This is a genomic window from Paenibacillus sp. UNC217MF (assembly GCF_000686865.1).
GTDB classification, from domain to species: domain Bacteria; phylum Bacillota; class Bacilli; order Paenibacillales; family Paenibacillaceae; genus Paenibacillus_B; species Paenibacillus_B suaedae.
In genome coordinates this window covers 57672-173014 of sequence record NZ_JMLT01000009.1, presented here as the reverse complement: position 1 = coordinate 173014, position 115343 = coordinate 57672, and the positions used below count along the sequence as shown (strand labels likewise).

95 protein-coding genes, 5 tRNA genes and 3 other annotated features (2 of these 103 cut by a window edge) are annotated in these 115343 nt (G+C 47.1%); of the genes, 19 read left to right on the top strand and 81 right to left on the bottom strand.

Translation table 11 applies throughout. The features are described 5' to 3' along the window. Nucleotides 1–396, bottom strand: the 5' portion of a protein-coding gene (locus tag BP95_RS0106425) for a nucleotide-binding protein (RefSeq protein WP_231515057.1). The gene continues 777 nt to the left of window position 1, outside the view; 396 of the gene's 1173 nt are visible here — the first part of the coding sequence; the start codon lies at nt 394–396; its stop codon lies beyond the left edge, outside the window. A gap of 360 nt (nt 397–756) precedes the next feature. Here BP95_RS0106425 and BP95_RS0106420 point away from each other — a divergent pair, with 360 nt between their 5' ends. Then, on the top strand, nt 757–1566 hold the full coding sequence (locus BP95_RS0106420; protein ID WP_036666793.1) for a DUF4097 family beta strand repeat-containing protein: 810 nt from the start codon (nt 757–759) through the stop codon (nt 1564–1566). 114 nt (nt 1567–1680) lie between these two features. Here BP95_RS0106420 and BP95_RS0106415 read toward each other — a convergent pair whose 3' ends face one another. The 9 genes from BP95_RS0106415 to BP95_RS0106375 form a co-directional block, all read right to left on the bottom strand. Next, the gene (locus tag BP95_RS0106415) at nt 1681–3804 is read right to left on the bottom strand and encodes a methyl-accepting chemotaxis protein (RefSeq protein ID WP_021256391.1); all 2124 of its coding nucleotides are present in this window, start codon (nt 3802–3804) and stop codon (nt 1681–1683) included. Between the two features lie 149 nt (nt 3805–3953). Beyond that, nucleotides 3954–4235: a hypothetical protein gene (locus tag BP95_RS0106410; protein WP_021256392.1), complete on the bottom strand. Its 282-nt coding sequence runs from the start codon at nt 4233–4235 to the stop codon at nt 3954–3956. A 373-nt stretch (nt 4236–4608) separates the two neighbouring features. Further along, nucleotides 4609–5403: an alpha/beta hydrolase family protein gene (locus BP95_RS0106405; protein ID WP_021256393.1), complete on the bottom strand. Its 795-nt coding sequence runs from the start codon at nt 5401–5403 to the stop codon at nt 4609–4611. A gap of 87 nt (nt 5404–5490) precedes the next feature. After that, nucleotides 5491–7098, bottom strand: a complete 1608-nt coding sequence (locus BP95_RS29780; protein ID WP_231515056.1) for a potassium/proton antiporter — start codon at nt 7096–7098, stop codon at nt 5491–5493. A gap of 194 nt (nt 7099–7292) precedes the next feature. Beyond that, nucleotides 7293–8270, bottom strand: a complete 978-nt coding sequence (locus BP95_RS0106395; protein WP_051614014.1) for an AraC family transcriptional regulator — start codon at nt 8268–8270, stop codon at nt 7293–7295. Between the two features lie 201 nt (nt 8271–8471). Then, nucleotides 8472–9116, bottom strand: coding sequence for an SGNH/GDSL hydrolase family protein (locus BP95_RS0106390; protein ID WP_028531682.1), 645 nt, complete (start codon nt 9114–9116; stop codon nt 8472–8474). 133 nt (nt 9117–9249) lie between these two features. After that, the gene (locus BP95_RS0106385; protein ID WP_021256396.1) at nt 9250–11166 is read right to left on the bottom strand and encodes a heavy metal translocating P-type ATPase; all 1917 of its coding nucleotides are present in this window, start codon (nt 11164–11166) and stop codon (nt 9250–9252) included. A gap of 247 nt (nt 11167–11413) precedes the next feature. Beyond that, on the bottom strand, nt 11414–12772 hold the full coding sequence (locus tag BP95_RS0106380) for a DUF4097 family beta strand repeat-containing protein (protein WP_028531681.1): 1359 nt from the start codon (nt 12770–12772) through the stop codon (nt 11414–11416). After that, nucleotides 12769–13089 (bottom strand): PadR family transcriptional regulator, encoded by a 321-nt coding sequence (locus tag BP95_RS0106375; protein ID WP_021256398.1) that lies wholly within the window; start codon nt 13087–13089, stop codon nt 12769–12771. Before BP95_RS0106375 ends, BP95_RS0106380 begins: the two co-directional genes overlap by 4 nt. Before the next feature lie 396 nt (nt 13090–13485). Here BP95_RS0106375 and BP95_RS0106370 point away from each other — a divergent pair, with 396 nt between their 5' ends. The 6 genes from BP95_RS0106370 (at nt 13486) to BP95_RS0106345 (ending at nt 19262) form a co-directional block, all read left to right on the top strand. Then, a complete protein-coding gene (locus BP95_RS0106370; protein WP_021256399.1) occupies nt 13486–14820 on the top strand; it encodes an ABC transporter substrate-binding protein in 1335 nt (444 codons plus the stop codon). 136 nt (nt 14821–14956) lie between these two features. Further along, nucleotides 14957–15904: a carbohydrate ABC transporter permease gene (locus BP95_RS0106365; RefSeq protein WP_021256400.1), complete on the top strand. Its 948-nt coding sequence runs from the start codon at nt 14957–14959 to the stop codon at nt 15902–15904. A 9-nt stretch (nt 15905–15913) separates the two neighbouring features. After that, nucleotides 15914–16744, top strand: a complete 831-nt coding sequence (locus BP95_RS0106360; protein ID WP_028531680.1) for a carbohydrate ABC transporter permease — start codon at nt 15914–15916, stop codon at nt 16742–16744. 64 nt (nt 16745–16808) lie between these two features. Beyond that, nucleotides 16809–17987 (top strand): hypothetical protein, encoded by a 1179-nt coding sequence (locus tag BP95_RS0106355; protein WP_028531679.1) that lies wholly within the window; start codon nt 16809–16811, stop codon nt 17985–17987. 96 nt (nt 17988–18083) lie between these two features. Continuing rightward, nucleotides 18084–18302 (top strand): hypothetical protein, encoded by a 219-nt coding sequence (locus BP95_RS0106350; protein WP_021256403.1) that lies wholly within the window; start codon nt 18084–18086, stop codon nt 18300–18302. 90 nt (nt 18303–18392) lie between these two features. Then, on the top strand, nt 18393–19262 hold the full coding sequence (locus BP95_RS0106345; RefSeq protein WP_021256404.1) for a polysaccharide deacetylase family protein: 870 nt from the start codon (nt 18393–18395) through the stop codon (nt 19260–19262). 197 nt (nt 19263–19459) lie between these two features. Here BP95_RS0106345 and BP95_RS0106340 read toward each other — a convergent pair whose 3' ends face one another. From BP95_RS0106340 to BP95_RS0106300, 9 genes are all read right to left on the bottom strand, one after another. Next, complete coding sequence (locus BP95_RS0106340; RefSeq protein WP_021256405.1) at nt 19460–20251, bottom strand: BclA C-terminal domain-containing protein; 792 nt, start codon at nt 20249–20251, stop codon at nt 19460–19462. A gap of 436 nt (nt 20252–20687) precedes the next feature. After that, nucleotides 20688–20773, bottom strand: a tRNA-Leu gene (locus tag BP95_RS0106335). A gap of 49 nt (nt 20774–20822) precedes the next feature. After that, nucleotides 20823–20898 (bottom strand) — tRNA-Lys (locus BP95_RS0106330). A gap of 50 nt (nt 20899–20948) precedes the next feature. After that, a tRNA-Glu gene (locus BP95_RS0106325) sits at nt 20949–21023 on the bottom strand. 196 nt (nt 21024–21219) lie between these two features. Next, nucleotides 21220–22653: a magnesium transporter gene (mgtE, locus tag BP95_RS0106320; RefSeq protein ID WP_028531677.1), complete on the bottom strand. Its 1434-nt coding sequence runs from the start codon at nt 22651–22653 to the stop codon at nt 21220–21222. Between the two features lie 279 nt (nt 22654–22932). Further along, nucleotides 22933–23021 (bottom strand) — tRNA-Ser (locus BP95_RS0106315). Nucleotides 23022–23026: 5 nt separating this feature from the next. After that, nucleotides 23027–23102: transfer RNA gene (locus tag BP95_RS0106310), tRNA-Asn, on the bottom strand. Nucleotides 23103–23187: 85 nt separating this feature from the next. Then, the gene (locus BP95_RS0106305) at nt 23188–24003 is read right to left on the bottom strand and encodes a uroporphyrinogen-III synthase (RefSeq protein ID WP_028531676.1); all 816 of its coding nucleotides are present in this window, start codon (nt 24001–24003) and stop codon (nt 23188–23190) included. 92 nt (nt 24004–24095) lie between these two features. After that, nucleotides 24096–24575, bottom strand: a complete 480-nt coding sequence (locus BP95_RS0106300; protein WP_036591415.1) for a SprT family protein — start codon at nt 24573–24575, stop codon at nt 24096–24098. A 266-nt stretch (nt 24576–24841) separates the two neighbouring features. Between BP95_RS0106300 and cmpA the strand changes: the two genes are divergently transcribed. Next, nucleotides 24842–24961 (top strand): cortex morphogenetic protein CmpA, encoded by a 120-nt coding sequence (gene cmpA, locus BP95_RS32940; protein ID WP_021254410.1) that lies wholly within the window; start codon nt 24842–24844, stop codon nt 24959–24961. Between the two features lie 240 nt (nt 24962–25201). On the opposite strand, the gene BP95_RS0106290 is transcribed toward cmpA, so the two are convergent. From BP95_RS0106290 to BP95_RS0106270, 5 genes are all read right to left on the bottom strand, one after another. Beyond that, nucleotides 25202–27400, bottom strand: coding sequence for a Tex family protein (locus BP95_RS0106290; RefSeq protein WP_414813094.1), 2199 nt, complete (start codon nt 27398–27400; stop codon nt 25202–25204). 294 nt (nt 27401–27694) lie between these two features. Further along, nucleotides 27695–28045 carry a type II toxin-antitoxin system PemK/MazF family toxin gene (locus BP95_RS0106285; RefSeq protein ID WP_019422581.1) on the bottom strand — a complete coding sequence of 117 codons (351 nt, stop codon included), beginning with the start codon at nt 28043–28045 and terminating at the stop codon, nt 27695–27697. Between the two features lie 3 nt (nt 28046–28048). Then, entirely contained in the window at nt 28049–28330 is a 282-nt protein-coding gene (locus BP95_RS0106280) for a CopG family ribbon-helix-helix protein (RefSeq protein ID WP_019422582.1), read from the bottom strand. A gap of 262 nt (nt 28331–28592) precedes the next feature. Beyond that, the gene (gene alr / locus BP95_RS0106275; RefSeq protein WP_321163065.1) at nt 28593–29831 is read right to left on the bottom strand and encodes an alanine racemase; all 1239 of its coding nucleotides are present in this window, start codon (nt 29829–29831) and stop codon (nt 28593–28595) included. A 188-nt stretch (nt 29832–30019) separates the two neighbouring features. After that, nucleotides 30020–31192: a LolA family protein gene (locus BP95_RS0106270; protein WP_021254413.1), complete on the bottom strand. Its 1173-nt coding sequence runs from the start codon at nt 31190–31192 to the stop codon at nt 30020–30022. A gap of 230 nt (nt 31193–31422) precedes the next feature. Between BP95_RS0106270 and BP95_RS0106265 the strand changes: the two genes are divergently transcribed. Continuing rightward, nucleotides 31423–32109 (top strand): M50 family metallopeptidase, encoded by a 687-nt coding sequence (locus BP95_RS0106265; RefSeq protein ID WP_231515055.1) that lies wholly within the window; start codon nt 31423–31425, stop codon nt 32107–32109. 64 nt (nt 32110–32173) lie between these two features. Here BP95_RS0106265 and BP95_RS0106260 read toward each other — a convergent pair whose 3' ends face one another. The 15 genes from BP95_RS0106260 to BP95_RS0106190 form a co-directional block, all read right to left on the bottom strand. Further along, nucleotides 32174–33652: a serine hydrolase gene (locus tag BP95_RS0106260; protein ID WP_028531671.1), complete on the bottom strand. Its 1479-nt coding sequence runs from the start codon at nt 33650–33652 to the stop codon at nt 32174–32176. A 308-nt stretch (nt 33653–33960) separates the two neighbouring features. Further along, complete coding sequence (locus BP95_RS0106255) at nt 33961–34881, bottom strand: N-acetylglucosamine kinase (protein ID WP_021254416.1); 921 nt, start codon at nt 34879–34881, stop codon at nt 33961–33963. Between the two features lie 41 nt (nt 34882–34922). Further along, nucleotides 34923–36065 carry an exo-beta-N-acetylmuramidase NamZ family protein gene (locus BP95_RS0106250; RefSeq protein ID WP_028531670.1) on the bottom strand — a complete coding sequence of 381 codons (1143 nt, stop codon included), beginning with the start codon at nt 36063–36065 and terminating at the stop codon, nt 34923–34925. A 37-nt stretch (nt 36066–36102) separates the two neighbouring features. Beyond that, nucleotides 36103–36807 carry a PIG-L deacetylase family protein gene (locus tag BP95_RS0106245; RefSeq protein ID WP_028531669.1) on the bottom strand — a complete coding sequence of 235 codons (705 nt, stop codon included), beginning with the start codon at nt 36805–36807 and terminating at the stop codon, nt 36103–36105. Nucleotides 36808–36809: 2 nt separating this feature from the next. Further along, nucleotides 36810–37778 carry a GNAT family N-acetyltransferase gene (locus tag BP95_RS0106240; RefSeq protein WP_028531668.1) on the bottom strand — a complete coding sequence of 323 codons (969 nt, stop codon included), beginning with the start codon at nt 37776–37778 and terminating at the stop codon, nt 36810–36812. 70 nt (nt 37779–37848) lie between these two features. Then, the gene (locus BP95_RS0106235) at nt 37849–38709 is read right to left on the bottom strand and encodes a carbohydrate ABC transporter permease (protein ID WP_028531667.1); all 861 of its coding nucleotides are present in this window, start codon (nt 38707–38709) and stop codon (nt 37849–37851) included. Between the two features lie 20 nt (nt 38710–38729). Continuing rightward, the gene (locus BP95_RS0106230; RefSeq protein ID WP_021254304.1) at nt 38730–39632 is read right to left on the bottom strand and encodes a carbohydrate ABC transporter permease; all 903 of its coding nucleotides are present in this window, start codon (nt 39630–39632) and stop codon (nt 38730–38732) included. An 89-nt stretch (nt 39633–39721) separates the two neighbouring features. After that, on the bottom strand, nt 39722–41149 hold the full coding sequence (locus tag BP95_RS0106225; protein WP_021254305.1) for an ABC transporter substrate-binding protein: 1428 nt from the start codon (nt 41147–41149) through the stop codon (nt 39722–39724). Nucleotides 41150–41183: 34 nt separating this feature from the next. After that, nucleotides 41184–42098 carry an N-acetylmuramic acid 6-phosphate etherase gene (murQ, locus tag BP95_RS0106220; protein ID WP_028531666.1) on the bottom strand — a complete coding sequence of 305 codons (915 nt, stop codon included), beginning with the start codon at nt 42096–42098 and terminating at the stop codon, nt 41184–41186. 196 nt (nt 42099–42294) lie between these two features. Continuing rightward, nucleotides 42295–43155: a MurR/RpiR family transcriptional regulator gene (locus tag BP95_RS0106215; RefSeq protein WP_021254307.1), complete on the bottom strand. Its 861-nt coding sequence runs from the start codon at nt 43153–43155 to the stop codon at nt 42295–42297. A 195-nt stretch (nt 43156–43350) separates the two neighbouring features. Beyond that, a complete protein-coding gene (locus tag BP95_RS0106210) occupies nt 43351–44379 on the bottom strand; it encodes an NAD(P)H-dependent amine dehydrogenase family protein (RefSeq protein WP_028531665.1) in 1029 nt (342 codons plus the stop codon). Between the two features lie 96 nt (nt 44380–44475). Further along, complete coding sequence (locus BP95_RS0106205; RefSeq protein WP_028531664.1) at nt 44476–45318, bottom strand: MerR family transcriptional regulator; 843 nt, start codon at nt 45316–45318, stop codon at nt 44476–44478. Nucleotides 45319–45740: 422 nt separating this feature from the next. Further along, the gene (locus tag BP95_RS0106200; protein ID WP_028531663.1) at nt 45741–47567 is read right to left on the bottom strand and encodes an adenine deaminase; all 1827 of its coding nucleotides are present in this window, start codon (nt 47565–47567) and stop codon (nt 45741–45743) included. Nucleotides 47568–47743: 176 nt separating this feature from the next. Further along, nucleotides 47744–49540 carry a flavocytochrome c gene (locus BP95_RS0106195; protein ID WP_028531662.1) on the bottom strand — a complete coding sequence of 599 codons (1797 nt, stop codon included), beginning with the start codon at nt 49538–49540 and terminating at the stop codon, nt 47744–47746. A 156-nt stretch (nt 49541–49696) separates the two neighbouring features. Continuing rightward, a complete protein-coding gene (locus BP95_RS0106190; RefSeq protein WP_028531661.1) occupies nt 49697–50227 on the bottom strand; it encodes a GNAT family N-acetyltransferase in 531 nt (176 codons plus the stop codon). Nucleotides 50228–50359: 132 nt separating this feature from the next. Between BP95_RS0106190 and BP95_RS0106185 the strand changes: the two genes are divergently transcribed. After that, a complete protein-coding gene (locus tag BP95_RS0106185; protein ID WP_028531660.1) occupies nt 50360–52099 on the top strand; it encodes an ABC transporter substrate-binding protein in 1740 nt (579 codons plus the stop codon). Nucleotides 52100–52160: 61 nt separating this feature from the next. Here the strand turns inward: BP95_RS0106185 and BP95_RS0106180 are convergent, their stop codons facing one another. Further along, nucleotides 52161–53186, bottom strand: a complete 1026-nt coding sequence (locus BP95_RS0106180) for an alpha/beta hydrolase (protein ID WP_036666789.1) — start codon at nt 53184–53186, stop codon at nt 52161–52163. 150 nt (nt 53187–53336) lie between these two features. Continuing rightward, nucleotides 53337–55022 (bottom strand): alpha/beta hydrolase family protein, encoded by a 1686-nt coding sequence (locus BP95_RS0106175; protein ID WP_231515054.1) that lies wholly within the window; start codon nt 55020–55022, stop codon nt 53337–53339. A 275-nt stretch (nt 55023–55297) separates the two neighbouring features. Here BP95_RS0106175 and BP95_RS33765 point away from each other — a divergent pair, with 275 nt between their 5' ends. Beyond that, nucleotides 55298–55402, top strand: coding sequence for a DUF6254 family protein (locus tag BP95_RS33765; protein WP_005543954.1), 105 nt, complete (start codon nt 55298–55300; stop codon nt 55400–55402). A gap of 215 nt (nt 55403–55617) precedes the next feature. On the opposite strand, the gene BP95_RS0106165 is transcribed toward BP95_RS33765, so the two are convergent. The 16 genes from BP95_RS0106165 to BP95_RS29760 form a co-directional block, all read right to left on the bottom strand. Further along, nucleotides 55618–55932, bottom strand: a complete 315-nt coding sequence (locus BP95_RS0106165) for a YerC/YecD family TrpR-related protein (RefSeq protein WP_028531657.1) — start codon at nt 55930–55932, stop codon at nt 55618–55620. 247 nt (nt 55933–56179) lie between these two features. Next, entirely contained in the window at nt 56180–57565 is a 1386-nt protein-coding gene (gene nhaC / locus BP95_RS0106160; RefSeq protein ID WP_028531656.1) for a Na+/H+ antiporter NhaC, read from the bottom strand. Between the two features lie 83 nt (nt 57566–57648). Further along, nucleotides 57649–58476, bottom strand: coding sequence for a pyridoxine/pyridoxal/pyridoxamine kinase (pdxK, locus tag BP95_RS0106155; protein ID WP_028531655.1), 828 nt, complete (start codon nt 58474–58476; stop codon nt 57649–57651). A 76-nt stretch (nt 58477–58552) separates the two neighbouring features. After that, entirely contained in the window at nt 58553–60424 is a 1872-nt protein-coding gene (gene tdc / locus BP95_RS0106150; RefSeq protein ID WP_021254319.1) for a tyrosine decarboxylase, read from the bottom strand. Between the two features lie 74 nt (nt 60425–60498). Beyond that, the gene (tyrP, locus tag BP95_RS0106145) at nt 60499–61908 is read right to left on the bottom strand and encodes a tyrosine-tyramine antiporter (protein WP_021254320.1); all 1410 of its coding nucleotides are present in this window, start codon (nt 61906–61908) and stop codon (nt 60499–60501) included. 1073 nt (nt 61909–62981) lie between these two features. Then, nucleotides 62982–63662 (bottom strand): protein rep, encoded by a 681-nt coding sequence (locus BP95_RS0106140; protein WP_021254321.1) that lies wholly within the window; start codon nt 63660–63662, stop codon nt 62982–62984. An 81-nt stretch (nt 63663–63743) separates the two neighbouring features. Next, the gene (gene tyrS / locus BP95_RS0106135) at nt 63744–65006 is read right to left on the bottom strand and encodes a tyrosine--tRNA ligase (protein ID WP_021254322.1); all 1263 of its coding nucleotides are present in this window, start codon (nt 65004–65006) and stop codon (nt 63744–63746) included. 115 nt (nt 65007–65121) lie between these two features. After that, nucleotides 65122–65346: a binding site (T-box leader), on the bottom strand. A 152-nt stretch (nt 65347–65498) separates the two neighbouring features. Next, complete coding sequence (locus BP95_RS29775) at nt 65499–65915, bottom strand: pyridoxamine 5'-phosphate oxidase family protein (RefSeq protein ID WP_231515053.1); 417 nt, start codon at nt 65913–65915, stop codon at nt 65499–65501. A 160-nt stretch (nt 65916–66075) separates the two neighbouring features. Continuing rightward, nucleotides 66076–72108: an S-layer homology domain-containing protein gene (locus tag BP95_RS31805; RefSeq protein ID WP_051614012.1), complete on the bottom strand. Its 6033-nt coding sequence runs from the start codon at nt 72106–72108 to the stop codon at nt 66076–66078. Nucleotides 72109–72628: 520 nt separating this feature from the next. Next, on the bottom strand, nt 72629–73411 hold the full coding sequence (locus BP95_RS29765; RefSeq protein ID WP_051614011.1) for a CPBP family intramembrane glutamic endopeptidase: 783 nt from the start codon (nt 73409–73411) through the stop codon (nt 72629–72631). Between the two features lie 693 nt (nt 73412–74104). After that, a complete protein-coding gene (gene groL / locus BP95_RS0106115) occupies nt 74105–75742 on the bottom strand; it encodes a chaperonin GroEL (RefSeq protein ID WP_021254325.1) in 1638 nt (545 codons plus the stop codon). Between the two features lie 124 nt (nt 75743–75866). Continuing rightward, a complete protein-coding gene (gene groES / locus BP95_RS0106110; RefSeq protein ID WP_021254326.1) occupies nt 75867–76151 on the bottom strand; it encodes a co-chaperone GroES in 285 nt (94 codons plus the stop codon). A gap of 299 nt (nt 76152–76450) precedes the next feature. Continuing rightward, nucleotides 76451–77233 (bottom strand): twin-arginine translocase subunit TatC, encoded by a 783-nt coding sequence (gene tatC, locus BP95_RS0106105; protein WP_028531654.1) that lies wholly within the window; start codon nt 77231–77233, stop codon nt 76451–76453. Between the two features lie 76 nt (nt 77234–77309). Further along, on the bottom strand, nt 77310–77579 hold the full coding sequence (locus tag BP95_RS0106100) for a twin-arginine translocase TatA/TatE family subunit (protein WP_021254328.1): 270 nt from the start codon (nt 77577–77579) through the stop codon (nt 77310–77312). Between the two features lie 127 nt (nt 77580–77706). After that, nucleotides 77707–78207 carry a MogA/MoaB family molybdenum cofactor biosynthesis protein gene (locus BP95_RS0106095; protein WP_028531653.1) on the bottom strand — a complete coding sequence of 167 codons (501 nt, stop codon included), beginning with the start codon at nt 78205–78207 and terminating at the stop codon, nt 77707–77709. A 139-nt stretch (nt 78208–78346) separates the two neighbouring features. After that, nucleotides 78347–79027: a 5-formyltetrahydrofolate cyclo-ligase gene (locus BP95_RS29760; RefSeq protein WP_051614010.1), complete on the bottom strand. Its 681-nt coding sequence runs from the start codon at nt 79025–79027 to the stop codon at nt 78347–78349. Nucleotides 79028–79350: 323 nt separating this feature from the next. Here BP95_RS29760 and BP95_RS0106085 point away from each other — a divergent pair, with 323 nt between their 5' ends. Next, the gene (locus tag BP95_RS0106085; RefSeq protein ID WP_021254331.1) at nt 79351–81321 is read left to right on the top strand and encodes an ABC-F family ATP-binding cassette domain-containing protein; all 1971 of its coding nucleotides are present in this window, start codon (nt 79351–79353) and stop codon (nt 81319–81321) included. 94 nt (nt 81322–81415) lie between these two features. Here BP95_RS0106085 and BP95_RS0106080 read toward each other — a convergent pair whose 3' ends face one another. The 7 genes from BP95_RS0106080 to BP95_RS0106045 form a co-directional block, all read right to left on the bottom strand. Further along, nucleotides 81416–81892 (bottom strand): YbaK/EbsC family protein, encoded by a 477-nt coding sequence (locus tag BP95_RS0106080; protein WP_028531652.1) that lies wholly within the window; start codon nt 81890–81892, stop codon nt 81416–81418. Nucleotides 81893–82357: 465 nt separating this feature from the next. Then, nucleotides 82358–83932: a 2-isopropylmalate synthase gene (locus tag BP95_RS0106075; protein WP_021254333.1), complete on the bottom strand. Its 1575-nt coding sequence runs from the start codon at nt 83930–83932 to the stop codon at nt 82358–82360. A gap of 145 nt (nt 83933–84077) precedes the next feature. Further along, nucleotides 84078–84356 (bottom strand) — a binding site (T-box leader). A 62-nt stretch (nt 84357–84418) separates the two neighbouring features. Beyond that, nucleotides 84419–84703 (bottom strand) — a binding site (T-box leader). Between the two features lie 114 nt (nt 84704–84817). Further along, nucleotides 84818–85819 (bottom strand): tRNA (adenosine(37)-N6)-threonylcarbamoyltransferase complex transferase subunit TsaD, encoded by a 1002-nt coding sequence (gene tsaD / locus BP95_RS0106065; RefSeq protein ID WP_051249927.1) that lies wholly within the window; start codon nt 85817–85819, stop codon nt 84818–84820. Between the two features lie 69 nt (nt 85820–85888). Continuing rightward, complete coding sequence (rimI, locus tag BP95_RS0106060) at nt 85889–86338, bottom strand: ribosomal protein S18-alanine N-acetyltransferase (RefSeq protein ID WP_051249928.1); 450 nt, start codon at nt 86336–86338, stop codon at nt 85889–85891. Nucleotides 86339–86476: 138 nt separating this feature from the next. Next, nucleotides 86477–87358 (bottom strand): tRNA (adenosine(37)-N6)-threonylcarbamoyltransferase complex dimerization subunit type 1 TsaB, encoded by an 882-nt coding sequence (gene tsaB, locus BP95_RS0106055; RefSeq protein WP_028531649.1) that lies wholly within the window; start codon nt 87356–87358, stop codon nt 86477–86479. Nucleotides 87359–87361: 3 nt separating this feature from the next. Next, complete coding sequence (gene tsaE / locus BP95_RS0106050; protein ID WP_021254337.1) at nt 87362–87841, bottom strand: tRNA (adenosine(37)-N6)-threonylcarbamoyltransferase complex ATPase subunit type 1 TsaE; 480 nt, start codon at nt 87839–87841, stop codon at nt 87362–87364. Nucleotides 87842–88137: 296 nt separating this feature from the next. Then, nucleotides 88138–88329: an H-type small acid-soluble spore protein gene (locus BP95_RS0106045; RefSeq protein WP_028531648.1), complete on the bottom strand. Its 192-nt coding sequence runs from the start codon at nt 88327–88329 to the stop codon at nt 88138–88140. 216 nt (nt 88330–88545) lie between these two features. Between BP95_RS0106045 and ku the strand changes: the two genes are divergently transcribed. The 3 genes from ku (at nt 88546) to ligD (ending at nt 91747) form a co-directional block, all read left to right on the top strand. After that, a complete protein-coding gene (ku, locus tag BP95_RS0106040; RefSeq protein WP_028531647.1) occupies nt 88546–89652 on the top strand; it encodes a non-homologous end joining protein Ku in 1107 nt (368 codons plus the stop codon). Continuing rightward, entirely contained in the window at nt 89652–90698 is a 1047-nt protein-coding gene (locus BP95_RS0106035; protein WP_021254340.1) for an ATP-dependent DNA ligase, read from the top strand. The genes ku and BP95_RS0106035 overlap by 1 nt, the downstream gene beginning before the upstream one ends. 107 nt (nt 90699–90805) lie before the next feature. Further along, entirely contained in the window at nt 90806–91747 is a 942-nt protein-coding gene (gene ligD / locus BP95_RS0106030; protein ID WP_021254341.1) for a non-homologous end-joining DNA ligase, read from the top strand. On the opposite strand, the gene cls is transcribed toward ligD, so the two are convergent. Beyond that, entirely contained in the window at nt 91730–93157 is a 1428-nt protein-coding gene (gene cls / locus BP95_RS0106025; RefSeq protein ID WP_021254342.1) for a cardiolipin synthase, read from the bottom strand. The two genes, ligD and cls, sit on opposite strands and share 18 nt — an antisense overlap. 185 nt (nt 93158–93342) lie before the next feature. On the opposite strand from cls, the gene BP95_RS29755 reads away from it, so the two are divergent. The 3 genes from BP95_RS29755 (at nt 93343) to BP95_RS0106010 (ending at nt 97297) form a co-directional block, all read left to right on the top strand. Further along, nucleotides 93343–95550: a penicillin-binding transpeptidase domain-containing protein gene (locus BP95_RS29755; RefSeq protein WP_051614009.1), complete on the top strand. Its 2208-nt coding sequence runs from the start codon at nt 93343–93345 to the stop codon at nt 95548–95550. A gap of 148 nt (nt 95551–95698) precedes the next feature. Then, nucleotides 95699–96817 carry a M23 family metallopeptidase gene (locus BP95_RS0106015; RefSeq protein ID WP_028531645.1) on the top strand — a complete coding sequence of 373 codons (1119 nt, stop codon included), beginning with the start codon at nt 95699–95701 and terminating at the stop codon, nt 96815–96817. 39 nt (nt 96818–96856) lie between these two features. Beyond that, nucleotides 96857–97297 carry a bactofilin family protein gene (locus tag BP95_RS0106010; RefSeq protein ID WP_021254345.1) on the top strand — a complete coding sequence of 147 codons (441 nt, stop codon included), beginning with the start codon at nt 96857–96859 and terminating at the stop codon, nt 97295–97297. Nucleotides 97298–97327: 30 nt separating this feature from the next. On the opposite strand, the gene BP95_RS29750 is transcribed toward BP95_RS0106010, so the two are convergent. From BP95_RS29750 to BP95_RS0105975, 7 genes are all read right to left on the bottom strand, one after another. Then, on the bottom strand, nt 97328–98332 hold the full coding sequence (locus BP95_RS29750) for an LCP family glycopolymer transferase (protein ID WP_028531644.1): 1005 nt from the start codon (nt 98330–98332) through the stop codon (nt 97328–97330). Nucleotides 98333–98477: 145 nt separating this feature from the next. Further along, nucleotides 98478–99347: a dTDP-4-dehydrorhamnose reductase gene (gene rfbD / locus BP95_RS0106000; protein WP_028531643.1), complete on the bottom strand. Its 870-nt coding sequence runs from the start codon at nt 99345–99347 to the stop codon at nt 98478–98480. Continuing rightward, nucleotides 99344–99934 (bottom strand): dTDP-4-dehydrorhamnose 3,5-epimerase, encoded by a 591-nt coding sequence (gene rfbC, locus BP95_RS29745; RefSeq protein ID WP_021254348.1) that lies wholly within the window; start codon nt 99932–99934, stop codon nt 99344–99346. Before rfbC ends, rfbD begins: the two co-directional genes overlap by 4 nt. Nucleotides 99935–100096: 162 nt before the next feature. After that, nucleotides 100097–100570, bottom strand: a complete 474-nt coding sequence (locus tag BP95_RS0105990) for a hypothetical protein (RefSeq protein ID WP_028531642.1) — start codon at nt 100568–100570, stop codon at nt 100097–100099. Continuing rightward, the gene (locus BP95_RS32935) at nt 100560–100718 is read right to left on the bottom strand and encodes a hypothetical protein (protein WP_155987202.1); all 159 of its coding nucleotides are present in this window, start codon (nt 100716–100718) and stop codon (nt 100560–100562) included. The genes BP95_RS0105990 and BP95_RS32935 overlap by 11 nt, the downstream gene beginning before the upstream one ends. A 1-nt stretch (nt 100719) precedes the next feature. After that, a complete protein-coding gene (locus tag BP95_RS0105980) occupies nt 100720–102090 on the bottom strand; it encodes a lipopolysaccharide biosynthesis protein (protein ID WP_021254350.1) in 1371 nt (456 codons plus the stop codon). A 26-nt stretch (nt 102091–102116) separates the two neighbouring features. Next, on the bottom strand, nt 102117–105221 hold the full coding sequence (locus BP95_RS0105975) for a heparinase II/III domain-containing protein (protein WP_021254351.1): 3105 nt from the start codon (nt 105219–105221) through the stop codon (nt 102117–102119). A 116-nt stretch (nt 105222–105337) separates the two neighbouring features. Between BP95_RS0105975 and BP95_RS29740 the strand changes: the two genes are divergently transcribed. Continuing rightward, entirely contained in the window at nt 105338–106978 is a 1641-nt protein-coding gene (locus BP95_RS29740) for a hypothetical protein (protein WP_021254352.1), read from the top strand. Between the two features lie 118 nt (nt 106979–107096). On the opposite strand, the gene BP95_RS0105965 is transcribed toward BP95_RS29740, so the two are convergent. The 9 genes in view from BP95_RS0105965 to BP95_RS0105925 are tightly spaced (at most 30 nt apart) and all read right to left on the bottom strand, a layout consistent with a single transcriptional unit that may run on beyond the window. Continuing rightward, nucleotides 107097–108266: a DegT/DnrJ/EryC1/StrS family aminotransferase gene (locus BP95_RS0105965; RefSeq protein ID WP_021254353.1), complete on the bottom strand. Its 1170-nt coding sequence runs from the start codon at nt 108264–108266 to the stop codon at nt 107097–107099. Next, nucleotides 108259–109374 (bottom strand): lipid II:glycine glycyltransferase FemX, encoded by a 1116-nt coding sequence (locus tag BP95_RS0105960; RefSeq protein WP_021254354.1) that lies wholly within the window; start codon nt 109372–109374, stop codon nt 108259–108261. Before BP95_RS0105960 ends, BP95_RS0105965 begins: the two co-directional genes overlap by 8 nt. After that, nucleotides 109367–110728, bottom strand: coding sequence for a polysaccharide deacetylase family protein (locus BP95_RS29735; RefSeq protein WP_021254355.1), 1362 nt, complete (start codon nt 110726–110728; stop codon nt 109367–109369). Before BP95_RS29735 ends, BP95_RS0105960 begins: the two co-directional genes overlap by 8 nt. A gap of 30 nt (nt 110729–110758) precedes the next feature. After that, nucleotides 110759–111580, bottom strand: coding sequence for a GNAT family N-acetyltransferase (locus BP95_RS31800; protein ID WP_021254356.1), 822 nt, complete (start codon nt 111578–111580; stop codon nt 110759–110761). Between the two features lie 7 nt (nt 111581–111587). Continuing rightward, on the bottom strand, nt 111588–112196 hold the full coding sequence (locus tag BP95_RS29725; RefSeq protein WP_021254357.1) for a sugar transferase: 609 nt from the start codon (nt 112194–112196) through the stop codon (nt 111588–111590). Next, entirely contained in the window at nt 112196–113026 is an 831-nt protein-coding gene (locus BP95_RS0105940; protein WP_081819817.1) for an acyltransferase, read from the bottom strand. Before BP95_RS0105940 ends, BP95_RS29725 begins: the two co-directional genes overlap by 1 nt. A gap of 16 nt (nt 113027–113042) precedes the next feature. Beyond that, on the bottom strand, nt 113043–114338 hold the full coding sequence (locus BP95_RS29720; RefSeq protein ID WP_021254359.1) for a glycosyltransferase family 4 protein: 1296 nt from the start codon (nt 114336–114338) through the stop codon (nt 113043–113045). Further along, nucleotides 114335–115021, bottom strand: a complete 687-nt coding sequence (locus tag BP95_RS29715) for a WbqC family protein (protein ID WP_021254360.1) — start codon at nt 115019–115021, stop codon at nt 114335–114337. The genes BP95_RS29720 and BP95_RS29715 overlap by 4 nt, the downstream gene beginning before the upstream one ends. Beyond that, nucleotides 115018–115343, bottom strand: the final stretch of a protein-coding gene (locus BP95_RS0105925) for a PIG-L deacetylase family protein (protein ID WP_021254361.1). The gene runs 328 nt beyond the window's last position; the window shows 326 of its 654 coding nt (coding positions 329–654); its start codon lies beyond the right edge, outside the window — the gene reads right to left on this strand; its stop codon occupies nt 115018–115020. Before BP95_RS0105925 ends, BP95_RS29715 begins: the two co-directional genes overlap by 4 nt.

Genomic DNA, 115343 nt, shown 5'->3' with positions numbered 1-115343 from the left:
CTTGTCCCCTTCGGAGGCATTTTCCGATTCACAATATTCAATGATGGATTGGAACAGTTGCGGAATGGGCTGATATGGATTCTCTATCCTACAAGGGAAGTCGGCCCCTGTCAGTTGTTCAGACTTCTCTGCGGATAATGCGATCACGATTATTCCTCTCACATCGGATGAAGAGAGTGTCCCAAGCAGCTCAGGTGCCGCGACTAGAACATGTATGCCTGGCTTCAAACGCAAATAGTGACCAAGCGTATCCGCCTGAGTAAATACACGAAGGTGAAGCTTCTCAGCATAGGTCGATTGCTTCCAATAATCCGTGTATCCGTCTAAAATGCGCTTCTGCGGATGTGCCACTACAATATCCCATCTGTTAATCCCACTCCCCCCTTTCAACTTCACGGATTAGAACGCCCCGCAATTCAATATGGACATAAAAAAACACCGCCATTAAACGGGCATCAATATTGATGCTTCGTTTCATGACGGTGCTTCCGTACATTATTGTGTGAAGTTATTTCAACAGTATCATAATACCATCCAATTTTCAACATATTTTTCCTAATTAAATCGTTACAACCAATCTCCGGTCATTGTCAAATATGTCGATACAAGTCTAGCCTCTCCATTCTAGACATAAGTCTAGGACGTGAACAGACCGAAGTCCGTTACCAAATGTTCCTTAATCAGGTAACATGAAGCATGTCTTGTTTACATAGTTCCCACTTGTAATTACACTACGATTTGAAAGGAAGACGAACAATGAGATACACCAAATTTGCATGTATTCTCTTATCCACAGCAAGTATAAGTTTGGCAGGGTGTGCTTCGGATCATGCAACCACAGGAGCATCGAATACAAGCGTCACAGAAGTATCTTCTTCAGCTATATCTGAAAAAGGTTCAACTGCATTGAGCAAAATATCAACTAGCAATCCAAAGAAAAAACAATTTGATGTTAACCAAATACATACGATCCGTATTCTAAGTACAGCTGCCCACATTACCGTTATCGGAGATCATCAATTAAGTCAAGCACAATATGAGCTAATAGATGGAACATCCAGGTCAATGGAGACAGATGTGAGCGGCACAATAAACGATAATACGCTGACGATTAAATTGCATTCTAAACAAAAAAGTTTCATAAATACAGATTCTCCGCCATCACTAATTGTCCGAGTTCCAGTCAAGGATTACGACACTTTAGAGATTAACAATGATTTTGGAAAACTCTCACTTGAATCCGAGTCTGGGCTGTATCCTAGCCATCTAGTTGTCAACGGCAGTGCGAGCGATATTTCATCCTCCAATGTAATGGGAATGGAGAGCACTAAGCTTCATACTGAGTTTGGCAAGATAACATTTGATTTGCCGGAGAAGCTGGAGTCACTGGCTGTAGAGCTGTCCACTAATATGGGAAGTATCACTAATAATGTCGAGTTGGACGGGGCAAGTACATCCAATATGATCGTATCGAAGAAAGTTAAAGGCCATATTGGGGCAGCCAATACGAAGAGCCCATCTTTATTGATTTCTACTCAGGTAGGCGAAATCGAATTAAATCGTTAAATCAGAAAATCAAGAAAAATAGCTGCTGCCATTCTACTATATAGATGGTTTAAAGTCGCCGATCATACAGGAGCCCGTATCTCTCGTTGGAGATACGGGCTTTCTCTATCGGTACTAATATTTGAATTGAGATAAGGTTTCCTTCAGATTCGAGGATACATCTTCAAGCTGCTGAGACAGCTCGACTAAGCGGTTCGATACATTCAACTGTTCCGTGCTTAACGATGCAACCTCTTCGGAAGTAGCAGATGCCTCTTCCGCAACCGCACTTACATTGCTCATCGCTTCTACCAGAATGGACTGTGCCTCATTTAGACGCCCAATGGAGCCTGTCACATTTCCAAGCTGCTGAATCATGCCATCCATCTGCTGCTGTACCGTTGAGAAGATGACATCTGTCTCCTGCACAGCTTCCGCTTGTTTCTGGAAGAGAGGGAATGCTTCTGACAACGCTGTTACGGTCTCCGTAATCTCTAGCTGAATCTTCTCAGTAATTTGCCCCACAATATCGATGGACTGTCTTGATTGATCAGCAAGGTTCCGAATTTCATCTGCAACGACCATGAAGCCCTTGCCTGCAGTTCCTGCACGCGCAGCCTCAATGGTTGCATTGAGGGACAGAATATTCGTTTGCTTCGTCATGTTATGAAGGACATCCAAAATTTTGCGAATCGATTGTGTACTGTCACTCAGTGTATTGACCTTCGTCGCAAGCGAGCGCATCATATCACCGGTGGAAGTCGTGCGACTCATTAAGGAAGTCATGTTCGATGCACCAAGTGTGCTCGATTCGGCAACCGCCTGAACCGAATGATCCATTTGTCCGTTGGCATCTATGACCTTCGACATTTGCGAAGCCATGCTGTGCGTGAGATCGTGACCTCGCTCAGCCTCTACCGCCAGCGAAGTGGCTCCCTTCGCAATTTCCTCTGTGGCAATCGCAATTTCCTTCGCAGAAATTGCAGTACTGCGTGAAGCTTCAGACAAGTAAGAAGCTGTATCTAAGACGGCACGAGCGCTTGCATCTGTGCTCTTCACGAGATTCGTAATCTGTTCCATCATCGTATTGAATCCATTCGCAAGCTGGCCAATCTCATCCTTAGACTTAGGAACTGCACGTACTGCCAGATTGCCCTGTGCACCCTCATTCATGAGATTCCGCAGCTTCACGAGTGGAGTCGCTACCCATTGAATCACCAACCAGCCGATTACGACTGCGATGACAGCAGCAGCCAGCATAGAGATGAATGTAAGTGTCAAGATGGACTTGGCTTCCTTCACCAGTTCAGCTACAGGAACTGCTCCAACTAGCAGCCATCGGCTCGATGGCATCTGATCATAGACCAGGAGCATCTCGCCATCGGAATCAGAGCTTATCTTCCCGCTTCCGCTAATCGCACTAGTATTGCCCTCCTCAACTTCCGGCAGAAGCCACTTCGGAGCTTCTTTGGTCAACTTCCCATCTTCCTCGGTATAAATAAAATGACCCGCACGATTCACCACTTGAACGGTAGATCCCTCACCTAGATTAATCCCATCGAGCGACTTCTGGAAAGTAGCCAGTCTAATTTCCATTAGAACGATGTATTCAGCCATCCCAGAATTCAAATCACGCATTGGTCTTGCAATACCGAATGTAGGCTCCGGCGCCTTATCAACACCTTTCGGCATTGTATCTACCCAAATGGATTGTCCATTGCTCTTCGTTGCTTCTTCAAACCATGGTTGCTTGCGCAAATCGTCCAGCTTACTCCGAATGCCAAGTGCAGCCATCGTATTGCGCTTGGGATCAATTGGGATCAAATAAATGTTCTCAATTAATGGATTGCCAACACTGTAGGTTTGAAGCGTTTTCGTAATCGCTTCCGTAGATTGAATCTTTTCATAAGCGCTAAGCTGATTGTCCTTCAAGGTTTTGAGCGAAGCAGTCAGGTTTGGATCGAACATAATCTGCATCGTCATATTGTTGAACTGGGTCAGCTGAAGATCAATTTTTTGCGCTGCTTGGATCATAGTCTGATAATTGGACTTGGATGCTTGATCTTCAATTGCATTCTTGGAGAATAGATACGAAATCATGCCAACACTAAAAACGAACACAATAATGCTGATTACAAATACAAGAAATAACTTCGTTCCCACGGAACGAGATGGATTCTGAAATACGGATGAAACGAGTGATTTCCAATCCACTTTCCGTGATGTCGTCCCCTGTACTCTCTTAAGCCCCTTGAACAACCGATTCATCTCCTTATCGCTATAGGTACCTGTGCTGCTATTTAGAAAGCTCGTCCCCTTACGTGCGGCATCGTACCCGCTGCATAAAACACACCTAAGGGGAGAACTTAGCATCCAAATTCACAAACGCTGCTTCCTTCTCGTCTCTACTACAGTTCTAGATCAAAGCACTTCACTACATCCAATTTCGCCACCTGTACCTCACGGAAAAACTGGAAATCTGGATGCTCTTCCATCAACTTAGCGCGTGCATCTTCCTTCAACTGTTCTTCAGTCATTGGTTCTTCTGACCCAATTACTAATTGATCGAGACGTTCTTTCTCACGGTGATCAAAATCAACTGCTTCTGTCGTTACATCCACAATATGAACATAACGGTACGGACTGTAGCCAACATGCTTAAACTCTTCATTCAATTTCTCATACTTCATCTATTTGCCTTCACCTTTCTTCTCTTAACCTCGCTGTACTTTTACGCACTACTACTAATATCGGTTAATTAGTCCTATTTCACAATAGTATTATGAAACATTTTCCTCATTTTTTTATTATTCAAACTGTATGCTCTGCAGCAAAGCCTCTAGAAAGAACAAAACGCACCCGCTCGCAAGCAGATGCGTAAATGGCGCAAAGTGTCCCGCCCTACCTGGAGTTGGGGGGCAGATGGACGGGCACATTGCATGACGTATACGCCAATGCATAGACGCCATACCTGAATCTATTGTGCAGCATTGCTCATACCAATAAAAGGAGATAGATCACATCAATCACTTCTTTTTTCGTCCCCTACGACATAACTTTTTGCTACTTATCTGCTAAAAATTTCACAACCGCCTCACAGACTTTCTTCGAATGCTCAGACAACGAAAATACATGATCAGAACCATCAATCCACGTAATGTTAGCACGCCCATCCATCGCAGCTGCCAATCGATAAGAAATATAAGGGGGAACAGCGCCGTCAGCCGTCCCATGAACGAACAACGTTGGACAGTGGATACGAGATGCAGCAGCATACATATCATGCTGTGCCGTATCATCCAGCAATCCTTGGCCTACGATGAAGCCATTCATGTCCATACGCCCTTCTTCCAACAGCTGCTTGAATCGTGAACCGGCCGCCTCTCTAGCTACAATATCAAAGATATTGGCAGCAGGGCAAAGCCCCACTAAGCGATGCACCTCTTCTCCCAGCTGTGAAGCTGCCAGAAGCGATACCGCTCCCCCCATACTGAAGCCCAGTAAGCTGACACGATTCGAATCAATGCCTTCCATACAACGCACGGCTTGAAATACAGTTAATGCATCCGCCAGCTCAGTTGACAGCGTCATTTCTTCAAACGTTCCATCACTCTCACCGCTGCCTGCGAAGTCAAAGCGAATCGCGGCGACACCAGCCTGTGCCAACTGTTCACTAAGCCGTCGAAAGAAGCCTCTGCCCTCCAGCATATGCCCTGTAAATCCATGACTCATTACAACTGCTGCTACAGGTTGTTCCGTAACAGGCAGAGTAATCAAGCCACGCAACGTCTTATCATCCCGCTTCCATTCCATCGCAATTTTGCGAATTCGGTATGTGTGCTTCTCCAATCCTAGCATACGATTCCACTTCCCCCTTGAAAGTCATTGTATCGTACTAACTCATCATGGTGTGTTCATCATGGTGCCTTCCCCTGCATGAATACATTAGTCTTTTCCTTGCCACTTATTCTCCGCAACCGTACGTTCTGTCGAGCTCACTATCGGTTGATTCTCTGTGTCTGATTGGGTGTCTACAGTTGTCTGGTCTCGATCCGCGGCACTGCCACTTGTCACCGTACATTGACTATCTTGGATCTGCTCGGTGAACAATCTTCTTATTTCATCCCTTTGATTTTTGGCAACGAGTACATAAGCCACATCTCCTGCCAATAACTGCGTGGTTCCTTTGGGCGCAATCATCTCTTCCCCACGAATTATAGCTGTAATCAAGGTGTCATCCGGCAATCTTAATTGATGCAAGTAGCTGTTCTCTATACAAGCACCAGGCTCAATCGTTTTCTTCACCAAGTCCATGTTCGTCTTCCCGACCGACACCAGCTCAAGCGCATGTACCTGCTGCCCGCCTGGTTCGCCAGCCAATCCAAGCCGCTTCGCAAGCGGAGAAATGGTAGCCCCTTGAATAAGGGCAGACGTCAGAACAATAAAGAATACAATATTGAAGAACAATTGTCCATGCTCTAAGCCTGCAATCATAGGATATGTCGCCATAACAATAGGCACCGCACCTTTTAACCCTGCCCAAGCAATAAGCGTCTTCTCCTTACCTGTAAACTTACTATACATCAAGCTAATGAATACACCGAGCGGTCTTGCGACGAACATGAGAAGAATTGACAGCACCAGACCTTGCCATGTAATCTCTAGCAGTTGAAGCGGGAACACGAGAAGTCCAAGAAGGATGAACATCATGATCTGCATCAGCCAGGCGAAGCCCTCATTGAATCTTACAATCGTAAAACGATATTGCAAATCGGAATTGCCGATGACAAGTGCCATCACGTATACAGCTAAGAAGCCGCTGCCCTTCAGCAGACCAACACCGCTATAAGTTAGGATCGCGAATCCGATTGCAAGTATAGGGTACATGCCAGATGTATCAAGGGCAATTCGATTCAATACTTGAACGATGAACCAGCCTGCGAGCAGTCCTAAGCCAAGTCCAAGTCCCATTTGCCATACAAATGAGAACAGCATTTCCCATACGGAAAGATCCGGAATCTGAATCCATTCAATGAATGATATCGTCAAGAAGACGGCCATCGGGTCATTCGTTCCTGATTCCGCCTCTAAGGTGGAGGTCAATCGCTTCTTCACATTCTGGCTTCCGAGAACTGCGAACACGGCTGCGGCATCCGTAGAGCCGACAATCGCACCGATCAGCATGCCCTCTTTCCAATCAATTCCTAAGATAAATACCGAACACACACCAAAAACCGTAGCAGTAATCATTACACCGATGGTTGCAAGCGATACAGATCCGCCAATGACAGGCCGAATGTCACGCCAGCTTGTCTGCATTCCTCCATCGAACAATATAATGATCAGAGCCAAAATCCCGAATAGCTGCGTTAACTTCGCATTATCGTAATAAATGAGAGGATTCAATGCCATCCCTACAATAATAAACAATACAAGTGAAGGCACATTGAATCGATTCGAGAATTTGGCACTAATCACTCCCGCTAGAAGTAAAGAACCAAATAAGAAAATAATCATATCCGTCGTCCACAAATTCGCATCATCCCTTTTCATCACTATATCGCATACAGTATCGTCCAGCACAATCAAGATGGAATATGGAGGATTGCGTTTACATACTGTACCTCCATTATACTGTATACCTACCGAATAAATAAGAATAACTTATGAACAGGCTGCGAAATATACAACCGGCAACAAGAACGTGTCGCCGGTTCCTGTATATGAATCATAAGTAATCGTTATATTTAGCGGCTCTTCTTGCGATAATGAGAAGGAGGGATTCCCGTCCACCGTTTGAACATCCTTGAAAAATGCGTTAAATCGCGAAATCCGACAGCCCGACATACCTCTGCTACTGTAGTATCTCTTGTCAGCAGCATCTCGCTTGCCTGACGCATGCGGAAATCATTCAAATATTCGTTAAATGACTTGCCTGTGTAGGATTTAAACACATCACAGAAATAGGTCTTGGATAGTGATGCAAGCCGGCAAATCTGCTCCAGACGAATATCCTCATGAAAATGCTTATGCACATAATCAAGAGAGACTTGAACAGCCTCTCGGTGCTTATTTATACGATCTTCCTCCTTCTTTACCTGCACGACTGTTCTCGTGTCATTGTCTTCACTTCCCCGGCTCAACAAAACGAGAAGCTTCAGCAAATTCGCCTTTAAAACAAGCCCGTAATGAGCTGTCTTCATCCGGAACTCCCTCTGCATCTCCTCCAGAATCGTCCTCACATGTCGTTCTTCTTCACCGGAGAGAGACATTAAAGTTGGCTTCCTTCCCCCTTCACTTAGCACAGGATGCAAATACTGATAGTCCATGAAATTACTCTGGAGCTCAGGCTGGGTAAAGCGCTCATTGATATAATAAGGTAAGAACTCGCAGCCAATGACTTCCGTCTGTCGTCCCGGAATCCATTCCACACCGTGTACCGCAAACGGAGGCACGATGCATACACTTCCCGCGAGCATTTTGTGACGTCTCCCGAGATAAGAATGCATGATCCCTCCCTTCACGACATACCAAATTTGAAAATAATCATGGGTATGCTCATGCAAATTGCCGTGAGTGTGGTCGATCCGATACAATTTGCAAGGGAGAGCCTCTGGAAATTCAAACTTTGAGTGAAAAAATACGACACCCTTTGATGAGAACTCCTCAATGCTTCTGCCAATCCACATGTTTTTCATTGCGGGCTGACTACCTATTACAGACATCAATTCCCCTCCTATTCGCTAGAAATATCGAATTTGGAAAGCTCTCAATGTAAGCGTTTGCACGAACAGCGGTTTATCCCTCTTCTCAACAAGCATGTTTAACTATGTGGAAGTTTAAAGACTGTCTATGAGGGAAAATGCGACAGGAAGGCCCAGTGATCTTACCTGAAGAATCATGTAGGCTTCCTGTTGCCATGAGGATTACTCCGCAAAACATGCCTGATACAGAGCTTTGGCTAGAGCCATATGTCCAACCGCGCTCGGATGAACGCGATCCCATGCCAGTGTAGCCGGATAGAAATGCTCCAGCAGCTTATCCATGACCTGCTGTGTATCTACAAATAATGTACCATGCTCATTCGCGATCTCCTTAACAATTCGACCGTATTCATTCATCGTTCGGCGCATCGCATCTTCTTGGTTCGGTTCAATATAATAGGGTGTCATTAACGCAATCCAGCGTACATTCGGCTTGGATCGTTCAACGAGACGATTCAAGGTGTCATAATATTGATCTGAACCTACATGCTGCTCCGACACGAAGGGCATATCGTATTGACGCCAGACATCATTAATTCCAATACAAATAACAAGTCCGTCCGGCTCCAATTGTTCGACATCTGTCTCCCATCTACGCTCTAAATCAACCACTGTATTCCCACTAATGCCCATATTCACGATGCGAATTCCCATCTCAGGATGCTCCGTCTGAACTAGTGCATCGAACATGGATACGTATCCTTTGCCATTGGCTCCGAATAATCCTTCCCCATACGGTCTAGCCCGCTCACAATCCGTTATGGAATCTCCAATGATAACGATCTTATCCCCATGCTGCAGCATAATACAATGACCTCCCTACACATTATGGAAACAACATCCAAAACATAACCTCACTTAGGAGTTTTTTTCCACATACCTAATTCAATAGGGAGATCATCAATTCCTGCCCACTCGGGCAACCATTCAAATTTTTATGTTAGGATCGCAGTAGCCGAAGCCCATTCAGGATGACAAGAATCGTACTCCCCTCGTGTCCGACGACTCCAAGCGGGAGAGGAATCCCGAGTATGAAGTTAGTTGCAATTAACCCCGTAATGACCGCTACAGCGAATATGATGTTCTGCTTTACAATCGACTGTGTTCTTCTCCCCAGCACGATCGCATGCGCGATGTTGGCCAGATCATCGTTCATCAAGACAATGTCGGCGGTCTCCAAAGCTGCGTCACTGCCTGCCGCCCCCATAGCAATCCCGACAGTTGCACTGGCCAGTGCAGGCGCATCATTGACGCCATCGCCTACCATCGCCACCTGTCCATATTGCTCCTTAAGCTTCTTAATAATGTTGAGCTTATCTTCAGGCAGCAGTTCGGAGAACACCAAGTCAATTCCTGCTTGGGAAGCAATAGAACTTGCCGTCTGTCTCTGATCGCCTGTCAGCATGGCCACCTCTATGCCCTGCCGCTTCAGTTGCTTCACCATTTCAATCGCCTCTGGGCGAATGCGATCCTGGAGCGCGATCACACCGACAACACGCTCGGATCTCTCCACCACAATCACCGTCTTGCCTTTGCATTGCAAAGATTCGATCTGAGCGCGAATCATCTCATCCATCCCTTGCTCAGAGCAAATATATGACGGCTTGCCGATTCTCCATTGCTTCCCTTCCCATTCAGCTTCAATGCCCTGCCCGGCATGTGCTTGGAATTGAGTAGGGCGCAGCAAACGCTCAGTGGCTTCTGTATGCTCTTGGTTACGCTCTGCTTCAGCAACAATTGCCTTAGCGATCGGATGTGTGGACAGCTTCTCCAACGCTCCGGCAGCAGATAGAAGCTCCCGTTTATCCATTGATTCATACGGAATGACATCCGTAACCTCCAGCTTGCCGGAGGTGAGCGTTCCAGTCTTGTCAAAGGCAATTGCCTTTACGTGCGAGATAAGATCCAAATATGCGCCTCCCTTGAACAAAACGCCTTTTCGTGCGCTGTTCGAAATAGCAGACAGTGTTGCTGGCATGATAGAGGCAACCAATGCGCATGGTGAGGCCACAACGAGAAATACCATTGCCCGATAAAAGGCATCCGACCATGCTTCTTGCAGCAGCAGTGGGGGAAGAACTGCAAGCGCCAAGGTTGCAGCAATAATCACTCTTGCGTATATATGTTCGAATTTCTCAATCATCCGCTGCGACTTGGGCATCTCACTCTGAGCTTCTTGAACGAGGCGAATGATCTTCGCGAAGAGAGACGAGTCACTTGATCTCGATACAGTAACATACAAAGCCCCTTGCCCATTCACCGTTCCTGCGTATACGTCATCCCCCATGGCCTTATCTACAGGAATGCTCTCTCCTGTAATCGAGGATTGGTTGACAGAGGATTGGCCATCCTGAACCGTTCCATCTGCTGGTATACGCTCACCTGGCTTTACAAGCACAAGATCCCCTATTATCAACTGCTCTACAGGCAGTAACCATTCAATCCCATTTCGAATGACGAGCGCTTGCTCCGGCTTCAAATCCATCAGCGCAGAGATATCTCGCGAGCTGCGGTTCATCGTAAAGGTTTCAAGTGCGCCACTCAATGCAAAAATGAAAATGAGCACTGCGCCTTCAGACCAGTATCCAATCGAAGCAGCACCAAGTGCGGCAGCAATCATGAGTAGGTTAACATCCAAATCCTTGTCGCGAAGCAGCGTAACAATGCCTTCCTTCAGCTTAAGCCATCCTCCACACACGTAAGACAGTACATAGCACGCTACCGCCCATTGTTCAGCAAGCTGATTGCTGAACATGGCTAGCAGCAGAAACAGCAGGCTTCCAGCTGCTGCGCAGGATTCTTTATGTTCGCCAAGCCATTGCTTCCATGATGTTGTCATCGAAATTGTATTGTTCATTTCATTTCATCCTCTCTTCAAATGAAAATGACTATCGTTGTTAATCCCCTAAAAATGCATCATGCTGCTTCCGTGTTGGAAGCAGCATGTGTATTGAGAATGAGATTAATTTTCACTATGGTCATTTTTTTTGAATTGAGGCAACATTACTGTATTTATTATAATCAACAGTTCAAGAAATGTGAATAGAAATGTGAATATCTGCAAGCAGAAAAATAAACATTGAAATGAGGCGCACCTATATCTGTCAGGCTCTTGTCTCCCGAAGCTCGATATCGCCACTTACAGATGCAATCCGAACTACAGGTCCATCCACTCCAATACTTCCGCGGTAGTAATCCCGACGTTCCGTCTCTGTAAGTACTTGCGGAAGCTTCACGGACAAGTCTCCGTGATCTGCCATCGCCTCAATCTGAACATTCGCCGCCCACGAGGAGATTCGAACGTCGATATCCCCGGATTTACTTTCAATCACCGAAGGGCCAATATCACGACCCAATGTGCACTCCACGTCCCCGCTACTCGACTTCAACAGGAGTGCTCCGTTCAATTCGTCGATTTCAACTTCTCCAGAGTGGCTAACGATATCCATATTAGCTCGAATTCGCTCTGCTTCAATATCTCCTGAAGAAGAGGACAAGTACCAATTAAGTCCGACACCGTCGCTGAGACTAAGATCACCTGACGTGACTTCTGCACGCAGCTCTTCAGCATGAAGCTGATCAATTTCTACATCTCCGGATGATGTCCTAACTGCCATTGTATGCGTGTTAATGCGGCTGACGTCCACGTCACCTGAAGATGCCTCCATACTTATCCGTTCGGCCGAGCTATATTCCATACGGATATCTCCGGATTTGCTTATTATTCGTACATCCTGAAATGCCCCTTGCCGAATCACTCCATCTCCTGATGACAATTCCAATTGTAATTGGTCTGCACGAACATGCTGCATGTCAATATCTCCTGATTCAGACACCACTTGAATGTCTCCTTGGTAGCTGCTAGGTACACGGATATATAACTTCTGGTCGCCATACCGTAAATTGATAAAGGAGAAAAAGCGCTTCGCATTGTATCTCATTCGAGCCGATATTGTATACGTATCTCCGTCTATATAATCACGAATATCGAACTTCTCTGGCTCATCCGATTCGATGCGATAGCCGATCCGGTCTCCTTCATATGATTCAATGGCGACATCCACCTCACTAGTATGTATGCGGAGTGTGTGAATACATAAATTCGATTGACTGCGATCTTCTTGACTAAAGGAAGAAGCAGAGAATGTGTGAGACGATTCCTCAGCATGCGTTTCTTCACTTACTGAATATCCATCACTGCGTTCTCCTTCACCATTAGAGCGTGTATCCTCCTCAGTCTGTCCCTCTAGTGAAGCCTGCTGACGATGCTGTTCAAGAATTTCGTTTGCAATGGTCTGTACACTGCCCAGTGCATTTAGAATATCCTCTTCGGTCTTGCCAGTCTGCATCGCATCTTGGAAGTGAGCCTCAAAGTCCGTCATGATCTCCGCACGCTCCGCCGAAGGAATCTCCCCCAGCTCCCGTTCCAATCTTACGAGAAATTCTAACTTCTGCATGCTCATTTTGACATTACCTCCTTAATCATCTCATCTACACCTTTGGAGAATAGACTCCATTCCTTCAACATTTCATGCATGTAGGTCTTGCCCGTATCCGTCAGCTTGTAATACTTGCGCGGAGGCCCCTCTGGAGACTCCTTCAGATAAGTTGAAAAATACCCTTCCTGTGTCAATCTGCGAAGCAGTGGATACATCGTTCCCTCTGCGACCTGGAACTTCTCTGAGATGCGATGAACAAGCTCATACCCGTATCGATCTTGTTCATAGGTAAGTACAAGTACACACAGCTCCAGAACTCCCTTTTTAAATTGAACATTCACGACATCTCCACCACCTTCCCTTGTCATTGGTAATTTCCTACATTGTATCACTCACTACTGTGTATTGCAAGATACCTTTTCATACACAATCTACTAATAATTAAAGCGATTTAGCTTTAATAGAAATTTACGAAATCATGAGTTTCTATAGTAATGATTGAAAACGCATTCACATAAGATGAGATAAGCTTTTGCCACAAGGTTCCCATAAACAAGCAATGAAATTATTTACAATTCCTTATCTTCTGCTTAACGCTATGTTTAATATTGGCATTTACAATGAGGCATGTGCACAGATTCGACGAATTTCGCTAAAGATTTGGATTGGTTAGCTAAAGCTAACAAGATGTATCACTATGGGAACCTGTTATTTTAATTCTACTAAGGAGTGTAATTATGAAAGCAAAACGCTGGTTTACCCTGCTCACTGTCATCTCTCTACTATTTATATCCGTTATTGGTTGTTCGAGCGGTTCATCTTCTGGAGAAGGCCAAAGCAGTGAATCAGGTGCAAGCGCGCCTGCTGTGAAGGAGGAAGATAAGACACCTGTTAAAATTCAATATTGGCACTCCCATGCAGAAGCTCAGACTGAGGGCTTGAACTATATGATCGGGGAGTTCCAGAAGAAATATCCTTACATTACTGTTGAGCCTGTATACCAGGGCGGATATGAAGACTTACATAAGAAGCTGCTTGCGGCTGTAGCTGCCGGCGATGTTCCAGCGGTAACGAACGTTGAAGTATCTTCCTTGCCTATCTTCTCTCGTGATGGTATTTTCGAAGATTTGACACCTTATGTAGAGCGCGACAAGGTTGATACTTCCGACTTCTCAGAAGGCATGCTTAAGGCATATGCGTATGAAGGCCGTCAATTTGGATTCCCGCTAATCGTAAGTACGAGTGTTATGGTCTACAACAAAACATTGCTTGATAAGCTCGGCGTTCAGCCTCCGCAAACTTGGGCAGAAATCGAAGACTACAATAAGAAAGTTACAGAGAAGAAAGACGGAAAAACAGTTCGCTATGCATTTTCCGTTCCAGGCTGGGATAACTGGTACTACGATCCTTGGATGATTAACGGCGGCGGTTCTGTTCTGAACGAAGACATGACAAAAGCAGCAATCGATACACCTGAAAGCCTGCGCTACATCGAGAACTTCAAGCGTTGGGTTGATGAAGGCAACATGCACATCGGTTACGGCAAAGGTGCTTCTGGCACAATGCGTCAAATGTTCCTGGAAGGCAAAATTGGTATGGTTGAGCACACTTCCGCAATGATCAAAACATACGTGGAAAATGCGAAGTTCGAAGTTGGCGTTTCCTTCTTGCCGGGTGACAAAACACGCATCTCCAATATCGGCGGCGCTGGCATCGTCATGATGAAAGGTGCTAAGGACAATCAAAAAGAAGCAGCTTGGAAGTTCATTCAATTCATGACAGGCAAAGAGAACAATTTGAAGTGGGCAGAAAAAGTAGGCTACCTCCCTACACACAAGTCGGCCATCGATACAGAAGAAGGCAAAGCGTACATGCAGCGTTGGCCACAATACAAAGCCGTGCTTGACAACTTCGACCAAGTGCAAGCGCGCATGCAGCATCCATTGTACCCTGAGTTCAGCAACCTCTACATCGAAGCAATGGGCAAGATGGTTCTTGAAAAAGGCGACCCAGTGAAATTGATGAAGGAAGCAGCTGTGGAAATTAACAAGGTACTCGAAGATAGCAACTAGATAGCAACTAACAATTGCGTGTGTACATCTGTGGTCAAGCAAGGTCGTCTCCCCTATATACCACACGGGAACAGGGCATGCGGCTTTGGCTTGACCTTTCTTTATCATTGTTCTAAAGGAGAGGGCGATTAAACAGATGAATGGTAATTCCGGAATTTCGAATGATACGCCGGCAGAAGCTGTGAAGTACAAGCGGCCTTGGTCATGGTACCGCTTCTCCGAGAAGTTGAAGGATTTCAGCTTCGCGCTGCCGGCACTGTTGTTCCTGCTTATTTTTACGTATGTTCCACTGGTATTCTCGATCTTCATTAGTACAACGAACTGGAATATGTCGCGGCCAGTGATGAAATTTATCGGGGCGGATAACTATACGAAGCTGTTATCCAGTGAAGACTTCTGGAAGGTACTTACGATTACGTTCAAATACACGATTTTCGACGTGTTCTTTACGATTGTTATTGGGCTTCTACTCGCACTTTTGTTCAACTCTAAATCCAAGTTTTATAATTTCTTGCGTTCGATCATCTTCATGCCATACTACATCTCTATGGTCGTCGCAGCCATGATTTTCTTGTGGATATTTAACGGTGAATACGGCCTTGCCAACTACCTATTGGACTTGGCAGGATTCGATAAGATCAACTGGATGACGAATCCGAACACGGCGCTCGGCGCTCTTATTACGGTATCCCTATGGAAAGGCGTCGGCTTCGCAATGCTGCTGTTCATTGCCGGCTTGCGCAGCATCCCAGTTGAATACTATGAGGCTTCTAGCATCGATGGCGCTTCTCGCTGGAACCAATTCTGCAATATTACGATCCCATTACTGTCTCCAATGACGTTGTTCCTTGTCATTACAAACTTCATCGGATCGATGCAAGTATTCCAGTCGATCAATATTATGACGAACGGCGGACCGCTGAATGCAACGAAGGCGATGGTGTTCTGGATCTATCAGATGGCCTTTTCCGAGTTCCGGACAGGCCGCGCATCTGCACTGGTCGTTATTTTCTTCATCATTATTATCGCCTTAACCGTAATCCAGCTGTGGATTTCGAAAAAAAGAGTTCATTACGAAGGGTAGGCTTAGCGGATGTCAAAATCCTTATTTTCATCCATCCGGTTGGCAGCAGCCATCCTCATTACATTAGTGATGTTCTTTCCAACCTATTGGCTCGTTGTCACTTCTTTAAAAACACCGTTCGAGCTGCGGCTCGCGATTCCGTCCTTCTGGCCTGAATCGTTCCGCTTTCAGAACTATATTGATGCATTTCAGGCTTCTCCGTTCGGTCGTTATTTCTTCAATACAGCCGTGCAGACGCTTGGGATTATGATTCTGCAGATTAATGTTGCCATCTGGGCTGCCTTCGCCTTCGCGAAGGGAAATTTCTGGGGACGCGATAAATGGTTCGTTCTCGTGCTTGCTGCGTTGATCGTTCCGGAACAAGTAACCTTCGTTCCTGTATATGTGATGATGTCCAAGATTGGCTGGCTCAACACTTTCTTGGCATTGATCGTTCCGCATGGTGCGTCTGCTTACGGCATCTTCCTGCTTCGTCAAGCTTTCAAGTCGCTTAACAATGATGTGCTGGAGGCTGCTCGAGTCGACGGTGCTGGCCGGTTCCATCAGCTGTATCGCATTCTCGTTCCGATGGCGATGCCGACGATTGCGACACTGATCGTGCTCACCTTTATCGGCAGCTGGAACTCGTACTTCTGGCCGCTTATTATGACGAACTCGGACAGCATGCGTGTGCTGACGGTTGCGGTTGCGATGATGCGCGATGCAGTAGCAGGCGACGAAGCACTTACCTTCCATTTGCTTAGCGCTGCAAGTGTGATGGTTATTCTGCCGATTGTCATTGTGTTTGCTTTTGCACAGAAGCATATCGTCTCAGCACTCGCGAATTCAACTTTTAAATAATAAGACAACTGCATGCAGCTGCTCTTATCTATGTACCATCTCATCTACTTAAGGAGGCTATGTAATGAAATCTCAGTCTACTTCTTCACGTAGTCGTAAAGGTGTTCAAGCACTGCTGCTCTCCTCTATTCTCTTGTCATCTGCCGTTGCCTGTGCCAATGGTGAAGAAGTGCCGGCGGGCTTCAATCAAGCTGCTGCACCAGTCACACAAGGATCCAACACAACTCCAAGTGCGGCTGCGGCAGTGGCTGCTGGCAAACTGACACAACAAGAGGTGAATCCGAAGCTTCGCATTGACAAGAACGAGTTCAAGCTGCTGCTCAACATTGCACAGGATGGACCTATTATTCCTGGTCTGCACGAGCTTGTTATCCCGCAGGGCCTTGCCTACTCCGCGGAACAGGGATGGCTTGTTATGTCAGGCTACCGTGATGTCGGTGTCAGCGTTATCGCGATTATGGATGCCAAAACCGGTCAGCTGCTGAAATCCTTCGAGCTGTATGATGCTGTAGGAGATCCATATACGGGTCACGCCGGCGGCGTTGCCATCACAAATGGTTATGTGTTCGTTGCTTCCGGCAGCAAGGCCAGATATGTATCCATCGATAAGATGAAGCAGACAGAAGATGGCGGACAGCTTATTTTCGACGGACAATTCAAGGTCAATACGAACGCATCCTTCATTGCCTTCGAGAACGGAAAACTATGGGTTGGCGAATTTGCGCACGGCACAAGCTATCCAACAGATACCTCCCATCATATGACCAACCGTGATGGCGACCAATATCGCGCTTGGATTGAGGGATTCTCGGTAAATCCGAATACAGGATTGCCTATGCAACTAAAAAATTCCGGCGACAAGCTGGTACCTGAGCAGCTCCTCTCGATTCCGAATCGAATTCAAGGCGTATCGTTCTGGAATGGCCACTGGGTATTGAGTGATTCCTATGGTCGTAACAGCAATAGCACGATGCTGTTCTTCACCGATCCTCGTGGGCAAGCGCCTCACCAGAAGGTAACGATTAGCAACAAGGAAGTTCCGCTATGGTTCTTGGATAACGCTGAGCTTAAGCTGAAGCTTGACGGACCTCCAATGGCTGAAGAAATAACTGTTGCTGATGATTCCTTATATATCAATTATGAGTCTGCCTCTGAAGGGATTGCGATGACAGGAAGTTATGCAATGGATCGCATGCACATCCTGGATATGAAGCAAGTCGAGCAAATGTGGAAAAACAAATAAGCGCCATCCCGCAGAGCCGTCATGTGACGGCTCTTTCTTTTTGCCTTATAATGAGTAGATAGGAAATGTACGCTATAGAATAGGAGTCATATGATGATGAATGAACAGCAATGGCAGGATTTGCAGCATAGAGCTGCAGCACTTATTGAAGCCCATAACAAGGACTGCTCACCTTTGATCAAAGAGATGGTTGAAGAAATTAAGGAACTTCAAGCAGAGAATGAGCGCCTGCGCAAAGCACTGAGTTCCGCAAGGAAACAAAATGGTGGTCACAGCCAGATGTCTACCAAATTAAGGGATGCGCTATACGAATAAAATCCGTGTCGTATGGATAATTTACGACCTTCCTCCGAACCCTATGTACAATACTTAATTTGATGAGCATCGGTTCAGGAGGTTCCGCCAATGATTACACGACCAATTCTGCTCGGATTATGTACCATGCTAAGCATATATGCATCGGGTTGCAGCACGACAAGCACGTCCCCTCAGTCCCCTTCCGCCCAAAAATCGCATGAAGGATATTCGATTCAACAACGGCAAGCACGTGTCGCGACGAAGGAAGCTCCTTCCTTCGTCGGCGGCAATGAGAGCGATGTACGGAGCCCTAAGCCGCTCACCTTATCTGAACTGCGCAGGAAATACCGCTCCCACTTCATCATGCAGGGCCCATCTGACGAAAAGAGGGTTGCCCTGACATTCGATGATGTTCCCGACAACCACTTTACCCCGCAGGTTCTTGATGTGTTGCGTAACTATGGGGTTAAGGCAACATTCTTCGTTGTCGGCAATCGGGCGGAGAAATATCCAGAGATCATGATGCGCATCCTAGAAGAAGGCCATATCGTCGGCAATCATTCCTATGATCATGCGAATCTGCCGAAGCTCACTAATGAGGCCTTCCATAATGAGATTCTTCGCACACAGAATATTCTGCGAGCTGCTACGGGACGTACGATCAACTTCATTCGACCGCCTTACGGCAATATAAGTGAAGAGCAAATTAAATGGCTTGCCTCACAACACATGCTGATCGTGAACTGGAATGTTGATTCCCTAGATTGGAAAGGGCTCACCGCAGAGCAAATTGAAGCCAACATTATGTCTCACCTGACTCCTGGTGCTATCGTGCTCCAGCATGCTGCCGGCGGTAAAAATCATGACTTAAACGGTACCGTCAAGGCGCTCCCTCACATCATTGAGGAGCTAAATCGACAAGGCATTGAGATGGTGACGTTAGATAAGCTGCTAGGCAAGCCGACATATCGGGAATAGCCCGTAAAGACGTCTAGCAACCGGTACAGAAATGCCTGTCGTGTAATTCGTCCTATTACGGATAAGAACAAGAATGGATTTCAGTGGTGCGAAGACTCATCACAGGAATAACGCAAAAGGAGCCGTGAGATCCTCCTCAACGGCTCTTTTCGTAGTCAGATTGCATAGCGATTACCGCTCCATTTCTAGTTGCATTTCTAGCCTAAGTGAATGATGGTTAGAGCAGCACCAGCAGCATTATTAATAAGCGTAGCTGTTCCTAGAAGTCCGAACAATTGGAGCGATATTGTCGTGTTCGCAGCCAAGGTAAGAATGACGTCATTGTTAAAGGTAGATAACGTAAGAACGGGTGTTATCGTAGAGGCTACGTTCGCTGCACCGTTGATAAGCAGTCTAGATCCCAGCAACAAGCCCGCGGTTAAGTTGAGCTGATACGAGATGTAATATCTTCCCGCCGTAGTTACGGTAAAAGTATCGTTTGAGCCATTCACGCTTATTCCAGATCCAATGTTCTGGGCGCTTGGGAGTGGAACGAGCGTACCTAGCAAGACGACCGCGATCGATGCTCCGGTAGTATTGGCAGCATACGAGGATGTCGCGGTAATGCTCGTCCCTGTTGCTCCCGTTGCCCCGGTGGCTCCGGTAGAGCCAGTAATCCCCGTTGCACCCGTAGAACCCGTTACACCTGTCGATCCCGTTGCGCCAGTTACCCCAGTCGAACCTATTCCAGTCGATCCGGTTATACCTGTCGTTCCAGTAGCTCCCGTTACCCCCGTTGCACCTGTTGAGCCTGTAGTTCCTGTTAACCCTGTGATTCCGGTAGAGCCTGTGCTCCCTGTGACGCCGTTCTGACCATTTGATCCGGTTGAACCCGTTGCTCCTGTAGCACCTGTTCCTCCCTTAGGCAACACAGGTACGATGATCCCGGATGCCTTTGCAAGCCATGATGAAAATGGATGAACGTTTAGAAAACGATAATGATTGTCCATAAACAAACTCCTTTTCGAACCGCCATCAGCTTATCATTTCTCAAGAGAGTTACTCTATTAGTTCGTACATATTCCATAGTATTGAAGTTTCTCTCAATATGACTTGGCTTATATCCAAAACAAATAGATTTACACTCTCATTACTTGTAGTCGTCCCTCTCCATCACTTCAGTTAACTTACTATCAACCTCGGCATTTTCAATAGTCCGATCGATCAGCGTTCACCATAACATAAATAAGAGCCGCGAGATTCTATTTTCTCAACGACTCTTATGGTAAAGAGATTTATTCGCTTATATACACATCTAGTAGTTTTAGGCATTTATCATGGCTCTCGTCCCTAAACCAAAAATAACGCATGTAATGAAACGTCAGCCGAACATGATTGAAACACTAAAAAACTCCTTGCTGCGCAAGGAGTTGTCATTAGTTAATTTGGTGCGGTAGAGAGGACTCGAACCTCCACGGGCGTACGCCCACTACCCCCTCAAGATAGCGTGTCTGCCATTCCACCACTACCGCACGTATTTTGGGAAGGATGTCTATTGACATCTCAACCGAGGAATAAAACTGGTGAGCCATGAAGGACTCGAACCTTCGACACCCTGATTAAAAGTCAGGTGCTCTACCAACTGAGCTAATGGCTCATGGTGCAAGAACATTGCTGTTCGCCATGTCACTCCAACAAGGATTGAAGTGGTGACCCGTAGGGGATTCGAACCCCTGTTACCTCCGTGAAAGGGAGGTGTCTTAACCCCTTGACCAACGGGCCATATCGTTGTCGTTTCTTACTTCTTTCTCATCACCTCTCGGCGACAATTAAGAGTATATCAAACGATACGACCGTTGACAAGCCTTTTTTTAAAAAACTTTTTTACCATATTTATGAACCGTTTTTTCCTTATCCGACAGCTATTCTCTACAACCTATTCGATACGATTTATTGCTCTTATAATATGCCCGTCTCCTCAGATTAAATACGACAAGAACAAGGTGGCTGTACCGAAATAAACCGTCAGTGAAAAGATATCATTCAATGTTGTAATGAGTGGCCCAGATGCGACTGCTGGATCCGCGTTAAGCTTATACAGCATAATAGGAATCACTGTACCCGCCATTGTACCAATGATAACCGTCAGGAATAGAGAGCAGCCCACTACCAGCCCCAGCGCTAAGCTTCCCTGCCATATCCCCGCTACAAGGGCAACCGCAGTACCGCACACCGTGCCGATGATCAGACCTACGAACAATTCTCGCCACAGGAGCCTCGTGACTGTTCCCTTGTCTAAATGCTCTGAGGCAAGTCCGCGTATTACCACAGCAAGCGACTGCGTGCCTGTGTTTCCTGTCATCCCTGCAATCATGGGCATGAAGAAGGTGAGCGCAACAACCTGCTGCAGCGTCCCCTCAAACCAACTAATAATGCTTCCCGACACAAGCCCAAGGAATAGAAGCATAATCAACCATGGCAAACGTCTGCGGGCTGCTGTGAAAGGGTTCGTTCGAAAGTCAATCGTCTTATCCGTTGCCGACAACTTATTAATGTCCTCATGAGCTTCTTCTCGCAAGACGTCAATGACATCATCAACGGTTACGATCCCAAGCAGCTTGTCATCTGGATCAACAACAGGCATGGACAAGAAATCGTATTGTTCAAATAGTCGGGCCACTTCCTCTTGATCCGTATCGACAGTAACGGAAATGACCTTCTCATTCATAAGCGATTGGATGGTATCTGTCTCCGGAGCCAGCACCAATTCACGGTAAGTCAACGTACCGACCAGCCGCTTCTGTTCATTGACTACATACAGATAGTGGACGTTCTTCGTCATCTCAGCGAACGCCTTTACCTTCTCAACCGCTTCCCGCACAGTGTAACGCTCATAGAACCAGACATAGCGGTTCGTCATCAATCCGCCCGCTGTTTCCGGTTCATAGGTCATCAGGCGGCGTACTGTGTCGCTCTCCTCCCGCTCCATGAGCGAAAGCAAGAACTCCTTCTCTTCCACGCTAACCGCTGCCATCATATCAGCCAAGTCATCATTGTCCATCCGGTTCAATACTTCTGCCGCACGATTGCGGCCAAGCATCTGGAACGACTCCAGTTGAAGATCCGGATTCAACTCACGGATCATTTCCGTTAGCTGACCTACTTCCAGCACCTCAAGCAACCGAGAGCGCTGCGACAAATTTACATGACGATATACGACCGCTAAATCATAAGGATGCCAATAGCGGAGCGCGTACTTCACTTCATCAACAGAACCCTGCAAAATGCGTTCTGCCTCATCTATGATCTCATCAGTATCGTACGATACCGTGTCCTTATCCTTGTTCGAGTCTGCTTTCGTTGTCTTTTTCTCGTTCCATGCTTGCTTCTGTTTATCACGTTTACTCCCCATTACGCTCACCCCCCACGGATAACAATCCGTATATGGTGTATTCCGCTGCTACTTCAAGCCGATTTTATGAAACCCACCATTACATTCATTAAACGCACTGAACAATTGGCGAAACAGAATGACCATCATCTGTTCACACTGAATGCCTCCATAGTGTATGAAAAAAAGCAAGGAATAACCGCGATCTCTCACAGTTACCCTTGCTTTATCCATTTCGACGATGATGCAATATGTATAGATAACAAAAAAATCCCTTGCGGGATCTTGTCTGTACCATTGTGGCGGAGAGAGAGGGATTCGAACCCTCGCGGCTGTTACACCCTAACGCTTTAGCAAAGCGCCCCCTTCGGCCTCTTGGGTACCTCTCCATGAATGGCTCCCCGAACAGGACTCGAACCTGTGACAACTCGATTAACAGTCGAGTGCTCTACCAACTGAGCTATCAGGGAATGACAAGTACTAATTTATCATGAATCCGATATAGTGTCAACACATTTCAAAAAATAAATGTAAAAATAGCAGACAAACAGCCAATCAGTTCGCTTCAAACCAGCGTGACAAGGCAACGATTAACGCCCCCATTCGCTCCTCATCTGGAACTAACATCCGCTTTATCCCTTCATCGATCGCCGCTGCAGCTGTAACTTTGCCCACCGCCGCAAGCAGTGTTCGCTCTTGGAAGATCTGGAGCAGCTTATCCGCCATTCCTCTTTCCTTCGCATAAGCAAATAGGAATCGAAGTTGTGGAGCAGCCGTTACGGCAACTGCATCTATCTGTCCCGACAACAGCTCTGAAGTGAACTGCTCCAGTACGGCCTCATCGGGCGGGGTATGCCGGTAGGGCATCAGCTCTATAGATTGCGCACCTGCATCAGCGAGAAATGCGTTCAGGGTTGGGGCTGGATCTCCATGCAATTGCAGCGCAACTAATGAGCCGCGCCATTGTTCAGCATCATAAGACGCCATAGCCCTTACCAGTCCAACCGTCGAGCCATCATCATCTCGAATATCCGGGACGATGCCAAGCCGCTTCAATGCATTAACGGTTTTGTAGCCTCGTGCTGCATGCCGTATCTGCTTCAGCTTCACTAGCAATGCCTCTTCTCTTCCCGCTTCACGCGCTGCCTCCAACAGCTTCTCAAGCCCTATTCCTGTCGTCCAGACAGCCCACTGTACAGGCTTGTCTATTACCTTGTCCACTTCGGCAGCCAGATGGTCAAAATGCTCGAACATCGTCCCTTGAGTTGGCCTTACTAGCGGCAATCCTCCCTGCTTCGCAACAAGCAATGACATCTCCTCGGCTTTGCGTGGACCTGTAATTGCAACAACCTTTCCCTCGCATTTCGGCATGACAAGACCTCCCTCAGCTATTGTTTAATTAGTTCCCTACCAGTACGATTAATGCTATATGCTGAACATCATTGCTGTACATTGGCAGAACATTATTTCTCCACCTGCTCGGTCATCAGCAGCATCTTCAATTTTCCGTGACAACGACCACATGCATACTTACGAACATCCACCTTGCGTTTGCGCATATAAGCTTGTCCGCACTGTACACATTCCAAGTGGTATCGATAAGGCATTTGACGGTTGCGGGCAACATCCGGCAGGGATTTGCAATATCTAGATCCTCCAACTGCTTGCAGCAGCTGTCTGAAATCTGTATCTCGATGCTTGTACCCTTTCCCTTCCAAGTGCAGATGGTAGTGACAGAGCTCATGCTTAATAATACGTTCAACTTCTTCCAGACCATTCTGCTCCAGCTGCTTCGGATTGATTTCTATGTCATGCGAGCGCAGCAAGTAGCGTCCTCCTGTTGACTTCAGTCGCGAATTATAACGTGCCTTATGCCGAAAAGGCTTCCCGAAATCACGGAGCGAAACCTGTTCGATCCAAGCTTGCAGCTGTTCATCTGACATCTTCATCCCCCTTTCGCCTCTTCGTCTCAGTCTGCTATTTCTAATCCTGTTCGAGATAAGTTGCTTTCGGGGTATGCCTACATTGTATCGGGAAAGGTTGTTCCCTACAACAACAAGAATGGAGCATGAATTCCTATGAGAAACTTGCAGTGATACCTGTAGAGATACTTGCAGAGACGATTGCGGACCTGCACCAAATGCGGCCAACGCCCATATGATAGCGTTACAACGACGATTCTCTCGTCCCCGCCGAAGGAGGGATACTCATGCCGCAATGGTTATGCAATCAGCTAATGCGCGCCTTCAATAAGAAGGATCGCCGTCAAATTAAGCTATTAAATGAGTGTTGGTTTTTTTACCGTTCGAAGCCGCGTGCGCATACGTAAATGGTTCCGTACGCTGCGAAACATGCACAAGCAGAAAGTCAGGCCTTAGATCATCATCGCATATAGGCAAAAACCCCCGATTGAACGAACGGCGTCTCCTAACAAGGTGTGAGACCGTCCGACTTCCTCATCGGGGGACTTTCGTCATGCTGCAATATGCTACCGTCATGTTTCATATTTTACGATTGCATGTATTACATATACGGATTTAATGCTTTCGTTCTATCGCTTTATCCCTCTTTACTTCGGAGCCTTCATTGTAAGACCGACCCGGCCCTTCTTCATATCCACTTGCAGTACCCATACCGTTACATTATCACCAACAGAGACAACATCAAGCGGATGCTTCACAAAACGGTCGCTAAGCTGAGAAATATGCACGAGGCCGTCATTCTTAATGCCGATATCAACAAATGCACCGAAGTCAATAACGTTGCGAACCGTTCCCTTCAGCTCCATACCAGGTTTCAAGTCCTCAATTTGGAGGACATCTGTACGGAAAATAGGCGGCGCCAACTCCTCGCGCGGGTCGCGACCCGGACGCAGCAAGCTGTCGATAATATCCCTCAGTGTAGGTGTACCTACCTCTAACTTCTCAGCCAGCTCATTTAGATTCGCCCCGCTCAGTGCCTGTGTTAACGCAGCTGTCCCAATATCCTCCGTACGAAGTCCCATGAGCGCGAACAGCCGATCTACAACTCCATACGACTCTGGGTGAATCGGCGTCTTATCAAGAGGAAGATCTCCATCTGGAATACGGAGAAATCCTACACATTGCTCAAATGCCTTCGGCCCCAGACGCGGCACCTTCTGCAGCTGCTTGCGAACCGTAAATTTCCCGTTCTCTTCCCTGTACTTCACGATGTTCTTAGCCAAGGTTGCATTGATGCCTGATACATAAGACAACAAGGACGGAGAAGCCGTGTTCAAATCTACACCAACATGGTTAACTGCCGATTCCACAACGGCGCCCAAGCTCTCCTCCAGCCGCTTAGGAGCCACATCATGCTGATACTGGCCAACTCCAATAGCCTTAGGTTCAATTTTAACCAACTCCGCTAATGGATCCTGCATCCGACGAGCAATCGATACTGCACTGCGCTCTGCAACATCCAGAGAAGGAAACTCCTCTTGGGCTAGCTTAGAAGCCGAATAGACACTAGCGCCAGCCTCATTGACGATTACATATTGGATGCCAGCTCCACCGCCTGGACGGGACTTCAACCAATCTGCAACAAATTGCTCGGTCTCGCGAGAAGCGGTTCCGTTGCCGATTACGACCAACTCAACCCCGTACTTGTCTGCGAGTCTGCTGAACGTCTGCTCAGCCTCTGCCACCTTATGGTGAGGGGCTGTTGGATACGTTACTGCTACTTCCAGCAGCTTGCCTGTATCATCGACCACGCACAGCTTGCAGCCTGTCCGGAAAGCGGGGTCGACACCTAATACGGTCTTCCCCTTTACTGGCGGCTGTAATAGAAGACTTCGCAAGTTCTGTGCGAACACTTGGATTGCTTGCTCCTCAGCCTTGTCAGTTAGCTCATTGCGTACATCCCGCTCAATCGACGGTGCAATTAGTCGCTTATATGCATCTTCAATCGTCGCCTTCAGTAAGGAAGTGACGACAGAGTCGCGTTGGATCACTTTCCGCTCCATATAAGCATGTACCTGTTCCACAGGCACATCTAACGCAACTTTCAGAATGTCCTCACGCTCACCGCGGTTAATCGCCAATATCCGATGAGAAGGCAGCCTGCGAACCGGTTCCGTGTACGCATAGTACATCTCATATACCGATTCCTGCTCTTTATCCTTCGCTTCGGTACGAATTATGCCCTGATCAAATGTAAACTTACGAACCCAGGCACGTATAGCAGGATCATCGCCCACCATCTCCGCTATAATATCAAGCGCACCCTGCACCGCATCCTCAGCGGTAGCAACGCCCGCTTCTTCATTCACATATGAAGCAGCTTCCGCTAGCGCGCTGCCTTGCTTCGGGAACGTCAGGATCCAGTTCGCCAGCGGCTCAAGCCCCCGCTCCTTCGCCACGCTTGCCCGCGTTTTCCTCTTCTGGCGATAGGGACGGTACAAATCCTCTACCTCTTGTAGCTTCGAAGCTCCTACAACTGCTTGCTGCAGATCCGCTGTCAGCTTGCCCTGCTCCGCAATCAGACGAAGCACCTCACGTTTGCGATCCTCCAGCCCGCGTACATAAGCAAGCCGCTCTTCGAGTGCGCGCAACTGGTTCTCATCCAGCTCTCCAGTCATTTCCTTACGATATCGCGCGATAAATGGAATCGTATTGCCCTCATCCAATAAGCTGATAGTTGCATCTACCTGCTTCGGATTCAGTGATAATTCGCTTATAAGCTGCTTGCGCAGTCGTTTTGGCTGTTCCGCAGCCATCTGTTCTAGCAAGGGTTCCAATGCTGTCATATCGATAACGGATTCTTGTCCTGCCATTCGTTACATCCTCTCTGCAACCCGAACCCTCATCGTAGAATTCGAGATATTAGGTATCGCCGGCACTTGTCCGACATTTACGGTTTCTTAGATTGATGCCTGATCATTATGCTCTCTCTATTTTCGCAAAATTGAGCCTTATTTTCCAGCGTAAAGGTCACAAATCGTTATGATCCGATTCACAGAGGGATATAGCTGTATCCCTATTTCTGCTCATAGCAAAAAAGAACGAGGCAATCCCCGTTCTTCTCATTCTCAATATCGTATCTAGAAGTCGATCAAGCCCACACTAATTTGCAAGCCTTCATCAACCTTGCGCATCGTTTCCTCATCCAAGTGCGTTATCTTATCCGTCAAACGCTGCTTATCGATCGTACGAATCTGTTCCAGCAATATGACCGAATCACGATCAAAGCCGTGGGTTTCCGCATCGATTTCGACATGGGTCGGCAATTTCGCCTTCTGGATCTGGGCTGTAATCGCCGCAACGATCACCGTTGGACTGAATCGGTTGCCAATATCGTTCTGTATGACGAGGACAGGTCGAACCCCTCCCTGTTCCGAACCAACGACGGGCGATAAATCCGCAAAAAATACGTCGCCGCGCTTCACAATCAATGTTTACACCCCGCTAACCAAACGGCCGAGAGTGCCATCCGCATCTTCTTCCGCATAAAAAGCCTCCGATGCCATTGTGAGATTGATTTTCGCCATTTCCATATAGCCACGCTGCATCGATTCACGAATGTGCCGTTTCTTGCGCTCGTTCAAATATAATTTCATCGCTTGTCGGATAAATTCACTCCGATTGGATTTCTCCATAGCGACGATGCCGTCCACTTCTTGTAATAATTGGTCGGGCAAGCTGATCATGATCCGTTTGGTGTTCTGAATATTTGCCACCTGTCCTCGCACCCCCAAAACCTTTCCTGCCTAGTTACCATTATGTCGATTCCGTAGAAAATTTATACAAAAGAATATATATGCCCAATGCAGACGAAGTATGTTGCATCACCAACAAGTTCGTCTCAACAACATCCCCACTGAGCCTCTCCATTTCATTCGCCCTTGGGACACCAAAATCCTTCAAGTTCCGCAAAAAGTTTCGCGGTAAATGGTTCCATATGCCGAATCATCAGATGCGCGGCACTGCAACCTGCAGTATTTATCCCAGAAGGAGCGGATTCGACACCTTCACGACTTGCCCGTTGTCGATATATACGCGCGGTACACGATTCGCGATCATGCATGTGACCTCATAATGTATCGTGCCTAACCATTCTGCTACCTCGGCTGCCGTTATGCATTCCTCGCCTTGACGGCCAATGAGCACAACTTCCTCACCTGCTCCAATAGTGCTAGCAGCCTCGCCTAATGGCAGCAAAGACAGCATGCACTGATCCATACAAATAGTCCCTACTACCGGTACACGTTGCCCTCGAATGAGCATCGAGGCTTTACGCTGCAGCAAGCGTGAATAGCCGTCTGCGTAGCCTACCGGCATCGTAGCTATCCATTCACCATCTCCTGTATGGTAATTGACCCCATAGCTAACGCCTTCATTTGCAGGAAGCGGCTTGCTGTGGCTAACCGCACTCTTTAAGCTAAGAACTGGCTCTAGTGCAATGCTCTGCTGATTGACTTCAGCGGATGGATATAGTCCATACAGACTGATACCAACACGCACCATTTGATCGCTCCAACTCGGCATGTCGATCGTGGCCGCACTGTTGCTGGTATGGACGATCGGGATCGTAATCCCGTGTTCCTTCAGGACATCAACAACCGTTAGGAAACGATCACGCTGCACTTGCGCATACGACTTATCCGCCTCATCAGCTGTCGCGAAGTGAGTGAACAGCCCCTCTACCTCGACTCCTTGAATCGATCTTAACCGGTTAATCGTACGCACCGCATCCTCTGGACTGCGAATCCCAAGGCGTCCCATACCCGAATCAATCTTGACATGAACCTTCAATATGCGACCGGCGTGATTGGCAGACCATTGAGAAGCCTGCTGCTCTAACGCCTGCACACATTCTTCTGAAAATATATTCAATGTTATATCATATCGAAATGCCGCTTCTATTGCTTCTGGCGGCGTATATCCAAGTATCAATATTGGCGTATGGATGCCTGCCTTGCGAAGCTGGATCGCTTCCTCCAAGAACGCTACATTCAAATAATCAACACCAAATTGTTCTGCGGCGCGAGACACTTCTATCGCACCATGTCCATATGCATTCGCCTTTACACATACACTTAGCTTCGTCGAAGCTGACATTGAGCTGCGAAATGCTTGCAAGTTCCGGCGCAATGCATCTAAAGAAATCTCTGCGCGCGTCGGGCGAAAATACGTATCCAAGTCAACCACCTTCACCGTCTCCTCGTCTCTCCCGTTCAATCGTCAATATCCTATGTTACTTGCCGTCAGGAAGACTGTCAACCAACGGAGACCGTGTTTACCACCCTTTTCTAAGGAAAAAACCACATAGCTAGTCAGAATCTCCCGTTTCCTCTCTTGAGATACGCATAAACGCGGCCCGAATTTCATGTACATGAATACGGACCGCGTAAGTTAGATACGCTATCTTATTTTCCTGGCTGGTCGACTAATGATTGTGCAATCTTCACCATCTCAGCGGTCGGGAGATCTGAGCTGACGATGCGATATTTGACACCATCATACATCCAGGTGAGCGCCTTTTGCTCCTCGCCCGACAACTGTCCGATCGTAAAGCCAAGATTCAAGCCTTCCCCAATCGGCAGCCCTGTCTCCATATCCTTCGGACGGGATTCCATAAGGGTAAAGTTATACGTTCCTGTATAGCGAATCACTACAGCATGCTCCTTGCTGTCTGGAATTGCCGGCTCATCCTTCTTCGCTACCCCCTCTGGCAAGTAGGATGGCTCAATAATTCCAAATGGCCCAAGCTCAGCTTCATCATTGCTGCGATCATTTGCTCCAGCATCAGAGCCTGTTGTCTCCGAACCTGTTCCTTCTGTCGTACCCGATGATGGCTCTGTGCTGTCTGGATGCTCCGAATTGTCAACTTGAGCATTCGTTTCCTTCGTTTCGCCTGTTGGAAGCTTATTTACCTCGACAGTCGTGTTTGGAAGCGCGGCGTTCTTCATGCTCGTCATATTGCGCTGCATATCGAAGGAATCCTGCTCGAACTTCTTGCCGAAGTCGAATTGATTGAACTTCATTTCCACAATGACCTTGGAATCTGAATCACTCACTTGTACTTGCTTCGGTGCATAGCTATCCTTGTTTAACCATATTTTCTGACGAACCAAAGAGTCAGTCTGATAATTAGCCGCCACTTCAAATACATAGTCTTCACCATCTGCTGTGAACTGGCGAGCGTTGTCAGACAGGATGCTGCGTACTAACGTTTGATACAAGTACACTTGGCCTTGGTTCTCTGGCCAATCACTCTGGAAGCGGAAGATTTTATTCAAGCTTGGTGTCAGGACGAAGACGCCTTCCTTGTTGCGAAGCACAATTTGCGTAATATCCTTCTTCTCATTCTTTAGCTCAATCCGGTAGTACGACGGGTTCTGATACCATACCTCAACCCGGTATTCAAGCGGCTGTTGACCCGAGTGCAGTGTCATCGTGCCGATGCCTGCATAGCTTTCCAGTTTACTCATTACCTTGTCCAGATCTTGAACCACCGCAGTCGCATCCTTTTTGCCGCATCCAGCTACTAGGATTGCTACGCTCATCACGATGGCCAACACCCATGTGATCCGACGCATGAGATCATCCCCTCTGACATCAATATTCTTCGATTCGGTGTACTCCTCATCACTGATAACATGTCTATGTAGGAACTTGGACGATTATGCAGACTAGCATGACAAGCGTGACAAGTTATCTTTGTGAAATTTACACCCTCCGGTTCAAGGAATACACAAATTAGCGTCGAATATCATGAGAGGGAATCAAGATAAGAATATCATTGGATCGATTGCAGATTCAGGGAGTAGTGATTGACATACGATCTTGGACAAAAGTTATCCTATTTATTGTAGCTACCGCTTGCTTGACGCGGTTCATCCCGTTCTCAAGCTTCTTCCGCAATGTGGACACGTTAATTCACGAGCTGTCTCATGCCCTTATGACCCTAGTACTCTCAGGCAAAGTGATGTACATTCATTTATTCAGTAATCAGAGCGGCGTTACTTATTCTGCCTATACGTCGACGTGGAAGGCCATTCCGATCTCCCTTGCTGGATACATTGGCGCTTCATTATTTGCTGTACTGCTGTTCTATTTGCATGCTCGCAAGCAAGAAGCCGCTGGACTGATCGCTATCGCGTCCTTAGCGCTCATCAGCTTGATTCTATTTGTCCGTAATGGATACGGCATGATGTGGTGTGCTGGCTTCGTCATACTGACAGGCCTCATCTGGAAGTTCGCACCTCCGTGGCTTCGGAGCGGCTACTATTTACTAATTGCGTTCATTTGTCTTGTGGAATCGGTCATAAGTTCCACATATCTGGTCTACTTGTCAATGAAAATGCCTAATGGAGCAGGAGATGCTGCCAATCTTAGTCATGTTACCTATATACCATCCATCGTGTGGGCGCTACTGTTTACCGCCGTGTCACTATGGTGTGCAAGAATATCAATGGGCATCTTATTCCATGGCCCTCGTAGAGGGAATCGGTAAACTTCCAATAAGAAAGGAGCTGTCCAGCATGATGGGTATCATCCATGTCGGACAGCTCCTTCGTTTATGTAACCGCTGAGTTTTTTGTTCGTCTGAATGTAATATCTTTTGCACCGGGTTCTGTATTGAGCGGAGCACTTAGCAGAATTATATTCCCTTCCTCGTCGGCAGCAAATTTTATATTCGCTGTTACCCCTAATATTTCTGAATGTATCGCGAATACATGCTCCCCAGTCTGACTCATTCGAAAACAACCGACATGAAAAACAGCCTGAAGTTCATTCTCCACAACTTGAACCTTGATGGTTCCATAACCCGGATGCTCATAGTGTCCTTCATACCTCTGAAGTGTGGTTGAAGAAACCAATACGGCCTCTCCTCCTGATGTAGCGTTTTCGGCTGCCATTTGTTTTCGTTGTGCTTCCCATTTCTGAATATCCTCACGGAGTTGTTCACACCATTCAATAGGATCAAGATTCAAAAGCCTATCATAGACAGTCAATGCTAAAGATGTAGGGAGCATGGTACCTTGTCTGTTCGTCAGCAGAACAATGCCAATCCCTTCATCGGGCAGGAAGGAGATGTGTGAAGTAAATCCGTCGATGCCACCACCGTGCTGAAGCATGCGGTATCCTCGATATGATTCGAATCCCCAACCTAAACCATAACTGCTTAGTGGAAATTCTCGCCTTCCATTCATCATTGGTGGGCAAGACAATTGCGGGGAATGTAAGGTCGCAAGATTCCTCTCTGAAATAATACGCTTCCCTTTGAAAGCTCCATTTTCAAGATTAGCAATCAACCAATTACTCATGTCCATGACTGTACTATTAATAGATCCAGCAGGTCCAATCGCATCGAAATTGCGATACTCAACTTCTCGAAGCTGCCCCTCCTGTTCGATGTAGGGAACTCCCGCATTATCATGCAACTTCAACTCATTCACGGAAAAGCCGCTCTCCTTCATTTCCAGCGGTTCGAATATTCGCTCTTGAACAAGCTGTTCCCAAGTACACTCCGCTACATGCCCTGCTATATATCCAGCAGCCATATACATAATATTGTTATACTGCCAAGTTGACCTGAAATCGACATTAGGCTCGAGGTATTTGATTCGCTTGATTATCTCCTCGCGAGTCAAGAAAGAGCCGTACCACATATTATCATGCCGCGGCAAGCCGGTACGATGACACAACATGTCTCGCATCGTAATTCGCTCCGATGCCATCGAATCGTACATATCAAAGTCAGGGAGATACGTGCGCACAGGTGTATCCCATTCAAGCTTCTCATCATCTACAAGCTGAGCGGCTACCATTGCAGTAAATGCTTTCGAACAAGAGCCAATGGCAAACATCGTATTTGGTGTAACAGGTAGCTTGCGTTCCACATCCCGATAACCGAATCCTTCCGCCAAGATTATCTCTCCGTCCTTCACAATGGCGAGCGATAAACCTGGGACGTTCCACAATTCCATTTGTTTTTTGACGTAAGTATGTAAGTCTTGCAATACATACTGAGCATCCTTTGTCGTATGAACCATTGAATGGCACTCCTCTATCAAATCAATGTGGCGTCGTCTAGCATCTTGCCTCCAGACACGCTGACAAGCTTCTCTACTACCTATTGTACGATGCACCCCCACTACTCACAGCAGAATAACCCGTTGATAGTGAACGACGATTCTCTCACTACATAATCAATAGATCTTTTAAAACAACTGAATATTCAACCTTCTCTCTATAATAGAAAAATCGCGGCTGCTCGCATCTTCTCTTATTTCGTAGAAGATACGTCTTACCGCGATCTAATGTAAAGTGCTAGTGTACCTTTGCTAATAAGCTCGCCCTCCTAGGAGCAGGCTGCAAGCTTAGCTAATGCCATGATGACTGCGCCTTGCGCAGCATCTTTCTTCGGTGTAATGCAGTCCATATTGGGATAGTGTTCTTTGAGCATGGCTATGAAGGCATCCCGCACATTGCTGTTCTTCAGCAGCACGCTTCCTGCCATGGCAACTGTTCCTGACTGCAGAGACAGCTTCTCTACAACCGGGATAACAAGTTCACAGAGCGAACTTGCCGCCTTGTGAGCAATCTCTAGAGCCGCAGAATCACCGAGCTCACATGCCCGCGATAGTATCGGAGCAAGAGCTGCGATATCCTTCTTATTCGTCTGCTTATCGTATACGAATCGAATCAATTGCTGCATAGACTCAATCCCCAGCTGTTCCATAACCATATCTGTAATCGGCGATGCCGGTATGCGTCCGTCGTGTGCCCGTACAACGATGGACAACAAGTCACGCCCAATGCTATAACCACTGCCCTCATCATCGATGAGATGGCCATAGCCGCCTGCGCGATGAGACTGACCCGCTTCATTTCTCCCATAACAAATGGAGCCTGTGCCTGCAATAAGAATGATGCCATATTCACGATCATGGGCGCCGTACAAGGCTGTCTCTTGATCACCGGTAATGATTAGCCCACCTTCGTATCCGCAATCGCGAACAATGGCTTCCAGCCGTGTTACGACTGTCGGGTTGCTGACTCCGGCTGCACCAATGCACACCTGCTTACAGTTGCCCAACCCGCCGCATACTCTGGCGATCGTCTCAAATATTTCTTGCAAGCTTGCTCGCACACTCGCTTCATCCTGACCATTGATATTAATGGCACCAGATGTGAAGGTATGCACGGCTGCTCCATGTTCGTCCGCTATCGTTACTGCCGTCTTCGTACCGCCGCCGTCTAAGCCTGCTACGTATGTCAACGTAAGCTCACATCCTTCATCTTCCTTGTAAAGAAAGATTTCTATTTATACAAATGATACTGCTGCTTCATGGTTCTGAATTCTCTGCTCTCTTCACGGAATTGCTCCAGCATCGCTTCTACATCAAGAGATTCCTCACGATACAACTTGTCTCCGCAGAGCAAATCGATGAACGGTCTGGAATTCTCCTTCACTGGCGGCAAGAAGGCGAACTGCTCATAATTGCGCTTAATAGTGAACATAAGCTTAACTCCCGCTTCAAACGGCTGCACCGCGCGATTGTCGAGCACATGGATCTGCACCCCGCCGCATTGCTCTCCTTCGAACTTCGAGAAGGATGGCTTGAAGTATACTGGACGGAATATAATGCCCGGCAGCTTCTGACGATTCATCTCGTCTGCCAGCTTCTCTGCCTCAATGAACGGTGCACCGATCATTTCGAATGGTGCTGTCGTCCCTCTGCCTTCCGATATATTCGTTCCTTCGAATACACAAGTCCCCGGGTACAACAGTGCTGAATCATAACGTGGCAATCCCAGAGACGGCATAACCCAAGGACGCCCCGTATCCGTGAACTGCATCGACCGCTCCCAACCGTCACAACGAACGACATGAAGCTTGCAGTTCCAACCCATTTGTTCGTTCGCCATAAGAGCGACCTCTCCTGCGGTCAAACCATACCGTACAGCTAATGGATAGTTGCCGACGAAGGATTGATAGCCTGGCTTTAAGATATTCCCTTCAACCGTCGTGCCATCAAGTGGATTAATCCGATCCAGAACAACGAATTCCTTGCCTGCCTTCGCGCAATCTTCCATCGCGTACAGCATTGTATAAATAAACGTATAATAGCGTGCACCTACATCCTGGATGTCGTATACAACCATGTCCACTTCATCCAGCATTTCTTGACTGAGTCGCTTGGAATCCTTGCGATACAAGCTGTATACCGGAACGCCTGTAAATGGATCGGTGTAAGTCTCAACCTGTGCCCCTGCAGCTAAGTCGCCACGAACGCCATGCTCCGGCGAGAACATCGCTACAAGATTGAAGTTGTCATGCATAATTTGAATCGTCGATTCGAATTGATTGTTCAATCCAGTCGGCGATGTAATGAGACCAATTCGCTTGCCTTTGAATAGCTCCGTATATTCTCCAATGCAATCAATACCGTTGCGGATCATAGGTGCCTCCCTCTAAGTGCGCGTTCACTTGCCAATTTTACAATTCCGATTTCCGAACACACATTGTCTCTGCTGGAACCATGAACGTTTCCGCATATTGCTTCCGTGCCTCAATACCGCGGACCCGAGCCAGGTGCTTGTAGTATTCGAGATATGGGAATGACTTGCTGCCCGTTACGAACCAATGTAAGGACACTGCCTTCACCCACAGATCGTAAGCTTCTTGCGAGAAGTCCACGTACACATAAGGCTTGTAGTCGACTGCATCCTCCCAATTTTCTGCATAATAGAGTGTAGAAGCGAAGAATGCAGGGAGTTCTCGCTCGAACGATGCCAGCCCAGCGAAGAAGCGTGCATCATTGACAATGCGATGGGTCGTCATATGATCCTTGTGCATGCTGTTCTTGAAATGCGTAATAATGATGTTCGGACGCACCTGACGAATGACATTGCAAACTCTCAAGCGCATTTCTTCATTATCCTTCAGTTCCCCGTCTGGGATTTCGAATACGATCGCTTCGCCGCCGAGCATTTCCGCGAAGGCCTTCGCTTCGTTCACCTTCTGCTCGCGATATTCCGCCATATCTTGGCCGGCTGGAACCCCACGCTCTCCTGCTGTCAAAGCCAAAGTTACAATACGGTCGCCCTTAAGTGCGTGACTTGCCAATACACCGCCAGCCGTCAGCTCCATATCCCCCACATGTCCACCAATTGCTAGAATCGTTCGACGCTGCTCGCTCATACCTACAACTCCTTCCTCATGATTGAAAATGATTTGACTGTCTGGAAACCTGCCTTCTCGTAAATGCGAAGCGCAGGGTTGGTACTGCCTGTGAACAACGACATATATTCCGTTCCCATGCTGCGAAATGCTTCGCAAAGCTTGAAAAACAAAATGGTTCCAAGTCCATGTCCCTCATGTTGCGGGCTCACGCCAATGCCTGCAAAATATCCCCTACCGCTCTGCTGGCGAATGACCGGCCCTGCGAAGCCAACTGCTTCTCCTTGATAGGCTGCAATCACTACGGGAACACCGTTAGCAGCTGCTTGCTTAATCTCCCTGGTCCAAAATGGGTTGTGTAGTTCCTCTAGCATCGACTCGATCCCACGATGACGATTAAGGTCGTACAATTCAACCGCGTAGCCATCTGCTGCCGCTTTCAATTCTTTGTTCGCGATCTGCTCCGGAACTTCGAAGCTAGCCAATGGCAGATACATCGCTTGTTGAACCGCTCGCTCGAAGTAGCCATGCTGCAGCAGGTAATGATAGAGTTCACTTCCGACAGGCACCCCAGGCGCATTGTTATGCTCATGCTGCGGTGTATTCGGAATATACCAAGGAAGCATCATTGGATTGAAGAACAGGATATCTGCCTGCTTCTTCCCAAGCTCACGGAAACGCCCCTCAACTGCATCCAGCATTCGTGTATAGTACTCGTCTGTACGGTAATTCCGAGACAAGACGATGCAGGTGATATATCCAGCATCATGACCTAGCGGCAGATCATCTCCCGTACAGCCGCAAGCGAAGCCCTGCACACCGCCTTCATCATCAAGCAGAACGAATGTGTTCTCCGAATCGAAGTATGGGTTAGAACAAAATATGTCATAGAAACTCGCTGCTGTAAGCTCTTTATATCCATCGCGAACGGCCTCTTCATTCCATAATGCGATAACGTCTTCCCTATATTTGTTGTCCCATGTGATAAGCATCGCAGGACCTCCAATTAAACATTAAACCTTCATCGCAGCGATGAAGGTTCAGGATTAGATTGCAGGACTATTAGCCTTTCACCGCACCTACGGTTACCCCTTGCAAGAAGTACTTCTGCAAGCTGAAGAAGAGAATAAACATAGGCAACGCTGAGATTGTAGCCCCTGCCATCATCGGCGCAAAGTAAGTCGTGTTGGCAAATCTGAAGTTTTTGAGGCCTACCTGAATCGTCTGCATATCCATCGTATTGGTAACCAAGAATGGCCAGAAGAACGTATTCCAGCTATCCATAAACGTCAGGATCGCCATTACCGCGAGCACTGTTTTAGACAAAGGCAAAATGATTTTGAAATACACTTGGAACTGGTTGCAGCCTTCAATCTTCGCACATTCCAGTACCTCATTCGGAATACTGCTCATGAACTGCTTCGAAAGGAAGATATTATATACAGTAACGAGACCAGGCAAAATCAAAGCGCTGTACGTATTTTGAATTTGGAAAATGTTAACGATCAAAATGTACAACGGCACTTGTGTTACCTGATACGGAATCATCATCGCAACGAGAAGCAATGTAAACAATGCTGTTCTGCCTTTGAACTTAATTTTAGAGAAGGCATAGCCAGCCATACTTGCAAAGAATACGTTTGATACCGTAACAACAGCCGCCACAAATAATGAGTTCAATAACCAGCGCAGTGAGTATTCACTGTAATCAAAGAAGAACTTATACGATTCAAAAGATATTTTGGATGGGAAGAGCGAATAGTTCATCGCCCCAGCTTCGACGGGATCCCCAAAGGAAGAAATAAGCATAAAATAAATAGGGAAGATCGTTGCCAAAGCAAATAGTAAAAGTATGAATATGATGGCAGCGTTTCTCGTATGTTTAGCCGCCGGATTTCCATTATGCGGATTGTAAAGTGACATCGTTGGCTTCTCCCCTTTCCTTAGTACTCCACGTCTTTACCCATAAATTTGAACTGAGCGAACGATATAATAGCGATAATTCCAGCCAACACGAGAGATTGCGCTGCAGCTTTACCGAATTCAAAGTATTTGAATGCGTTGTCAAAGATGAGCAATCCGACCATTGTTGTCGAGTTGTCTGGGCCGCCGCCTGTCATCAGATAAGCGTTCTGGAATACTTGGAAAGAGCCGATAACACCGGTTACCAACAAGAATAACGTTGTTGGCTTCAAGCAAGGAATGACAATGTACCACAGCTTCTTCAGGAAAGAAGCGCCATCCAATTCTGCTGCCTCATAATAACTATCATCAATACCGAGCAATGCTGCCAAATAAATAATGATGCTTGTACCATGGCTTGCCAGCCAGGACATCAGAACCAAGGAGAACATTGAAGTCGCGCTTGAGCCGAGCCAGTTCAAATTGCTGATGCCGAACAGGCCTAACAGCTGGTTCATAATCCCGGATTCCATAGGATCGAAGATCCACAGCCATACAACGGACATAGCAACGCCTGATGCAACAGCAGGCAAATAGTAAACGGCCTTGAACGTCGTCTGCAGCTTCTTGCTGAGCGGCAAGATGAGAATGGCGACCGCAAACGAGATCATCAATGCAACGGGAACTGTAAGTATCGTATACACAACCGTATTCTTAATTGACTTCCAAAAGAGCGGATCTTTAAAGGAAGAAATATAGTTATCGAATCCTACCCATGTAGATCCTAGCGGTTTATAATCCTGAAAACTGATTATAAAGGCACTTACGACCGGATATGCGGTAAAGATTGCAAAGACCACTAATGCAACCGCGATAAACGCATATCCCCAACCGGAATCTCCTCTAATTTTCCGTTTCTTCAACGGCTTAGCTAATTGGGCCATAATGTGAAACCCCTTTCAATACGCAATGTCATAAACATTTCCGGATAGCCGTACGTTGTATCATACGGCTATCCGAAGCTGACTTCTTCTTAGTCCTTCACAATGCCGTCTTCACCGAATGTCGAGATCGCTGCCTCTTTCACAGCATCGAACATTTTCTCCGGCGTAATTTCGTTGGCGATCAAAGCTTGAAGTTTAGGGACAATGACTTCTGTTTCCATTTTGATTGCTTTTGCACCCAGATCTGATGGGATGTCTGGACGTGCAGGCGCTGCATGGCTGAGCAATGTTTGTACAGCCTTTTCATTGAACTCGTCTCTTTGAATTGGCATTTTTTCAGCTTCTTTCTTAGCTGATGCCGTAATATGTGCTGCAAAGAGATCATTGTTCGTCGTTGCTGCAACTTTACCGCTTGCAAGGAAGTACGCAGCTTTTACTACGTTCGCTTTATGCTCAGGCGTTGGTTCATTTTTACCACGGAACGTTACATAACCATCTACCGCAACAGTAGATTTCTGTTCTTGCCCCAAGAAGGTTGGAACTGGAAGAACCGTATATTGAACCGGGATGCTGCCTTTCACTTCGCTGCCATCTTTTTTCGCGATTTTTTCGTTGTTTTCGTTCGCGTTATTTTCGAAAGTTGCAAGACCTTTACCTGTAATCATCGTTTGCCCTGTCAAGAACATGTTCCAACGCTTACCAGCGTCAACAGAGCTGAGTTCTTTCGGCATGGAGCCGTCATCAATGAGTGTGCGAATATCCTTCAGTACTTCCAAGAAGTTTTTGCTTGTGTACGCATATTTCAAATCCTTATCGAATGGATCTGGCATGCCAGCATTCTTGACCAAAATACCCAAGTAATCCTTGGAAGCTACACCTGCTGTTGCAAATACGAATCCATAACGGGAAGTTTTGTCGCCTTCCTTCACGACGCCCTTCTTCACAGCTTCGCGGAATTCGTCAAATGTCCAGCCTTCTTGCTGAACTTTCTTCCAGTCGATTCCTGCCTTCTCCAAGAACTCTCTGTTACCGCCCAACGCATGTACTTCCATGTATGCCGGGAAGCCGTAAAGTCCGTTGCCGTTCTTCATGTATTCAAGTGGAATTTTGTCATAGTCAGCAATCATTTCCGGTGTAGCTGTATCTGAGATATCCATCAACATACCTTGTTGGATGTATTTTGGAATACCTGTGGAACCGATGAATGCAATATCTGGCGGGCTGCCCGCGTTAACTTGTGTATCAAGCTTCTGCGTCACATCTTCCCAGCTTGCTGGCTCAATCTTCAGCGTCAAGTCAGGGTACAACTCGCTAAATTCCTTCTCCATTTGCTTGAAGTTATCTTGGAACTTACCAGATACTGGTGGCAACAAAGCTGTAATTGTATCTTTTCCACCTTTGCCTCCGTTCGCCTGTTCTCCGGATTTTGCATCATTGGAACTTCCGCAAGCCGATAGCAAGGAAATTGCCAAGGTAAAAGCACAGATGGACGCCAATACACGCATTTTTTTTCTCATTGATAAAGCCCCCCTCAAGGATATCGAATGATTTTTATACCGCTTTTGTAAACGTGCCAATTGCTTTTTTCAAACTACCTTCACTCTGCTCTAATGCCCGTTCCGCTTCAGCTGCGTCAAGTCCTGTCTTAATCATCATGATGGCTAGTTTGCAGTTCATGGAAGCGCTTTCTAAATAGCTAGTCGCAGTCTTCGCATCAACGCCTGTAACCGCTTGGATAATCCGAACTGAACGGTCGCGCAACTTGATATTACTCGCTTTCAAGTCAACCATCAAGTTATTATAGGTCTTCCCAAGTTTAACCATCGTGCAAGTTGTCAGCATATTCAGTACCAACTTCTGGGCTGTACCCGCTTTCAATCTTGTCGATCCCATAATGACTTCCGGCCCTACAACAGGTGAGATGCATACATCGCAGACGCTCTCTAGTTTGGATTGCTTGTTATTCACTACGCCGATCGTCGCCGCACCAATTTCCCGCGCCTTTCTCAAGGCAGCAATTACGAATTGTGCGCTTCCGCTCGCTGTAATGCCAACAACCACATCCTTGTCCGTCACGCCGCATCTCTCGATTAATGCCATCCCCTCCTCTGCATCATCCTCGCAGCCTTCAACGGCCCATCTCAGTGCAGTGTCTCCCCCAGCGATATGTCCTTGCACTAGCGAAGGGTCAGTTCCGAAAGTGGGTGGACATTCTGAAGCGTCGAGGACGCCGAGTCTGCCGGAAGATCCAGCCCCGACATAGAACATTCTACCGCCATTTTTGAGCGCATTGTGCAGGGAGTCGACCGCTTTGGCAATTTGCGGAATCTCTGCTGCAACCGCTTGCGGAACTTTTGAATCCTGCTCATTCATGAGGCGCAGCATCTGATCGGTTGTGCACTCGTCTATCACTAATGTCTCTGGATTGATTTCTTCTGTCGTTAGACCCGCCAGATACTCATCCATAGCCATCCTCCTATCCTGTGTTGTATAACTTGCTTATATATCCATCTTAGACCTAAATGTCATCATGGTCAACAGTTTTTGAAATAAAATTTTATTATAAAATAAATTATTGGTGTTTTATTTTTTGTTTTTCAACAAAAAAAGACACCGGCGCACGTGCCCTGCCGATGTCTGCCATGTTGATCTGTTCTTCGTATCAACGATGCTTGCTGGCCAAAATATTATGTGTTTTCGTCAAATACTTCTTCACATTCTTATATTCCGCACTCGCGACTCCTGCAAAAAGTATATCGATTACCGTCAGCATAGCGATACGAGAGCCCATCGCACCACTGCGAATCGTAACCTCGGGCGTGGATATGCTCAGCACGATATCGGCATTATCCGCCAGCTCGCTTTTTGTATATTTCGTTATCGCAATAATACAGGCGCCATTTTTCTTGGCGATTTCCAACGAATCCAGAATATCAATCGTGTCGCCTGAATTCGAGACAAAAATCGCCACATCGCCCTTATCGAGCAGTGTAGCCGCCGTTAACTGACTATGCCCGTCCGTATACGCATGGCACATTTTGTTGATGCGCGAGAACTTCTGCTCCCCATCAATCGCAACGAGCCCTGATGCGCCAATACCGAAGAACACAACCCGATTGCTCTCGCGCAGCACCTGCACGGCACGGCCGATTTCTTTCCGGTCAATGACACAGAGCGTATCCTCGATGGATTTACTATTGTTGCGCGAAATATTAGAGATGATCGTATCTAAATCATCCCCTGGTTGAATGTCTGTATACTGATCCTTCTGCTCGTCATCCATCGATCCGATTGATGCGGAGATGCTGACGATAAAGCTGCGGTAGCCTGAATAGCCCATCGTCTTGCAGAAGCGAAGCACGGATGCATCGCTGGTCTTCGTCAGCTGCGCCAAGTTCTTGATCGACAAGTGCGGAATCTCTTCCAAGTTTGCGAGCACGTACTCAGCAACGATACGTTCTACTGGCGTAAGACTATCCTTCATATCACGGATTTTGATCAAAATATTATCATGTATCGACATATGTCTATCCCTACTCGCCAAGAAATTTTATTTCGAAACAAAACTATCATTTTGATATTATATTTTATTCTAGCTTGCATCTTGCCGGAATGCAATGACTTTCATCGCACAATTGTAAAATTTCCAAAAATTATACAGGGAATAGTTACAGAAAAAGGCAACAGCTTTACAGCCATTGCCTTGTCACGATCTATATTATTTCACGTAATAATGGAGCGGATAGGTGCGATACTGTGCCGGAGGCATTTTCTCCGTCGTGTAAAAGCCCGCAGGTGACTGCAGCAGATCCGGAATACGATTGACCACCGTTGCACAGGTAAGCTCTACGGTAGCCGGGCACGAGATCTTAACCTCTGTCTTCGGCTCCCCCTTGATGATCCAGTCATTATGATCTACTTCATCCTCCGCATATACTTTGCCGATGCATTCTGTCACGATGACCGATCCTTGATGGGTTACCGTAGTGACGACCGCGGACATACCCGTCGCGTCGCCGGCCGGAATCGTTCTGCCGAGTGTCGTCGAGTACAGATCTTTGTCATGCGTCATCGGAATCAACTGCTGATCCATCGACTTGATCGTCCAGCCGAACTGCGAGCACAGCCACTCATTGGCATTGCGCATGAAGGAAGGCAAGTCATTGTTGCTTGCAATCTTCTCTTCAAATTCCGCAAGCGTCAATCCCGCACCATGAACCTCTGCCAGTGCAATGCCGTACTCTTCCACGTTGTAGCTGGACATGCCTTCGATTCTCGTAATCTGATGCGTTGCCCCTGCCAATGTCGTGATCAAGCTGCCCCAGAATACATCCTGATACCCGGATCCCGTCAACGTGCAGTTGTTGTCCTTCGCCAGCCGATCCAACCGGTTCGTCAGCGCCGGAGAAGTCGTCCATGGATAGAAGGCCTCTTCGCATGTACTGATGGCGTTCACCCCATAACGCGCAGCAAGTTCGAATGCAGCATACGTATCGCTTAGCAAGCTCGTCGTCGCAATAATGCACACCTGCGCGTCACACTCTTTGAAAACTTCCTCTGCATCCGAACGAACCGGCACGTTCAGCTTCACGCCGAGTCCCGCTACTTCGCCAACGTCCTTGCCGACGACGTTCGGATTCAGATCGATTGCACCAACGATTTCGGCCCCTTTTTCATACAAATATCTCAAAAAGTAAATCCCCATTTTCCCGCAGCCATATTGAATCACTCTGATTTTTTCTCGCATGTGGACAGCCTCCTTAATGGATTGTTATTAATTTCACAATCTAATGTATCTGAAATACTTGGAGCTCCTATGTCCTCATCATAAACTCTATAGCAACTATAGAGTCAATCCCTTTTGTACGGGAATCTGCAATTTCATGAACATGTTGCGCTCCTCATGATGAAATACCGGCAGTTCAACTACGACTTCGCAAATGTAATCGCCTATGATGTCGTAATCAAACTCGCGAACGTAGGCGAGCAGCTTATTAGCGCACTCCTGCTCATCGAAGAAACTGCTGCAATAGATGCACAAATAGTCGTGCTCGTGAATCCATTCAACCCCCTCTTGCATAGCAAAGTCATCATCGACAAATAGAAATATTTCCGTGGATACGAACTCACCTCGCTTCAACCTGTCCTTGCGTATCATTGAACCGACATTGCAGAAGTATGCCATCGGCAGGTGATTCACAATTGCCTGTGTTCGCAGCTCTCGCAATATATACTCATAGGATTCCAACGTGTTCTCATAGATATTGATGCCGCTGTCATAGCAAAAGACTTTGCGTGCAGGAATGTGCTCCAGCACAATATATCCGTCTTTTGGCGCTTGGATATACGTTTCATAATTGTTGATGCTTACGTTAACTGCTCTCCTCATCTGCTCCAGTTCATTCATTTTCTGCTCAATTAGCGCCGCCTGCTTCCGCAGCATTGCAGGAATCGATTCGACCTCTTCATGATCGAGCCATGCCTTGATGCTGTCCAAGGACATTCCCAGATACTTCATATAGTTGATCATGTCCAATCTTGCGCACTGCTTGATTGCATAATACCGATAACCTGTGCTTTCTTCAATAAACTCAGGCTTCAAGAGACCGAGCTTGTCATAATACCGAAGTGTTTGTACAGAGGTATGATTCAGCTCGGCCATACGGCCGATAGATAGTTTCGTCATGACGGTGCACCTCAACTAGTAAGCTATTAAACGTATCTCTTCCTTTTCGCTTCATCATGTCGATTGTCCTTCTACGATCTCTACCGTTACAGCATTGGTTGTTAGCGTAAGACATTCCGTTTCTTTATCCTCCTCATGCCCACACCTTAATCAATTTGCCCGAACTTCCATGCCTTGTTTTTATCCAGTGTAAAATTTGCGGTGTAATTTTTTTTGTAAATTCCGCTCTATCCTTATCAGCCCACGCCTGTAACGTATGCAAGAATAATTGGACGATAGTAGGAGCAGCTGCAAGTGTCTCTGCATGCAGTTTCCACCTTTCTAATTCATTAATTTCATAAGAAAAGATTATATAAAAAAGGCGCTTTCCGCTTGGAAAGACGCCTGACTGAAATGACTGTATATAATGATGAATGCTAATTTTATTGCTCCACGAACAATGGCACCTGAACAAAACCTTGTTCCGTCGTTTTGATGAGGCCGATATCTGACAGACGGAGCTCGGGAACGACAACAAGCGCAAGCAGCGATAAGGTCATGAACGCATAGTTCATCGTGCAGCCTGCCTTGTTCAAGGCTTTGCTAACAGCCTTCGATTGTTCCGCCACTTGCTCGAACGGCGCATTCGACATAAGGCCAGCAACGGGCAACGGCAACGTTACGATTTCCGTCTCGGTAACGAGCGCGATACCGCCCTGCATATCGGCAACGACATTCGCTGCTTTCGCCATAAGCTCGTCGGAGTTGCCGATGACCATGACGTTATGACAATCATGTGCCACCGTCGAAGCCAACGCAGCCGGTTCCTGGAACCCAACACCGGATACGAAGCCTACTGCCTGCTTGCCCGTACCACGGTGGCGCTCGATGACGGCTAATTTACATAAATCCGCTTGATCTCGTAATGATGCGATTCCGTCTTCAACCTGCACAGACACAAGCAATTCCTTCGTGTCCACATGATTCTCCCTCACTTGAATCGAACGAGCAGTTGCAACACCGCCCATAATCGGCGCTTGAATCACGAAGTCTTCTGCCTTTACCGGACGAGCCAAGTGTACGGATTGAATCGCTGATTCGGGATAATGGAACTCTGGAAGTTCGACGACCATTTGACCATGCTCGGCGACTACTTGTCCGGCAGCAATCGTCATGATTACATTCACGTCGGAAATATGACCGTCCAGTATAATCATGTCCGCGAACGAACCCGGCGTAATCGAACCTACATCCCGCGCCACGCCAAATCGTTCTGCTGTATTAATGGTTGCCATCTGGAATGCCGTCACAGGACGCACTCCCTGCGCAATCGCATGGCGTACAACGAAATCCATATGTCCTTCATCTACTAGCGACTCTGGACTCCGATCGTCGGTGACGAGTATCATGCGGCGCGTGTCGATATTGTGCTCAGTATGGGCCTTGATTGACTCCGCAACGTCATGCCATGCGGAACCGCGTCTCATTTTCGCATACATGCCCAGCCGCACGCGTGCGATGACATCCTCAGCATTCACGCTTTCATGGCAACCGGTAATCCCGCTGGCGGCATATGCTGGCAATCGCCAGTCTTGAACAGGCCATGTATAGTGTCCATCAGCTACTCTGCCTGCGCGCAAGGCAGCTTGAATTTCCCCAATCATTTTGTCATCGCCGAATACGACGCCTGGGAAGTTCATGACTTCGCCAAGGGCAATCATGTCCGGGCCCCACGTAAAGGCTTCCGCTACCTCGGCCGGTCCAATCGAAGCGCCTGCCGTCTCCAGCTCTGGGCCGGTAGAAGGCACGCAGGAAGCGACCTGCATGTAAGCGGCGAGTGGAGTCGTTCTCGCTTCATCAAGCATAAGCTTCAATCCCGGAAGTCCGAGAACGTTCGTAATCTCATGCGCGTCGAAAAAGCCGCCTGTTGTCCCTTTTGGCAGTACAGCTCTTGCAAATTGCGTTGGCGTAATCTGGCTGCTCTCAATATGGCAATGCCCGTCAAGCAGTCCGGGCGCTACATAACGGCCCTGTGCATCAATAACTTTCGTCGTGTCTCCGATAAGATGACTTGCATCCTTGCCTACAAATGCAATCCTTGAACCTTGTACACCGATGGACATATCGTCCAATATTTCTCCAGAAGTCACATTGACCAGCTTGGCATGCTGAATGACAAGCGTCGCTTTCTTATCTCCTCTTGCCGTTGCTACGAGGTCAGGCACGCATTCTGCTAGATGCGGTCTTGCAAAGAGTGATGCGGATCCCATTATGTCGATGTCTCCTTTGTAAGAAAAATATGGTTATACATGATGCCATCCTCCCATTATAGGTGATTGGGAAAATATTCTCTACAAGAAAAGACCGCAGCTAAGCTGCGGCCTACTTCCATTTACGATGATTAGCTTGTTAATCAGGCTTCACTATAATCACATCTGCCTAACTTTTATTTCACAGACTGTTGTCCTGCAATACGGCCAAATGTAATGGCGTCCGCAACCGCGTTGCCGCCGAGACGGTTCTTGCCGTGGATGACACCTGTTACTTCACCTGCTGCGAACAAGCCTGGGATCGGTTGTCCCTTCTCATTCAATACTTGAGTCGTCTTGTTGATCACCACGCCACCCATCGTATGGTGAACGGATGGAACTGCTTTTTCAATATAATAAGGGCCCTTGCTCATGTCCTTCAGGCCAGCACGATGATGGAAGTCCTTATCGTCTCCTGCTTTTGCGAAGCCGTTGACCCGCTCAATCGTTGCCTTCAATGCAGCCGGATCGATGTTGAAGAACTTTGCAGCGTCTTCAAGCGTGTCCGCTTTATACAGCATGCCTTCTTTCACGAGTGCGTCGTATTCGTCCTTATGCACCTCGTGCGTTTTGCTAATATTCGCAATATCTTCGTTCCAAAATTGGTAAGCGTATTTTCCCTCTTGCGCCAAAATTGCCTTGGAAATTACGTCGCGGCGTTCAAGCTCTTCAACAAACCGTTTACCGCTTTGGTTCACAAGGATTGCGCCATCGAAGCGGCTGTCCGCTACGAGCGAAATAACACCTGTTACTGGATCGCAGACCGGATACGTTTGAATGCTCTCCATGTTCGTTAATGCTGCCCCTACATCCTGAGCCATCACGATACCGTCACCTGTAGAGCCAGGAGTATCTGTTGTCATGTATTTCTCGTCATACTCCGGATTATATTTCTTACGCATTTCTACATTGGAGCCAAAGCCGCCGGATGCAATGATAACGCCCTTGTTCGCATGGAATGTCAGCTTGCTTCCTTTAGCGCCTGATGCTTCTACGCCGATTACTTTGCCAGAGTTGTCTGTGAGCAGTTTTTCCACTTTCGTATCTGTCTTCAGCGGAATGCCTGCTCCGTCCAAATGCTTCTTCAGCTTCGTAATCAGCTCTGCCCCTGTATGTCCCTGTGGAATAAGCGCGCGCTTCACGGAGTGTCCACCGAACTGGAAGAGATGATCCGGCAAAAATTCAACCTTGATCTCATCCTTCAGCCATTCTGCTGCTTGGGTCGCATTCTCAGCCATCGTGCGCACCATCTCTGGATCACCGACGTTGTCGCCGCCCTTCAGCGTATCCTTAATAAACAATTCGACATCATCTTTAATGCCAAGTTTCTGTTGAACCCATGTGTTCGCTGCGTTCATTTCCCCGCCGGAAATCAATGTGTTGCCGCCAACGGTTGGCATCTTCTCCAACAGAACGACAGTAGCCCCTGCCTTCTTCGCTTCAATTGCTGCACTGAATCCCGCTCCGCCTGCACCAACCACAACGATGTCATAGGTTTGTTCCGCAGGCTCCTCGGATTTATTGGAGGAGTCTGCCTTCTTCGCGATGAGCGTAATTCCTGCTTTAGATACAGCATCTTTGACTGCATCAATGAAGCCATGGCTCGTCATGCTGGAGCCGCTGATTGCATCTACTTCAGCCGTATTGGTGCTGATCATATTTTCTTTCAGCTGTTTATATACAGGCTCGGCCAGAACTTCGTTCTCCTTCTGTTCGAGTACCTTAATGTCCGTAATTTCATTATTGTCGAATGTAACCTCTACCTTGATCGCACCGTGCTTGCCATCACCTTCCCCGACAGATGTAATGGTCTTGCCTTGTTCCTGCTGTGCGGCTCCTTGCGATTCCTTGCCACTTCCATTGCCACAAGCTGCTACCATTACAATAAGACATAAAATGAGCAGCCAAGTTCCAGCCTTACGAATGCTCTTCATGTTGTTATACCCCTCGTCTGTATATACTGGTTGTCCGCTGCGCATGCGGAAGATGTACCGTACATAGATAAGAGTAGCATATATTTGTAATGTTAAAAGTGAAAGTTATCACTTTCACCTAGTATATCTTTTATTTTCATATTTTCGCTATAGACTTTACTTCATGTACTCGGCTTGCAGCAGTCCCATCTGGATAATATCGTGCCAAGCTCCATTGCGGAATAAGGCCTCTTTTATAACCCCCTCTTGCTTGAAGCCTATTTTCGAGTACAGCCTAATCGCTCTCTCGTTAAAATCGAACACCCGTAAGGACAATCGATGCAAATTCAACTCATTGAAGGCATAATGCAGTAAAATCTGCAATGCTTCATGACCGTACCCTTTCCCCCAATAATCCGGTTCTCCGATATCGATAATCAGCTCCGCATTGCGATTTTTGTAATCGATTGAAATGAGCGACATGATTCCGATGGGCGTATCCGTGTCTGCGTCACCAATGATATACGATTTCGAACTCGAAGATCCAAGTATAACAGTGCGAACAAAAGCATCAGTATCCTCAGGAGCATATACATCCATATGCGGATTCGTTGTCTCCATCACCCTTGCATCGTTTCTCCAGCTATGATACACCTGTGCATCCTGCTCCGTCATTTTGCGCAATCGGATTCTTTGTGTTGTGAACATAGGAATGCCTCCCTGCTTCTCTCTTGTTTAGAAACTAATAATAATTGCTTTATCCCTATTATCAGCCTTGCAAAAAGAGGAAAAAAGGGTATAATCCTTGCTTACATGTCCCCTTTTAGTGAGGTGAGTCAATTGCTTCAACTGGATTATTTATCATTGCGCGCCTATCTCTACGAGCGTGAACATGAGCATACCGCAATGCTACGGCTGCAAGAACTGGAGAATGTATGGCATTGCAGCCGGAAAAATGCTAAACGAAAGCTACATAAGCTGGTATCTGAGTATGATTGTACTTACATTCCCGGACGAGGCAGAGGAAATCAATCCGAGATTTGCTTCGTTACGGATTTTTATGAGGATCTGCTTGATTTCATCCAGCTCTGTCTTCAGGAACAGGACATGGAGCAGTTGCTTCAAGTGCTTCAGCTTCCTTTTCCAAAGCAGTGGATCGGTGATTTGCAAAAGCCTATACAAGAGCAGTTGGGGCTGCAGTCGACAACATTAGGCAAGGACGTGTTACATGCAATTACGACCTTTCCGGTAACAAATCTTGATCCTGCGTTCGTATCGATCACCTATGATACAATGCTTTGCTCGTTGATCGGGGATACACTGCTCCGTTATGATGCCGATCAGAATGAGCTTGTGCCTCATTTAGCTATTGGGTGGGAGGTCGATGAACAGGGGCTAACATGGAAGATATATTTGCGCAAGCAGGTATGGTTCCATCACCATCGCGCTTTGACGAGTCGGGACGTCAAGTTCAGCATGGAGAGGCTCATGCATTCAGCCTGTCCCAACCGATGGCTTGCCCGGGATATCGCTTCTATAGATTGTCCTTCGCCACTCGTGGCTCGGATTATACTACATCGCTCGAATCCTTTGTTTGGACGCTATCTAGCATCAACACCGATGATCATCCTCCCCGAAGATGGTGAGAATACGGACAGCTTCTTTATCGGCACAGGGCCATATCGAATTGTATCCTGCCAGCAGAATCGAGTTGTACTGTATGCATTTGATTCGTATTTTCGCGAGCGCGCTTATATGGATGAAATTCATTGTTGGCAAATGCCCCCGGAACGGGCACATCTTATCCAATATGACATCCCTAGCACTGGAACAGTTCCTTTCAATGAGGCATATGATCGTCCCACGGAACTTGGATATCGGTTTGCTATGTATAATACAAAGCACTCTTCTACCATGCGGGATCGTATGCTGCGGAAAGCGTTGAACGAATTGCTGGACGTGGAAACCATGTGGAAGGAGTTAGGCAGAACTGGGCTTATCCCTGCCTCTCATTTTTTTCCGTGGAGAAGCTCCTTGATTAGGAAAAGTCTAACTGAGGCAAAAAGATGGATAGCCTCCAGCTCCTATAGCGGCGAAAAGCTGCGGCTATATATGCTGGATATCCCAGAGGCATGGGAGGAAGCAGGATGGATTCAACAAAGGGCGCTCTGTATCGGGATCCATATCGAACTTCATCCCTACTCCTTTAACGATGTCCATGATTCGACGAACGATCCGCACATGGATATCATCCTGTCCGGTGAGGTATCATCACTTGATCCGCATCTGTCAGTGCTTGCTGCTTTCCGCAGCGATGCATTGGCTTTCCGTCGTTATTTGAGCGATGAACAGCTCGAATGGATTGATTCCCAATTCGTTTTGTTCCTACATGAAAATGCGGAGGAGAGAGAAAGACGAATTGATCGCATTGTCCAATACGTAGTTGATGAAGCCTGCATTGGTTTCATGCATCATCCGCAGCACGTGCGCCCCATTCATCCTATGCTGCAGCATGTTCAATATGATTCATTTGGATTTGCTGACCTGTATAAATTATGGACTCCACCGTTGAAAAATTAATATATAACCAACAGGAGCTAAGTGTGCTTTGTCTTATTTTGTGCATACTGGCTCCTGTTTTTTATTTGCTTGCGTACTGCCTCAAAAATGACAAAGATTGCTCCAATGCCTTCATTCCAGACTCGGTATCTAACTTAAATTGAAACTCATGCTCGGTAATCGCCTCATTCTGCTCGAAAAAGAGCGAATGAACCGGGACATTCACGGCCTCCAGCCTTGCAGCCAGCTCTCTTCCGTGCTCCTCAAATGAATTTTTGTTGCCATCGGTAATAAAGGTTGGTGGATAATCCTTCGTCACAAAGTTCACAACCGAAGCTAACTTCACCTTCTCCACTTCATGCCAATTCTTCTCTCCGATGTAGCTCCAAGCTACTTGATTCAAGAAAAATTGCACAGGCAGCGAATACGTCGTACTGTGGAACAGTTGAAGATCGAATGGGCCGCAATACAGCAGCATTCCCTTTATCGTGTCTCGTGGCACTGCTTGCTCCATACCCATTTGACGTGCCAAATCAGAGTTCGTCTGAATAGCTGTATAGTTGCTGGCAATCTGTGCTCCTGCCGAATCTCCGGCAAAGAATAGCCGATTCGTATCAATCGGGAAGCGATCTGGATTTGCCTTCACATATTGATAACATTCATCCAGCTGCAAAATAGGTGTAGGATATTTGGCTTCTGGTGCGCGCTCATAATTCATCGCCAATACCACATAACCTTGACTTGCTAACATGGTGGAAAAAATCGCAAGATCCTTCTTATCCCCTCCAACATACGCACCGCCATGCACCCAGATAATAGTCGGGTATGATTTCGCTCCTTCGGCGCTTGATGATTGTGGCAAGTATATATCGAATCGGTTGTCCTTATACCTCGATGGATAGGTCAAATCATGCTGAACCTGCACTTGGCTGCTATACGAAGCATACCCTGCTGGCTGGGTCGCGATTGGAGTCTCAAATAGTTTTCTTACAAACAGCGCCGTTAATGCAGGTGTGCTGTTCACCAATATGTAGGGAACCAAAATAATGAGAACAAGGGAGATCAGAAGCCAGATTCTGCGTTTTCGCGGTTTTTTCGTATGTCGCATGACCAGCCCCCCTTTGACTATTTATCCATTATAACGCATAAATCATTCCACTCAAAAATCACAAAGAGCGCATAGCCCCAGCTATCTAGACTATCACGCTCTTGGTTATAAGCCAATGCTACATTGACGTGTATAACGGCAACGATATCATTAGGATTGAGTTTTTATCCATTTCGCCATGTCAGTAATAACATCAAGCGGAACGTTGCCCGGCAGCATATATTCTTCTCCGGTCGATGGTTTATCATACGGTACAAAAACATGGTTCAGCTTCGGATACAGCTTGTATGCGACATTGGTACGAACCGACAGCGCCTTCTTCCAGCCGTCTAAATGCTCCTTGCCCACTTGGACATCATTGTCCCCCTGGATGAGGAACATCGGAACTTGCTGAGTCTTCGCAATGTCTCCGCCATAATAGTCGCGGAAATCAAACCACCAAGAAGGTGTGCCGATTGGCAGATTTGCCGGGTAGTTGTCGACTGTATATTCTTTATTTTTTATGATTTGAAGGGACTGCTTCCAAGCTGCTACTTGTGCTTCCAATTGAGCAATTGCCTGCTCTGGAAGCTTCGACTCCTTCGCACGAGCCAATTGGCCTTCGAATTGCGTCAGCATGAGATCCTCAAGCGGGCCAGAAGGTCCTGCTGCAATTACCGCTCCACGTACCGTCTTCGCGGTATCCTGAGCAAGAATTCTAGGCACGAGCATTCCGCCTTGACTGTGGCCAAGCACAAAGATCTGCTGCTTGTTCAGCCGCTTGTCTTGGGCCGCCCAAGCAACCGCATGAAGGGCATCATCTACCGTCTCTTCCTTCACCGTAAAGCGTGGAACTGCGGTGGACTGATAGGAATATTCACGCGTCCGCTTCTCATAACGAATCGTTGCAATCCCTTGCTTGGCAAGGCCGACGGACAGGTCACGGAACATCTTGCTGCTGCCGATCGATTCATCTCGATCATTCGCACCCGATCCATGTACAAGCACCAGAACCGGATAATTCCCGTCTCCTGACGCTGGCACTGTCAGTGTGCCTGGCAGCTTGAATTCCCCTTCTCCGATTACGATCGACTCTTCTCTATAAGCATCCTTATCATCATAAGATGGGGCTTGATATTGACCTTGGGGTACGAAGTTGAAATACATATCATCCACCAAGCCGTCCTTAGCATAACGGAGCACCACGGATAATACTGAGCCTTTATCAGTCTTGAATGAGACGGCAGCATTGCGATGCACATCATTTTCAGTTTGCGTGACTTGGATCAATTGGGTTGGTTGTCCGAACATCGTCGTAATTTGCTTGGCAAACATGCCGATCGGGTACACTTGACCCGCTTTCTTGAGTGCCGGAGTCAGAGAAGATTGGATCTGCTCCACCATTTCCGGACGGTCAGCGGCTGCTGCGAATTGCATGACAAATTGAGACGCACGCGTCTTCCAGTCCGACATCTCTGCTTCCACTTTCCCATTTACCCATTTCGCTTGAATGTGCAAGGCTTCACACAGATCGTTCCAAGGTACAACCAGAGTCCCTTGCTCCACTCTAGGTGCCGCAGTCAGCTTCAACGGTTGGCCGCTAATCGTCGATTCAACAGACCCGCTGCGTACGATCCATACACGATCCCCATAAGTAACCGTTGCTTCTTTCGTACTCTGTTCCCACTTTACATAAGCTCCAATTGCGTTCGCCGCTTGCCGCAGTTGCACCATGCTAGCAGCTTCCTTCTTTTCGGATGCCGCTTCCTGCTTCGTCTCCTCCGCAAATGCAGTTGGGACTGCGCTCCCGAGCAGCAAACATGCTGCCATCATCCATTTCCAAGCTGATTTATTCAATTGGAATCCCCCCGACCACAGAATTAGAACTCATTAGACATTTAGATAAATGTCTAAATAAAAGATATCACAACACCCAATTCCATGTCAAAAGAATCCATAACCCCTCTCCCCCTAACATTGGCGGGGATAGTCGCTATGAATCCAGCTCATATTAACAACACATTCGGTTCACGATTGAACCGAGTGCAGCACGGCTAGACAGATGCTTGCATCTATCCAGCCGCAAACTTATTATGCCTTATTGGGCTCATTTCAAGAGGAGGCTATCATCCATGTCCATTCCAAAACATCGCCGGGAAAACGCCGATAAAATCCGCAAGCAAACACCGCATGCGCATGGCAAGGTGAAATCATTCAAGGAGCTTGTTGAGGAGTAACATGCATGATAAGGGGCGACTTGAGCATTTCGCTTATCTCGTAATGATGCAGCGAAGCTTAGTCCCCCTCCTTCTCCCTAATGGTATGAAAATTGTATCGTATCACAAAGAATGAATTGATTTGAAGGCTGATTTTCCTTCTAGAGCATAAGCTTGCATGGAGAGGTATTCATTGTACGCAGATACATCGTACGCAAAGTCTGAAGATTGGAAACTTACTTCTCTGGATTGTTCGCTGATTGTTCTTTCATACGTGCGAATACGAATTCATAGCTGTGGTTGCCATGATTCAAGGATCGCTTAACGCGGGAAATGGTAGCCGTGCTTGCATTCGCCTCAGCTTCAATCTCACTGTATGTGTTATGGTTGTGCAGCATCTTCGCAACCTGGAAACGCTGAACCATCGTCTTAATTTCATTTACTGTGCACAAATCATCAAAGAAAGCATAGCACTCTTCAATCGTCTCCAAAGATAAAATCCCTTGGAAAAATTCATCTAACGCTTTCCCTTGCAGCTCTTCTATTAACATATGTTTACCTCCTTGAGTACTGACTGGCTGATTTCCAATCTCATCATGTTGAAGGTGGGATTAGAAGGTCATTCATATGACATATCCAGTTATGTGATTTTTTTCTCCAAGTATCTGAAATAGGTATAACATATTATAGCATTATTTTTCATTAGTAATTAATACCACATATTTCATAAGAAGAGCAGCACCTTCCATAGAAAAAAAGCTGGCTCTATACACCAACTTTTCTTCTTATCGTTTGCGATTATGCTGCTTTGGAAGCTTTGGAAGCTTTCGTAGATTTTCCCAAGAAACCGTACAAAATGTTGAGAAGCGGTGCAACAATACAGAAAATAGCGAACGGCAAATATTCAAGTGTCGATACGCCGAGTGTCCCTGTAATAAATACCCCACTGACGCCCCAAGGAATTAGCGCATTAAAAGCTGCTCCGCCATTGGCGAGTATTCTCGTCATTTCCTTGCGTCCCACATCAATCGCATCATACTGAGACTTGAACGCTTCTCCCGGTAAAATAATGGACAAGTACTGCTCTCCAAGGAGAAGGTTAATCCCCATCGAGCTAAGCGCCGTCATCAGAATCAGCTTTCCTTTTGTGCTAACAAATGAAGAGATGCGAGAAATAATCGTTTTGATGATGTTCATTTCTACCAACAGCCCGCCTAATGATAATGCAAGCAAAATAAGGGATACAGACCACATCATGCTCTGGATACCGCCGCGAGACAACAGCTTGTCCACGCTCTCAACGCCTGTGTGCGCAACATACCCATCCTGCATCAGCTTAGACAGGCTTGCCAAGCTTGTTTCGGGGTGATAAATAAACAGAACTCCGATGGTAAAGACAATGCTTAGCAGCAAAGTCGGGATGGCCGGAATCTTGCGCCATGCACATAAGAAGAGCACCAATACCGGAATCAAGGTCCATGCAGATACGGTAAATGACGAATTCAAAGTCTGAACAAGTTCATTGATTTGTTCGCCTGTCGTCAGCACCTTCGCGTGACCTACAATTCCAAAGAACAAAAGCGAAATCAGGAAGGCGGGAATAACAACTCTCAGCATATAACGGATATGTTCGAACAAGTCCACTTCACCAATGGCCGAGGACAGGTTCGTTGTATCCGATAAAGGCGAGACGTTGTTTCCTAAGAATGCACCTGAAATGATTGCCCCGGTCGTAATGGCGGGATGGTATCCCATAATCTGTCCCATTCCGAAGAAGGCAATACCTACAGTTGAGATCGTAGTGAATGAGCTCCCTACTGTAATACCAACGACTGCACAAATGATAAAAACAGAAGGCAAAAAATATTTAGCGGACAAGATGCCAAAGCCATAAACCATAATCGTCGGAATTGTTCCTGCTGCAATCCACACGCTGATTAAGGCTCCAATTAGCATAAAGATGAGAATAGGGATTAATCCGGGTGTAATGCCGTTCGATATTCCTTTGTGAACGCGATCCCAAGATATGCCCTTTATTTTAGCGAAGACGATAATAATCCCCAAGGAGAATAGTATCGGAATTTGTGGATCCATGCTTAAGCCGATAATACAAGCTCCTATAATGGCTAGTAAAACAACTAAAAGAAATAGGCTTTCTTTCAGTGTAACCTCTTCTTTCTTCATATAAGCCGAACTCCTTCATGACCAACTATTGCAATGCTGCGCTCGCAAATGGGGTCTATAGATTGGACATATACCTGCTGTGTTTAGCAATTCATGCGTTGTTCAGCCTTATTGTACGCACCATGCCATACAGGTCCTACAAATTGATTAAGCGCGAATCCGCCTCCAATGCCTGCTGTAACGAATTGCTTCGCAGTAGCTACTGCATTCTTGACCGACATCCCCTTCGCAAGACCAGCAGCGATAGCCGCCGCAAATGTACACCCTGCACCATGATTATGGTTCGTATCCAGCTTCTCTGCTTCGAACAATGTGAACGATTGACCATCGAACAGCAGATCAATAGCCTTCTGATCTTCCAATGTCTTGCCACCCTTAATGACTACGTGCTGTGCTCCAAGCTCATGAATCTTGGTTGCAGCTTCCTTCATATCCTCAAGCGTGCTAACTTTGCGAATTCCCGCAAGCTGTCCCGCTTCGAATAAATTGGGCGTCACAACCGTTGCTCTAGGAAGCAGAAGCTCTCGAATGGCTTCACCGTTTTCCGGTTGAACAACTTCATCCTCGCCTTTGCACACCATAACAGGGTCGATGACGACATTCGTGATGTCGTGCTGGTCAATAACCTCTCTAAGCAGTTCGATCACAGGAATGGAACCGAGCATGCCTGTCTTCATCGCATCTAGTTTGCCCCCAGATAGTACGGTTTTAATCTGATTGCGAACAAGTTCAGGATCAATCGGATATACGGCATGATGCCAGTTGTTATCCGGATCCATCGTAACGATGGAAGTAATGGAAGAGAAGCCAAATGTTCCGTATTCTTCAAACGTTTTCAGATCCGCTTGTAGTCCAGCGCCGCCGCTAGAGTCCGAACCTGCAACCGTTAATACCTTTTTGATGTTTGTCATATCCAGCACTCCTTGGATAAAGAGGAATGCGCAACAACCGAAGATTGTTACGCATTCCATTTTATAAATTTGAAACTTACATTTCGTACAAGTAGATTTTTTCCAGCTTGTCTTGAATAGCTTTCTCAATCTTAAGCGCATATTCTTCGAATACGTCTTTGTCATGAGCATATGGAGACAAGGCACAAGCACGAAGGATAGTAACTTTTTCAACACGATCCCATTCTGCTCTGCTGAATCCAAGGCTGTTGACGAATTCCAGTGGACTGTTGCCATAGTCAGGAATTGCAAAGTCTGTATGAGAAGTGATGAATTCGTTGTTATACAATCCGCCCTTCACATAGGAAGCGTAATTGAAGAATTCATGGTTCAATTTGTTCATTTTCTCCAAGTCTGTGTTGCCTTCTTCGTTAAATACATAGTCAACCATGTTGAAGTCTGGTTTAGTCAATGGATGAAGTTTAATCACTTTGCCATTAACGTTGAATGTTCTTTCCTTCAAGAAGTTGTAGAAGCGATAAGCGCCTTCGATGCTTGCGCCCATCAACTTACCAAAGCCTGTAACGTTAAGCGGCAATACTTTGTGTGCTGTCCATACAGCAGCTGCTGTTGCACCTGCTTTGGAACCTTCGAGAATGTACGCGCCGAGCAATGCTGGGATATCTGCACCCTTCTCGAACACGTATGTTGCGAAGTAAGAGATTGCATCGCGCATTCTGATATCTTGAATAACGATTGCACCTGCAGAGTAAGGGATATAGCCCATTTTGTGCGGGTCAATTGTAATGGATTCAACTTGGCTCATTGCTTTGAAGGCTTCATATACGTCTTCAGTAAGCCATTCGTCCTTCAAGCTCATATCTGTGAAGACATTGTGTTTCTTGAATACTTCATTAATTTTGTTATATTCGATGAATTGATCGTTTTCATCCAAGAAGATGGAACGTGCATATCCGCCGTATGCTGCATCGACATGGATATAGAAGTAAATGCCTTCCTTCGCCAATTTTTCACGAAGAGCAACCATTTTATGAATATGGTCGATTTGACCTTCTTCTGTACTGCCGACTACGCCGACAACCCCAAGGATTGGTGTATTTTCTGCTGCCAGTTCACGAATGCGTGTTTCCAGCTTTTCAATATCCATGTGATAGCTGCTGTCTACATCGATTGCTTCAACAGCATCCAAGCCGATACCGATAATGTCGGCTGCTTTCAACCAGGAATAGTGTTTTGTTTGTGGAATCAACCATTTACCAAGCTTGTCCAAATAACGGCCGCTGCGTGCGGATTTTGCTTTGATATCATCCAATTTGTCTTGAACTTTGTCCAAGATGTCCATAATTTCATTCGTAGGCATGTTGAGCAATTCCCATTCGGATTTGCCTTCTACATGCTCAGGTGCAACTTCTTTAATTGCAAGCGGCAAGGACTTGATGTTACGTGCATACCAGAGACCTTCCAAGTTCGCGATGGAACCATCGGCACAGATGTGGCCCCAGCTATGTCCTTCGCGATAGCTCATCATTTTGCACAATTGATGTCCAACTTCTTCTTCCATTTGGGATGTACCCGGAGAAGATTCATAAGCAACGTTGTTACCATTCCATAGCATTGCTGCTGTATAAGCGATAATTGCAGGCATCAATGTTTCAGAGTTCATATGACCCCAGAAGCGTCCTGCTGTATGCCAAGGCAAGGATTCGGAACGAAGCTTGGAAGACAATTGATCGAATACGCTGCGCATATGGTCTGCAGTATTTTGGAAGCTCTCAGAGCTCTTATCGAAAGGAGAGATGACTGGCAAATCTTGCGGTTGATAGTTTTGTCTCCAGCCAACATGCTCGTCCACAATTTTATTCAATACTTCTTTGAAGAGATTAACGTTTTCGCCTTTAGAACCAAGGAATAATGCTTTCAAGTTAATTTCCGGAATTTGATAGTTCATGTTCTATTCCTCCCGTGATGTATAAATGAATTGAATGTGATGAAACGAATTGATGAAGCACTTAATTTGTGAAACTATTCACTCTTTTTCCAGCTTGGCTTCTTGAATTTATATATGATAAGGGCGATGCCCACCATAACAATTGTTGCGCCTACTTGATAAATGATATAACCCGTTGTTTGGCTTGGTTCGAGAATAGATGGTGGAATCAAGCTAACAACCAATGTAATGCCTACGCTCAACAAGGCCAGCAAAGCTACGAACCACATCAAGCCATTGCCTTTGCTGCCAAGTCGGAATGGTCTTTCGACTTCAGGCATTTTGTAACGAAGACGAATTGCTGAAATTGCGATAAAAGCATATACGAGACAATAGAGAATTGTCGTTGTAATTGTGATAATCAAGAACGCACTGTTTACGTCAGGTACTACGATATAAAGAACGGAAACTAACGAGATAACAATCGCTTGAATCAATACGAACGAAATTGGAATACCTTTTCCATTTCTCTTTTGGAAGAATGGCGGCAAGTTACCATCTTCTGCGACCTTGATCATCGATTTACTTGGTCCAAGTACCCATGCACTAAGCTGAACGAGTACACCGATCAAAATCATTGCCGAGATAATATTAACGAAAATTGATGGAATGCCTAAGTCTTCACAGAAGATCAGGTAAGGCTGCGTAATGTTCGCAAGCTCCATTTTCCCCATTGGAACACCGTTTGCTACAGTAAGACCTGCAATCAGGTTGAAAATAACCAGCAAGATAACGGAAGCGATAACTGCAATCGGATAGTTGCGTTTCGGATTTTCGATGTTATTCGCATGTACAGAAGAGATCTCTACACCAGCGAAGATAAAGATGATACCGGACAAGAATGCCAAGCTTCCCAAATCGCTTAGATTCGGCAACAAATTGCTTGCTTTGAAGTCAGCCAAGTAACCTTGTGGGTTAATGCCATTTTTGAACATGTACATAAGACCCAGGATTACGAGAATAACGAATGGGATATATACCCCGATAATTGCGCCCCAGTTACCTGCAATTTTGACCATATCGAACTTCAAGTTCAATAATGTAACGCCCCAATATGAAATCAGGATAACTGCGAATATGAAGTAATTGTTTGATGATAAATCGGGAACATTAATGACGTATCCGAATAGAACCCCTACTGTGGATGCGACCATTACCATCCCGAAGAACATTTGTACCCATAAGAGCCATGAGGTAACGAAGCCCCATTTCTCGCCTAAAGCGTTTTTAACCCATACTTGCGGTCCGCCCTCTTCAGGGAACCCTGTTGACAGCTCGGCTGACATCAACGCGATTGGCAAGGCGAACAATACGGCTGCAACCAACATATAAAAGATTTGAGTCCAGCCGGTGGCGGCAAGTGTCGGCACACTACGAACAGTACCGAAGAACGCCATCGTAATCCCAATTAACCCGAATAGCGTCAACTTTTTTGAATTGGCCATTGATCTATCCTTCTTTCTCTCAGTTGTCTAACCTTTTCAATCTTCCTAAATTATTCAAATCAATGAATAAGGTATGAATTGAAACTATAGGAATGCAATTGAAACGCTTCGAGCTCACCCCTTGATCATATGAAATTATTTATATAGTTTTGTTAATCGATTAACTTGCACCGTCAGTATACGCCTCATTTTTTTGTTCTGTCAATTCGATTCAACACCTTGTCACATAAGGTTTTTTCGTCATTTTCCAGAATCTTGTTAGCAAATACTTTAAAGCTTTTTCCAGCAATTCGATGAAGGCTTTAAAGGTTTTTCGCTTCTATAGGTAAAAGCATTTCCAGGGTGAAATAGTGAATATAAATGCGGTAAATAGTATTTTTATATATACATCAATTCATCTTCTCTATCATTTATTTATTGATATTGAACACACATCCTTTCTATCATGAAATAAAAGCACACTTGGGGATTGGTTGCCTACTAGACGATATCACTATCATGCGTTGGGGAAGTTGTTCTTATTCCCTAAGGTTGAACGTAATTGAGGGCAAAACTGGATTGGGGAACAAAGAGTGAAGAAAATACAAAAGGGAATACTTATACATGCTGGGGAATATGTTTACCGGCTTGCTGGAGTAAGGGAAACCTCTCAGAAATAGATAATACCCTCTCTATTTCTATTTTTTATCAAATTCTACTCAAATGCTTGAAGTACGTAGACACAAACGCAGAGGATTAATTTGGTAAGTAATTATGTTGAAATCGGCTATTTCTTATATCAATACATGTACCCTTTCTTATTTTCCTATGATAATCCTCATATTTTAGTTGTGAAATATATCATAGCCAAACATTTCAATTTTTGATCTTTTTTTTGCCTTTATGGATTAATCCGCTCAATCTGCGTCAGAAAGTGTATAATTTCTCTTCAACTCCCACTTTTTTGAACCAAGCAGCATTCATTGGTGACGTTCCGTACAAAGAAAGGACTGGATTTTGTCTCAATCCAGTCCTTCAAACTTCTATCATCTATCTATAAATTAAATGATGACTCTATTTCTTAGGATGATGATCTATTTGAGCCGTATCCCAGGATACCAATCGAGCATGATTTCGAATGCAGCGTTCGCTACTATATCTTCTGTTCGGTACTCGCTCAAATCATATACAGGATCAGGCTTCAACTTCTCCATATATTCCTTCATCACTCTGCTGTATCCGATTAATCTGCGAGAAGGGAGTAGGGTACTTGGCTCACTACTCTCCAACCTTCGTTGTCCCCTATTCACTACAAGCTTGTCCAAGCCTTCGTCCATCTTTTGAACAGTCGCCTGCTGATCGCCCTTTGGGTTCACAACCTTCACGTTCACGGTCACATGGTCTACAGATTCTTTATCCAAAGCTCTGCACCATAGAGACAACCACGACTCTGCCTTAATATAATACCTGCCTTGAAAATAACTCTTAATCGTTGGAAGCAGAATATGTAGCTTAGGTTGGCAACTCTCTTCATTTCGTATAATATCCAACATTCGAAAGTAGCCTAGCGATATCTGCTTTACCTGTTTATACTTGCATAATCGATTGAACGCAATCAGCATACGGTCAAGTTCTTCATTCAGTTGATTGAGAGCCACTTCGGTAATCCCGAGATCGAGCATAAGCCAATTGACTTGCATGTCCTGATTGATAGCCGATATAATGCGATGATTCAGTAAAGCACTTTGCAGCGATTTTTTCCACGATTCTGGCATTTGGTTATTCCGGCCCCCTAACTAAAGGAGATAAAGGAAAGAGAATAGCTGTAGCAGCTATTCTCCAAATTTCATGAGCAGCTATTCTCCCAATTTCACGAGGCTGTAGCTCTTTTTCCCTTTACGGATAATAATGAAGCGGCCATCGAAGGAATCGTCCACAGTAACTGTCATTTCCAGATCCGTTACTTTTTCTCCATTCATCGAAATTGCACCGTTCGCAATATCTTCACGCGCTTGACGCTTGGATGGTTCGATACCAAGATCAACGAGCCAGTCTACAATGTTTTTCTCTTCCTTAGAAGCATGGAATGTAGGCATATCTTTGAAGCCTTGCTCGATTTCATCTGCAGTCAGCGCTTTGATATCTCCGCTGAACAAGGCAGCTGTAATTTTCTGAGCTTGTACCAATGCTTCTTCGCTATGAACGAATTTGGTCATTTCTTCAGCAAGTACACGTTGAGCTTCACGTTTATGCGGCTCAGTTTGTACTTTCTCTTCCAACGCCTTGATTTGCTCTTGCGTTAAGAATGTGAAGAATTTCAGGTATCTAATTACGTCACGATCATCTGTGTTTGCCCAGAACTGGTAGAACTCGAATGGAGTCGTTTTGTTCGGATCGAGCCAGATTGCACCGCCAGCAGTTTTACCGAATTTCGTACCATCTGCTTTGAGCATCAATGGGATTGTCAAACCAAATGCTTTAGCTTCTGATCCTTCTTTTTTGCGAATCAAGTCAAGGCCGCTTGTAATGTTACCCCATTGATCCGCGCCACCGATTTGCAGTTGTACGTCTTCATTAACGAACAAGTGATGGAAGTCCATCGACTGAAGAATCTGGTACGAGAACTCAGTGAAGGAGATCCCCGTATCGAGACGGCTTGCTACGATATCTTTCGCCAGCATCGTGTTGACGCTGAAGTTCTTCCCGTAGTCGCGAAGGAAATCAAGAATTGTTACGTTATGAGTCCAATCGTAGTTGTTCACCATGCGCAGGCCAGTGTCGCCTTCGTTCAAGAACAGCTTCTTCATTTGCGCAGTCAATGCATCTACGTTATTTTGGACTTGATCCATCGTTTGCAGCGTACGCTCTGTTGTACGGCCGCTTGGATCGCCGATTGTCCCTGTTGCTCCACCAATCAAGATCACCGGACGGTGTCCTGCAAGCTGGAATCTCTTCAGCATCATGAATGGAATCAAGTGTCCGATATGCATGCTGTCCCCAGTAGGGTCAACACCACAGTATAATGATATCGATTTCTCGCTTGTTAATTTACGCAAACCTTCAGCATCTGTCTGTTGATTAATGGCACCGCGCCATTCCAATTCATCGATAATGTTCATCATTGTGATTCAGCTCCTTGGTGTGATTTTATATTTGATAATTGAGAATGTAAGTTCAAAACGCTACCTTTAAGGTTCAGAAAAACAAAAAAATCGTCTCCTTGTCTATTGTAGACATAGGGACGATTAATTAACCGTGTTACCACCCAGCTTGCATGAACAGTGCTGCAGCCACTATTCATACCACTCTCGGCAATGATATCGATTGCCAATCCGCTTAGCGTTACCTAAGAACCTCCAGAGTGTAATTCGCAATTCATTGTGTGTACCAGGTCGCATCAACCCCTGGCTTTCTGAGAACAGTGACAACATTGCTACTTCGCTCTTTCATCGGGTTATTCAATATTAGATTACTGACAATCTTAGAACTTATTAAACCGTCTGTCAACACCATTTTTTTGAAATTTTAAAAATTGAAGAAGTTCGGAATCAGGGATCTTTTACGCCTCTGCTACTGTCCGGTCGCAATTAGTATGACTTAAACGGTATGTTCTATACAGCTGGATCACGTCTAAGTCGATCCAATTGCTCTGTTAAAGCTGCGTGGAAGTCATGTTGTTGTTCTAATATTGAGCTTTGTTTATCAATTAATGCAATTGCCCGAGCCACAGGTCCCCTGTTCAAGAAGTCCTCAGCACTGCGCTCTCTATCCATTGGGGTCGCTGTACCGCGTATTCTCACTTGTTTCCCAATCATTGACCAATAGAACGTTAGCGCAACCCCTGGATTATTGTTCAGTTGTATGCCTTTCATACTGTTGGCACTCGATGCAAAATACCATCCTGCTGCATCAACGTCCTTCAAAATAAGTATGCGTGCATCAGGAGTTCCGTCCACACCTACGGTCGATAGCGTCATGGAGTGAGGTTCGTGTATCCCGTGTTCAAGCGCTTCCTGATACCACTTCAAAAAAAGAGAGTATCATACAAAATATTAAAAAGAAAAGACAATACACAATTGAATAAAATTCAATTGCTAAGTGAACAAACATATAAATATCTGAACTTCCAGCTTATAGAAAGACCGTCAGGATGATCCCTGACGGCCTTTTGGATTCTGCGCATATTCGTTACTTATTCAACATCATATACAGCATCTTCGAGATTTCTGCTCTCGTTACTGAGCCTCGCGGATCGAAACGGTTTTTCTCTTTTCCGTTAATGATACCCGCAGCTTGCAGCTTCGTCGCCGCATCCTTCGCCCATCCGGCAATGCTGCTCAAGTCAGCAAATGCTGGCACGGTGGATGATCCCGCAAGTGGCTTCTTCATGTATTCAGCCATTTTGGCTAGAATCACTGCTGCTTCTTGGCGCGTAATTGGCTCCGTCGGACGGAATTTGCCGTTACTGCCCTGTACCAATCCCAGTTCAGCCGCTTTGCTCACATAGCCTGCATAGTAACGGTCTGCCACCACATCCGCGAATGCCGTCTTTCCTTCCTCCGCTTGGATACCCACCGCACGGATGACAAGCGTCGCGAAATCCGCTCTCGATACATTCAGGTTCGGACGGAATTGGTTATTTTCCATACCCGTAATAATATTTTTAGCAGCCAGCTTGAGGATGTATTCGTCAGCCCAACCACCCGTTAAGTCTGCGAACTGCTTGTGCAGTTCGAGCGCAGCGAATTGCGCCAGTTGATCCGTCGAGAAGCTAATTGTGCTCCCATCGAACGTACCAGCGATCATCTCTGCTTTGCCATCGACCAGACGATACATATTCGCGTAATCTTTCTGCAGCTGCTTCATTTGCTCTGCCGTTAGCGTACGCTTCACGGTAATCGGACCGCTGAATTGCTGAACCGCCGTCTCTGTCTTTCCTTTGACCGTTACTAGCTTGAGCGTGAATACTACGCCTGTCGACTTCAGTTCACCGTTCGAGCTGATTGCCGCATTGATTGCCGTCTGGATCGAGGAATTCATCGTCGGATCAATATGAAGCACGATGCGATCCGCATCTGCGATGCCATTCGGCAAGGAAGCTGCCGGAATCGTCACGGTAAATCCAGATCCCACAATTTCAATACTCAATTTGCGCTCTTTCGCTTTTCGCACACCAGCCGCATCCAACACGAGCTGAGCCGCTTGTTCCGAACCCGCTGCCTCGAGCTTAATCGCCACTTTGCCGTGCTCTGCTTCATTGACTGCTTTTTCAAGCGCAGCGCGATCTACCGCATAAGCGCCATCCGCGCCCGGTTTAATGCTCATAACCCCTTTGTCCGAAGAAGTCTCCGGCTTAGGCTGAGGTTTTGGATCAGGCTTTTGTTCTGGCTTTAGATCTGGTTTCGTAGTACCAGGGCCTGGATTAGGATTACTCACCTTACCTGTATAGAAGCCCCAAATATCCGATAACACTTGACCGCTGTTGCCGTCTTCTGCCTTCGTATACCATTGATAGTAGCTATCGCCTTGGAGCCCGCTCCAAGTAAAAGCTGCCTGCTGGCCGCTCTTCACGTTATTCACTTTGCCGATCGGTAATTCACTATAGACCTTCACGCCGATGTAGTCGGTTGCGACGCGTTTGATCTTCGGCTGTAAATCCAGATCCAGCGAGAACTCGTCTTTGCCAGGATAGAACTCAGAATCATAATAGTTATAATCGTCCAAATACGGCGAATACGTCTTGATGTGAAGCTTGTTGTTCTTCATGTCGAACTGCATCAGACGGATATAGCCGAGACCGCCTTCTGGCGCGCCTTGATAGTCCGCGAGCATCTGATAGACTTTGCGCTTCTCGCCGTTGTCGTCCTCCAGCTCATCGATCTTCAGCTGCGCATCGTGATAGTGTCCGGACAATGCCGCGATGACGTTCTTGTTCGGCTTAATGACCTTCTCGAAAATCTTATCGGCAATCGGGGCACGGTTATTGGATACGAGCATGTATTCATGCAAGCACAAGATTGCCTTACGCTCCGGATATTTCGCCACGACCTCATTCATCCAGTCGATTTCCTTATCACCCAGGCCCCAGCCCATATAGACGATGATAAAATCATTGCCTCCGGCCGAAACGAGATCGTAGTGTCCGCGATTGTTCTGATAGGACTCGCCGTACGTTGGCATATCCTTGAATCTCTGTTCTCCGAAATACTGCCAGTACTTCGTATAGTCGTTGTCTTGGTGACCAACATCATGGTTACCAGCAAGCACGCCGTAAGGAATGTTGGCATCTTCCAACACCTTCATATCCTCATCCGCTTCCTGCCATTGATACTCTTGATAGGATTTATCGACGATGTCTCCCGTATGGATGACATATTTAATATTGTTGCTCTCTTTGTTATCCTTCACCCAATTCACGATTTTCTTGTAAATCTGAGGATAACTCTGCGAGTAGTACTGCGTATCCGACATCCATACGAAGGAGAAATCATACGGATCTTGGGCCGTATCAGACTTCAGTTCCTTCATCTCCGCGATCTCATCTTGCACGATGATCTGGATTGTCTGTCCCATTGCATAGTCTTCGACTTTAACCGTGGACTTCAATTCGAAATCCTCTGTGCCTGCAATGCGGGTAACGAGCTGCACCCATTTCTTCGCGCTCTCGTTCCAAGCATACAAGCTGACTTTACGTCCTTCGATCGATTTGCCCTTCCAGACGATATCGACGCGGTCTGTCTTCTGGACCGCTAGGTCAAGCTTAATCTGATAACGTTGGTATGGGAATTGCTCCACTGCGTCATTGACTAAGTAATCGCCGTCTTCTGCGCTGATCTTACGGTAATCCTCTACCGTTAATGTCTGCTCTCCTTCCGGAATCATGACTTTCGGCGGTTCGGTATCGGATGCGTTCATGAAGCCTGTGAATCCTTCTGCAGTGCGGTTGCCATCATATTGGAAGCCTCTGTAGAACGTGACGTTCATCGGATCATTCGTCGGATCCTGCACTTTCACCTTCAGACCCACGCTGCCGCCCAATTCGGATTGACCTTGCATTGGCGCGATCAATTCCGGCTGCAGCGGATTTTCCTCCGGCGTCGTGAATGTGACCGTGCGCTCCGCTTGATTACCCACCTTATCGGATGCCGTAATCGTCAGCGTGTGCTTGCCCGCCTTCATGCTGCCGGAAGATAAAGCATAGGGAAGCTTAATATCTTGGTTATCCAGCTTCACGATCACTTGGTCAACGCCGGCAAGCTGGTCTTTGATCTCCGCATCCAGATTGAAATTGCCGCGGTACTGCTTGCCTTCTTCAACATTCGGCTTGATCGAAGGCGGCGTATTGTCTATCGTGACATTCGCCGTCACGGTAACATTTTTGCTATCGGTCACTATCACTTGATGCGCGCCGTCCACCGCTTTGGTCGTATCCCAAGCATAGGCGTGCGACTGGAAGTACTTCGCATCCAGATTGAAGTTGAAGCCGATTCCTTCCATTTTTCCCGGGCTGTCGCCGATCTTGATTTCTTTCCCCTTCACGTAGAGTGGATCCCAAATCTCAGTACCGTCCGCCAGCATTAAGCGTACGTTTCGTACTTCGAAATCGTCTTTATTCTCTTCCTTGCGGTCATCGAATGGGCTTGTCTTCGAACCTGCACGAATATAGATCACGTTATCCGCACCAATATGGAAGCGGCTCGCATCGATTTTAAAAGTCAATGTCGTATACGTCGGGATCGGATCCATGAACGTATAGAGGATCGTCTTATCCTTCTCGCTCTCCGGCCCCATCGTGACGGCATTCTTGAAATAATAGTCCACGTTCTTCGCTTCGAAGACGAAGTATGCATCGTGCTCTAATGCATCGAACGAACCTTGTGTAATCGCTTGGCCGTCTACGCTTAACTTCAACGTATTCGCAGGCGCTGTCTCCGACGTCCCTTTCAACGTCTTCGTACCGTTCACGATATCCCCGTTCTTCACGTTGAGACGGAGCGGATCATGACCCGGCTTGCCGGTGATGTCCACCTTGGCCTTTGCCGTCTCCACCTCATTTGTACCGTCAGATACCATGAAATAATATTCAATATACTTGCTGCCGATCAGCGTAGCTGCAGGCACGAGATAATGATACAACGAATCAGTGAAATTCTGCGTCAGTGCATAACCGGTATAATCCGCTTCTTTGTCCGTCCGGATAAAGACTTTTACTGTCGCCACTTGCCTCTCATCATCCGCAAAAGCTTTCAGATCAAGGTTCTTCGATTGCTCGACCGACGTTATGCCAGAGCGGTCTTCTGCCTTTGGCGGCGTCGTGTCTTGCTCGACATGCATAGGCACGGCCGGAACGAGCTCCGGATCGATCACGCCAGGAGCAGGCGCCGCGAGCCCGGAACTTGTCTTGATCATCGTGATGCTGCCGTCCATTGGATATTTGAATAGAATCGCTTTGTCTTCCTTGGTCTCGTCACTCACGCCGCCTTCATATACGGTCGTTGCGTCATAATTGGCATAAGAAATTTCTTTGCCCGTGTTCGTCTTAATGACGATACCACGGCGACCCGAATTCGCCATGCCGTCACTCATGATTACGAACAAGTTCGCATCCTCAACCAAGTTCGTCTTGTGGAAGTTGTTGAAATCCGCAGCCGTATAGCTATTGTTCGCGCCGTTCTTAATCCAGAACACAACCGACTGCTGAGAAGGAATCATGAAATCTTCTTTGGTCGTAGGCCATTTCAAATCAGCTTCCGGTCCATCATCAGGATATCGATAGTTGACCTTGTAGTTCTTAAAATCGATCGGTGAATCGGTATTGTTGTACACTTCAATCATTTCGAATGCGTCCGATGACGTGTTCGGCACGTTCGTCGTGTTCGGAACGATCTTCGTTACGAGCAATGACGGCACCTTCGCCGCGTTAAATGGCGGGATATTGACATCCACGGTATAGCTCTTCTCGACGTCTTTCACACGAATGGTATAATCTAGCGTGGATTCGACGAACGCCTTCGCCGGAATGGTCACGCTATAATCATTGCCATCGGGTTGCAACTGCTTCATTGCCAGCAGGGTGTACTTCGCCTGCGATGGCGACTTGTACAGCAGCTCCACTTTGTCAATTTTGACTTTATCCGGATTGTTCAGCTTCGCAGTAATGAGCAGATCCTTCGCATCGACTTGCTTCGCCGAAGTATGCTCGATTTGAAGCTTGTCCCCTTGTACCGGCGGCAAAGATTCGATCTCAACCGCATATGTACCCGTTCGCTCCGGCTGCAGATTTCCGTCCACCGCTTCAATATAGTATTGAAGCAAATTGCCATCAAGGACCCCTTGGCCAGGAATCGTAGTAGTATGCTTCACTCCGTCAGCCGACGCCATCACTAGTGGCGTATAAGCCGTCTGAACGTCTGTCTTATAGTAGACGGAAGCGGTAACTGAAGTCAGGTTGCCTGTGATGGATGCATCAATCGGCACATCTTGATTCACGAGCGTCTTGCTTGCCGGCACATGATCGAAATTTAGAGCCGTAGCAGTAGGCGGTTCCCCGATATCCGAAGGGAATGCCGGCACTTGAATCGCCTCAACGGTTCCTGGGGAAGCCGGTTGCGATTCCGCTGCGCCTACCATCGCCATATTCTTGCTTGCATCCATTGGATAGCTATAGTGAATGCCGAAATTTTCTTTGGACTTGGTTACCGAATAAGCCGCTTTGGCAATCTCGACACCGCCTAGCGTATGAATCGCTACGCTGCGTTCTCCCGTATTCGCCATGCCTCCGCCGGCATCAATCCGGAACAAATTCGTGTTTTCAATCAAATTGGACGTATATCCGTTAATTGTATAATTGCTATTAAATGCATCAGCCGTCTCGTTCGTATTACTGCCATTCATGATCCAGAGCACGATCGTCTGATGCGGCTTGATAATCACGGGAACTTTCTTATCCGTAAGCGACCAGTCATTGTTGCTGCCGTTGTTATACACGATTTTGTAATCTCTGAAGTTGATGTCTCGGTTCGTATTATTGTAAATCTCAATACTCTCATAGCCGTCGGCCGAATTCACATTCTTCGTATCTGGCACCAGCTCCGTAATTAATAGTTTCGGCACCTTAGTATAATCGAATCCAGGTGAAGCTTGCGCCAATGCAGGCTGCAGCACGCCAAGCAGCATGCTTCCCAGCAATGCCAGAGACAACCATTTTCTGCGTATTCGCATGTGATCTTTTCTCTCTCCTTTGTTATCTGTTACAGAATGGTAGATGTATTGCTACTGAATTCTACCCCCAAATTGTAATATCCAGGTCATCCCCATATGGAGTGTCTGTAAAAGAAAGTGAAAGCAAAAAAAAGGAATCACGCGATCTAGCCAGGGGGATGCACCATTTATTTAGAACAGAGTATTATAATAAATATAGTACCTTGACTGTCAGAGTAATATATCTTATTATGCAGTTGTGGAGGTGATTGTATGAGCGAGAACAAGATCACATCCGCCCTACTGCGCGGACATACGGATACGATGATGCTTATATGTTTGCAATAAGGGTGTATAAAAAGAGGGTATAAAAATTTTAACCGCCGAATGCTCGACACAGGCATCTCCCTAAACAAGGCGGTAGAGTAGAAACTGATTCAGAAGGAAAGTATTGAACAAAGAAAGATGATCGTATACAAAGCTGTAGACCAAAATGAGTGCCCCAGCAAATAGAGCTGAGGCACTCATCTTATAGAGTCGCTCATTGCGACATTTGAGGTTGTTGATCGGTAGAATTAGTGATACTACTCTCTTGCGCAATATGCTTCTTCCAAAGATAGATCGCATAAAACAATAAAAGTGCTACCTGCACGGGTAGTATAATAATTCCAGTTTCGATACTGCCTTCTGTCAGAAGTGAGATAAAGTCATGTGCGGCATGCCATACAATTACGAACCACAAGCTCTTCGTAATCGATACAATCTCCGCGAATACAATACCAACCAGAAAAGCATAAACAACCTGCAGTAAGCTGTAGCCAATATTTTGGCCACCAAATGCATTCGCCATATGTAATACCCCAAATATTACCGACGACCATATGATCGCCGCTTTAATTCCTTTTTCCCCTATGTACCTTAGAGCCAACCCCCTAAAATAGATTTCCTCATTGAAACCAATCGAAATCGTAAATAACAGGGTAAACACATATTGTACCGGACGTATTTCACCACTGAAGCCATACGCTACAATAGAAAGCACTTCAATTACGAGCAGCGGAATGTAAAACATAACCTTACTACTGCTCTTAGCCTCGCTATAACGGAATCCGTAATCATATAACGAAAACCGTGACTTCTTCATAATCATAAACCCAATAATGGCTGATACAGCGAGAAAAGCTGCCAATACTAACAAGCTATGATCATCGTCTAACCCGATAGCCTTCGTTACAGCGAAGCCGGTTGCTGTCATCAAAGTGCAAAGCAATCCTACAAGTATTGCCGCCCAGTATGGGTGTCTTATCGAAAATTCTGTCTTCATCAATACTCCTCATTTCGCTCATTAGTATTGTTAAGGAAATAACGCATACCTACCTTGGTATGAATGATGCAGCATTTCTCTGCTCTCCGCGGCGTGTCTCTGTAAGTTGATCCGGGATGGAGCTTCGGATTCGATTGAGCACTTGCTCGTATAGTGGTTTGCTTGAATCCAACGTGATTCACATTCCGCAACAATCATGTCATTCAATGAGCTCCTTCCTTTGGTGTATCATTTGTATGTAGTGTATTATATCACTTGATACACTTAATACAATAGGTAAATGAAAAAAATGTTAAAAATAATTCCTCAAACTGGATATATCAAGATAACTTCAGCTCCGTGTACAGGAATTCGATCACTGAGTTCAACAAAAAGAACAGCTATCCAGCGCTTGTGCGCGAATAGCTGCTTTGTCGATAACGGATAGGTTCACTTATTAACTGATTAAAACTGATCGCCTTGTCCACGAAGACGGGCCATTTGCTGCCAGACTGTACCAACAGCCTCTTCACCAGAACGGATGCGCTCAATCGCCATCTAGAATATGGCTGAGGAACATCTATATGCAGTAAAAGAAACCAATAAAAAAGAAGCCACTCAAACGTTCAGAGAACGAATGAGAAGCTTCTCATAATCAATGTAGATAATTTAGGCGCGGTCGACCATCTTCGAATTGCTTCGAAAATGATTCTATTACATCATGCCGCCCATTCCGCCCATGCCACCCATGCCGCCCATATCAGGCATGCCGGCTTTTTCTTTTTCTGGCTTGTCAGCGATAACCGCTTCTGTTGTCAAGAACATAGCTGCAACGGAAGCTGCGTTTTGCAACGCGGAGCGTGTTACTTTTGCAGGGTCAACGATACCTTGAACGATCATGTCAACCCACTCGCCAGTAGCAGCGTTGTAGCCTACGCCAACTTTTTCATTTTTCAAGCGCTCAACGATAACGGAGCCTTCTTGACCAGCGTTATCAGCGATTGTACGAACTGGGGACTCAAGAGCTTTCAGGACGATGTTCACACCTGTTTGCTCATCGTCAGATGCAGTTACAGCTGCAACTGCATTGTATACGTTCAGAAGCGCAGTACCACCACCAGCAACGATACCTTCTTCAACTGCTGCACGAGTCGCGTTCAAAGCATCCTCGATGCGCAATTTGCGCTCTTTCAATTCTGTTTCAGTAGCCGCACCAACTTTGATAACTGCTACGCCGCCTGCCAATTTAGCAAGACGCTCTTGCAGCTTCTCTTTGTCGAATTCGGAAGTTGTTTCTTCCAATTGCGTACGGATTTGGTTCACACGCGCATCGATGTCCGCTTTGTTGCCAGCGCCATCTACAACGATTGTGTTTTCTTTTGTTACGCGAACTTGGCGAGCAGTACCCAATTGATCGATCGTAGTCGATTTCAATTCGAGACCGAGCTCTTCTGTAATGACTTGGCCGCCAGTCAATGCGCCGATATCTTGCAGCATTGCTTTACGACGGTCGCCGAAGCCTGGTGCTTTAACAGCTACGCAAGTGAATGTACCGCGCAATTTGTTCAGAACCAATGTAGGAAGTGCTTCGCCGTCTACATCTTCAGCGATGATAACGAGCTGCTTGCCTTGTTGAACGACTTTCTCCAATACTGGCAAGATTTCCTGGATTGTAGAGATCTTCTTATCTGTGATCAAGATGTACGGATTGTCCAGAACAGCTTCCATCTTGTCAGTATCAGTGATCATGTATGGAGAGATGTATCCGCGGTCGAATTGCATACCTTCAACCACTTCAAGCTCTGTGTTGAATCCTTTGGATTCTTCGACAGTGATTACGCCATCTTTGCCAACTTTCTCCATCGCTTCAGCGATCAACGTACCTACTTCATCGTCAGCTGCAGAGATCGCTGCAACTTGAGCAATGTTTTGCTTGCCTTCGATCGGCTTCGCAATGTTGTGCAATTCTTCAACTGCTGCACGAACAGCCTTCTCGATACCTTTGCGAACTACCATTGGGTTCGCGCCAGCTGTAACGTTCTTCAAGCCTTCGCGAATCATCGCTTGAGCCAGAACTGTAGCTGTAGTTGTACCGTCACCAGCAACGTCGTTTGTTTTCGTAGCTACTTCTTTAACGAGTTGTGCACCCATGTTTTCGAATGCATCTTCCAACTCGATTTCTTTCGCGATTGTTACACCGTCATTCGTAATAAGCGGAGAACCGAATTTCTTCTCCAATACAACGTTGCGACCTTTTGGCCCAAGTGTCACTTTAACCGCATTTGCCAAAGCATCTACACCACGAAGCATCGCACGACGTGCTTCTTCAGAGAACAAAATATCCTTAGCCATTAGTGAAACCCTCCTCAATTCGTATCAATATGTTCATTCATTCATCTTCATGTATGTGATTCAGCGGTTCCCTCTCTGGAACGTGATCATGTGATTGCAAAATGAGCGCATACGCTCTCCGGCTCTATTCGCCGATTACTGCGTGGATGTCGCTTTCTTTCATAATCAAGTATTCTTTGCCTTCGAATTTAATTTCAGTTCCAGCGTATTTGGAGAACAGCACGCGGTCGCCTTCTTTTACTTCCAAAGCCACACGTTGGCCGTCTTTCCACACTCCGTTACCTACTGCCACAACTTTACCTTCTTGCGGCTTTTCTTTGGCAGTGTCCGGCAATACGATTCCGAAAGCTGTAGTTTCCTCCTTCGCAATTGCCTCGATCAATACGCGTTCACCTAAAGGTCTGATCATGAAAAATAGCCTCCTTTTAAACAAGAGTTATAAAGTGAAGAATCCGCTGCCCGATAGTACGGACAAAGGCTCCACAACAAAATTAGTAATGTGTTAGCACTCGATAGTGGTTAGTGCTAATAACAATTCTTATGATACTGATTTTAAGATTCGATTGCAAGGGGGTATTCGCTTAAAAATTTTTAACTTTTTATAACCCTTATGTCTCCAAAGCTTATAAAGACGGGCTGATTTCAACAAAAAATGCAGGTAAGGAAAAGTGCAAATCGAATCACACTCTCTCTACCTGCATTTATAACTTAAGCGATTGTCGCATCTGCTGATTCATCGAACTCTTTCTCCCAAGCAAGCTGTTCTGCTATCTGTTTGCGATATACAATCGAAGACAAGAACACACTTAACTCATAAAGGATGAGCAGCGGGATCGATACCAAGATATCCGAAATGACATCCGGCGGCGACAGCATCGTACCTAACACAATTAAGATAAAATACGCTAAACGGCGCATTTTGCGCAGCCGAAGCGGATTTAACAGCCGTATTCGTGTCAGGAACATGATTACAACTGGCAGTTCAAACAGCAGTGATATCGGGAGCAATATATTGAACATGAACGAGAAATATTGCGTAATCCCATACGTCGCTTGCAAATCCATGTGTTTATTAATACTAGAAGTAAACTCGAAAGCCATCGGAAAGACAACAAAATACGCAAATGACAGCCCTAACAAAAATAATACGAACACAAAGGGCACATAACGAAGAGCCGCTCGCCGCTCTATCACTCTCAAGCCGGGACTGACAAAAGCCCACAGTTGATACAGCGTAATCGGCAGTGTAATCGCCAAAGCAAAAATAAAGGCGAACTTCATATAAATATTGATGCCATCCCAGAGCGAAAATCCATGCAGCGGCATATTTTTGGCCGGCTCGACACTGCGCAGGTAGGTATAGATCGGATCAGCTAGTATAAGTCCGCCTACAAGTCCGATAACAAGCGCCACCAGAATAAGAACAATCCGTTTGCGCAGTTCGACAATGTGCTCGACCATTGTCATTTGGTCTTCCTTTTCTATCGACATTGCTACACCAGCCTGTTCATCACATTGTTGCAATCTTCGCTAGGCCACAGCCAAAAGGCCTGTCACCAGCGAAGCATTATTCCGGCAAACGCCGTTGTGATTCGGAATGAGTCGCCGACGCCGTAGGAGAAGGCTGTTCAGACTTCTCTACATCTACATGCTGCACTTCCTTGCGAACAGGCTTAGATTCTTCGTCATCGCCCATAATATCGCGTGCACCTGCTTTGAACTCCCGTAAAGTACGGCCAAATGCGCGGCCAAGCTCAGGAAGTTTATTGGGTCCGAACAATAACAAGGCAATAATCAACAGCAACAGAACACCAGAAACCCCGATTCCGTTAAACACCTTGTAATTCCACCTTTCATTGCCTCTATAAAATGAAATGCTATGATATACATCATAACATACTAGATATGTAGAAAATACCAATGAACTGTAACAAATTTATGAAAATCATTCCAAATTCGGCACACTACTCGAATTCGTCCGCACTGCTCAAATTCCCGCTAACCGCGTACAAAGCATGCGGCAACTGGTCGATAATCGCCAGCAAATGATCATGTACACCCTTTGGACTTGCAGGCAAGTTGATAATGAGTGATTTGCCTCTTATTCCACAGACTGCACGAGACAGCATTGCCTTGCGGGTTCGCTGCATAGCTGCGTACCGCATTGCTTCTGCCAATCCAGGAACTTCCTTATCAATCACCTTCATCGTCGCTTCAGGCGTCACATCACGCGGAGCTAATCCATTTCCTCCGGTGGTAATAATTAAGTCCGCTTGGAAGTAGTCAGCCATCTCAATTAATGATGCTGAAATATCATTGACCTCATCCGGCACAATCCGGTATTCTACAACCTCACCATGCAATTCTTCCTCGACTAGCTCACGGATAACCTGTGCGCTCGTATCCTCCCGTTCGCCACGTGAACCTTTATCACTTGCTGTTAATATCGCCACTTTCCAAAGCATGTCCATTCCTCCTTCCGCCATTCGCCAATTCATCATAATAATCTCTTGTTCCATGCTAAAGCTCGTTTATATTTTCTCAGTTGTGTCTGTCTAGTCCAATATAAAAAGTCGCAGTCTAATCAAAAATACTATGAGTCTGCTACTGCAATCCAAGTTCGAGCTCTTCCTGCGAAATCCTTCCTCGCTCGCAAAAAATTATGCCTTCTTCGGAAATAAGCAGATCCACCCCAATGTCATGGGGCTCCATCGGAACATTATCAGTAATCTGCCAAGAATAGACACAGCTTATCCGCACGACCGAGAGATCCCCTTCGATATCTTGATTGTTCGTGAAGCTCTCCATATAAGACTGCCAGAAGCGATCATAATATCCAGCCCCTAATCCGAGTCTGCCGCCTTCGGTATCAAATGCAATACCAGGTACAATAATCACGTCTAGACTTGTCCATTCTTCACTCGGCAGCAAGTCCGTATGTGCCTCAGGTTCACGGAGCCCGAAGCAGCCATCCGTAAACGTCGTCTGCTCATCCCATCGATGCAGTGTCATTGTTCGTGTAGCAGGGATTGTTCGCGGCAAGTAAATCTGATCTCCAGCTTCTAAACAAACAGCGAACAAGGGTTTAATGTCCAACTCTCTTCCAAATGGCCAATAGCCAAATATCCGAAGTGGGCGCTTCAAATGTTCCCGCAGCTGCGCGAAATAGGCAGAAGCATGGTTACATACTTCTGCACTGGATACAGCGTACTCCTTCTCCATTACCGCCTTTCGGCGCTGTTTGAATCGTTCTCGAAGTGTGCCTTTATCTGCCGCTTGCTCCAACTGTACCCCTCCTCGGCTGCGTTACATTCTTCCATTCGGCGTAAATCTCTTATGTATGTTCATTTGCTCTTATTTTCACTCATTTTCACCATTTTCAACCTTAGTTTACCATCCTTACTTCATTTCCGCTAGCTATACGCAAGCATTCTCCATTTTCGATACCGACTGCTTTCAATATTATCATCTCATACATGGAAAGACTTCGCACTTTTCCGCATTTTCATGTAAACTTAAGGGGATATGTTCAATTCTGATTGCTCTTGTAGCACGGATTGGACAACCTCTTAAGACATGGTAGTTTGCCCAAAACGGAGGAGATACCGATGCTGCTTCAAGCGAACGGCATATGCAAAAGTTACGGGATTACCCCCGTGTTATCCAACATTACTTTTCAAATTTTAGAGCGTGAGCGAATTGGCCTAGTTGGGGTCAACGGCGCCGGCAAGTCTACGCTCCTGCAAATGATTGCGGGAGAGCTCACACCTGATGATGGCATCATATACAAGTCGAAGGAAACTCGAATCGGCTATCTTGCCCAACATACCGGTCTCCATTCAGAACGGACGATTTGGGAAGAGATGATGTCCGTATTCTCTCACCTCATTGAGGCTGAGCAGGAGCTTCGAGAATTAGAGCGTCTTATTGCTGACCCTGCAACTGCGGAGAATGAATCTCGATATGAAGAGATCTTGCGTCGATATGCGGAGCAACAAGATTGGTTCCGCCAGCATGGCGGCTACGAGATGGAGACGCGTGTGCGAAGCATCTTGCACGGCATGGGATTTGGTCAGATGGATCCGAACACGATTCATATTCACACGTTGAGCGGTGGACAGAAGACGAGATTGGCACTTGCCCGAATTTTGTTGCAACAGCCTGATTTGCTTCTGCTTGACGAACCTACGAACCATCTAGACATCCATACCCTTACATGGCTCGAAGGTTACTTACGCTCCTATCCTGGCGCTGTCCTTGTTGTATCGCATGACCGGTACTTCCTAGATGCGATGGTGACGACGATCATCGAGATCGAACGCCATCAGGCCAAGCGGTATACAGGCAATTATTCGAAATATATCGAGTTGAAGGCAGCCGAATATGAGCAGCAAATGAAACTCTATGAGAAGCAGCAAGTTGAAATAGCTAAGCTTGAGGACTTTGTACAGCGCAATATCGTACGCGCCTCAACAACCAAGCGTGCACAAAGCCGTCGTAAAACACTCGAAAAAATGGAACGAATCGATAAGCCATTAGGGGATCTGAAGCGTGCAAGCTTCAGCTTCGAGATTACACGTCAAAGCGGGAAAGATGTGCTTAAAGTAGAAGAAGCATCTGCATCCTATGACCATAAGCCTCCATTATTCCGCCACGTAAGCTTCGAATTGAAGCGTGGAGAAATGGTCGCACTCATTGGCCCGAACGGAATCGGCAAGTCCACCTTGTTGAAAGCATTGACTGGCAAGCACGATCTTTTAGCTGGACAGATCCAATGGGGCACGAATGTTACGATTGGTTACTATGATCAGGAACAGACAAATTTGAACCCGAATGTAACCGTCATGGAGGAAGTATGGTCTGCCTATCCGCATATGGATGAAGTTCGTATTCGAACCGTACTCGGAAGCTTCTTATTCAGCGGAGACGATGTACAGAAGAAGATCGCTTCTCTCAGTGGTGGGGAAAAAGCTAGAGTAGCACTAGCCAAGCTGATGCTCCTACAAGCAAATGTGCTCATACTCGATGAGCCGACCAACCATTTGGATCTATTCAGCAAGGAAGTGCTCGAATCCGCTCTGATTGACTATGAAGGCACACTGCTCTTTATTTCACATGACCGTTACTTCCTCAACAAGATGGCTGAGCGCATCGTGGAAATGAGTGCAGAAGGAACGTGTCATTTCCTAGGAAATTATGACGACTATGTAGAGAAGAAGCAGCAGCTGGAAGAAGATAAGGATCTGCTCTCCACAAATCCATCTCAGCCGAGCAAACCTGCTTCATTCCAGAGCAGTACGGCGGAAGGCAAATCAGAAGCAGCACCTAGCGGATTGTCTACGTATGAAGCAGATAAGCAGTCGAAGCGAGAAGAACGCGCACGACAACGTAAGCTGGAGCAAATCGAGAAGCAAATTGCCGAGTTGGAAGCAGAGATTGCTGCTCGTGAACTAGAACTTACCGAACCCGAAGTGTTCAATGATTATGTACGCGTCCAGTCGATTCAGGAACAATTAGATGCGTCCAAGGCCGCACTTGATGAAGTATATGCCGAGTGGGAGCTGCTTATGGAGGCATAAGAAAGTTTATCCTCAATACGTGTTGAAAAGGGATCTCCATTGGGATCCCTTTTTTTGTATACACTTCAGGCACCATACAACTTATCCATATGATCTATGTGATAGAAACTACCTTTCCGTTCGTCAATTCCACTAACTGCTCAGGCGTTAATTGAAAGACAGCTTTGGGATGGCCTGCTGCGGCCCATATCACTTCATATTTCATCAGTTCTTCGTCGATCAGCGTCTCAATCGATTCCTTATGGGCAAACGGCGGAACTCCTCCGATCACATAGCCTGTATGTTCTCGGACAAAATCAGCATCTGCCTTGCCAATCTTTTCATTCAATAGATGACTGATCGCTCTCTCATTTACGCGATTCGTACCACTTGCCACAATTAGCAAAGGGAGGTCTGCAGCTTTTCTGCGAAATATAATTGACTTTGCGATTTGCGATATTTCACACCCGATTGTGTTTGCGGCTTCTTGCGCGGTTCTCGTGCTATCCGGCAGCTCAACAACCTGATTAGGCAGACCCCTAGCTGCAAGCTTGTCCTGCACAATCTGCGCACTGTTCTTAAGCTCATCCATTCCAACACCTCCATCACAGCTCGGTGAATCAATTTTACTCTGAATGGCTACTTACAAGATGGGTCAGTGCTGAATAACATCAGCACCGAACCATTATTTATCGCTAGTACGATAAGCCATCCTGCAGCATTCATGCCCTACATTTCATTCCACGAAATGGAATTTTCATGAATAAATGCAGACTTTAAGACCACATCCACGTAAATCACAGGTTATTCACAAGAATCATTTTTATGAAACAGAAATCTAATTTTCATTTTTACTCATTTTTTATTGGTAGACCAGTGTTTTGATTTTGTAAACCAAGATTATCCACTGTTTTATCCACATTATCCACAATTCCAGTGTATTCCATTGCAAATGTTATTCTTTTTTTCACAAAAACTAGATCCTTAGTCCTGCATGGCCGAAAGCGTTCTATCCACGTTTTCAACGGAATATGTGGATAACTTTGTCCACACTCCGTTAGGATACCTCCACAATCCCCGACTGGGCAATAGGGTCTGACTCAGCCACTTGGCCTCGAACGGCTTGATTGCATGCAGCAACATAGGCTTGTGCAGCCGCCATTACAATATCTTGGTGCATCGCACTTCCTTGGTATCGGCATTCATTGCACGACACGGTAACTATGGCCTCGCCCGCAGCATTCTCCCCGGAAGACAAGGAATGAAGCTCTAAGTCTTCAAATTGAATCGGTTCAGAGAAGGACTGCGTAATTGCCCGTATCACGGCTTCAATTGGCCCGCTGCCCACACCGGCATAAGTATGCTCCATTCCAGTATCCTGCTTCTTAACTACCACGGAGGCAACACGACTGCGAGAGCTCCCCGCTATTACTTGAACATCAAGCAGTTCAACAGCCTCCAGCTGTTCATTCAACGTCTCCCCGATGCAATGAAGCAGTTGTTCATCCGTCACAACCTTCTGCTGATCAGCCATCTGCTTGAAGTTCGCATATACCTCTTCCAACTGATTCGTATCCAATGAGACTCCATATTGGGCAGCTCTATGCTTGAGTGCATGGCGTCCCGAATGCTTGCCCAGAATAATCATATGATGAGGAATGCCCAGCTCAACAGGATCCATGATCTCGTAAGTGCTGCGGTTTTTGAGCAATCCATCCTGATGAATACCAGACTCATGCTGGAAAGCGTTGCGGCCCACAATCGGCTTGTTGAATGCAATCGGGAAATGCATCATGCGGCTAACCATGCGAGACGTTTCGTATAAGTGCTCTGGCTTGATCTGCGTGCCCGCCCGCAATACATCATTCCGCGTATTCAGTGCCATCACGAGCTCTTCCAAAGCGCAATTGCCTGTGCGTTCCCCAACCCCATTTACCGTTACTTCAATCTGAGTAGCTCCTGCCTGAATCGCAGCGATGCTGTTCGCAACAGCAAGACCCAGATCATTATGGCAATGGGCACTGAATTGAACTTGGTCTGCCCCCCGCGCGCCTTGTCTCACCTTGCGGAATAATGCCCCGTACTCCTCAGGGAGAGCATAACCAACTGTATCCGGCAAGTTAATAATTGTGGCTCCTTCTTGAATAGCAGTCTCTACAAGTTCAATTACATAATCAGCGTCTGCGCGTGTCGCATCCATAGCCGTGAACTCAATCTGATCTACAAATTGCTTGGCGTAGGACACCATTTCCCGTGCCATTTGCTTCACTTCTTCCCGAGTCTTGCGCAGCTGATATTGCAGATGAATATCCGAAGCGGAAATAAAGAGATGGATACGTCTCTTCGCTGCATCTTCGGTTGCGCGAACCGCAGCATCGATATCCTCTTTTACCGCACGTGCAAAACCACAGATTTCGACCTCAGGGAACATTCTTGAAATGCGCTGTACGGCCTCAAATTCCCCTGGGCTGGATACCGGAAATCCCGGCTCCATGACATCTACGCCCAATGCAGCGAGTCTCCCCGCCAGCTCCAGCTTCTGATCCAACGTGAGAGCTGCACCTGGTGCTTGCTCTCCATCCCGCAGCGTAGTATCGAAAATTCGAATCATATTGCTATTGTTCGTTGACATAGAAAGTCCTCCTTCATATGGAAAGGCTATAGGGAATCAGCATAGAAACTCGTTATTCATCTTCAAACGGAAATTATTTTTCTGTCGCCCAGAGACATACTCCAAAAGGAGAAATGAATACAAAAAAACCTATCGTCTCCACGTATCAGGAGACGACAGGTTGTATGCCGCGGTACCACTCCGATTGAAGGTCATATAAGATGCAGGCGCAGCCAGCTCCTATTCGAGACCTTCCTCTCATGCCTGATAACGGCAGGTACCGTAACTGCTTATCGAATATAATCGGAATATCGTCATATCCAATCATGCTCGTTCAGCTGTTCCACTCCCAGGCGAGTTCAGACTTTACTGTCACTGCGTCGCATCACCCCGCAGCTTGCTGTGAGACAGTTCAACTCTTACTACTCCTGTTCGTTGTGTATGAATACTATGTTATTGTCGTGTCGTTCGATTAAGTTGGGTGACAATAAAAAAACCTGTCGCCTCGTTAGAGACGACAGGTGTTCTGCCGTGGTACCACTCTAGTTGATGAACTCCATCTTCGCGATAGATGAAGCCTCATCCGCTTCATGCACATGTCGATACACGCAGGCCACAGCCTAGAAATATATCGTCATGTACGCCCGATGACGGGGGCTACCGTATCTGCGTACTTCATTCCGCCGATCCGCTCACAGGCGAGTTCAGGCTTGCTGCCACTGCGTTGCACCATCCCGCAGCTCTCTTCATTTGAACAGCAATTTCCCTACTACTCCTGATCTTAGCGTTATACCGTATTTCCCATTCCATGGAAGGATTTAGGTTTGATGATTATTATATTGCCCTCATCTGAAATCGTCAATACCTAATTATCGACGTTTGAAAGAAGCTGCATTCTGCAATGGATTACACGGACCACGCTTCTAAGGAGAACGATGGCTCTGCCTTGAAGTCAAGCGGCGTAGACTGACCATGCTTCCACTTCAAGTAAGCAGCAGCTCCAATCATTGCCGCATTGTCCGTACAATATTCGAATGGCGGGATGAGCAGCGGAATCCCCTCAGCAGCACAGCGTTCTGCCAATGCTGCCCGCAGGCCCCGGTTGGCGGCAACCCCTCCGCACAGCAGAAGCTGCTTCGCACCGTATTGTTGAACAGCCCGCATCGCTTTGCCAATCAGCACGTCGATGACAGAGAGCTGGAATCCACGGGCAATTCCTGCGTAATTCGGCTCGTCCCCCTTCATCTTTGCCTGGTTGACCGCATTCAGCACGGCAGATTTCAATCCACTGAAGCTGAAGTCGTACGATTCGGGATCAAGCCAAGCTCGGGGCATCTCGACCTCCTCGGTTGATTCAACTGCCAGCCGGTCGATATGCGGACCTCCCGGATATGGGAAGCCGACTGCCCGTGCTACCTTGTCATAAGCCTCGCCTACTGCGTCGTCTCTTGTACGCCCGATTACCTGGAATTTTCCTTCTTCCTCCAAGAGCACAAGTTCTGTATGACCCCCAGACACTACGAGCGCCATGCATGGGTACTCAATCTCTTCCACTAGTCGATTCGCATAAATATGACCCGCAATATGATGAGTTCCAATGAGTGGAATATCAAGAGCCATAGACAGTGATTTGGCTGCGACAACGCCAACAAGCAGCGATCCGACTAGACCCGGCCCTTGTGTTACCGCAATTGCATCTACATCTGCCATCGTAACGTCTGCTTCCTGAAGCGCCTGCTCCAGCATCACCGTAATCGTCTCGACATGCTTGCGAGAGGCAATCTCCGGAACAACTCCGCCGAAGCGGCGATGAACGTCGATTTGACTGGACACCATATTGGACAGCACCTCTCGTCCATCGCGGACGATAGCTACTGAGGTCTCATCGCAGCTCGTTTCAATAGACATAATGAGGCAAGAATTATCTTTAATAGATTGGTTCGTCAATGATTTCACCTGCTTTAATCAGTTAGCGCCTTAGGGTCTTGCATAGGGAGCCGTAGGATCCAAGTCTGACCACATAATAAGCGCGTCTTCTTGGTTATCGGAGTAATAGCCTTTGCGCACGCCTTGCGAAGTGAAGCCGAACTTGGCATACAATCGCTGTGCGACATGATTCGAGACACGCACCTCAAGTGTCATTCGCAGCATTTCAAGTGAGTGCGCCAGCTGAACTAGCTCTTGGAGCAGCATTTCTCCGAGCCGCTGCCCTCGATATTCTGGATGTACAGCAATATTCGTAATATGCGCCTCATCCAGGACGGTCCACATTCCTGCATAACCGATAATACGCTCACCCGCTGTCATCACGATATATTTTGCAAATAAATTGTTCGTCATCTCATTACGGAAAGCATCTTGTGTCCATGGCAACGTAAATGAAGCATGCTCAACCGCGAGCACACCCGAGATATCATCAATCGTCATACGGCGAAATTGAACATGTTGAGCTTGTTTCAGCTGAGAAGAGTGGTTAACATTCGCCTCGTCCTGACCCGCATGCCGTGGCTGTGACACAATTCCAGCCTTCTGTTCTTCAGCTTGTCCCATTCGAAGTACGCTCCTTTACGATTGTTGTACAGCCTTGGCTGCCGCCTGCTCCTTCGCTAGCAGCTTAGATTCCGCTTCCGTCAATTGTGTGTAATTCGGCTCAAGCCGGTGTGTGTCACCAATCTCCCCTTGATGGAAGGCCTTGCTTCCAATTCGGCCGATCCAATGGGCCTTCATCATACTAGGAACCGCATGTATCCGATCTCCGAATTGTTCTTGAAGTGCTGCAATTCGTTCCATATGCGGCTCAATCTCTCCGACGAACCATACATGTTCAGGCATATCAGCCGGCTCTAAATCAGTGGATTGCAATACGTGTTCCACCTCTTCAGCCACCTGACTGAACAATCGAATCCCATCCTCTTGCACGCGATATCCGAGCTGTGTATCCCATTCCGATTCTTGTCCAGAAGTCTTATCTTCTACTTCGACAGCACCTGTATCTGTTCCTGTGCGGAACCGAGCCGTATATACTTGGCCTCTCCGAGCGTCCACTAACGGATAGACCCAGTCTTTGCCTATCTTTAGGGTCCCATCTGAGACTTTTCCCTCGCGAACAGCTTCTAGTCCACTTAGCGCTAATGCATGCAAGCTTGACACACCTACAACCGGCTTGCCCCATGCCCAGGCCATGGTCTTCGCAGCTGTAACGGAAATTCGCACACCTGTATAAGAGCCTGGTCCAATCCCCACTGCAAGGAGAGAAAGATCGCTCCCCTCCCAATCCAGACCCTTCAGCATGGATTGCATCGCTGGAACCAGCTTCAAGGAGTGATTGCGTTCAGCCTGCGATTCAAGCTGAGCTGCTGTTCTCCTATCATGAAGAAGCGCTAGAGCCATAGTAGAAGTAGAGGTATCTAACGCTAACACCTTGACTTGCTCATGTTGTACTGCCATGATTCATACTCCCATCCGTTTCAATTCATTCACCCATGACACGTACGGCTCCCCGTATCCAGTCAATCGAATGATGCGTTCTGTCTCTCCCTCATTCTGAATGAACAAGTGCAAATGCTGTGGAGGCAAGATCGGGGTAATAATGCTGGACCATTCCACCAAGGACACGCCTTCTCCATAGAAGTACTCATCCAGCCCCAGCTCGTCCGCTTCAGCCATCGATATCCGATATACGTCCATATGATATAAAGGCAACGCATCGCCTTCGTATTCCTTAATAATCGTAAAGGTTGGGCTGTTCACGACACCCGTAATGCCCAGCGCCTTCGCTACAGCCTGTGAGAACCTCGTCTTGCCTGCGCCTAAGTCCCCATCAAGCGCGATTACAGTTCCCGCATGGAACCGTTCAGCCAGCCGGGAAGCCAGTCGTTCCGTATCCGCTTCGCTGCTTGAGCGGAAGGCAAATTCCGCAATTTGATTCATATTTGTCCTCCATCACGATACGTATAGTAACTAAGTTATCATTATAGCATAAATTCAACATCTCCAAACCGAGATCTACCTTAGAAACATGCGAAGTCATCGTACAACTATACCCTTAGGAAAATGATTTCTATGACCCTACATGTAATCCATGGTACACTCCCCTCACCATCCTAAAACCATTTTCACCTGCCAAAAAGAAAGGCATAAATCAAATGTCTAATATACAAAAAGACACCTGCATGCCGCAGGCGCCTTCTCCCTTCTCTTGATACCATCATTCCTTACAAGAGGCGTTAATGCTTTTTCTCCTCAACGAGGCGGTCTACCGCTACCGTCTGCGTGTTCAATGGACTCGTTCCCACTTGAACGGTCGCCATACTATTCGCTACATCCACGCTTTCAATCCACACAGACTGCTCCCCATCCAAGCGAACAGGCACCGTATCCTTCATCTCTAATATTTGTTTCGCACGGTTGGCATCCATCATCATGCCCCATCCTCCTTCATTTTCAACTCCGCATGCGGCACATCCTGCCTGCAGCCACCTTCTGTTAAGATGGCTCAGCGCTTCCTATTTCATGCATGCTTCAGAATGGGTAACCCCAGTGCATCTGTCACATACTGAGATCAGGCAATCATTTTGCATTTCTCATGCTTACTAATGAGATCATCAAGTATCAATAAGCAAAGGAGGCACAGCATGCACACGGTATGGAAAGGCGCCATAAGCTTCGGCCTTGTACACGTCCCTGTCAAAATGCATACTGCAACGGAGGATAAGGATATATCCATGCGCATGATTCATAAAGAGTGCGGAAGCCCGTTATCCTACGTTCGATCATGTCCGGTATGCGACAAAGAGGTAGCCTGGGACGAAATCATCAAGGGATATGAGTATGAGAAGGGCCGATTCGTCTTATTCGACAAAGAGGAACTTGAGCAGCTGCAAGAAGAGGCCAACCGCGCTATATCCATCATTGATTTTGTCGATTTGCAGGAAATTGACCCAATTTATTACCAGAAAACGTATTACCTCTCCCCAGACCAGGCAGGGGCGAATGCGTATCAACTCCTGAGGGAAGCCCTCAATGAGACTGGCAAGATTGGAATTGCTAAGGTTACCCTTCGTGCAAAGAGCAGTCTTGCTGCAATCCGTGTGTTGAACAATTGCCTCGTAATGGAGACGATGCATTACCCCGATGAGATCCGGGCTTCGACTCAAGTACCGAATGTTCCGGAACAGGTACAGGTGAACCCTAAAGAACTCGAGATGGCCAAGCTGCTTATTAGCCAGTTATCAACTACCTTCGAGCCTGAAAAATATACGGACGAGTACCGAGCACGCCTATTGGAACGTATCGAACGGAAAATTGCAGGACAAGAGGTTCGGACCGCTCCTGCTGCTCAGCCTACCGCCAATGTCGTTGATTTGATGGCTGCATTGCAAGCCAGCATCGAGGCAATGAAATCACCTGCACCGATTAGCACGGATACAGGCGTAAGCCAGCCGGTAACAGCAAGCAATGCAACAGCTACAACAGAAGGTGCATCGACCCGGAAACGAAGAACAACAAAACGAAAATCAGAAACGGCAGCACAGGAAACAAGTACCGTTCAGACCGATGCAAATGCAGCTGTGAACGATTCAGCCCTGTCCGAAGAAGCTCCTCGAAGCAGGCGCAAGACTCGCAGCACTTCCACACGTGTTCCAGCTAAGCAAGCAGCTAGCGGAGAAGCTGCAGAACCAGCACCTCCTGCACGTCGACGCAGAAGTACTAAGAAATCGAAGGAAGGCTTGAGCTCCTAATGAGAGAGGATGGGCCGCGTAATCTGACTGGAACGTCGATTGCCAATTCTAACGTTCCCTCACAATCAGACTTACTTTCTATACCTTCTAATCAAGGTACAGAACAGACGAAGGAATCTCTTTCTTCTGCGTATCGATTGCCTGCGCCTCCCATGTCCCCGCTGCTGTCCTCTCATATCCCGACAGGAGCAGGCTGGACGCATCAGCTAAAGTGGGATGGGGTACGCATATTAGCTTTATGCTCTCCTGGGAGCGTACAACTGTACTCGAAGAAATTGCTTAACAAGACCAGTATCTACCCAGAAGTAACCGGGATACTCAATCAATGGTCGAGAACGCTTCAACACCCTGTACTCTTGGATGGAGAAGTCGTTGTAATGGATCCTAAGACGCTGCGCCCGTCATTCCCGCTTGTGCTTCAGCGGGAGCGGACAAGAGCGCAAGGAGCAGGCGAAGCGTTGCAAGCCATCTATGTTCTCTTTGACCTGCTCGCATGCAATGGGAAGGATATCCGAGCACGCCCCTACTCTGAGCGATATGAACGGCTTACTAGCCTGTCTGCACCATCAACAGAACGTTGCTTCGTCACGGATTGCTTCGATGATGGCGATGCCTTATGGCAGTGGGTCAACGAGCGTGGGTGGGAAGGAATCGTCAGCAAGCGATTGGATTCGCCCTATGTAGAAGGGAAACAGCATCGAGATTGGATGAAGAAGAAGAAGGATATGCAGCTTGAATCTTTCGTAATTGGCTATGTGCGTAAGGACAATCGTCCTTCCAGCATTGTCTTGGCGGATTCTACAGGGCAATATATGGGCAAGGCCTCTATCGGATTGGACGAGCTCCGCAGACAGCTGCTTACGGCATGGGCAATCAAGCACCCGGCTGACCGTCCAGTAACACTAGGGTTGCCCGCTTCTTTATCGAAGGAGCAGATAATCTGGTATCGACATCCGATCCCTTGTCTCATCGGTGCTCTAGAATACACAGACGCTGGCTTGCTTCGCCATCCGCGCATCTTAACGCTTCCATTGCTTAATACCTGAAATTCCAAAACATTTTCAAACACGGTACCTGATAAATTCGGCTATAGCGCGTTGAAGAGTGGCCATAGAGCGGCCATCATCAATGTGCGTGAAGGAGGTTTCATATATTGGGAACTTCGAAGGGGACTAGAAGCCAGGCACAGACTTCTTCCGCGACATTGAACATCGGCGGGAATCATGTGCAGATTACCAATCCTGACAAGATGCTGTTCCCCGAAATGGGGATTACAAAAGGACGGTTCATGCAGGAGCTTGTACGGCTTAGTCCTTATCTGCTGCCTGCATGTGAAGGAAGATACTTAACGACAATACGTTATCCAGATGGCGTGAGCGGAAAATTCTTCTATCAGAAAAATGCCCCTGAGCCCACTCCGCCTTATGTTAAAACGGCTGTATCGGAGGGCATTTCTTATGTGGTGCTCAATGACATTACGACACTGCTCTGGCTTGGGAATCTGGCATGCATCGAATACCACCCCTCCCTGCATAAGGTTCATGACCCGCTTCCGACGGAGTGGATTATTGATCTCGATCCATCTGTAGAAGAGGAGCCTCGAATCATGGAGGCAGCCTCGCTCGTCGGTGATATGCTGGAGCAGCTGGGGCTCCGCTCCGTGCCGAAGACCTCCGGTGCAACTGGCGTACAGATTGTAATCCCCATCGAGCAGGGCCCTTCCTTTACTCAGTTAAAAGAACTGGGACATGTGGTTGCGGCTTATTTATGCGAACGTCACCCGAAGCTGTTCACGATTGAGCGATTCAAAAAAAATCGCGGCACTAATATTTATATCGATTACATGCAGCATGACAAAGGACGAACCATCGCGGCTCCCTATACACCGCGAGCAACGCGATATGCATCCGTCTCCATGCCGCTTACTTGGGATGAAGTCAGACGGAATCCGATGCCTCGGGATTTCCATCTGCTTAATGCTGCTGATCGCCTGCAGCTAACAGGCGATCTCATTCAGCTTGAGCCGAAGCAGCACATTGAGCCAGTATTGGAAGCACTAGCAAGCCACATTGCTGCATTACAGAAGCGGCGATAGCAGCCGAGCCAATGCCTCGGCTGCCCGTTGCCAGCGGGAGCGATGAATGAACTTCGTATAATCAATTTCAACACTGTCATCAAAATCCTTATAGAAATCCTGCTCCAATCGTTCAATTGCCTGCTTGTCGAACAACACCGCATTGATCTCAAAATTACTAAAAAAGCTACGCATATCCAAATTCGCAGTTCCGACTGAACCCAGCGCGTTATCCATAATAAATGCTTTTGCATGGGCGAAGCCTTTCTGATATTGATAAAAGCGAACCCCGGACTGCATGAGCTCTTCCACATAGGATAAAGAGCCCCAATCTACGATGCGTGAATCCGACTTCCCCGGAATAATAACCCGCACATCAATTCCGCTTACCGCTGCCGTCTTCAATGCAAGCCGGATGCTTAAATCAGGAATGAAGTATGGCGTTATTATCCACATCCGTTCCTGCGCCGAGCTTAATGCTCCGAAGAACAGCTCTTGAATGGCATCCCAGCTTGCGTCTGGCCCGCTTGAAATCATCTTCACCTGCTCACAGCCTTGACAGGTATGTTCAGGAAATAGATCCTGCCGATCATTCGGCGGCTCCTTCACAAAGGACCAGTCGTGTAGAAAGACGGCCTGAAGCGCGTAGACACCATCCCCTACTACTCGCAAATGTGTATCTCTCCAAAACCCCAACTTGTGGTTCAACCCTAAATAATCGTCACCGATATTAATACCTCCAACAAATCCAATCGTCCCGTCAATCACGACAATCTTGCGATGGTTCCGGTAGTTGAGCCTGCGCCGAAAGAAAGATACCCACACAGGAAGGAACCAATGAAATTCCACGCCTGCCTGCTGGAGCTTGCGCACATATTTGCGCCGCAGCTCAATGCTTCCTACCCCATCCGCAATGATGCGCACCTTGACGCCTTCCTTCGCCTTCGCAATCAGTGCTTCTTGAAACATCGTGCCAATACCATCATCTCGAATAATATAAAATTCCATATGTATATGACGCTTCGCCCCGCGGATAGCGTCCAGCATCGATTCAAACGCAGCCTGTCCATTCGTTAATACCTCAGTCGAATTGCAGCTGGTTATCGGGCTGGGCGACAAAGTAGAAATTAAAGAAAACAAACGTTCATGCTTAAGCATATCGCTGTTGTTCAATTCCTCAACTTGATCAATAATACTCAACTTGGACAGCTCGCTTTTATTAACGTATTCTCCCCACAATTCATGCTTGCGCACACGTCTACGAGCCGTATATTCCTGAGCCAGAAAGTAATACATGACAAAGCCAATGAGAGGAAAGCAGAAAAGAATCAATAACCAGGCAACTGCTTTAGATGGATGCTTGTATTCTGAGAGCACAATCGTCACGATTTGGAAGAAGTACACAAGCAATATTACGATGACCCATATCATGAATTCGTGCAACCTCCGTAATGTGACGTCTTCTATTTATACCATATTCCTATCCATTCCAGATCATTTGATGGTTCACACGAACAGTACTGCGTTTTTTCCATTGTATCCTCTTGTACAATAACCACACTCCATGTACAGTAAATATTACTACCCCAACACTTTCCATGGAGGATCAGTCGATCATGAACCGCAGAATTCGATTGCGCGTATTTGCACTAGGTATGATCATGGTATTTGTTTTTCTAGTCTTAATCATACGCACGTTCTGGATTCAAGTCATCAGTTATGATTTCTACATGGAACACAATGTAAAGACCTGGGCGCGCAGCGAGGTTCTTCTGGCCAAAAGAGGCACAATATATGATCGAAACCAGAAGCCGCTTGCTCTCGAAGCCTCAGCATATAATCTGGTGGTTTTCCCGCAGGAGATCGAGCATCTGAAGCAGCAAAGTCGAGTTGCCGATGGGCTTCATCAAATAACGGGCAAACCTCTTCCCGAGCTCAATGATCTCATTAGCCGAACAAAGCAGCGCCAAGTCGAAGTGCGCACAGAAGGCTGGCTCATGGACTATTCGAAGCTCGATGATTTCCGCACCCTCTTCGGCAAAGAATTGGATTATGGAGAGTGGCTGCATTTCCCTGATTATGGGGTTGGATTAATGAAGTCCTCCAAGCGTTATTACCCCTATAATCAATTAGCCGCTCACGTACTCGGATATATCAATAAAGAAGGACAAGCTGTATCCGGCATTGAAGGCAAATTCAATGAACAGCTGCAAGGCGTTAATGGCAAGGCAGCATTTCTGAGGGATAATCGCGGCAACCCCATTGCACTGGCAAGCCGTTCGACAACATCGCCCATTGACGGCAAGTCCGTAACGCTTACGATTGATATCGAAGTTCAGCGGTTCGTAGACGAGGCCATGACTCGTGTCATGAAGCAATGGCAGCCTGCCAGAGCCATGGCCGTTGTTATGGATCCGCATTCGATGGAAGTGCTGGCTATGTCCTCGAAACCGGATTTCAATCCGAACCGATACTGGGATATATCGAATATTGGCGCCTTGACGAACGATACCATACATTTCGGATACGAGCCTGGATCAACGTTCAAGATCGTTACGCTTGCAGCTGCCATTGAGGAGAACGTATTCCGACCGGACGATACATTTGTCTCTGGCTCGATCAAGGTTCCCGGCAACATTATTCACGATGTGAAGAAAGATGGCTGGGGAACGATCAGCTATCAGCAGGGATTGGAGAAGTCAAGTAATGTCGCCTTCGTCAAACTAGGCTTGGAGAAGCTCGGCAAGGAGAAGCTGTACAACTATATTGACCGCTTCGGATTTACACATCCAACAGGCATCGAATTAAGTGGAGAGGCAGAGCCTCTTATTCGATTTGAGCGTCCTTCCGAGATTGCAACCGCGACCTTCGGGCAAGGTAGTGTTCGCGTAAACACACTCCAGCTTGCTGCCGCTTATGCCAGCATCGCGAACGGCGGGAAATGGATGCAGCCGAGTATTCTGAAGAATGACTCCGCTCCTAACGCTCAGACTGAGCGTCAGGTCGTCTCCCCTGCCACTGCAAGAGAGGTCACAGAGCGCTTGGAGCAAGTTATCCTAAAAGGTACTGGCAAGCCTGCTATCATTGATGGCTATCGGGTAGCTGGCAAGACCGGAACTGCACAGAAACCAGCCAAGCGAGGCTATAAGAAAGGAAATTGGCTTATTTCATTTGTTGGCTACGCACCGGCCGATAACCCGAAGGCTGTCGTCGCGATTGTAGTGGATGAGCCTGATCTTGGGGGTGACTTCACCTTGGGTGGTCAGGTCGCTATGCCCGCCTTCCGCTCCATCATGCTCAGTACGCTTCAATATATGGGGATTAAGCCCGATCCAAGTCTACTCCCTACTAACGATGAAGGTTCTGAACCACCGGTAAAGATCAACAGCAAAGTGGAAGTGAAGAATACAGCTGTCGTAGGAAATTATAAATCAAAACCGGTAAAGGACTCCGTGCAGGCTATCAAAGATAGACGCATGCATGCCGTTGTGCTTGGAAAAGGTACACAAGTGCTTGAACAATATCCGCAGCAGGGGGAAGAGCTGTATGAACAGCAGCCAGTCTATTTACTAACAAGCAAGGAGAAGGACGTTCCCCTCCCTTCGCTTGCCGGATTGTCGCTGCGAGATGCACTTACCATCTGTCAGTTGCTTGATCGCAAAGCCACCATCATCGGAGAAGGGTATGTCGTCAAGCAAGAAGAAAGTACGGCCGGAGAACAACGATCTGTAACACTCTATTTGCAAGCCGGAAGCTATCGAAATCCACAACAAGGCTCTACTTCTTCTGAAACTTCGGTGCCAACCAAGACAGAGAACAAGTGACGCGTCCACGAAAAAAGGTATGTTTTGAGGAATCGTTGAATAGAGATCAATAGACAACTTTCTTACGAGCATACGAATCGTGCGCGAGCAGCAAGCGAACCCGGGAAGGGGGAAGGCTTGATGACGCGTCTAAAGTTGAGGTGATAGGATGAAACGGCATTGGTGGAATGGATCGATGACACTGCTTGTCATTCGTGATGCAGATCAAGCAGTGAAGCAGGTCAGTGTATCGAAAATGCTAGTTGTCTCCGTCCCGATTGCGGCAGTCATATCGATATCTGGACTCTTTCTGGCTATGCAATGGAAATCTACCGCACATATTCAAGAGCTTCAGGGACAAGTGACTTCCCAGACTATGGCCTTGGACGTCACCGTGAAGGACAAGGACGAGGCTATTCGTGTTCTGAAAAATGAAGTCATCCGCTTGTCTTCCCAAGCAGAATCCGTCAAGGATCGATTGGAGCAGATGAGTTCCCTGGAGAAGCAGCTTCAGCAATTCGTCGAAGGATACATCGCTCCTTCGGATGCATCCAAACATTCAGCTATGCTATCCGCCCCCTCACAATCCTCTGGTTGGAATGAACGCATTCAGGTTGGCGGCGAAGACATCGAGGCAAGCACGGATCAAATTCTGAATTTGGCAAACCGCTCTCGCATCGATCTCAAGCAAGTAAGTGACATGTTGAATACAATGCAGCGTTCTGTTCCGACTACCTTGAAGCAAGCACAGAACAGACAATCGACGATCGCAGGAACGCCGTCCATCTGGCCGACGAAGTCACGCCGCATCACATCCAGCTTCGGCTATCGCCAAGATCCAATGCATGGCCGAGCCGCCTTCCATGCGGGACTCGACATCGGCGGCGAGCTGGGCGACCCCGTCTATGCCGCAGCTGACGGCAAGGTCATTGAGGCCGGATTTCAGCCAGCTCGCGGCAACTATATCGTCATCCGCCATGTCAATCAGCTAGACACCTGGTATATGCATCTACAGTCGATCCTCATCGACGTAAATGACACAGTGGCAAAAGGCGACCATATTGCCAAGCTTGGGAATACCGGAAGAAGTACAGGGCCTCATCTTCATTTTCAAATTGTACAGCGCGGTGAACCGATCGATCCGTTTCCTTATGTACGCAACGCTCTGTATGAGACTGCAAGTTCCAAGAAATCTATCCCTACTCCTCTTATTCGCACCAGACGTTCAAGCGAACCATTGACGTCTCTCAGCACTCGGGCCGACTCGTATCCAATTTATCAATCCTAGCTTCGTCATCCTGATCCATTTCAAGGAGGTTATGCGAGCATGCTCCGTCGCTCAACACAACAACCGAAGCACAGTGACACGTATATCGCACCTGGGACTCAATTAGAAGGCGCAATCCGCTGCGAGGCAAACATCCGCATTGATGGCAAGTTCACAGGAGAAGTGACTTGCAGTGGTACGATTACAATTGGGGAACATGGAGAAGCGCATTCTACCCTTACCGCCAATCATATTATTGTAGCAGGCAGCGTAGTTGGCGACATTCACGCAAGCGGCAAATTAGTAATTTCCTCAACGGGGCAAGTCTGCGGCAATTGTCTATCGGAAGTGCTGTTAATCCAGGAGGGCGGATTGCTGAATGGAACAAGCCTCATGGAACGTTCATCCGAAGCTAGCTCATCCAAGAAAGGCAGCAAGGGGAACCGACAAGAGGCGGCCAACGCATCTAGCAATAAAGAAAGTGAGAAGCAAGCGGGATAACCGCTTGCTTCTCTTTATGTATTCTTATGCTTACCCCTTCAATTGGTTGCGTATCGATTCGGCTATTTTCTGCAATTGTTCTTCATCAGGGAGGAAGTAGTAGATCCCGTTGATCATCTTCCCCTTCCCCTGCAGCACCTGCTGCTCCACTTTCGTCAACTGTGGCCGATAATGAAGCATCAGCTGCTTCCAATCGTCAAATTGCAGGTTTGTACGGATATTCTCCTTTACCTGTACGAGCAAATCCATCCAATGTCCTGCTGAGTCAAGTTGGGCCGACTTGTTCAGTATCGCCTGCAGCACTTGGCGCTGTCGCTGCATGCGGCCAAAGTCGCCATCTGGATCCTGCTTGCGCATCCGAACATATACGAGTGCTTCTCTCCCTTGCAACGCCACCTTGCCCTTCGGGAAAGTTATACCGTCGTCCGTGAATGATAAGCGATTCTCTACTTCTATGCCGTTTAAGGCATCTATCATCGACACAAACCCATTCATATTCGTCTTCACATAATAATGAACAGGCACCTTAAAGAGCTGTTCCACCGTGGCAACTGTCATTGGAACTCCGCCAAATGCATAGGCATGATTGATTTTATCAACCGTATGGTGGCCTACGATTGACGTCCTCGTATCACGAGGAATGCTGAGCAAGGACAAGGTACCACTCTGCGGGTGAACCAGAACCAGGGCGAGCGAATCAGATCTCCCCTTATCGCCTGGCCGCTCATCCGTCCCGATCAGGAGCAGCGTGAAGGGGCTCTGCTCGGATAAATTCGGCAGACCCATAGCTGCCTGTGTCGATGCTGGCACTGTCTCGTTCCTATCTCGCACAGCATGCTTCGTCGAATCAGATGTCGGCTGCTCCAGTAATGGCCCTCTCGTTCCTTCCGGGAGCGGTTCATACATCGCATCAGCCGTTCCCTTCAACGTATTCCATATGATAAGAAGAACGGTAGATACAATTAATATCATAGCTCCTAGTAAGATAAGAACGACCTTGTGCCATCTTCGCAATGAGTTCCTTCGTACTATCAAACATCTCCCCTCCCCTTGTTCCCCTCTATTCACCTTGATCGTTCGTGCAAATTTGAACCGACCGGCCAGATCGCGCAAGCAAACAACGAATAACGAGATCCATCTTATTCACTTGTGCGATCTGCCCTTTCACCCTATTACCACTCTATTTCTCGGGAGGAGCATCCTTCTGCAAGAAATGCCGTATTGCCTCATTCCAATGTCGAAGCAGCGAGAAGTCATTAAGCCTCAACGCTAGTGGCTCCAACACTGAATATTCAGGTCTGCGAGCAGGCCTTGGAAAATGAGAGGTGGGCACCGCGCGTACGATCGTAGACAAGCCTGCCTCCTTGATAATTGCTGTAGCGAATTCATGCCACGAGCAGCTTCCGCTGTTCGTAATATGATAGGTTCCATATTTGGTAGTGTAGAGCAATTCGACTATCTTCTCCGCCAAATCAAGCGTATACGTAGGCGAACCTACTTGGTCATTAACGACTTGCAGCACTTGTTCCGTCTGTGCCTTCCTTAGAATCGCTTTGACGAAGTTGTCCCCATACAAGCCGAAAACCCAAGAGGTGCGTACAATAAATGCAGCAGGATGATGATTTCGTACAAATCTCTCGCCTTCCCACTTCGAACGCCCATAGATATTGATGGGACGAACGGAATGGAACTCATTGTATGGGCAGTCACTCTTCCCATCAAATACATAATCCGTGCTGATATATACAAGTGCTGCACCAATACGGTTAGCCGCTACGGCCACGTTGCGCGTCCCGTAGCTGTTAATTCGATACGCTGTGTCAGAATCCGACTCAGCCAAGTCTACCTTCGTATACGCCCCAGCGTGGATAACATGTGTAGGACGCTCCTTCTCCATCACCGTCCGCACTCGCTCCGCATCCGCCACATCCATATCGTGATGCCCGTAGCCAACTGCCGATATGCCATGGCGATGCAGCACAATCAGCATCTCCATTCCAAGTTGTCCACCTGCTCCTGTAACCAGCACCTTCATCTCTTCCTTGTTCACTCGGCAACACCATCCTTATTGCAAGAATTGGGAGCTGCCTTCCAAGCAGGAAGCTCGGCATCTTCTAACATCGGATGCTTGGCATCCTTCTCGGACAAGATGGGCTTGCTTACAGGCCAGTCAATATGAAGCGCTGGATCGTTCCATGCAATCCCTCGGTCGGATGCCGCATGATAGGGAGCATCCACCTTATATAGAACCTCTGTATTCGGAACGAGCGTACAGAAGCCATGTGCAAAGCCTTGCGGGACGAGAAGCTGCCGACGATTTGATGCGCTTAAGATAGCACCAACCCATTGTCCGAACGTCGAAGAGCCTTTGCGAATATCAACCGCAACATCATAGACGGCCCCGACTGCAACCCGTACCAGCTTCGTCTGCGCATAAGGATCCAACTGATAATGAAGACCTCGCAGTGTGCCAGCACGCACAGATAAGGAATGGTTATCCTGCATGAACGAATAATTTATACCAAGCTCTTCCCACTTATGTGCGTGATAGCTCTCCATAAAAAATCCGCGTTCATCCTCGAACACATTCGGCTCGAGAAGAAGTACTTCGGGTAATTTTGTCTGACTGACCTTCATCCTGACAACTCCCTTTTCGAGAGATAATTCGTGACTGATTGAAGAGGCTTTCCGCCCACTCATAACTATTCTATGCCGTTCACCCTCTTATTGACATTCAATGTGGGGAAAGTGCGACATATATCCATCAATCATATATTCGGGATGATTCCAGTTCTACGGTTAGCCGAACCATTGGACTTGCGCCCAAGCAGGATCGGGGTTATACAAAAAACATTGATTATACGTATTCATCATTTTGGAATAATGTGGACATGCCTTCGTAAGTTGAATGTTTAGTCGTGAGGTAAGCATTGCTTTCTGCTGAGGGGTTAATATAAATTTGACGGTGTATTGATATTTAACCTGTTCTTGTTCATGCTTCCGTTCTTTGCACACAACGTTTCCGCGAATAGACATACGGTCGTTGTCAAATTCATATGTAAATGCTAATGAATAATGGTTCGATATTGGCAAGCTCAAATGAGTAATCATCGTTAAGCAGTTCGGGCTAAGCCCGACAAGCATAACTTTACAGCTTCGCGCATGATGAACAGGCTCCTGATGCACGCGATCTATTGTCATCAGAACGGGTACCGGCTTTGGCAAGGTAATGAACAGTTGCGACGGATACGCAGAAGGCCAACTATTCATCATGATATTCCTCTTGTACAATCTGAACAACAGAATGACTCGCAGCACATTCCCACCTTGCACGAAAAATGCCTAATTGCAGCATGATGTCCGTAATATCAACCGTCCGTTTCTCTGTCAAGGACTCTCTTTCAAGCTGCTCAACTGTCATGTCATGCCTCACTCCTATCACCTCGTTCATTCACTGTCGTATCGGTTCCACCTGTTGCAGCGGAATTCATCCACTCTTCCTTACGCTTCCTTATGCCGATAGCGCTCATTCGATAAATAATCAAATAGAATACGCCCAATATCACGGCTTGCAAGATGGCAGCCGCCAGCGGGGACAATTGCAGCCATACGACGATTAGCAAACCTAGCGCCAATACCAGAAAACGAGTAACCGTCCACCAAAAATTCCAATGCTGCAGGCGAAGGGATTCTAAAATGACGGATACCGGAGAAAACAAAATATTTACACCGTACAATAGCGCGTAGACCGGCACATATTTGGCAGCAGGCTCCCAAGCAGTACCAAACAGCCATACAAATAACGGTGGGCCTACAACCGCGATTACAAGAATAGGTACTACTCCAATTCGACATAGCTTGCGAAACGTATCACGGAATAGTTGCTCGAGCATCTGCGGATTCTCGCGTGCATGCTTCATCGATTCCGCGTAGAACACTTGCGAGATAGACATGCTTAGCAGCAGTATCGGCCCTCCCAGCACCTTATCAACGAGAGCGATGGAGCCCGCTTCCTTCAACCCATAATATCCCGCCATGAAGAGCGGCAGCATTTGGAGTGTCATCGAGGTGAATACTCCTGATCCAGTCACATAAAGCGCAATTTTGCGATATCGGCTGGCCATCTTCTTCATAATGCTCCAATTCGCTTGACGGGCCCATTGGCCAGGCCGGAATTGCTTATGAAATAACGTGTACAGTGTTCCCGTTCCTGCTACGCGTCCAAATACTTCGCCCAATACGAGCCCGACTCTGCCCAATCCGACGAACGGAGCAGCCAACTGGATAAGGATTCCCCCCATCCCCTGCACCCATTTCGTTCTGGCTAGCGGTCCATAGCTTCTCGTTCGAAGCGCCCAATAATTTAACGTATTATAGAGGCCGTAACCGAAGAAGGATATAGGAAGCAGGTACACGATCATTCCAATTCTGAACGAATCAGATATCATCGGCGCAAACAAAATAATCACTGCCAAGAACACACCGGTGAGAAGAACGAGAAGCAAAAAACAAAAAGTTACGATATAGGGGATATGCTCTTCGTCCTCCTCCATCGGTATCGCTCGTTCAAACCCCAAGCTTCCGAACAAAACAGAAATCGCCAGTATAGACATATAAACAGCTAGCTCACCGTATTGCTCAGGCGTATACAAATGTGCCAAGAGGGGGGATAGAACAATCCCTATTCCTTGGGCGGCAGCCGTCCCGCTAAGCATAATAATAACGTTCTTAACAAAGGATCCTTGGCCGGTGAGCACGCGCCAGCGTTTGATCGCAGTATGGATAATATTCATTCTCGTACCCTTCCTTTGTCATTCCGCTAGAATTGGCGTACTTGCGATAGAGGGATAACAAATGACTGTCCTGCCTGAATATCGTAGATGAATCTATCGCCGATCTGTTGTTGAATAAAGGTCGTATTGCCAAGACTGACGACCACATGACTGCCTTCCTGCTTGATTACACTCTTAATCGTGTAAGCCGCATTCCGTACAGCTGCAGAGTTCGATGAAGTCACCGAATGATTGTCAACATACACCGTAGCACCAACTAGTTTCTTCACATCGAACGATGCCAAATTTTCAAATTTGAGTTCCAAACGATTATCAAGGCTCCACCCTGTTGTAAAGCCAGCAACTTTCCCTACTAAGCGCTCTGCTTCCGATTTGGACTCCTGCTTGCCGCCATCGTTCTGCAGCCACGTTCCATCGTGTGCATACTGAACCTTCGCCCCCTTAGACGACATACTTGTCAGTCCAAAAAAGCCCTTGAATGACAGTCCGTTCTCCAATTGGTATTCCCGATTCGATTCCAGACTGCAAATAATCGTATCTTTCCGACCATTTTGGAGGGCAACCTCAATGGCCATCGCTTCCCATTCAGGAACAGCCGCGCCTTCATGGGTTACGCTAAGCCTTCGAATTGTTTTGATCGTTCGTTCCTTCGCGAATGGCTCCAGAATCGAAGTGAACAAGCTCTCCCCGCCAGGACGCCGTGTTAATAAATAATCGAGTCGTCGAGGATTCCCCGGCTTATTTTGGGGTGGATCTCCCTGGGCAACTGCTGCATCTGTATACGAACCAAGCATCGTAACCCGCAAATTCGGCTTCACCTGCACGCGGTTATATGACACAGACTTCGCCGACTTCCACTCTGCATAAAACTGGCCGATCGGATCCTTGTCCTTACGGACATTGTACAAATAGTTATATCCACTCTTGCTCTGCTCCGAATAGGCGGGATCTGCAAGAGGAATCTGTTCGCCAGCATACGTGCCTGACTTCTGCTCCACTAATTTCAGCCCACCTGTCTCGACCGTTCCTTCCATGCCGTGAAAGCTTGACACTTGTTCACCCGCCCCCTTGACGCGGAAGAAATCAACGGCATAGGCAAGTCGATCATCAATGGGAATAAGAGCGAACGTCCTTCGATATACGTCAGCCCCCTCGTACGCATAGGGCGCCTCCACATCGATTAATTTGGCGTATTTGCCGTCATCATAATGACGTGGAATGCCAACCCATGAATTTGGCTGCTGTCCTTCCTTATTGAACACAACTGTATTATGCGATATGGTGTTCGATTCCCAGCGTCTACGCAAAATGTTATCATCAGCGAAGGTCACGTAACCTAGATCCGGGGCCATATCTAGACCGAACCCATATAACCCGATATTTAGCGCATCCCGATGAGCGTGGGATGTGCCATTTCGCCCATAGTACAGCCAAGCCTCAATGTCCCCATGCCTCAAAGCTGTGTATCCATATCCCGTTAAATTGATACTGTTGAACTTATAGCTGCCCTGAGATTGTACGACTTTACGGAACTGAGCAAGCAGTGCTTCCATCTTCGGTTGAAATAAATCATTTGTAATCCCTTCCGTTCGGTTTCCATTCAATAGAAATGCTGCCTGGGCAAATAAAGGATCGCGATATTTAACAAATGCCCTCCATACCAAGTCCCGCTTCGCCCAAATATTATCTTTGCCAATCGAGCCGGAATCCCCGATATTGGGTGTGTCCTTGCCTTGCATCACAAGATCAAGAAAGGCATAGAACATCTTCTTCACCTTCGGATGCTTATATAAATCCGCGCTTGGGACGCGCTCATAGCTGTCCAAAATATCCGCCAAACTGTTCATTCGTTCCAACCAGGTCACATTGTATTCAGGTGAAGCTTCATCACCATAGCCATCGCGATCGATACGATTCGCCAGAACGTCATAGACGCCCCCGCCGCTTATTCTCCATCCGCCGCCCGCTACACGCTCCAACTGCCCTGACTGCAGCGCAAATTGAATCCACTCCGCAGATTCAGGAAGCTGATCCAAGGTAATAGCCGCTAGTGCAATCACATTCTGATGAGATCCGAAGTTGCCTGAGATCTGCGCTTTCTTGACAGCAGGCACAATTTGACGAATGATACGATTCTCAAAGTTTTGCTTTATACTGTCGGCTGTTCCCTTCGATGAGGGAAGGCTGTAACGAGCGGCTTTCTTTTGCAAAAAAGACAAGTATGGAGCAGTCTTCTTCTGGAGTACGGGTAAAAAGGCATCGTAACTGAGGAGCAGCTGCTCCGTCAGTGTAACTTCAGCAATTGATCCCAATACTTTTCCCTGTCCCGTCCCGCCGTGCGCATTTTTGAACCCATCCTCCCACCGATACACGGAGACGTCCATATCAGGATACACATCGGCTACACGATCTAATAGAATCAGGCCGCTATAAGCGTACTTCTCATTTCCCGTATATAAGTAGGCTTCACGCAGCGAACGCAATGCATCCGTTAACCACTGACTCCATACCCAATGATTGTAGAACGCGATAAACGTATACTTGTTGCCTTTTCCATCAACATATCCACTGCCGTCATCGACGCCAAATGCCGTGCCTTTGTCCGGATACAGCGTATTCACCAAATATTTGCGGTCGGCGCGCTTCGGATCAAATCCTCCCTTATCATCTAAGCCGCTCCGGTAGTATGAAGCGAAATCATTCGTTGGGAACATCATTCCATTCGATTTATCCTTTACTTTCCACGGCTTCGCTACAGGATCAATTTCGTAGCTTGAACGGTCATCACGAGGCCCCTTCTGACCACCTATCACACTTCCCATCTCTTCATTCACATCATAGCTTCTCGGCAAGGCCTGCGTGGTAATCATCGACCATAGCTCTTCGTAGCTCAAATCTATATATTTTTGCGCCCTTCTTATGCTTGCATCCCTTTCATCCCGCGCCCATTTATACATTTTCACATTGTCCTGAACAGCTTGGCGTTTCTCTGCTGTATAGTAATTGCTCCTGGACTGGCCTGCTGCATGCGGACTGTTCATAAACACGAAATCGATACAAAAATATAGTGCAGCAATAATGAAAGAAACGATAATTAACTTCCATTTCCAATCAATTCTATAAGTTGTCATATTTGTAATCTCCTTGCTCATATATCGTGACATTTGCTGTCATCACTTTCTAGTAGGGCGTTTCATATTGTATAAAAAACAAGCTACTATTCCGATAGAAGAGGATGTGTCCGCCTATGATTAATCCGAATTTTGTTACGCCGCAGAACTTCGGAGCCTTGTATGATGGAGCAGCAGACGATACCACTCCAGTCAATAAAGCGCTGCAGTTCGCTGCGGTCAATCAGATGAGCGTCTACTTTCCTCCCGGCAAAGGTGCTGTAGTCTCCCAAGCAATCACCGTGCCATCCGGCGTCAGACTTATTATGGATGCCCCGCTTATTTATAAGGGAGACAACACTCAACCTTGTCTGCTGATCGGCAATGCCATCGAATCTACCACCATGATGGATTACAAATTGAATGTCCGAAATGCTCAAGTATCCGACTGGAGCAACGAAGGGAACATCGGCATCATTCTGACCAACTTCATCTCATGTAATATCGATATTGTGGGAATCGATGGCTTCACAATCGGTCTGCAAGCTAAGGGAAATAGTAAAGGATTCTCCTTCAACAAGCTGACACTTGGACAAATCATGAATAATAAGATTGCGCTGGATTTGTCGGCAGTTCGTTCTGGCTGGGTCAATGAAAATTTATTTGAGAATGGAAGGTTTGGATGCTGGAGTCAGGTCAATACGAATGCAAGCCGTTACGGAATTCGCATTATATCGCCTGATAATTCGTACTTTTACAATAACAACAATGTCTTTATCAAACCTAGCTTCGAGCTTGGCCAATCCTACCTTACGGGCAATGCCGAAGCAGTCCCGCTTCTGATCTATCACGGTGAGCAAAATAAATTCCAAGATATGCGCAACGAGGACAATAATACAACCTTTGTACGGGTGTTCAACTCGTCTTCGAATAACGTGTTCAATGTCGGTTATGGAGAACTGAACGGAAGCAATATCGATGATCGAAGCCGTTATCCTGTATCCGTGTACTCCTCACGCAAATCCAAATTAATCAATACAAAAGGAAACATGATCTTCCTATCCGGTCCCCTGAATAAAATAGCCTGCTACTACAATGGGAATAGCTTAGTCAATATTCCACGCGTTAATGTCGCCACTTCTCGCACGTCCACAGTTCTGAAATCTGGAGCAATGACGCTCGCCAATGAATATGTAGAGCTTATTCAGCCAGCAATCGGCGTATTCATCAACACCTCCAAAGCCAAGCGATTTATTGTACAAAAAGATACGATCGCTGGATATGGGGGACGCGTCATTGTCATCTGCTACGATGCAAACGGCAACATTCTAGGAAGCACTATTCAAAATGAAGCTACAGTCAAAGGCTCCTCCAACGCAGAGCCCTACTTCAACACAACCGCACCCGGGGGTGGAGCAATAGGCGGTTATATTACCGGAAATGATTCCAACAAAGACTTCTATTTCCGTGTTCATTCTGATGTCACAATGATACGCGTCTTGTTATCAGGAGGAACACAGCCGCTGCGCATCAAGAGTTTCTGCATTTACAGCATCGACTGCACGGCAGCGGTCTGGTCTGGCTACGAAGAGATCATACCTGGTGTGAATCTCGGCACGCAGCCGCCTACTGCAGGACAATGGGATAAAGGGCGAATGATCTTGAACGATAATCTCTCGCTGCTCGGCAACGACGGCAGCAAATATGTTGTAGAAGGCTGGCAATGCATTCAAGCACCCAATCAGTGGATAGAAAAAAGATCCTATACAGGCTTATAGAGGTTGTTCAAAAAGTCCGCTTTTGATCACGAAGTAAATCATAAAGTGGGCTCGGCATCGAATCTTGAATTCAGCCGGGTGATTCCTTCTTCACTCGGCTTCTAAGCCTCTTCCTGTTCTACACACTTTGCCGATAAATCGCATTCTGCTGTAAATGTTCCAAAATGACATCGACCACCCGATCCTGTTCGGCACTCGTCAGATTCGAGCCGGATGGCAAGCATAGCCCTTGTGCAAACAATTGCTCGGACACACTAAGATGCGATTGGTGAGGGAAATATAAGCTGGAGTGGAACATCGGCTGCAGATGCATCGGCTTCCATACGAGACGTGACTCGATGCCGTTCTGCTGCAGAGCAGTTTTGATCGAGAGCGGATACGTCCCCGTACGCTTGCAGTCAACCAAGATAACCGTAAGCCAGCAAGTCGATCTTCCGTAGGTAGGTTCTGATATCAGTCGAATACCATCATAAGGTTCCAATACACTCCGATACCGCTGATATACAGCCCTCCTTGCGGCAATTCGCCCTTCAATCACGGTGAGCTGACCACGTCCAATTCCTGCCAGCACATTGCTCATCCGGTAATTGTACCCCATCTCATAATGCTCATAGTACGGCAGATCTTCTTTAGCCTGAGTCGCCCAATGTCTGGCCTTTCGAAGTGCCACGGGGTCGCTGCTCACCAGCATTCCCCCTCCGGATGTGGTAATGAGCTTATTGCCGTTGAACGAATAGATGCCGAAATGACCGATTGTCCCACAATGTCTGCCACGATAGGTCGTACCTAGTGACTCTGCTGCATCTTCCACCACAATAATGCCATAACGATTGCAGATAGTCATAATTGCATCCATATCTGCGCTCTGCCCATAGAGATGAACGATGACAGCAGCTTTCGGCGTCTTCCCCTCTTGCGCAAGCTGCTCACATGCCCGTTCCAGCGCCTCTGGCGACATATTCCAGGAATTCGGCTCCGAATCAACAAATACAGGAATCCCGTTCAAGTACAGGATAGGATTCACACTAGCTATAAAGGTAAACGTGGAACATAGCACATAATCGCCCGCTTCTACCCCAGCCAGCCGTAAAGCCAAATGGATGGCCGCCGTCCCTGAGCTTAGCGCAACTGCTCCTTGCGCCCCTACATAATGGGCCACTTCTTCTTCAAATGCCTGAATATGCGGACCGACGGAGGACAGCCAATTGCTAGCAAATGCCTCATCGATCTTAATCCGTTCTTCATCTCCCATATGCGGAGGAGACAGATATATATAAGGCTTAGACATACTGGGTCACCTCTGCTGAGTCAATACCAACCGCCATAAGTGAAGGGTCGCGATAAAATGGGAAATACTCGCTCTCCGTAATACCATTAAATTTGCTTTTTAATAATTTGTATAGGTAGGGATCTCGTACTTTCCTTCCAACATAGAAGTCCAATGGTTCATGATTATTGAACCCTTTCTTGAAGCGATACAAGGAATCATTGCCCGTATAACCGCCGCCTAGATGAATCTTCTTGAATCCTCGTTCCTTGAAGTGCTGTATGGCGAAGTACAGCAAAAAATTATTGGGCGCGCAAGAAAAATATCGCTCATTGGAAGCGAGCAGATGATAGTGCACATGTTCACCTTCATGCAAAAATATCGATGCACAAACCAACTCATCTTCCGCGTATATTCCCAGCATGGTGAGCTGATCGGATAGGCGATCCAGCATGTCATAAAAGTATTGTTCGGTAAAGTAATAGCTGGCCTGAGCCTTCACACGATCCATCGTGTGATAATACATATCAATGAAAGATTGAAGCCGTTCTAACGTCATCGTTTCCTGCCGTCCAAAAAGTCCAGATTTCAAAGATACACGAATTCGATTCCGGTTCTTGGAGCTGAACTTGGCGAAAATATCGTCTACCGCCGGCTCTAAATCTACACTGATCGTATTGCGCACGAAACACGGATCCACATCCATGTAATCCTGATGATTGCGATAAAGAGGATGAAATCTGACAAACTCCGTTATAATTTTTTGTTCCTTACAATAGTTGGAGAAGGCTTGCTGAAATCGCCCAAGCAATCCATTACGATCTTCATCATGTAAGGAAGTGCATATAGGTCCTCCATAACCGTATGGGGTAATAATGTCGTACATTTCCGGAGCGTCTTCCCATAAGCGCTTAATATGCGGTAGAGTATTGACTTGCCTGAGAACAAATGGATACATGACAGTTCCGGTATCTTCTTTGTAAATAAATAGACGTGCCGATTCTTCCTGTCCGCTCTCGTATAAGGAGCAATAGCCTGATAACCAATATATGTCCGGATCCACTATACTCATGGCAAGTTCATCCCATTGCTTCCTATCGTCAGGCGACAGTATTTGAACATTACCCAATTGGACACCCTCCTTGAATGACGAACGAATGATAGTAATTCGCATACGGCTTCCAGAACGAGTTGCGAATGTTGGAGTTGTGCCACAATAAAACGAACTGTCCGCGATATCGATGCACGACTCCTAGAAGGTTATTCATCTGCTCAAACATCTGAGCGGGTTCAAGTCCTTGATAACCGCCAAGGCTTACCTCCATTGCGGTTAGAGGGAGCTCTTGTAGAGATAAAGGCTGTCTGGCATGAATATCAAAGACACGGTATGAATGGCAGATTCCGCTGCGAAACCCGATTTCATCGGCATACCCAATCGTACTGTCTATCTTCATCCCGGCTCGCTCCCATATGCCCCATGTATCCGGAACACGGAAGCGCAAATAATGATGCCTTCCCTCTGTAACCACGCATCCCGCCGCTTCTTGAAGCCGCTCCTTCTCTTGCAAGAACAACTCTTCATTGCAGTATGCATCATAGCTGGGGTGGAATCCGACGATATGACCGCGCTCACGTACACGCTTGAGCACCGAACGAGCGAGTTCTCCCCGGACATCATATCGATTGTCGTAAAAGGTCGTGCCCCCCGCCATAAAATAGAACCTGGATTGAACTCCTGCCTGCTCAGACAGATCCATCAGCCAATCAAATGTATCGTACGGGTCGGCACATCTACCTGACTTTACTTGTATGTATTCCAGCATGCTTCGAATGGGAGCCAATGGACTCAAGTTGGCCAAGCCTCTTGCCATACTCCGAATAAGACGCTTCATACCGTCCCAATATCGCAAATCATCCACATCATGCGTCACAATCAATTCAGAGGGACGATTTGTTCGTTCTGCCTCCAACCCTACTTCAATGAGCATATTCCAAAGCATCTCAGCCATCTCATTCACAACAGGACGCTGCCAGAAGCGGCTCCGAACAGCCAAACTGCCGGATGAGGGGAACCGTTCATGACGGTCTCTTATGTTCGCGCACTCTTCCCATCGAGTGAGCATAAAAAAGCAAGCAGCCAGCAGATCTGCTTCGCAATACAAGTCCCCTCCATCCACTCGCCATTCCCCTCTCCCGAACCATACGGGCAAATCCCCTTCGGGAGCAAATCTGGAGTTGGCATAGGACACACGTAGTTGGCTCGTATCCGCGGACAAGTAAGACAATCCATCCTCATATTGAGCAAAGAAGGCATCTCTGATATACAAGCTGCTCCCGTTCGACAGTGCGAACCGGATATAGGGCGACTGATCCTTATCATTGTCCACGACGAGCTGATACGGTAATCCGAGCATATCGCCGACCAATTGTTGAATGATATATGTTCGTTCGGGTACGAACAATGCAGGTATTGTAATAATCATGGCCCTTAACCCTTTCCTGTCCTCATCTTATCAAGACAATGGCTTCACCATGCGAAACGCTACAGCCAACTGTTCCATGCCGGAGTGAGGCGGCTCTTCCCCTCCGTCTGACACAAGCACCCTTCGATGCGGGGCAAGACGTGCAAGCAGAGCAAGCACATCCTTATTCATTGCAGCTTTCAAGCGCATACGGAAATAATTCTCCTTCATAAGCACAATTCGTTCTTCTTGATGATCGAAGCTCACGCGAAAGAATCCATAGCCATACACTTCGAGGCTGGCTACCGCTTGCGGCCAGTCTTGAATCATATAATCCAAGCTGCTCTCTTCCACTTCTACGTCCATCCATTGATGCAGCGGAGCACTTGCATACCAATAATAAGCATGCTGTCGAACGAATCCGTTCCGCTCATATAGCCGAATGGCAGATTCGTTCGTGTCGAATGCATCAAGCTGCACGGAAGAGAAGCCCTCCTTCGCGGCGTGAATGCTTGCCTGTCGAATCACATGGGAGCCGATGCCTCTTCCTCTGAACAGAGCAGATACGTAGAAATTATTCAGAAATAAGATGTCATCGAGCAGTCTCCATTCTGCGAAGCCAATCAGGGAATTCGCATTCGTATATATCCCTATAAAATGCGAAGTGAAACGAGACGGCGGGATAGCAAGCGAAGCACGCAAAAAATCAGCATATCCATGGGCTGAAAAAAGCGTCGCTTCATAGAGCCCCGCAGGCATCCATGACTCGCTCATGCGGGGGATTTCCTCATAATGTTCCGGTTCCAACGTTCGGACATGAACAGATTCGCCTCGTGACTCGATGCGGCAGTCAGGAAATAATCGTTTCCACATGTCCCCGTCACCCCTCGCGGCTATGATATCGTTCCTTATCGAGGTCAGAAGCCCCACGACTTCCGGGAAGTGCAACTCCCTCCCGCTTGACCACCGTAATGATTGTTAAGAACAAAATTTTGATATCCAGCCAGAAGGAGCAGTTCTCCACATACTGGACGTCAAGCTCCAAACGTTCATTCCAGGATAGATGATTCCTTCCCTTCACCTGGGCTAATCCAGTAATGCCCGGACGAACATGGAATCTTTTCTGTTCCCGCTTCGTGAAGTACGGCAAGTGCTTCACGAGCAAAGGCCGTGGTCCTACCAGACTCATGTCACCGCGCAATACGTTCCACAATTGGGGCAGCTCATCCAAGCTCGTTGAGCGCAAGAAAGTACCGAAAGGGGTGATGCGGTGGGCATCTGGAAGCAGTTGCCCTGCACTGTCTCTGGCATCTGACATCGTGCGAAATTTATAAACCTGGAATACGCGTTTATCCTTGCCCGGCCGCTCCTGCTTGAAAATGGCCGGCGAACCTAATGCAACGCGAACGCAAATATAGGTAATAAGGAGAATCGGGCTGATTACGAGCAGTAAAATGGACGAAACTGCAATATCGAATATACGCTTCATTACTGATGCTGCAGCAATTGTTCCTCGGCCACTTGACGGAGAACACGTGCAGGAATCCCCATGACCAATTGCTGTCCTTCCACATCTTTAGTAACAACACTTCCAGCCGCGACAACGGCTTCTTCTTCAATGACAACCCCCGGCAGCGTTACGACTCCAGCCCCAAGACGTCCGCCCTTCTTCACGGTTATTCCCTTCATCCACTTAAATCGTTCCTTCGTTCGGCCAATGAAATTGTCATTGCTCGTGATAACACCCGGCGCAACAAATACATCATCACCAATAGTGGAATAAGCCGTAATGTAGCAATTCGTTTCCAGCTTGCAGCGTGCGCCTACCGTACAATCGTTCTCTACCGAAGCTCCGCGTCCGATAATCGTAGCAGCACCTACACGTACACGTTCACGCACAGTAGCCAGGTCGGCGATGAATACATCCTGCTCCAGAACAGCACCGGCATATACGATGCTAGCTGTTCCAATCGTACAGCCTTTCTCGATGATGCACGGATCCTGACTTCCTCTATCTTGAAGTACAGATCGTTTCGCACGAAATGGCTGCTTGCCGATGACGGCTTGATCCATAATCGTTACCCCATCGCACAAAACCGTCTTCTCTTCGATGATGACATGACGGCCGATAACCGCTCCCTTGCCAATGACCGCACCTGCTCCAATGATACTCCCATCGCCGATGCAGACTCCATCTTCGATTGTCACTCCATCACCAATTACACAGAAATATCCCAGCTTCACCTGTTCTCCCATTCGAATATCCTGTCCCAACACTTGCAATTCTGCTGCTGCTCGCTTGTCATCCTTTATCCCCATCTTCGAATCATCCCCTCTACACATCGTAGGACGCAGCCGTATTGCGCTTGCTAACTCGCTTCTCGTTACGCCCAACGTCCTCCGCTATTGCCGCGGAGAGCTTATAGGACATGCGTTCCCAATCATGCTCTTGTTCCACATACGCTCTTGCTCTGCGGCCCATTTCCTCCCGATCCTTCAACTGCCTCGCCAGTTTGGACAGAGCTTCACTTAATTCCTCTGGATCTTGCAGGACAAGACCGATTCGTTCCTTTGCAATGACCGAATCGTCAATCTTGCCAACGAGAAGAGTCGGCAATGAAGAGGCCATATAGTCGTACATTTTGTTGAAGCTCATGCCCCATTTGTATACAGAAGCATCACGCAGCGCAATTAACCCTACATGAGCCCGTGCCAAAAGTGTGGGCACAGCTTCCTTCTTCACGAGTGGGAGGAAGGCTACATTAGTCAATCCCGCTTGTTCCGCCTGCTTCACTAGAGCTTCCTTCTCCGGTCCGTCCCCAACAAAGACGAATTGAATATTACTATCGGTTCCCTTACTAAGTGCTGCTGCTTCCAAAAGGTGATGTATGCCGTCAGAAATACCGTGCGATCCGGTATAAATCGCAATGAACTTCCCTTGCCATTGTTCAAATTGGCGCTCCACCTCAGAAGGGAGTTCGGCCAGCGGAAGAGCGAAGCGCTCCATATCGACACCATTAGGCAGAACCAGTACCTTCGATCCCAGCCCGCTCTGCTTCTCCACATAATCAGCAGCTTTATCGAACAGCACGATGATGCGGGATGCCTTTCGGTATAAATGAGATTCCAGCCAATAGAGCGCCTTGACGATCGGATGGTTCGGCGACATCTTGCCGAAGTCTATGAGTGTCTGCGGCCATAAGTCTCGTTCCTCGAAGTAGAATACCGCATTATGATGAGCAGCGAGGCGGGAACCGATCCATGCAGCCGCAGGATGCATAAGAGAGCCGATGATGAGATCGGGGCTCTCTTTGCGCCGCCGCCCCTCCCAATAACAGCGCCATGTATAATCCAGCATATTCTTAACGCGCCGCCAATCATTGCGCTTATAAGCTGTTGTGCGGAGCCAAACGAACCGCACTCCATCATATGTCACTTCCCGAACCGCATTGCGCGAGCCTTCCAAATGATTAATCCAATTCTGATGCCCGTAGGCGGAAGCAAATATCGTGACACTCGCTCCTTGCCTCACAAGCTGCTTCGCCAAATCAAAATGACGAGTCCCTCCGCCTGTGCCAGGGGCGACTCCGTAATGATTCACGATCCATATGTTCATTCCAGCTACACTCATACTGCCGCCTCCTTCCAATGCAAAGTTTCCACTTGCATCGCATAATCCAGCGAGCTTAACCCGCCCGTAAACCCTTCCTTGGCATGTCTTTGCGGATAAGAAAACGGTGTGAATTCGTGATATTCCACCCGGATTCCATATTTGTGAAATATGGATTCATCTAAATACTCCCTGCCGCTGGGGCCTGATAAATAAACATCGCCGCCTGCCTCATGCACGAGCTGAGCAAGCAGCTCCGATTTACTCCCATCTGCCAACATGGAACTGGAACGGATGAGCGGAGTGCGAATGTCCAGCCATTTCATGAGCAGCTCGATGCTCGGTATAGCAAAATCGACAAGGCGCTCATATTTCCCACCGTAGAGATCGTGTAGTTCATTTTTCCGCTGAAGATACCCAGGGCTTTTGCCATAGCTGGCCTCGAGCTGGCGCATGTGCTCCGCCTGCCAGTCGCGGTTGTTCGCAATTCGCACATCGATCGTCCTCGTTCCGAACAAGCCTTCCTTCGCTACGGGAATAGTCAGCCATTTCGGACCGCCTTGCGTGTCGATCATTGTGCGATTTTGATAGCCATTTTTCGTAAATTGAACGGTATCGAGCAAGATGAACAAATCCGAGCAGGCCATCTTATGAAAAAAACCAAGCCACGGCAGGACATTCGGCTGATGAATGCTGACAATCATATTCTCACCCTGAGGGGTTCAAAGGCTTCGGCATACTCTTCACCGATTTGAACGCCTCGAATTTTGGCCAATCCAAATACCATTTCTCTCGTAAAATAACTCCGGTTCAGATGCAGCTGAGAACGATATTGCTGCAAAGCCTCCCATTTCCGCTCCATATATTTCCGGTCAAGCGGGGCAAATATTCGTGAATTGGTGCTCAGTTGATTCCAAGGGAGCTCGTAACCGTAAAGGGATTGTTCCTTGAATGCGCGCTGGCTCTCACTACAGATGACCTGATGATCTTGATGTATATCGGACGAGGATGGCACTAGAACCAAAT

Coding starts and splice junctions, on each gene's coding strand:
- BP95_RS0106420 (WP_036666793.1), top strand. CDS start 757: ATGAGATACACCAAATTTGCATGTATTCTCTTATCCACAGCAAGTATA.
- BP95_RS0106410 (WP_021256392.1), bottom strand. CDS start 4,235: ATGAAGTATGAGAAATTGAATGAAGAGTTTAAGCATGTTGGCTACAGT.
- BP95_RS0106405 (WP_021256393.1), bottom strand. CDS start 5,403: ATGCTAGGATTGGAGAAGCACACATACCGAATTCGCAAAATTGCGATG.
- BP95_RS29780 (WP_231515056.1), bottom strand. CDS start 7,098: ATGAAAAGGGATGATGCGAATTTGTGGACGACGGATATGATTATTTTC.
- BP95_RS0106395 (WP_051614014.1), bottom strand. CDS start 8,270: ATGTCTGTAATAGGTAGTCAGCCCGCAATGAAAAACATGTGGATTGGC.
- BP95_RS0106385 (WP_021256396.1), bottom strand. CDS start 11,166: ATGAACAATACAATTTCGATGACAACATCATGGAAGCAATGGCTTGGC.
- BP95_RS0106380 (WP_028531681.1), bottom strand. CDS start 12,772: ATGAGCATGCAGAAGTTAGAATTTCTCGTAAGATTGGAACGGGAGCTG.
- BP95_RS0106370 (WP_021256399.1), top strand. CDS start 13,486: ATGAAAGCAAAACGCTGGTTTACCCTGCTCACTGTCATCTCTCTACTA.
- BP95_RS0106365 (WP_021256400.1), top strand. CDS start 14,957: ATGAATGGTAATTCCGGAATTTCGAATGATACGCCGGCAGAAGCTGTG.
- BP95_RS0106360 (WP_028531680.1), top strand. CDS start 15,914: ATGTCAAAATCCTTATTTTCATCCATCCGGTTGGCAGCAGCCATCCTC.
- BP95_RS0106355 (WP_028531679.1), top strand. CDS start 16,809: ATGAAATCTCAGTCTACTTCTTCACGTAGTCGTAAAGGTGTTCAAGCA.
- BP95_RS0106350 (WP_021256403.1), top strand. CDS start 18,084: ATGAATGAACAGCAATGGCAGGATTTGCAGCATAGAGCTGCAGCACTT.
- BP95_RS0106345 (WP_021256404.1), top strand. CDS start 18,393: ATGATTACACGACCAATTCTGCTCGGATTATGTACCATGCTAAGCATA.
- BP95_RS0106340 (WP_021256405.1), bottom strand. CDS start 20,251: ATGGACAATCATTATCGTTTTCTAAACGTTCATCCATTTTCATCATGG.
- mgtE (WP_028531677.1), bottom strand. CDS start 22,653: ATGGGGAGTAAACGTGATAAACAGAAGCAAGCATGGAACGAGAAAAAG.
- BP95_RS0106305 (WP_028531676.1), bottom strand. CDS start 24,003: ATGCCGAAATGCGAGGGAAAGGTTGTTGCAATTACAGGTCCACGCAAA.
- BP95_RS0106300 (WP_036591415.1), bottom strand. CDS start 24,575: ATGTCAGATGAACAGCTGCAAGCTTGGATCGAACAGGTTTCGCTCCGT.
- cmpA (WP_021254410.1), top strand. CDS start 24,842: ATGCCGCAATGGTTATGCAATCAGCTAATGCGCGCCTTCAATAAGAAG.
- BP95_RS0106290 (WP_414813094.1), bottom strand. CDS start 27,400: ATGACAGCATTGGAACCCTTGCTAGAACAGATGGCTGCGGAACAGCCA.
- BP95_RS0106270 (WP_021254413.1), bottom strand. CDS start 31,192: ATGCGTCGGATCACATGGGTGTTGGCCATCGTGATGAGCGTAGCAATC.
- BP95_RS0106260 (WP_028531671.1), bottom strand. CDS start 33,652: ATGGTTCATACGACAAAGGATGCTCAGTATGTATTGCAAGACTTACAT.
- BP95_RS0106250 (WP_028531670.1), bottom strand. CDS start 36,065: ATGATCCGCAACGGTATTGATTGCATTGGAGAATATACGGAGCTATTC.
- BP95_RS0106245 (WP_028531669.1), bottom strand. CDS start 36,807: ATGAGCGAGCAGCGTCGAACGATTCTAGCAATTGGTGGACATGTGGGG.
- BP95_RS0106240 (WP_028531668.1), bottom strand. CDS start 37,778: ATGCTTATCACATGGGACAACAAATATAGGGAAGACGTTATCGCATTA.
- BP95_RS0106235 (WP_028531667.1), bottom strand. CDS start 38,709: ATGTCACTTTACAATCCGCATAATGGAAATCCGGCGGCTAAACATACG.
- BP95_RS0106230 (WP_021254304.1), bottom strand. CDS start 39,632: ATGGCCCAATTAGCTAAGCCGTTGAAGAAACGGAAAATTAGAGGAGAT.
- BP95_RS0106225 (WP_021254305.1), bottom strand. CDS start 41,149: ATGAGAAAAAAAATGCGTGTATTGGCGTCCATCTGTGCTTTTACCTTG.
- murQ (WP_028531666.1), bottom strand. CDS start 42,098: ATGGATGAGTATCTGGCGGGTCTAACGACAGAAGAAATCAATCCAGAG.
- BP95_RS0106215 (WP_021254307.1), bottom strand. CDS start 43,155: ATGTCGATACATGATAATATTTTGATCAAAATCCGTGATATGAAGGAT.
- BP95_RS0106210 (WP_028531665.1), bottom strand. CDS start 44,379: ATGCGAGAAAAAATCAGAGTGATTCAATATGGCTGCGGGAAAATGGGG.
- BP95_RS0106205 (WP_028531664.1), bottom strand. CDS start 45,318: ATGACGAAACTATCTATCGGCCGTATGGCCGAGCTGAATCATACCTCT.
- BP95_RS0106200 (WP_028531663.1), bottom strand. CDS start 47,567: ATGGGATCCGCATCACTCTTTGCAAGACCGCATCTAGCAGAATGCGTG.
- BP95_RS0106195 (WP_028531662.1), bottom strand. CDS start 49,540: ATGAAGAGCATTCGTAAGGCTGGAACTTGGCTGCTCATTTTATGTCTT.
- BP95_RS0106190 (WP_028531661.1), bottom strand. CDS start 50,227: ATGTTCACAACACAAAGAATCCGATTGCGCAAAATGACGGAGCAGGAT.
- BP95_RS0106180 (WP_036666789.1), bottom strand. CDS start 53,186: ATGCGACATACGAAAAAACCGCGAAAACGCAGAATCTGGCTTCTGATC.
- BP95_RS33765 (WP_005543954.1), top strand. CDS start 55,298: ATGTCCATTCCAAAACATCGCCGGGAAAACGCCGATAAAATCCGCAAG.
- BP95_RS0106165 (WP_028531657.1), bottom strand. CDS start 55,932: ATGTTAATAGAAGAGCTGCAAGGGAAAGCGTTAGATGAATTTTTCCAA.
- nhaC (WP_028531656.1), bottom strand. CDS start 57,565: ATGAAGAAAGAAGAGGTTACACTGAAAGAAAGCCTATTTCTTTTAGTT.
- pdxK (WP_028531655.1), bottom strand. CDS start 58,476: ATGACAAACATCAAAAAGGTATTAACGGTTGCAGGTTCGGACTCTAGC.
- tdc (WP_021254319.1), bottom strand. CDS start 60,424: ATGAACTATCAAATTCCGGAAATTAACTTGAAAGCATTATTCCTTGGT.
- tyrP (WP_021254320.1), bottom strand. CDS start 61,908: ATGGCCAATTCAAAAAAGTTGACGCTATTCGGGTTAATTGGGATTACG.
- BP95_RS0106140 (WP_021254321.1), bottom strand. CDS start 63,662: ATGCCAGAATCGTGGAAAAAATCGCTGCAAAGTGCTTTACTGAATCAT.
- tyrS (WP_021254322.1), bottom strand. CDS start 65,006: ATGAACATTATCGATGAATTGGAATGGCGCGGTGCCATTAATCAACAG.
- BP95_RS31805 (WP_051614012.1), bottom strand. CDS start 72,108: ATGCGAATACGCAGAAAATGGTTGTCTCTGGCATTGCTGGGAAGCATG.
- BP95_RS29765 (WP_051614011.1), bottom strand. CDS start 73,411: ATGAAGACAGAATTTTCGATAAGACACCCATACTGGGCGGCAATACTT.
- groL (WP_021254325.1), bottom strand. CDS start 75,742: ATGGCTAAGGATATTTTGTTCTCTGAAGAAGCACGTCGTGCGATGCTT.
- groES (WP_021254326.1), bottom strand. CDS start 76,151: ATGATCAGACCTTTAGGTGAACGCGTATTGATCGAGGCAATTGCGAAG.
- tatC (WP_028531654.1), bottom strand. CDS start 77,233: ATGTCGATAGAAAAGGAAGACCAAATGACAATGGTCGAGCACATTGTC.
- BP95_RS0106095 (WP_028531653.1), bottom strand. CDS start 78,207: ATGCTTTGGAAAGTGGCGATATTAACAGCAAGTGATAAAGGTTCACGT.
- BP95_RS0106085 (WP_021254331.1), top strand. CDS start 79,351: ATGCTGCTTCAAGCGAACGGCATATGCAAAAGTTACGGGATTACCCCC.
- BP95_RS0106080 (WP_028531652.1), bottom strand. CDS start 81,892: ATGGATGAGCTTAAGAACAGTGCGCAGATTGTGCAGGACAAGCTTGCA.
- BP95_RS0106075 (WP_021254333.1), bottom strand. CDS start 83,932: ATGTCAACGAACAATAGCAATATGATTCGAATTTTCGATACTACGCTG.
- tsaD (WP_051249927.1), bottom strand. CDS start 85,819: ATGTCTATTGAAACGAGCTGCGATGAGACCTCAGTAGCTATCGTCCGC.
- rimI (WP_051249928.1), bottom strand. CDS start 86,338: ATGACGATTGATGATATCTCGGGTGTGCTCGCGGTTGAGCATGCTTCA.
- tsaB (WP_028531649.1), bottom strand. CDS start 87,358: ATGGCAGTACAACATGAGCAAGTCAAGGTGTTAGCGTTAGATACCTCT.
- tsaE (WP_021254337.1), bottom strand. CDS start 87,841: ATGAATCAAATTGCGGAATTTGCCTTCCGCTCAAGCAGCGAAGCGGAT.
- BP95_RS0106045 (WP_028531648.1), bottom strand. CDS start 88,329: ATGGATGCCAACCGTGCGAAACAAATATTAGAGATGAAGGATACGGTG.
- ku (WP_028531647.1), top strand. CDS start 88,546: ATGCACACGGTATGGAAAGGCGCCATAAGCTTCGGCCTTGTACACGTC.
- BP95_RS0106035 (WP_021254340.1), top strand. CDS start 89,652: ATGAGAGAGGATGGGCCGCGTAATCTGACTGGAACGTCGATTGCCAAT.
- cls (WP_021254342.1), bottom strand. CDS start 93,157: ATGATATGGGTCATCGTAATATTGCTTGTGTACTTCTTCCAAATCGTG.
- BP95_RS29755 (WP_051614009.1), top strand. CDS start 93,343: ATGAACCGCAGAATTCGATTGCGCGTATTTGCACTAGGTATGATCATG.
- BP95_RS0106015 (WP_028531645.1), top strand. CDS start 95,699: ATGAAACGGCATTGGTGGAATGGATCGATGACACTGCTTGTCATTCGT.
- BP95_RS0106010 (WP_021254345.1), top strand. CDS start 96,857: ATGCTCCGTCGCTCAACACAACAACCGAAGCACAGTGACACGTATATC.
- rfbC (WP_021254348.1), bottom strand. CDS start 99,934: ATGAAGGTCAGTCAGACAAAATTACCCGAAGTACTTCTTCTCGAGCCG.
- BP95_RS0105990 (WP_028531642.1), bottom strand. CDS start 100,570: ATGATGAATAGTTGGCCTTCTGCGTATCCGTCGCAACTGTTCATTACC.
- BP95_RS32935 (WP_155987202.1), bottom strand. CDS start 100,718: ATGACAGTTGAGCAGCTTGAAAGAGAGTCCTTGACAGAGAAACGGACG.
- BP95_RS0105980 (WP_021254350.1), bottom strand. CDS start 102,090: ATGAATATTATCCATACTGCGATCAAACGCTGGCGCGTGCTCACCGGC.
- BP95_RS0105975 (WP_021254351.1), bottom strand. CDS start 105,221: ATGACAACTTATAGAATTGATTGGAAATGGAAGTTAATTATCGTTTCT.
- BP95_RS29740 (WP_021254352.1), top strand. CDS start 105,338: ATGATTAATCCGAATTTTGTTACGCCGCAGAACTTCGGAGCCTTGTAT.
- BP95_RS0105965 (WP_021254353.1), bottom strand. CDS start 108,266: ATGTCTAAGCCTTATATATATCTGTCTCCTCCGCATATGGGAGATGAA.
- BP95_RS29735 (WP_021254355.1), bottom strand. CDS start 110,728: ATGATTATTACAATACCTGCATTGTTCGTACCCGAACGAACATATATC.
- BP95_RS31800 (WP_021254356.1), bottom strand. CDS start 111,580: ATGTGGAAACGATTATTTCCTGACTGCCGCATCGAGTCACGAGGCGAA.
- BP95_RS29725 (WP_021254357.1), bottom strand. CDS start 112,196: ATGAAGCGTATATTCGATATTGCAGTTTCGTCCATTTTACTGCTCGTA.
- BP95_RS0105940 (WP_081819817.1), bottom strand. CDS start 113,026: ATGGGGATAAAGGATGACAAGCGAGCAGCAGCAGAATTGCAAGTGTTG.
- BP95_RS29720 (WP_021254359.1), bottom strand. CDS start 114,338: ATGAGTGTAGCTGGAATGAACATATGGATCGTGAATCATTACGGAGTC.
- BP95_RS29715 (WP_021254360.1), bottom strand. CDS start 115,021: ATGATTGTCAGCATTCATCAGCCGAATGTCCTGCCGTGGCTTGGTTTT.